General features: G+C 38.8%; 99 protein-coding genes and 2 tRNA genes (1 of these 101 only partly in view). 60 read left to right on the plus strand and 41 right to left on the minus strand.

The window, feature by feature from the left end:
• The first annotated feature begins 84 nt into the window (after window positions 1–84).
• From BW142_RS04795 to BW142_RS04815, 4 genes are all read left to right on the plus strand, one after another.
• A complete protein-coding gene (locus tag BW142_RS04795; protein WP_033032042.1) occupies window positions 85–285 on the plus strand; it encodes a helix-turn-helix domain-containing protein in 201 nt (66 codons plus the stop codon).
• A gap of 8 nt (window positions 286–293) precedes the next feature.
• On the plus strand, window positions 294–1037 hold the full coding sequence (locus tag BW142_RS04800) for a replication initiator protein A (protein WP_083707554.1): 744 nt from the start codon (window positions 294–296) through the stop codon (window positions 1035–1037).
• Window positions 1038–1058: 21 nt separating this feature from the next.
• Window positions 1059–2605, plus strand: a protein-coding gene (locus BW142_RS04810; RefSeq protein WP_143475905.1) for an IS3 family transposase whose coding sequence is annotated in 2 segments (ribosomal slippage) — window positions 1059–1518 and window positions 1518–2605 — 1548 coding nt in all. Because the reading frame shifts where the segments join, the coding sequence is not laid out codon by codon here.
• A gap of 25 nt (window positions 2606–2630) precedes the next feature.
• A complete protein-coding gene (locus BW142_RS04815) occupies window positions 2631–3785 on the plus strand; it encodes a DUF4041 domain-containing protein (RefSeq protein WP_083707555.1) in 1155 nt (384 codons plus the stop codon).
• 495 nt (window positions 3786–4280) lie between these two features.
• Here BW142_RS04815 and bcp read toward each other — a convergent pair whose 3' ends face one another.
• Both bcp and BW142_RS04830 read right to left on the minus strand, forming a co-directional pair.
• Window positions 4281–4760, minus strand: a complete 480-nt coding sequence (gene bcp, locus BW142_RS04825; RefSeq protein WP_002963124.1) for a thioredoxin-dependent thiol peroxidase — start codon at window positions 4758–4760, stop codon at window positions 4281–4283.
• An 11-nt stretch (window positions 4761–4771) separates the two neighbouring features.
• Window positions 4772–5305 carry an ACT domain-containing protein gene (locus tag BW142_RS04830; protein ID WP_002963123.1) on the minus strand — a complete coding sequence of 178 codons (534 nt, stop codon included), beginning with the start codon at window positions 5303–5305 and terminating at the stop codon, window positions 4772–4774.
• Window positions 5306–5664: 359 nt separating this feature from the next.
• Between BW142_RS04830 and bamC the strand changes: the two genes are divergently transcribed.
• Together bamC and BW142_RS04845 are read left to right on the plus strand one after the other, a co-directional pair.
• The gene (bamC, locus tag BW142_RS04840) at window positions 5665–6726 is read left to right on the plus strand and encodes an outer membrane protein assembly factor BamC (protein ID WP_002963120.1); all 1062 of its coding nucleotides are present in this window, start codon (window positions 5665–5667) and stop codon (window positions 6724–6726) included.
• Between the two features lie 66 nt (window positions 6727–6792).
• A complete protein-coding gene (locus BW142_RS04845; RefSeq protein ID WP_002963118.1) occupies window positions 6793–8163 on the plus strand; it encodes a YjiH family protein in 1371 nt (456 codons plus the stop codon).
• Between the two features lie 29 nt (window positions 8164–8192).
• Here BW142_RS04845 and BW142_RS04850 read toward each other — a convergent pair whose 3' ends face one another.
• Together BW142_RS04850 and BW142_RS04855 are read right to left on the minus strand one after the other, a co-directional pair.
• Entirely contained in the window at window positions 8193–8339 is a 147-nt protein-coding gene (locus BW142_RS04850; protein WP_076915758.1) for a DUF2897 family protein, read from the minus strand.
• Window positions 8340–8426: 87 nt separating this feature from the next.
• Window positions 8427–8963 (minus strand): acyloxyacyl hydrolase, encoded by a 537-nt coding sequence (locus BW142_RS04855; RefSeq protein ID WP_002963116.1) that lies wholly within the window; start codon window positions 8961–8963, stop codon window positions 8427–8429.
• Window positions 8964–9208: 245 nt separating this feature from the next.
• Between BW142_RS04855 and BW142_RS04860 the strand changes: the two genes are divergently transcribed.
• Complete coding sequence (locus tag BW142_RS04860) at window positions 9209–9802, plus strand: ABC transporter substrate-binding protein (protein WP_076924071.1); 594 nt, start codon at window positions 9209–9211, stop codon at window positions 9800–9802.
• A gap of 241 nt (window positions 9803–10043) precedes the next feature.
• Entirely contained in the window at window positions 10044–11381 is a 1338-nt protein-coding gene (locus BW142_RS04865; RefSeq protein ID WP_002963113.1) for an ankyrin repeat domain-containing protein, read from the plus strand.
• 82 nt (window positions 11382–11463) lie between these two features.
• Here the strand turns inward: BW142_RS04865 and BW142_RS04870 are convergent, their stop codons facing one another.
• From BW142_RS04870 to BW142_RS04890, 5 genes are read right to left on the minus strand one after another with little or no spacing between them, the layout of a single operon-like run.
• A complete protein-coding gene (locus tag BW142_RS04870; RefSeq protein ID WP_076924072.1) occupies window positions 11464–11907 on the minus strand; it encodes a DUF2069 domain-containing protein in 444 nt (147 codons plus the stop codon).
• Complete coding sequence (gene wrbA / locus BW142_RS04875; protein ID WP_010555076.1) at window positions 11904–12458, minus strand: NAD(P)H:quinone oxidoreductase; 555 nt, start codon at window positions 12456–12458, stop codon at window positions 11904–11906. Before wrbA ends, BW142_RS04870 begins: the two co-directional genes overlap by 4 nt.
• On the minus strand, window positions 12458–12805 hold the full coding sequence (gene arsC, locus BW142_RS04880) for an arsenate reductase (glutaredoxin) (RefSeq protein ID WP_076924073.1): 348 nt from the start codon (window positions 12803–12805) through the stop codon (window positions 12458–12460). The genes wrbA and arsC overlap by 1 nt, the downstream gene beginning before the upstream one ends.
• A gap of 53 nt (window positions 12806–12858) precedes the next feature.
• Complete coding sequence (locus tag BW142_RS04885; protein ID WP_076924074.1) at window positions 12859–14316, minus strand: M48 family metalloprotease; 1458 nt, start codon at window positions 14314–14316, stop codon at window positions 12859–12861.
• A gap of 1 nt (window position 14317) precedes the next feature.
• On the minus strand, window positions 14318–14983 hold the full coding sequence (locus BW142_RS04890) for a hypothetical protein (protein ID WP_002961456.1): 666 nt from the start codon (window positions 14981–14983) through the stop codon (window positions 14318–14320).
• A gap of 145 nt (window positions 14984–15128) precedes the next feature.
• Here BW142_RS04890 and BW142_RS04895 point away from each other — a divergent pair, with 145 nt between their 5' ends.
• From BW142_RS04895 to BW142_RS04945, 11 genes are all read left to right on the plus strand, one after another.
• Window positions 15129–15347 carry a sulfurtransferase TusA family protein gene (locus BW142_RS04895; protein WP_002961455.1) on the plus strand — a complete coding sequence of 73 codons (219 nt, stop codon included), beginning with the start codon at window positions 15129–15131 and terminating at the stop codon, window positions 15345–15347.
• The gene (locus BW142_RS04900) at window positions 15340–16416 is read left to right on the plus strand and encodes an AI-2E family transporter (protein ID WP_076924076.1); all 1077 of its coding nucleotides are present in this window, start codon (window positions 15340–15342) and stop codon (window positions 16414–16416) included. Before BW142_RS04895 ends, BW142_RS04900 begins: the two co-directional genes overlap by 8 nt.
• Before the next feature lie 135 nt (window positions 16417–16551).
• Window positions 16552–18807, plus strand: a complete 2256-nt coding sequence (locus BW142_RS04905; protein ID WP_076924078.1) for an aminotransferase class V-fold PLP-dependent enzyme — start codon at window positions 16552–16554, stop codon at window positions 18805–18807.
• A 399-nt stretch (window positions 18808–19206) separates the two neighbouring features.
• Window positions 19207–20853 (plus strand): glucose-6-phosphate isomerase, encoded by a 1647-nt coding sequence (gene pgi / locus BW142_RS04910; RefSeq protein WP_076924079.1) that lies wholly within the window; start codon window positions 19207–19209, stop codon window positions 20851–20853.
• Between the two features lie 268 nt (window positions 20854–21121).
• Window positions 21122–22594 carry a glucose-6-phosphate dehydrogenase gene (gene zwf / locus BW142_RS04915; RefSeq protein ID WP_002961451.1) on the plus strand — a complete coding sequence of 491 codons (1473 nt, stop codon included), beginning with the start codon at window positions 21122–21124 and terminating at the stop codon, window positions 22592–22594.
• Between the two features lie 2 nt (window positions 22595–22596).
• Window positions 22597–23307, plus strand: coding sequence for a 6-phosphogluconolactonase (pgl, locus tag BW142_RS04920; protein WP_076924081.1), 711 nt, complete (start codon window positions 22597–22599; stop codon window positions 23305–23307).
• 336 nt (window positions 23308–23643) lie between these two features.
• On the plus strand, window positions 23644–24348 hold the full coding sequence (locus tag BW142_RS04925; protein ID WP_002961447.1) for a SapC family protein: 705 nt from the start codon (window positions 23644–23646) through the stop codon (window positions 24346–24348).
• A 126-nt stretch (window positions 24349–24474) separates the two neighbouring features.
• Complete coding sequence (locus BW142_RS04930) at window positions 24475–25506, plus strand: isoaspartyl peptidase/L-asparaginase (protein WP_076924082.1); 1032 nt, start codon at window positions 24475–24477, stop codon at window positions 25504–25506.
• 105 nt (window positions 25507–25611) lie between these two features.
• Entirely contained in the window at window positions 25612–29499 is a 3888-nt protein-coding gene (gene hrpA / locus BW142_RS04935) for an ATP-dependent RNA helicase HrpA (protein ID WP_171972310.1), read from the plus strand.
• A 75-nt stretch (window positions 29500–29574) separates the two neighbouring features.
• Window positions 29575–29955, plus strand: a complete 381-nt coding sequence (locus tag BW142_RS04940) for a response regulator (RefSeq protein WP_024597850.1) — start codon at window positions 29575–29577, stop codon at window positions 29953–29955.
• A gap of 9 nt (window positions 29956–29964) precedes the next feature.
• Entirely contained in the window at window positions 29965–30261 is a 297-nt protein-coding gene (locus tag BW142_RS04945; protein ID WP_024597619.1) for a PilZ domain-containing protein, read from the plus strand.
• Window positions 30262–30291: 30 nt separating this feature from the next.
• On the opposite strand, the gene BW142_RS04950 is transcribed toward BW142_RS04945, so the two are convergent.
• On the minus strand, window positions 30292–31482 hold the full coding sequence (locus tag BW142_RS04950) for a class I SAM-dependent methyltransferase (protein WP_024597851.1): 1191 nt from the start codon (window positions 31480–31482) through the stop codon (window positions 30292–30294).
• Window positions 31483–31621: 139 nt separating this feature from the next.
• On the opposite strand from BW142_RS04950, the gene BW142_RS04955 reads away from it, so the two are divergent.
• The gene (locus BW142_RS04955) at window positions 31622–32278 is read left to right on the plus strand and encodes an HD domain-containing protein (protein ID WP_076924084.1); all 657 of its coding nucleotides are present in this window, start codon (window positions 31622–31624) and stop codon (window positions 32276–32278) included.
• Between the two features lies 1 nt (window position 32279).
• Window positions 32280–32720: a VOC family protein gene (locus BW142_RS04960; RefSeq protein ID WP_024598312.1), complete on the plus strand. Its 441-nt coding sequence runs from the start codon at window positions 32280–32282 to the stop codon at window positions 32718–32720.
• Here the strand turns inward: BW142_RS04960 and BW142_RS04965 are convergent.
• The gene (locus BW142_RS04965) at window positions 32717–33709 is read right to left on the minus strand and encodes a two-component system response regulator (protein ID WP_076924085.1); all 993 of its coding nucleotides are present in this window, start codon (window positions 33707–33709) and stop codon (window positions 32717–32719) included. The genes BW142_RS04960 and BW142_RS04965 overlap by 4 nt on opposite strands.
• Before the next feature lie 3 nt (window positions 33710–33712).
• The gene (locus BW142_RS04970) at window positions 33713–37045 is read right to left on the minus strand and encodes an MHYT domain-containing protein (RefSeq protein WP_076924086.1); all 3333 of its coding nucleotides are present in this window, start codon (window positions 37043–37045) and stop codon (window positions 33713–33715) included.
• A 307-nt stretch (window positions 37046–37352) separates the two neighbouring features.
• Here BW142_RS04970 and BW142_RS04975 point away from each other — a divergent pair, with 307 nt between their 5' ends.
• Complete coding sequence (locus BW142_RS04975) at window positions 37353–38024, plus strand: SprT family zinc-dependent metalloprotease (protein WP_171972312.1); 672 nt, start codon at window positions 37353–37355, stop codon at window positions 38022–38024.
• Window positions 38025–38141: 117 nt separating this feature from the next.
• Here the strand turns inward: BW142_RS04975 and BW142_RS04980 are convergent.
• Window positions 38142–38226, minus strand: a tRNA-Tyr gene (locus BW142_RS04980).
• A 49-nt stretch (window positions 38227–38275) separates the two neighbouring features.
• Window positions 38276–38360, minus strand: a tRNA-Tyr gene (locus BW142_RS04985).
• A 112-nt stretch (window positions 38361–38472) separates the two neighbouring features.
• Between BW142_RS04985 and BW142_RS04990 the strand changes: the two genes are divergently transcribed.
• From BW142_RS04990 to BW142_RS05000, 3 genes are all read left to right on the plus strand, one after another.
• Window positions 38473–39000, plus strand: coding sequence for a VC2046/SO_2500 family protein (locus BW142_RS04990; protein ID WP_076924088.1), 528 nt, complete (start codon window positions 38473–38475; stop codon window positions 38998–39000).
• A gap of 179 nt (window positions 39001–39179) precedes the next feature.
• Complete coding sequence (locus tag BW142_RS04995; RefSeq protein ID WP_002961433.1) at window positions 39180–39482, plus strand: DUF6172 family protein; 303 nt, start codon at window positions 39180–39182, stop codon at window positions 39480–39482.
• 192 nt (window positions 39483–39674) lie between these two features.
• Window positions 39675–40592 (plus strand): diguanylate cyclase, encoded by a 918-nt coding sequence (locus BW142_RS05000; protein WP_076924089.1) that lies wholly within the window; start codon window positions 39675–39677, stop codon window positions 40590–40592.
• Between the two features lie 74 nt (window positions 40593–40666).
• On the opposite strand, the gene BW142_RS05005 is transcribed toward BW142_RS05000, so the two are convergent.
• The 3 genes from BW142_RS05005 to BW142_RS05015 all read right to left on the minus strand — a co-directional run bounded on the left by BW142_RS05005 (window position 40667) and on the right by BW142_RS05015 (window position 42382).
• The gene (locus BW142_RS05005) at window positions 40667–41146 is read right to left on the minus strand and encodes a YchJ family protein (protein ID WP_076924090.1); all 480 of its coding nucleotides are present in this window, start codon (window positions 41144–41146) and stop codon (window positions 40667–40669) included.
• A 38-nt stretch (window positions 41147–41184) separates the two neighbouring features.
• Entirely contained in the window at window positions 41185–41619 is a 435-nt protein-coding gene (locus BW142_RS05010; protein ID WP_007583705.1) for a SulA-like leucine-rich domain-containing protein, read from the minus strand.
• 298 nt (window positions 41620–41917) lie between these two features.
• On the minus strand, window positions 41918–42382 hold the full coding sequence (locus BW142_RS05015) for an SEL1-like repeat protein (protein WP_007583707.1): 465 nt from the start codon (window positions 42380–42382) through the stop codon (window positions 41918–41920).
• A 118-nt stretch (window positions 42383–42500) separates the two neighbouring features.
• Here BW142_RS05015 and BW142_RS05020 point away from each other — a divergent pair, with 118 nt between their 5' ends.
• The gene (locus BW142_RS05020) at window positions 42501–43793 is read left to right on the plus strand and encodes an NCS2 family permease (RefSeq protein WP_007583709.1); all 1293 of its coding nucleotides are present in this window, start codon (window positions 42501–42503) and stop codon (window positions 43791–43793) included.
• Window positions 43794–43877: 84 nt separating this feature from the next.
• On the opposite strand, the gene BW142_RS05025 is transcribed toward BW142_RS05020, so the two are convergent.
• The gene (locus tag BW142_RS05025; RefSeq protein WP_076924091.1) at window positions 43878–44636 is read right to left on the minus strand and encodes a hypothetical protein; all 759 of its coding nucleotides are present in this window, start codon (window positions 44634–44636) and stop codon (window positions 43878–43880) included.
• 323 nt (window positions 44637–44959) lie between these two features.
• On the opposite strand from BW142_RS05025, the gene cysB reads away from it, so the two are divergent.
• Window positions 44960–45937 carry an HTH-type transcriptional regulator CysB gene (cysB, locus tag BW142_RS05030; protein ID WP_002961670.1) on the plus strand — a complete coding sequence of 326 codons (978 nt, stop codon included), beginning with the start codon at window positions 44960–44962 and terminating at the stop codon, window positions 45935–45937.
• Between the two features lie 76 nt (window positions 45938–46013).
• Here the strand turns inward: cysB and BW142_RS05035 are convergent, their stop codons facing one another.
• The 3 genes from BW142_RS05035 to pabB all read right to left on the minus strand — a co-directional run bounded on the left by BW142_RS05035 (window position 46014) and on the right by pabB (window position 49432).
• Window positions 46014–47390 (minus strand): L-serine ammonia-lyase, encoded by a 1377-nt coding sequence (locus BW142_RS05035; RefSeq protein ID WP_076924092.1) that lies wholly within the window; start codon window positions 47388–47390, stop codon window positions 46014–46016.
• Between the two features lie 101 nt (window positions 47391–47491).
• On the minus strand, window positions 47492–48067 hold the full coding sequence (locus BW142_RS05040; protein ID WP_076924093.1) for a CoA pyrophosphatase: 576 nt from the start codon (window positions 48065–48067) through the stop codon (window positions 47492–47494).
• Window positions 48068–48073: 6 nt separating this feature from the next.
• Entirely contained in the window at window positions 48074–49432 is a 1359-nt protein-coding gene (pabB, locus tag BW142_RS05045; protein ID WP_076924094.1) for an aminodeoxychorismate synthase component I, read from the minus strand.
• A gap of 155 nt (window positions 49433–49587) precedes the next feature.
• Here pabB and BW142_RS05050 point away from each other — a divergent pair, with 155 nt between their 5' ends.
• The 5 genes from BW142_RS05050 to BW142_RS05070 all read left to right on the plus strand — a co-directional run bounded on the left by BW142_RS05050 (window position 49588) and on the right by BW142_RS05070 (window position 57812).
• Window positions 49588–51114 carry a fumarate hydratase gene (locus tag BW142_RS05050; protein ID WP_007583843.1) on the plus strand — a complete coding sequence of 509 codons (1527 nt, stop codon included), beginning with the start codon at window positions 49588–49590 and terminating at the stop codon, window positions 51112–51114.
• Window positions 51115–51542: 428 nt separating this feature from the next.
• The gene (locus BW142_RS05055) at window positions 51543–52583 is read left to right on the plus strand and encodes a Glu/Leu/Phe/Val dehydrogenase (RefSeq protein ID WP_076924096.1); all 1041 of its coding nucleotides are present in this window, start codon (window positions 51543–51545) and stop codon (window positions 52581–52583) included.
• 313 nt (window positions 52584–52896) lie between these two features.
• Window positions 52897–53535: a chloramphenicol acetyltransferase gene (locus BW142_RS05060; RefSeq protein WP_083707558.1), complete on the plus strand. Its 639-nt coding sequence runs from the start codon at window positions 52897–52899 to the stop codon at window positions 53533–53535.
• A gap of 167 nt (window positions 53536–53702) precedes the next feature.
• On the plus strand, window positions 53703–54527 hold the full coding sequence (locus BW142_RS05065; protein ID WP_076924099.1) for a M90 family metallopeptidase: 825 nt from the start codon (window positions 53703–53705) through the stop codon (window positions 54525–54527).
• Between the two features lie 105 nt (window positions 54528–54632).
• Window positions 54633–57812, plus strand: coding sequence for an amidohydrolase family protein (locus BW142_RS05070; protein ID WP_076924101.1), 3180 nt, complete (start codon window positions 54633–54635; stop codon window positions 57810–57812).
• A gap of 135 nt (window positions 57813–57947) precedes the next feature.
• Here BW142_RS05070 and BW142_RS05075 read toward each other — a convergent pair whose 3' ends face one another.
• Entirely contained in the window at window positions 57948–58289 is a 342-nt protein-coding gene (locus tag BW142_RS05075) for a hypothetical protein (protein WP_002961684.1), read from the minus strand.
• Window positions 58290–58439: 150 nt separating this feature from the next.
• Between BW142_RS05075 and BW142_RS05080 the strand changes: the two genes are divergently transcribed.
• Window positions 58440–59192 (plus strand): Nif3-like dinuclear metal center hexameric protein, encoded by a 753-nt coding sequence (locus BW142_RS05080; protein ID WP_076924103.1) that lies wholly within the window; start codon window positions 58440–58442, stop codon window positions 59190–59192.
• An 80-nt stretch (window positions 59193–59272) separates the two neighbouring features.
• Here the strand turns inward: BW142_RS05080 and BW142_RS05085 are convergent, their stop codons facing one another.
• The 3 genes from BW142_RS05085 to BW142_RS05095 form a co-directional block, all read right to left on the minus strand.
• Window positions 59273–60037 (minus strand): ElyC/SanA/YdcF family protein, encoded by a 765-nt coding sequence (locus BW142_RS05085; RefSeq protein WP_076924105.1) that lies wholly within the window; start codon window positions 60035–60037, stop codon window positions 59273–59275.
• A 54-nt stretch (window positions 60038–60091) separates the two neighbouring features.
• On the minus strand, window positions 60092–60979 hold the full coding sequence (locus tag BW142_RS05090) for a LysR family transcriptional regulator (RefSeq protein WP_002961689.1): 888 nt from the start codon (window positions 60977–60979) through the stop codon (window positions 60092–60094).
• Between the two features lie 420 nt (window positions 60980–61399).
• The gene (locus tag BW142_RS05095; protein ID WP_076924106.1) at window positions 61400–63769 is read right to left on the minus strand and encodes an EAL domain-containing protein; all 2370 of its coding nucleotides are present in this window, start codon (window positions 63767–63769) and stop codon (window positions 61400–61402) included.
• Window positions 63770–64058: 289 nt separating this feature from the next.
• Between BW142_RS05095 and pyrC the strand changes: the two genes are divergently transcribed.
• The 9 genes from pyrC (at window position 64059) to BW142_RS05140 (ending at window position 72932) form a co-directional block, all read left to right on the plus strand.
• A complete protein-coding gene (gene pyrC, locus BW142_RS05100; protein ID WP_076924107.1) occupies window positions 64059–65111 on the plus strand; it encodes a dihydroorotase in 1053 nt (350 codons plus the stop codon).
• 440 nt (window positions 65112–65551) lie between these two features.
• Entirely contained in the window at window positions 65552–65755 is a 204-nt protein-coding gene (locus BW142_RS05105) for a cold-shock protein (protein WP_002961702.1), read from the plus strand.
• Window positions 65756–66854: 1099 nt separating this feature from the next.
• Complete coding sequence (locus BW142_RS05110) at window positions 66855–67625, plus strand: DUF3450 domain-containing protein (RefSeq protein WP_076924108.1); 771 nt, start codon at window positions 66855–66857, stop codon at window positions 67623–67625.
• A gap of 6 nt (window positions 67626–67631) precedes the next feature.
• Entirely contained in the window at window positions 67632–68996 is a 1365-nt protein-coding gene (locus tag BW142_RS05115) for a MotA/TolQ/ExbB proton channel family protein (RefSeq protein ID WP_076924109.1), read from the plus strand.
• Window positions 68996–69520, plus strand: a complete 525-nt coding sequence (locus BW142_RS05120) for a MotA/TolQ/ExbB proton channel family protein (protein ID WP_002961709.1) — start codon at window positions 68996–68998, stop codon at window positions 69518–69520. Before BW142_RS05115 ends, BW142_RS05120 begins: the two co-directional genes overlap by 1 nt.
• A 14-nt stretch (window positions 69521–69534) precedes the next feature.
• Window positions 69535–69939: a biopolymer transporter ExbD gene (locus tag BW142_RS05125; RefSeq protein ID WP_076924110.1), complete on the plus strand. Its 405-nt coding sequence runs from the start codon at window positions 69535–69537 to the stop codon at window positions 69937–69939.
• Window positions 69939–70556 (plus strand): energy transducer TonB, encoded by a 618-nt coding sequence (locus tag BW142_RS05130; RefSeq protein WP_007583869.1) that lies wholly within the window; start codon window positions 69939–69941, stop codon window positions 70554–70556. Before BW142_RS05125 ends, BW142_RS05130 begins: the two co-directional genes overlap by 1 nt.
• A gap of 11 nt (window positions 70557–70567) precedes the next feature.
• Entirely contained in the window at window positions 70568–71827 is a 1260-nt protein-coding gene (locus BW142_RS05135) for a hypothetical protein (protein ID WP_076924112.1), read from the plus strand.
• 61 nt (window positions 71828–71888) lie between these two features.
• Window positions 71889–72932 carry a hypothetical protein gene (locus BW142_RS05140; RefSeq protein WP_076924114.1) on the plus strand — a complete coding sequence of 348 codons (1044 nt, stop codon included), beginning with the start codon at window positions 71889–71891 and terminating at the stop codon, window positions 72930–72932.
• 16 nt (window positions 72933–72948) lie between these two features.
• On the opposite strand, the gene BW142_RS05145 is transcribed toward BW142_RS05140, so the two are convergent.
• The gene (locus BW142_RS05145; protein WP_076924115.1) at window positions 72949–73275 is read right to left on the minus strand and encodes a conjugal transfer protein TraR; all 327 of its coding nucleotides are present in this window, start codon (window positions 73273–73275) and stop codon (window positions 72949–72951) included.
• A 61-nt stretch (window positions 73276–73336) separates the two neighbouring features.
• Complete coding sequence (locus BW142_RS05150) at window positions 73337–74317, minus strand: tRNA-dihydrouridine synthase (RefSeq protein WP_076924117.1); 981 nt, start codon at window positions 74315–74317, stop codon at window positions 73337–73339.
• 225 nt (window positions 74318–74542) lie between these two features.
• On the opposite strand from BW142_RS05150, the gene BW142_RS05155 reads away from it, so the two are divergent.
• From BW142_RS05155 to adk, 12 genes are all read left to right on the plus strand, one after another.
• Window positions 74543–75040, plus strand: coding sequence for a hypothetical protein (locus tag BW142_RS05155; RefSeq protein WP_076924118.1), 498 nt, complete (start codon window positions 74543–74545; stop codon window positions 75038–75040).
• A gap of 67 nt (window positions 75041–75107) precedes the next feature.
• Window positions 75108–75965: a DUF692 domain-containing protein gene (locus BW142_RS05160; RefSeq protein WP_076924119.1), complete on the plus strand. Its 858-nt coding sequence runs from the start codon at window positions 75108–75110 to the stop codon at window positions 75963–75965.
• 36 nt (window positions 75966–76001) lie between these two features.
• A complete protein-coding gene (locus BW142_RS05165) occupies window positions 76002–76754 on the plus strand; it encodes a putative DNA-binding domain-containing protein (protein WP_076924120.1) in 753 nt (250 codons plus the stop codon).
• Between the two features lie 72 nt (window positions 76755–76826).
• Window positions 76827–76949: a hypothetical protein gene (locus BW142_RS20905; RefSeq protein WP_002962301.1), complete on the plus strand. Its 123-nt coding sequence runs from the start codon at window positions 76827–76829 to the stop codon at window positions 76947–76949.
• Window positions 76950–77121: 172 nt separating this feature from the next.
• A complete protein-coding gene (gene apt, locus BW142_RS05170) occupies window positions 77122–77667 on the plus strand; it encodes an adenine phosphoribosyltransferase (protein ID WP_007375861.1) in 546 nt (181 codons plus the stop codon).
• 3 nt (window positions 77668–77670) lie between these two features.
• Window positions 77671–80178: a DNA polymerase III subunit gamma/tau gene (gene dnaX / locus BW142_RS05175; RefSeq protein WP_076924121.1), complete on the plus strand. Its 2508-nt coding sequence runs from the start codon at window positions 77671–77673 to the stop codon at window positions 80176–80178.
• Window positions 80179–80238: 60 nt separating this feature from the next.
• The gene (locus BW142_RS05180) at window positions 80239–80565 is read left to right on the plus strand and encodes a YbaB/EbfC family nucleoid-associated protein (RefSeq protein WP_002962306.1); all 327 of its coding nucleotides are present in this window, start codon (window positions 80239–80241) and stop codon (window positions 80563–80565) included.
• A 7-nt stretch (window positions 80566–80572) separates the two neighbouring features.
• Complete coding sequence (recR, locus tag BW142_RS05185; RefSeq protein WP_008165968.1) at window positions 80573–81181, plus strand: recombination mediator RecR; 609 nt, start codon at window positions 80573–80575, stop codon at window positions 81179–81181.
• 140 nt (window positions 81182–81321) lie between these two features.
• The gene (locus BW142_RS05190; RefSeq protein WP_076924122.1) at window positions 81322–83223 is read left to right on the plus strand and encodes an MFS transporter; all 1902 of its coding nucleotides are present in this window, start codon (window positions 81322–81324) and stop codon (window positions 83221–83223) included.
• Between the two features lie 4 nt (window positions 83224–83227).
• Window positions 83228–83965, plus strand: coding sequence for an RluA family pseudouridine synthase (locus BW142_RS05195; protein ID WP_076924123.1), 738 nt, complete (start codon window positions 83228–83230; stop codon window positions 83963–83965).
• Window positions 83966–84083: 118 nt separating this feature from the next.
• Entirely contained in the window at window positions 84084–85997 is a 1914-nt protein-coding gene (htpG, locus tag BW142_RS05200; RefSeq protein ID WP_076924124.1) for a molecular chaperone HtpG, read from the plus strand.
• A 187-nt stretch (window positions 85998–86184) separates the two neighbouring features.
• On the plus strand, window positions 86185–86829 hold the full coding sequence (gene adk / locus BW142_RS05205; RefSeq protein WP_076924125.1) for an adenylate kinase: 645 nt from the start codon (window positions 86185–86187) through the stop codon (window positions 86827–86829).
• 88 nt (window positions 86830–86917) lie between these two features.
• Here adk and tpx read toward each other — a convergent pair whose 3' ends face one another.
• The gene (gene tpx, locus BW142_RS05210; protein WP_076924126.1) at window positions 86918–87499 is read right to left on the minus strand and encodes a thiol peroxidase; all 582 of its coding nucleotides are present in this window, start codon (window positions 87497–87499) and stop codon (window positions 86918–86920) included.
• Window positions 87500–87732: 233 nt separating this feature from the next.
• On the opposite strand from tpx, the gene BW142_RS05215 reads away from it, so the two are divergent.
• Both BW142_RS05215 and BW142_RS05220 read left to right on the plus strand, forming a co-directional pair.
• Complete coding sequence (locus tag BW142_RS05215) at window positions 87733–88737, plus strand: response regulator (RefSeq protein ID WP_007584074.1); 1005 nt, start codon at window positions 87733–87735, stop codon at window positions 88735–88737.
• A gap of 3 nt (window positions 88738–88740) precedes the next feature.
• Window positions 88741–89712, plus strand: a complete 972-nt coding sequence (locus tag BW142_RS05220) for a diguanylate cyclase (protein ID WP_076924127.1) — start codon at window positions 88741–88743, stop codon at window positions 89710–89712.
• A 98-nt stretch (window positions 89713–89810) separates the two neighbouring features.
• Here BW142_RS05220 and BW142_RS05225 read toward each other — a convergent pair whose 3' ends face one another.
• The 4 genes from BW142_RS05225 to BW142_RS05240 all read right to left on the minus strand — a co-directional run bounded on the left by BW142_RS05225 (window position 89811) and on the right by BW142_RS05240 (window position 95374).
• Window positions 89811–91325 carry a SpoVR family protein gene (locus BW142_RS05225; protein ID WP_076924128.1) on the minus strand — a complete coding sequence of 505 codons (1515 nt, stop codon included), beginning with the start codon at window positions 91323–91325 and terminating at the stop codon, window positions 89811–89813.
• A 19-nt stretch (window positions 91326–91344) separates the two neighbouring features.
• A complete protein-coding gene (locus tag BW142_RS05230; RefSeq protein WP_076924130.1) occupies window positions 91345–92628 on the minus strand; it encodes a YeaH/YhbH family protein in 1284 nt (427 codons plus the stop codon).
• 31 nt (window positions 92629–92659) lie between these two features.
• Complete coding sequence (locus BW142_RS05235; RefSeq protein ID WP_076924131.1) at window positions 92660–94582, minus strand: PrkA family serine protein kinase; 1923 nt, start codon at window positions 94580–94582, stop codon at window positions 92660–92662.
• A gap of 210 nt (window positions 94583–94792) precedes the next feature.
• Complete coding sequence (locus BW142_RS05240) at window positions 94793–95374, minus strand: Fe-Mn family superoxide dismutase (protein ID WP_076924132.1); 582 nt, start codon at window positions 95372–95374, stop codon at window positions 94793–94795.
• Window positions 95375–95640: 266 nt separating this feature from the next.
• On the opposite strand from BW142_RS05240, the gene BW142_RS05245 reads away from it, so the two are divergent.
• Window positions 95641–95979 carry a Grx4 family monothiol glutaredoxin gene (locus BW142_RS05245; RefSeq protein WP_004335359.1) on the plus strand — a complete coding sequence of 113 codons (339 nt, stop codon included), beginning with the start codon at window positions 95641–95643 and terminating at the stop codon, window positions 95977–95979.
• 89 nt (window positions 95980–96068) lie between these two features.
• Here BW142_RS05245 and BW142_RS05250 read toward each other — a convergent pair whose 3' ends face one another.
• From BW142_RS05250 to BW142_RS05275, 6 genes are all read right to left on the minus strand, one after another.
• Window positions 96069–97382 carry an ATP-binding protein gene (locus tag BW142_RS05250; protein ID WP_076924133.1) on the minus strand — a complete coding sequence of 438 codons (1314 nt, stop codon included), beginning with the start codon at window positions 97380–97382 and terminating at the stop codon, window positions 96069–96071.
• Window positions 97382–98713, minus strand: a complete 1332-nt coding sequence (locus BW142_RS05255) for a sigma-54 dependent transcriptional regulator (protein ID WP_076924134.1) — start codon at window positions 98711–98713, stop codon at window positions 97382–97384. Before BW142_RS05255 ends, BW142_RS05250 begins: the two co-directional genes overlap by 1 nt.
• 121 nt (window positions 98714–98834) lie before the next feature.
• Window positions 98835–100043: an FtsX-like permease family protein gene (locus tag BW142_RS05260; RefSeq protein ID WP_076924135.1), complete on the minus strand. Its 1209-nt coding sequence runs from the start codon at window positions 100041–100043 to the stop codon at window positions 98835–98837.
• 11 nt (window positions 100044–100054) lie between these two features.
• Window positions 100055–101368: an ABC transporter permease gene (locus tag BW142_RS05265; protein ID WP_076924137.1), complete on the minus strand. Its 1314-nt coding sequence runs from the start codon at window positions 101366–101368 to the stop codon at window positions 100055–100057.
• A 3-nt stretch (window positions 101369–101371) separates the two neighbouring features.
• Window positions 101372–102082 carry an ABC transporter ATP-binding protein gene (locus BW142_RS05270; protein ID WP_076924139.1) on the minus strand — a complete coding sequence of 237 codons (711 nt, stop codon included), beginning with the start codon at window positions 102080–102082 and terminating at the stop codon, window positions 101372–101374.
• A 42-nt stretch (window positions 102083–102124) separates the two neighbouring features.
• Window positions 102125–103378, minus strand: coding sequence for an HlyD family efflux transporter periplasmic adaptor subunit (locus BW142_RS05275; protein ID WP_076924141.1), 1254 nt, complete (start codon window positions 103376–103378; stop codon window positions 102125–102127).
• Between the two features lie 699 nt (window positions 103379–104077).
• Between BW142_RS05275 and gltB the strand changes: the two genes are divergently transcribed.
• The 3 genes from gltB to BW142_RS05290 all read left to right on the plus strand — a co-directional run bounded on the left by gltB (window position 104078) and on the right by BW142_RS05290 (window position 111833).
• Window positions 104078–108535: a glutamate synthase large subunit gene (gene gltB, locus BW142_RS05280; RefSeq protein ID WP_076924142.1), complete on the plus strand. Its 4458-nt coding sequence runs from the start codon at window positions 104078–104080 to the stop codon at window positions 108533–108535.
• A gap of 9 nt (window positions 108536–108544) precedes the next feature.
• Window positions 108545–109960, plus strand: coding sequence for an FAD-dependent oxidoreductase (locus tag BW142_RS05285; protein ID WP_076924143.1), 1416 nt, complete (start codon window positions 108545–108547; stop codon window positions 109958–109960).
• 850 nt (window positions 109961–110810) lie between these two features.
• Window positions 110811–111833, plus strand: a complete 1023-nt coding sequence (locus BW142_RS05290; protein ID WP_253188798.1) for a GGDEF domain-containing protein — start codon at window positions 110811–110813, stop codon at window positions 111831–111833.
• A 367-nt stretch (window positions 111834–112200) separates the two neighbouring features.
• Here the strand turns inward: BW142_RS05290 and recN are convergent, their stop codons facing one another.
• The 3 genes from recN to nadK form a co-directional block, all read right to left on the minus strand.
• On the minus strand, window positions 112201–113874 hold the full coding sequence (gene recN, locus BW142_RS05300) for a DNA repair protein RecN (protein ID WP_076924146.1): 1674 nt from the start codon (window positions 113872–113874) through the stop codon (window positions 112201–112203).
• Window positions 113875–113949: 75 nt separating this feature from the next.
• Window positions 113950–114507 (minus strand): hypothetical protein, encoded by a 558-nt coding sequence (locus BW142_RS05305; protein WP_076924147.1) that lies wholly within the window; start codon window positions 114505–114507, stop codon window positions 113950–113952.
• A gap of 75 nt (window positions 114508–114582) precedes the next feature.
• Window positions 114583–115343, minus strand: the 3' portion of a protein-coding gene (gene nadK, locus BW142_RS05310; protein WP_004335384.1) for an NAD(+) kinase. The gene runs 124 nt beyond the window's last position; 761 of the gene's 885 nt are visible here — the last part of the coding sequence; the start codon falls outside the window, past its right edge; its stop codon occupies window positions 114583–114585.

Genomic DNA, 115343 nt, shown 5'->3' on the forward strand with positions numbered 1-115343 from the left:
ACTTAATTACCATTATCGCTCAACTAATTAATAATGTGTTGAGCTAATAATTGAGCTCAACGCTTACGCTTTGAGGTCAATATAATGGAAAAGGTATTTTATCGTTCAGAAGAAGTAGCCGACTTACTTTTTATCAGCAAACAAGCTCTTTTTAATCAAATCTCTAAGAACAAACAAGGCTGTGGAAATTACCCATTACCGCCACATATTAAAATTGGCGCTCGATTACTCTTCCCTGTTGAAGACTTTCACAACTGGTTAGCTTCTCAACCAAGAAACAAGTAACGCTAGCTATGGCGTATTTCGAATGTAAAATGAAGTATATGACTTTAAGGTCAGATATTTTCTCTATGTTTTGGCCTATATATGCTTTAGATGGAAAGTCAAAAGGTTATGTTGACTTCGAGTATAGAGGTATTTCTTTAACTATAACCTCGAGTGAATTCGGGCGGGCAACAGTCAAAGATAAAGAGGTGATCATCTACTGCTTAAGCCATTTAATGGCCGCGCAAAATATGAAAATTGAGATTAATCGAAAAGTATTGTTCTGTCGCTACGACTTTTTAAAAACAACAAATAGAGGTACTTCGGGGAAAGACTATAAAATCCTTGATAACGCTTTAAAACGTTTAAAGGGTACAAAGTTTACTACTAATGCAACTATATCTGATATTAATATTCCTGAATATACATCCATGATTGAGGAATTTAGAAAAGTCCAAATAAACGAAAATGTCTATTGGGAGGTAACTTTACCAGAGTGGTTATTTGCAATGGTTGAGAATAGAAAAGTGCTCAAACTAGATGATGGCTACTTTAACCTAAACCCGTTTGAACGTCGGCTTTATGAAATATGCAAAAAGTGCTGTGGACGAAAGCCAAGTTATGAATTTCCTATAGATAATATGAAAAAAAGAATTGGAGTTAAGCTCACAAAATCTCAATTTAAAAGGCGCTTAAGTCATTGCAGAGAGTTGTTAGGGCTAAGAATTCTTTACGATGATAGCCCCCTGTGTCAGGATAGTTGTCGCCTCTAACTTTTAATAGAGGCAGATAAAATGAGACGTCGATTTACACAAGAATTTAAAGTTCAAGCTGTTGAAAAAGCATTATCTCAATGTGATGATGTTCGTCTAGAAGATATTGCGCTTGATTTAGGCATCGGTTATTCAACCTTGCAACGATGGATCACGCTTGCTAAAAACCATGAACTTGAAACTAAAAATAATGGTAGTCACATGACAACAGAAAAACGCCCTCATGACTGGAGCTTAGAAGAAAGGCTTAACGCCATTATTGAATGTGCGAGTTTAGATGAAGCAGCTCTTAATGAATATTGCCGTGCTAAGGGACTTTACCCGCATCATATTAAACAATGGAAGCAAGATTTTGCTAAAGGGCCTTCAACGAAGCCCGTAAAATCAGACAGTAAACAGCTCAAACAAGAAATTAAGCAGCTTCAAAAAGAGCTTAATCGTAAAGACAAAGCGTTAGCAGAAACAGCCGCCTTACTCGTACTCAAAAAAAAAGCAGATGCGCTTTGGGGTTTCAACGAGGACGATTAACCAGCTCAACTGAGCGTCATGAATTGATAAAGCTCATTACCGACGCGCAGAAATCAGGGGCAAGGCAAGAAAAAGCATGTGAGTTACTTGGTCTAACGGCAAGAACAATTCAACGCTGGATTGAAGCTGATGATATGACAGATAAGCGAACAAGTACGATAAAGCGACCACCTAACAGGCTAACTGAATTAGAGCAACAGCGTATAATTAAGACTGTTAATTCAATAGAATATGGACATTTACCACCCAGTAAGATAGTCCCTAAACTATTGGATAAAGGTGTGTGGATAGCATCAGAAAGCTCGTTTTATCGCGTTATGAAATCACATGAATTATTAACACACAGAGAAAAAGTTAAACCAAATAAAAAGATAAAAAAGCCAAAAGCACTCAGGGCAACACGTGTAAACGAAATTTATACATGGGATATCACGTATTTGCCAACAGCTGTTAAAGGTCAGTTTTTATACTTATATTTAGTGATGGATATTTATAGTCGAAAAATAGTTGGTTGGCAGGTTCATGACACACAACTAAGCACACTGGCGGCTGATTTAATGGTAGATATTTGCAGGCGAGAGCAAGTAAAGCCTGAGCAAGTCACACTGCACTCGGATAATGGCAGTCCAATGAAAGGGGCAACGTTATTAGCGACATTGCAGGAGTTAGGTATTGTTCCTTCATTTAGCCGACCGTCTGTGAGTAATGATAATCCTTATTCTGAATCGCTATTTAAGACGTTAAAGTATCGCCCGGAATACCCTGAGAAAGCCTTTGAAAGCATGGGTAGCGCAAGAAAGTGGGTTAGCGGATTTGTTGATTGGTACAACGATGAGCACTTGCACAGCGGTATTAAATTTGTCACGCCAAACCAGCGTCATTTAGGATTAGATGAAGCGATACTAGCGAAACGTCATCAGGTAAATGAGATGGCGAAATTACAGAATCCAAGTCGTTGGTCAGGAAAGTCTCGAGATTGGACGATGATCAATGAAGTAGATTTAAATCCAGAGAAAAAAGAAGAAGTACGGGCGGCATAAAATTTAACTTGATGCGACAACTAACTTGAAAAACTCCGAAAGGGCTAAAGAGATTGCGGGTGATGCGTATGAGGCAAAAGAAAAAGCTAATACCTACGAGCAAGCAATAAAAGCAATGCGAAACACCATTGAAGGCTATAAGGACGACTATATCATTCCTAATCACTCAGTTTTAGATGATTTAGCTGAGGATTTTGGTCACAAAGAAGCTGGAGCAGAGCTAAAGTCAATACGTCAAAATATTAGGCAAATGATAAAAGAAGGATTTGCTGGGGATTGTGACTATGTTGAACAACATAGAAAAACATATGCAATCCATTTTGTAGTTGATGCATTTAACGGTAAAGTAGATAGTGCATTATCTAAAGTAAAACACGATAATTTTGGGAAAATAAACCAAGAAATATTAGATGCGTTCGCATTAGTTAATCACAATGGCGTTCCTTTTAGAAAAGCTAGAATTAATGAAAAATACCTTAATGCACGTTTAATCGAACTAAAGTGGGCTGTAGCTACAAGTGAATTAAAAAGAATCGAACGTGAAGAGCAAGCAGAAATAAAGGCTCAAATTAGGGAAGAAGAAAAGGCTTTAAGAGATATTGAGAAAGCAAAGAAAGAAGCCGAAAAAGAAGAACGTTTACTTCAGAAAGCTTTGAAAAAAGCACGAGAAGAACTTTCTACTGCAAATGATGAGCAGCGAGCCGACTATGAAGCGAAATTACTTGATCTAGAGAAGCAATTAAAAGAAGCAGAAGAAAAAGGTCAAAGAGCTATGTCGATGGCACAACAAACCCGAAGAGGGCATGTATACGTAATAAGCAATGTAGGCAGTTTTGGTGAAGAGGTATTCAAAATTGGTATGACCCGAAGACTTGAGCCTATGGATCGTGTCAAAGAACTAGGCGATGCATCTGTTCCTTTTTCCTTTGATGTTCATGCGATGATATTTAGCGAAGATGCGCCATCTTTAGAAAAAGAACTTCATCGCCGTTTTGATATTTACTCAGTGAATAAAATAAATTCAAGGAAAGAATTTTTCAAAACTACAATATCAGAAGTTAAGAAAGCTGTAGAGGGCAATGGGATTAAAGATGTTCATTGGACTTTAAAAGCTGAAGCTTCTGAGTATCGTGAGAGTTTAGCAATAGAGAAAAACTTACTATGTAATGCGGTTGCTTAACTCTTTCTTATTTAGTTTCATGTATTAAGACAAAGTAGGTGAATTAGTTTTTCTCATCAATCTCTTTCCCGCAATTATAACAATCGTCTGTGGGAAGCTTATAACTAGAAATAGAGCGCATTACTTGGTTTTTCTTACAGGCAGGGCAGGCGTAATTAATTACAGAGATTATAAGCGCAATGGCAAAAACGAAACTACCGATATAAAACGGGTTTGAGTAAAATTGCATACTTGGCTCTGAAAAATTAAAACCGATAATACAGATGATTAAGGCAGTTAAATAAAGTTTAAATTTTAGGCTTTTATTCAAGGTTTAAATATCCAATTGGCAAGGTGCTAATAATAAGTGCTTTGGCAGTTTTAACAAATTATTTACTCAATTACTATTTAAGTTTTATATAGCGCAAATGTATAGGCATAAAAAAAGCGTTGCCCTTGAGCAACGCTTTTTTGTATTTGTCTAATAGCTGGTAGCTAACTTACTCTGCCGCAAGATTATTCCGCCGCTAAGTAATCCAAAACCACTTGATGGTGATCTTTGGTTTTAAACTTATCAAATAGGTGTTTTATTTTACCGTCTTGGCCTACTAAAAATGTTAGGCGGTGAATACCATCGTACTCTTTACCCATAAACTTTTTGTAACCCCATACCCCAAATGCTTCTGCAATGGCGTGGTCTTCATCGGCTAATAAATCGAAATTAAGCTCTTTTTTAGTTTCAAAGTTTTTAAGGCGCTTAATTGGATCTGGGCTAATACCTACAACGCGGGTATTAAATTTAGCAAGTTGTGCTTGCTCATCGCGTAGGTTTTCGGCTTGTACAGTACAACCCGGCGTTGACGCTTTAGGGTAAAAGTACACAAGCACTTGTTGCTCTTTTAACAGCTCGCTTAATGTTACTGTTTCGTCGTTTTGGTTTTGTAGGCTAAAAGCAGGTGCAGTATCGCCAGCTTGTAATGGACTAATTGTGTTCATGTTTAGCATCCTTAACGAATTCGTTTAAAAATATAATCTACGTTTAGTGTGTGAGAAAGGCTCTCAAAACTAATTTTAAATTGATCTATATCTACATCAACTGGAATATTAAATTCGATTTCACAACGCATTTTCATGTCGACTTTTTCATCGAATGTGTCTGACTTTAATGAACAAATGCTGATGTTGTTATCGGCAAAAAAGCGCGTTACTTTGCTCAATGTGCCAGGGGTGTCTATGCCAGTGTATTCTAGGGTGTAACCTGCACAAAACTCACTAGGAGTATGACTCGCTGTACGCTTCATCATGGTTAGCAGGCCAAGTTCCATGGCTTTAGTAGGCAGTACGTGCTCTATGCGGCTTATTGCCGACATGTCGCCGCTGAGTAGCATTATGAAGGTAAATTCGCAGCCTAAAATAGCAATACGGCTGTCAATAATGTTGCAGTGGCAGTCACTAACCAGTTGGGTTAGTTCACTTACAATACCGGGTCTGTCTTCGCCAATCGCTGTTAAAACAATTTGATGATTTGAAAATGCAGTCATGAGTTCAAATACCTTGTTACTTGGATTATATCAACCGAGTTGGCAACACCAAAAATACACACGAGAAGTTGCACGGCGGCGAAGTTTAACACAAAAAGGGCTCTAAACTACAGCACACGCTAATTAAGCGCTTTTAAAGTGCGGTGTTTCTTGTTTTTACTGGCACGGGAAAGTACCATAGCTAAAATTTGCTTATTTGCGCTTAGTTTTATTGCTAAGTAGAAGTGCTGAACTTTATTGCATTTAGGCAGCCAAATAATAAATGTAAAGTTAATATTGATTTTACACTGAACCAAATCGGCATTACCCACTCATATATTTGTTAAAACAATTAAAGGGTATGCTAAGGAGAAATATCTGTGCAGTATTGGATCCCAAAAGCACTTGCAGTAAGTGTATTGGTAAGTTTATCAGGGTGTAGTGTATTTATTAATAAGGCACATGACGAACGTAACTATCGTACGCATGAGCCTGTAAAAGCACCAACGTCGTTATCTCAACCAGCTCAAGACCCAGTTTATAAAATGGATGTAGGTCAATACGACAACAATCCTGAAGCTACAAATTACCGCCCACCGGCACAAGTATTAACAATTGCTAAAGGCAGTTGGGTAGAAGAGACAGATAAACAAGCGCGTATTTATTTTGATAAAAACGATGGCATTGCTGATTTAGATGAATTTCTTTGGGATACGATTCAATCGGTACTTGCTGATAATAACGCGGGCACAACTAAAGAAGATAAGCTACTTGGTATTATTGAAACTGATTGGTACTCAATCATCAAAACAGAAGAAAGCTTTTGGTGGTGGGGCGATGAAGTTAACGATGATTTAGAAAAATTTAGATTCACTATTGAAGAAAAGTCACATCAGCGTACTGCGTCTTTACGTGTAGAGCTGATAGATTTTAAAGGCGACCATACACTTACTGATTTGTTAAAGCAGCAGTTAGAAGTACGTGCGCTTAACCAAGTAGTGAGCGAGTTTGATTACCGTTACCGTCAACTTGAAGTTGATATGCGTAAACGCCAAGGTATTATTTCTCTTGAAATGGGCTTTGATAACAAAGGTAATGCAGCACTTGTAACTGAGCAATCTTACGAAGCTGTGTTTGATCGTTTCTCTGGCTTTTTAGAGCGCTTGTCGTTCACTATTGTTGAAATTAACCCAGATACGGGCTTAATTACTGCTGATTATACTAAACCGGAAACAAGCGTTTGGGATTCAATTTGGGGTGATGACGTAGCTCAACTACCTATTGATGAAGGCCAATACCAAATTTTAGTAAGTAAAACTAAAGAAGGCGGTACTAGCTTAACGTGGATGGATGACAAAGGCGAAACGCTTGAGCCAGGTACTATGAATGGTTTACAACAAGCATTAGAAGCAGCACTCATTCAGCGCGGCATTAAAATTTAAATAATAATAAGTTTTACCACAAAAAGAGCGCTATGCTCTTTTTGTGGTTTTTATAGGTTAATAAATATGTCTCAGCTACCTCATCGTTCACACTATACGTGGCGCACTTGGTTTACTTTTTTGGTTCCTTCGTTAATTGGTGTGTTTTTATTTATGACACCCATTAGTACCTCGCAAGGAATGACCATTCCTATTGCCGTTATGGCAAAAGCGGTCCAAGCAATGATGCTTGGCTCTGCTCAAGCAATTATTACTCTCATTATTTGTATTACAGGGGTTATTTCTGTAATTACTAAAGTGTTTAAACCCGCCGCTATATGTAACTCATCTTTATTAAAACATTTATTTGATGTGAGCTGGACATGGCTGGTGGTGCGCTTATTTGGTATGGCGTTTGGTTTAATGACGTACTTAAGCCTAGGTAGCGAGATGATTACCTCGGCCAATACTGGCGCGCTGGTATTAAATGACTTATTGCCAGTGTTGTTTTCGGTATTTATTTTAGCGGGCTTATTACTGCCGCTACTAATTAACTTTGGTCTACTAGAGCTTGCTGGTACGTTAATGACTAAAGTAATGCGCCCTGTATTTGGTGTACCTGGTAGAAGTGCGGTTGACTGTACTGCATCGTGGCTAGGCGATGGTAGTGTAGGTATTTTGATGACTGCAAGGCAGTACGATCAAAAGCACTATACACAACGCGAAGCGGCTATTATTGGTACTACGTTTTCAGCGGTTTCAATCACGTTTAGTTTAGTGGTGCTTGGGCAAGTTAAACTTGAATACCTATTTGCACCGTTTTACGCAACGGTATGTTTAGCCGGTATTGTTGCCGCTATTATTGTGCCGCGATTACCGCCACTGCGCTTTAAAAAAGACTTACTAATTGATGGTACTGAGCCAGATAGAGACGCTGAAACAATTCCGGGCCATAAAACTTTATTTGGTCATTCGTTAGATGTTGCACTCGCTAAAGCAGATAACTCAACGGGTGTTAAAGGTACTATAAAAGAGGGCGTACATAACGCGCTTGATATGGTATTTGGTGTGTTGCCAGTGGTTATGGCAGTAGGTACATTTGCACTGATCATTGCTGAGCATACGCCTATATTTCAGTATTTAGGTATGCCATTTGTGCCATTTTTAGAGTTATTACAAGTACCCGAAGCGGCAGCAGCATCGCAAACTATTATGGTTGGTTTTGCTGATATGTTTATTCCGTCAATATTAGCAGCAGGGACTATTGAAAGTGATGTAACGCGCTTTATTATTGCAGCCATGAGCGTAACGCAGCTTATTTATATGTCTGAGGTGGGCGCACTTTTACTTGGCAGTAAAATACCGGTAAACATTTTAGAGTTGTTTATTATATTTATTTTGCGAACGCTAATTACTTTACCTGTTATTGCGCTAATGGCGCATTGGCTAGTAGGCTAAATTAGCATGTATTAAAAAGCCCTGATTAATCAGGGCTTTTTTGTGTCTGTTGCATTTTTAATATTGGCGTTGGGCTTTTTAAACTCCGTTTTTGCAGAGAGTCTAATCAGCGCAATATTACCAATGATAATGGCAAAAACAACGGCGACAATAATTACAATATGCCAAGTTTGCATAACCACTTACCTACTTTAAACAGGGGATAAGTGTGACTGTTTTACGCTATAACAGCAATTAAATTACTTAAAACACAATCAATAACGTTAAAAGCGTCTAGCTACCGAAAGTGTTAAAAAGTTAAGCCCTGGGTTTGGCTCTTTAAAGCCTGCGTTTGAGTAGTGAATAACTCTAAGAGCAACGTTAGTGTGGCCAAAGTCGGCAACGAGGCCTATACGGTCTTCAAACTGGTAGTGAGTGCTTATGTTTTTACCGGCAAACTGCGTCTCATCAATCAGTGATACACCAATTCCTGCTTCTACATAAAATGGGGTGTTGTTAAAACTAAAGGCAGGAAATTGCAGCACAGGTGACATAGCAAGTACTAGGTTTGATTGTGTTTCATCGCCGTGGCGGTATTCCCACATGTTTACGCTGGTTTCAAAGTAAAAGCGAGCATCGCCAATAAGGTTTTGCATACTAGGTGCATGATACTGATACGCAAGCTTAACGCCGTTTACGTTACCTTCGCCTTTGAGAAAATCAACAGCATAACCATGGTTCGATTGAGCAAAAGCAAGTTTGCCAAAAAGTGAAACTACTAATGCAAAAGAGATAATAAGTGTTTTAAGTGACGTTTTCATAGGTGCCAAATGTTTGTTTGATTTAAGTTGATAACTAAATGATAAGGGCGACCTATTAACAATTACAATGAGGACAAAATGCCGGTTGTATATGAGCTGTTAATGGAGATTTCTAACTGCTTGAATTTATTTTAGTTATTTAATTGGTGCTGTTTGGGCATTAATAAGTTGCTTATTTGTGCCTTTTTTATTGCGTATAGTTCGCGTAAATTACAGCCATCTTAATCACACAGACATATACAATTATGAAACTCTTTAAACTATTCGTTTTAGCCACTGCTTTTTTTAGTAGTTCGTTATTTGCACAAACTCAGCAATCGCCAGATCAGTTACTTGAATCAGTAGCCGATAAGCTATTTGCAGACATTGGCCAAGTAAATTCAAAAGGCACAGCAAGTAAAGACGCGATGGCCGCCATTGTTGAAAAACGTTTAATGCCGCATATTGATGTTAAGTTTGTGTCGTTTAAATTATTAGGTAAGCACATTAAAGGCATTGAGCGCGAACAGGCTGTTAAATTCATAGATGCAGTAGAGCATTACTTAACGGGCACATACGCTGGTGCACTAATGAAGTACACAGGTCAAAAAGTAGTGTTTGAGCGTAATAACGCAAAAAGTGACTCTGAGTACGCAACAGTTAACACACAAATTATTGAGCCAAATGCGCCTACAATCGACTTAAGTTTTAAGCTTCGTTTAGGTAAAAATGATGAGTGGAAAGTATACGATATTGTTGCCGAAGGTATTTCACTATTGAGCGCTAAGCAAAAAGAGATTATTCAACGCATTTCTGAAGTGGGTTTAGATCAAGTTATTAGCGAGTTAAAAAGTAAATAAACTATTTGTCTGGCTCTGATTAAGCCCAACTCCAACCTCAAAAACGGCCAATTACTTATGTACTTGGCCGTTTTTATATTCTTGTCTACGGTAATCCTAAAGGATTGTTGCTATTGCGTAATTTTGCGCTAGCAGCAAAACAAAGGTGTGCTAGAATATCGACACTTTGATTAAGCGTGGTGTCAGCTAAAAACTGATATAACTTACCACCCCCAAGCCACACTGGAGTTGTGTTGTTTTAATGGAAAATGTACTGATTTGGCCAAAGGAATACCCATTACTTATTAAAGGACTGGTAGAACAAAACGGTGCCTTTATTTTAGATGCTTTGGAAGCTTGGCCTGCTTGTCGTTCTACAAATGAAGACGATGGTGTATGCACCACCGTGTTACCGCCTATTTATTATTTGGCATGGTTAACCCCGTTAGAGCCATTTGAAGAATGTTATTTTCAACATATCTCTGAATATGACGAAGACGCACAAGCGTATATTAGTGCGGTTAAAAGCCATTACTACGATAATGAATATACCCCTGAAAGCTTAGTGCTTATGCTGTGCCAGCGCCTTGAAAAATACGCAAGCGTGGCCGCGCAAAACACCATAGATACGCCACTGTCTTTAGTTGATTTATTTTTTAGTAAACGCTATTTCACGTTAATTGAGCATGCGTTAAATAATAAAAGTAAACTCTCGGCAAAAGATACATTAGCCCTTTGGAAAGAAGTTGATTTTAGAGAGCGCTTAAGTGCATTTATACCCGAGTCTGTTGCTGATTTAGATATGCTTTCTGAACTTGCTAGCGAAAAAGTAGCGGCGGGTAAAGACTACTTTACGTTGCTTACACAGGTTTCTCCTGATGTTGACTCTGTTGTACTGCTAGAAAAAGCATTATTAACGCACTTACGTAAAAAAACAGCCAAGCAAACAATGGCCATGCGTTTTATTGAACAAGGCGCCACAGGCGTTCTTGCTGACGAGAACAATAAAACAGCCTTCATGTGGGCCGCCGAAAAAGGCTATGTAAATGTGGTTGAAACGCTACTTGCAAAGCAAGATAAAAAAGCGGTTGATAATTTAGGTAATACAGCGCTTCATTACGCTGTATTTGCTAAAAATGAATCGTTAATGGTGCTGTTAATTAAAGCGGGTTATAACTTTAGAGCGCGCAATAAAGAAGGCTTAAGTTGTTACCGTTTGGCGGTTAGTATTAAAGCCAATAACTTGGTTAAATGCTTAGAGCGTGACTTTGGTATTAAAGAGCTTTCGCCTGAAGGGCAGTTTGATCGTATTAAAAAAGTACATGTGCTGCACGCTATTGTCACTATATTGCTGCCTTTGCAGTTGTTCTTCTTTTTTGATGAAACACTCTCAATTAAAAGTGAGCTGACGCTGGGTTTAACTATGGTTGCAGTGATTTGTTTTTTCTTTGCGACCACTTTAAAACGCTGTGCGTTATATCCACATATTAAACACCCTTGGGGTTTGTTTGTGCTTAGGGGCTTTTCGTTTATTAGCTTAATTGCTCAAATAGGGTTAGCGAGTATTGTGGTACTAGCAGCCTTGAGTGATTTGGTTTAGTCACTTTTAAAAAGTTAATAAAAAACGCGCTTAAAGCAATTTAAGCGCGTTTTTTGTATTTATAACCGTTTATGGATAAATATTATTTATTGTACTCATTTGCTGCTTTTTCTTCAGCTAATTCTTCTTTAAGCTTACGGATTTTTAAACCCTGTTCTTGTCCGCGATGCCTTGCATAATACGTACAGCCGATAAACATTGAAGAGGCAAACACAAGCTCTAACAATACCCATATAAGCTCATCAGGAGCTGCCCAAAGCATGGTTAAGCCGTGTATAAAATATAGCATTACAATAAAGTTAGCCCACGCATAAGTATAAGTATAGTCTTTTATTATGCCTCTTAGCGGCAGTAGTAATGGAATAATAGGCACAAATAAAGACACTAAACTCGCATTACCATTTAAAGGTGGTACAAAATACATCCACAGTGGAATAAGAACAAGTAAACCTACATAGCCAAATAGTGCGGCACGCTGAAATTTTACTGTAATTGGCTTTTTAGCTGGGTTGTCAGCTGTATTCATTTAAGTTTTCTCGCAATGTGAGTAAGGCGTTTACCAACGCTTTGGCATATTTTAATTTCGTCTTTACTAAGTTGTGCACTATTAGCGCTGCCAGCAACGTGTGTTGCACCGTATGGTGTTCCACCTGTTTGTGTTGCAAGTAGTTCGGGTACATCGTACGGCACGCCCAGTAGCATCATACCGTGGTGTAATAGTGGCAGAGATAAGTTAAGTAAGGTTGCTTCATTACCACCATGCATACTGCTTGATGACGAAAACACACACGCTGGCTTATCTATTAACTGGCCTTTTAGCCACAAGTCGCTGGTGGTTTCCCAAAAGCTTTTAGCTTGAGAGGCCATCATGCCAAATCGGGTTGGTGTACCAAATGCCAAACCATCGCAGTTTATTAAGTCATCTTTGGTGATCACAATGTCGTGCGCATTTTTAGCCACAAAGGTGCGAAGTAGTGCGCTAGCACCTTGTTGCTCTATCGACTCTGCTATTTCGTGAGCCATTGCTTCAACTGAGCCATGGCTTGAGTGATAAAGCACCACTATGGTTGCACTCATTATAAAACGCTTAGTACGTTTTCTGGTGGGCGACCAATCGCGGCTTTATTGTTATTAACCACAATAGGGCGCTCAATTAGTTTTGGATTTTGTACCATGGCATCTATTAATGCTGATTCATTGCTTTCATCTTTTAAATTAAGCGCTTTGTAGTCATCTTCTTTTGTGCGCATTAATTCACGTACGGATGAAAAACCAAGTTGGATTACAAGCGTTGCAATTTGCTCGTGTGTAAGAGGCGTTTTTAAATACTCTACAACACTTGGCTCTATCGCTTTACTGTGCAGTAGTGCTAGCGTTTCGCGTGATTTAGAACAACGTGGGTTGTGGTAAATAGTAACAGACATAAAATGATTCCAAAGTGTGAATTGCGTCTATTTTAGGGTAAGCGCTTGCAGACTTAAAGTCTTGCAAGCTCTTTTTGTAAAAGTCGATACTGGGTAAGTAGTGCTTTTAAACGTTGTTGCTTTACAAGTTGGGTAGGCTCTACAAAATTAAGTGCTTTTTGTACTTCGTCTGCGGCTTTTAAATAAGCACCATATTGCGCTAATACATCGGCGTTCGCTTCGTGATAAGAGGCTAATTTATCTTGTTTTTTATACGCATCAGCAAGGAGTTGTTTACCTAAGTTGTGGTCGGGCTTTTCGAGTAAAAAACTCTTTAAAATATTTTCAGCAAGCTCATATTGCTCAGCTTCGAGAGCTGCATTGGCATAGTTAAGCGTAATTACCTGATTATTAGGGCGATACTGATTTAAATCAGCTAAAAACTTAACGGCTTCATCTGCCTTTTCTTGTGCGATAAGTAAATCGGTATGGGTATCTATATAAAATAAGTTTTTAGGATCGCTTTTTAAAAGCTCGTCTAATATTGGCGCTGCTTCATCAAGCTTTTTTTGATCAAGCAAGCTTATAGCTAAGCCATACTTTAATGCAGTATTGTTGTAGCTGTTTTCGCGCAGTAGTTTTTTAAATAAGTCTTCTGCGTTTTCTGGTTTGTTGTCGTAGCGGGCAAGCACTCGACTTTTTGCTAAATTAAATTCAAGGCTCGCATTCATAAGACGCACAGGAAATTGCTCTGCACGCAAACGTACGTCTGACACTCGGCTCTCTGGCAATGGGTGAGTAAGCAAAAATGCAGGTGGCTTGTATTTATAACGAATTTGCGCTGCAAGTTTAGTTAAAAAATCACTCGATGCACGTGCATCAAAACCAGCATTGTTAAGTGTTTGCATGCCTATGCGGTCAGCTTCTTGCTCAGCTGAGCGGCTATGTGTTAATTGGCTAAAAGCAGATTGTGTTTGGCTTGCTGATATAATGGCAATACCCGCGTCGGGTGCAACAACAGTTGCTAATATACCTGCAATCATACCGGCAATGGTCAGTGCGCTGTTATCTTGTTGCTGCTGTATTCTACGTGCTAAGTGGCGCTGTGTTACGTGAGCAATTTCGTGACCAAGTACTGAAGCAAACTGGCTCTCGTTATCTGCTTGCGCTATTAATCCTGTGTGCACTCCAACATGGCCGCCGTAAAAGGCAAATGCGTTTATTTCTGAGTTATTTATCCAAAAAAATGAAAACGGAAAACGTACATCGTTAGCATTAGCAACGAGTTTACGGCCAATAGTGGTGAGGTATTCATCTAGCACAGGGTCGTTTATAACTGGCGATGAACCTCGTATTTGCATCATCATTACTTCGCCAATAGCTTGTTCTTTTTCAAGTGGCAGTGCTTGTAATGCAGATGTTCCTAAGTCAGGAAGAGTAAAGTTAGTTTGCGCTTTTAAAGGTTCGCTTACTAATAAGCTAAACGTAAGCGCTGCGGTGCATAAAGTGATAAATGCTGATTTTAGCTGCATTTTATTCCTTGTTAATTTGTTCGCCAATTGCAATTTTGGCTATGTCTATTTCGTCACTGCTTGCACGGCTGTCTTTTTCGCACAATTGGTATAGTTCTTTTATTGTGACTCCATCAAGCTTTACAACGTTCAATTCTCGCTGCAAAAAAGTAATAATTTTATGTACTACTTTATGTGCGTGTAAAATAATGGCTTTATCTGCTTTGTCGCCCCGTTCAAAATAAAAGCCAATAAACTTATGTAACTGACTTATTCTGATCAGGTTTTTCATTGAATGTGGGTCCCACACTCTAAACTCCATAAAGCGATTATTTTTTATGTATTGGTCAACAATAACATCTTTAGCATAAGGCTGTGCCCAAAGCTCAAAGCCTCTGTCGGTAAAAACCTGGTGCAGCGCAATGCGAGGCTTATATTTGGTATGTATTTCACCAAAGCTGTCTTCGTGGCCTTCTAATAAATCTAAGTTCCAATTGCGTTTATCTATAAGTTGTTTAACCGCATTATCGAATCCATGATCTAAAATACCTTCTGATTCGCTTATTGATGAGGCAACAAGGTGATAAAAAGGAGGGAGTTCGCCCCAATTAATTTGCTTTTTAAACCAATTAATCTCTTTGAGTGTTGGATTACTTGGTAGTTGCGCTTTATTATGCGTGCCAGGCATTAACTTATCCTTACTGCGAGTTATGTTATAAGGATAAACTATTGCAGGTATTGTTTTAACAAAAAGTTACAACGGTTTGCGTATATAAGTATATTGACCGTAAATATGCGACTTATTATTCATTTACTATACGGATAAAGTAGTTATGGTAGAGCGCGATTTAAAAGAGTTTAAATGCCCTCAGCAATTTGTGCAGTTTAAACTTGCGCTACGAAGTGCGCAGTCATCAAAACAACGTATCACTTTTAGTCTTAATAAAGGTGAGAGTGCGAACGATATTGAACGTTTTTTGCAAAAAAATGCTTATAGTTACAATTTTGATAAACAACGTGGGTTGTTATTAGTGGAGCCATTACATGTTTGAATACGTAAAAACATGGTACGAAAGGAAGTTCTCGGATCCTCATTCGTCTACCTTATTATTTTTATTATTGGCCTCAGTAGCCTTACTTTACTTTTTTGGCTCGTTAATAGTCCCTGTGCTTGTGGCATTGGTTATTGCCTATTTACTTGATTGGCCGGTTGTTCATTTAGAGCGCGTTGGTTTAAAGCGTTTTAGTGCAACGATTATTGTAATGTTGATATTTATTAGCATTATGCTCACCCTTATTTTGGTTATTGGCCCAGTGCTTTGGAAGCAAACCAGTAACCTAGTCCAAGAAACCCCGCATATGTTAGAGCAGGGGAAGTCTTATTTAATCGCTTTACCAGAACAATACCCAAGTTTGATTAGTATTGAACAAGTACAAGCTATTGTTGCAACAGTAGAAGCTAAAATTATTGAGTTTGGTCAGGCTGTGTTGTCGTTTTCACTTACCTCTTTAAAAGATGTTGTAGCTTGGCTTATATATTTAGTACTTGTGCCGTTACTGGTGTTTTTTATGCTTAAAGACAAGCTAGAGCTAACAGGAAGTATTGCTAAACTGATCCCTCAGCAACGACGCTTAATTTTGCAAGTGTGGCATGAAATGAATCAACAAATTATGAATTACATTCGCGGTAAAGTGTTTGAAATTTTAATTGTTGGTGGTGTGTCTTTCATTGCATTTACTGTTTTAGATTTACGTTACGCCGCATTACTTGGTGTGCTTGTTGGTTTGTCGGTCTTAATTCCATTTATTGGTGCTGCACTGGTTACTATTCCGGTAGCAGCAGTTGCGCTGTTTCAGTTTGGATTAGAAACACAGTTTTGGACTATTTTAATTATTTACGGAATTATTCAGGCACTTGATGGCAACGTACTTGTGCCACTGTTGTTTTCTGAGGCGGTTGATTTGAATCCGGTGTTTATAATTGTCGCGGTATTATTTTTTGGTGGCTTGTGGGGGTTTTGGGGCGTATTTTTTGCCATCCCGTTGGCTTCATTAGTAAAAGCGCTAATAACAGCTTGGTCGTCCACGCATGAAGAGATAAGTAAAGAGCTCACTGAATAATTAAGTAAACAAACTTTTAGTTTAAAAAAGAATAGTAAACGCACCTCTAGTGCTAATTGATTATTACTCATTACCTGTAAATTTATGTACTATTGGTAATAAGATATATTTTTTAGTAATAAGGTGCGTTTTTTAATGTCTGAGTTTTTATTGCACGATGAGCCAGTAAAACAAGTTTACCTTGATGCAAACGCAACGACCCCTGTGTTGCCTTGTATTGCTGATGTTGTTTCTCATACCATGCAAATATGTTTTGGTAATCCTTCTAGTCCTCATATAACAGGTATTCAAGCCAAGCATTTATTAGAACAAACGCGTCAAAAAGCCCACACGGTTATTGGCGCAAGTAATGGCGATATTTTATTTACCTCTGGCGCAACAGAAGGCATTCAAACTGCGGTAGTTTCTACGCTAATTGATGCTAAAAAACACCCGATTAAAAACCCTGTATTGTTATATGGCGCAACTGAGCATAAAGCAGTACCAAATACACTTAAGCACTGGAATAGCGTACTTGACGTTAATGCTGAAGTGCTTGCTATTCCGGTTGATAGTAACGGTATTTTAGATTTAGATTTTATCGCTAAACATATAGATAACGCATTAATGATTTGCACCATGGCCGTTAATAACGAAACCGGTGTGTATCAAGATTTACCCGCTATTGAGCAGGTAATTCGTAGCCGTAATAAAAATGTATCGTGGATGGTGGATTGCGTGCAAGCGCTCGGTAAACAAGCACTCGCGCTTAGTGATACAACAATAGATTACGCACCTTTTTCGGGGCATAAGCTTTATGCACCTAAAGGTATCGGCTTTTTATATATTCGTAGTGGCAGTGCGTATACTCCTTTTATTGCGGGTGGCGGTCAAGAAAGTGGAATGCGTTCAGGCACCGAAAATCTACCCGGTATTGCAGGGTTAAATAAGCTATTTAGTATGTTGCTTGATAAATCAGACGAAACATTTAAATCAGTTAGTGTACTTAACTCTTATCGAAGCCAGTTACAAAACGCGATAAAAGACACCTTTGGCGATATTACATTCAACCATGATTTTGCTTATAGCGTACCTACCACACTTAACTTTGCTGTTAACGATTTAACGAGCAAAGAGGTGATTGATTTATTTGATGCTGCGGGCATTCGCGTAAGTGGAGGCTCGGCTTGTAGTACAGGTGCATCAACAAGTTTTGTTTTAGATGCAATGGGGGCAAGTAAGTGGCAAAGCGAAAACGCGATTAGGCTATCGTTTGGACCGGCTGCAACACAACATGATATTGATGATGCTTGTGTGCGTATTCGCGCTCTAAAAGCAATATTACAGGCAAACTGTTTAATCGTGTCAGACAGTACCACACCACAACAAGAAGTATGCGCACTGGGCCTTACTCAATTTAGGCACCAAGGTGCATGTAGTTGGCTTTATGTGAGCGATGATAAACACGCAGTTATAATTGATCCGATTATTGAGCTTATTCCGCGTTTTGAAAAAATAGCCAATACACAAAACTTAACTATATCAGCGGTGCTTAATACACACCTGCATCAAGAGCGAGAGTCAGCGACTAATTTACTAACCAGCGTTCTTGACTCAAGAGTTGTCAAAGGTGAGGTTGATTCGCTAGGTTGGCCGCTAAATACAGCAAGTATTAATTTGGCAAATGAAGCACTTGAAAAAGTAGCTACACCTGGGCACAGCAAAGATAGCGTAAGTTATTTATTAAAAAACAGTAATGGCGAAACGCGTTATTGTTTTTGTGGTGATTTAATATTGCCTGCTGGGCTTGGCAATACGTCCCTTATGGGAGGGGATGCAAAAGCTATGGCTCAATCTGTTTTAGCAATGAGCAAGCAGCTTAAAAGCACCAGCATTATTTGCTCAGGGCACGACTACCAACAATGTTTTGCCATGAACTGGGCTGTACAGCAAAACCAAACGCCACTACTTGATGCGTTAGTGAGCGGCAGTATTTCAGTTGATGAATTTGCAATACAAAAACAGCAGTACGACGCTTCAAAGCAAATAAATAACACGCAATTGTGTGGTTATGTAAATGCATTACCTGAGGTTGATACACAGCAATTAAATTTTGATGACGCTAAAGTGATGTTAAACACCAGCGATGTATATTTAATAGATACCCGAGAACCGTATGAACATGGAGCAAATAATGTTGCTCAGTTATTTAATACGCTAGATGAAAAAACATTAAATATACCACTTAGCAGAATGGCAAATGCGGTATTTGAAGGCCAATTAAACAGAAATAACAAGTACATTTTATTATGCCGTAGTGGTAACCGCTCAAAAATTGCTGCAACTAATTTAATGCAACTAGGATACAAAACTGTTTATAACCTAAGTGGTGGGTTGGCGCTTAGCAATTAAACAAAGATTGTAATTTATACAAAATCGGCTTTAGAGCCGATTTTTTGTTTTTAAGGTTTATTGCACGCAATGTAAACATGCACAGTAATTAGTTAATGAGTATAAAAAGTAATTAGTAGTACTTATGAAAATTCATGAATATTTCATTTTGATTGATTAAGCTATGCCGTTGCCTTTAAAATTGAGGGTAAATTAATTTATAAAATTTTTATGATACCGGTGTCAAAAGCTAAAAATTGCGTTATCATCGGCATCTAAAATTATAAAAACAGCACTTTTTTTGCATTTTTAGTTATACTTTCGACGCTTTATTTTAGTATAAATAAGCAGTGTTAAGAGTTTTGCTTTTATAAAAAGCAATTTTAAATCAATTGATTGAAAAAATTAGAGGGTACTTACATGTCTAACCGAACGCAACTAGCAAGTTGGCAAGCACTAGAACAAAGTGCAGCTAAGATGAAACAAACACATCTAAAAACGTTATTTGCACAAGATGACACGCGCTTTTCTAAGTTTTCGACTCAAGTACCTGGCGTATTATTCGACTACTCTAAGCAACTTATTGATAACGATGTTTTTGCTAACTTAATGTCGCTTGCTAAAGAATGCGATATTGCATCGTGGCGTGATAAAATGTTTAGCGGTGAAAAAATAAATATCACCGAGGATCGCTCAGTACTGCATACGGCCCTTCGTAATCGCGCTCACACTCCATTAATTGTTGATGGCGAAAACGTAACACAAGCTGTAGACAACGAATTAGCTAAAATTAAAGTGTTTGTTGAAAAAGTGCGTAGTGGTAAATGGTTAGGTTATACCGGTAAAGCGGTAAAAGATGTTGTAAGTATTGGTGTAGGTGGTTCTAACCTTGGCCCGCAAATGGCAACCGAGGCATTAAAAGCACTTGCTGATGATACGTTAAATGTTCATTACGTATCTAATGCTGACGGTGTGCAGATTTCATCTATATTGAAAGCCATTGACCCTGAAACAACATTATTTGTTATTTCGTCAAAAACATTTACGACGTCAGAAACCATGACAAATGCTAAAACAGCGGTTGATTGGTTTTTACAAACAACAAAAGATGAAAGTACAATTGCAAAGCACTTTGTTGCAGTAAGTACAAATTTAGAAAAAACGGCAGCCTTTGGTATCAGCGACGAAAACGTATTCACTATGTGGGATTGGGTTGGCGGTCGCTTTTCACTTTGGAGTGCGATAGGCTTACCAATTGCTTTATATTTAGGATACGACGCCTTTGAAGCAATTTTAGAAGGCGCGTTTGAGGTAGATGAGCACTTTAAATCAGCTCCCTTTGAGCAAAATATACCATTAATTATGGCGTTGCTTAGTGTGTGGAATACGAGCTTTTTGGGCTACACAGCACAAGCTATATTACCGTACGACCAAGCACTGCATATGTTGCCTGCGTATTTACAGCAAGGCGAAATGGAAAGTAACGGTAAACACGTTAACTTTGCAGGCGAAACGGTACCTTATACTACAGTTCCAATTATTTGGGGTATGACGGGTATTAATGGTCAGCATGCATTTTATCAGTGTTTACACCAAGGTAATGTAATTGTACCTGCAGATTTTATTGCATCAGTTAAACCACAAGTGAATGTTGATAAGCATCACGATATTTTATTATCTAACTTCTTTGCACAAACAGAAGCGATGATGAGTGGTGTAGATGCAGCGCAAGTTACTGCTGATTTAACCGCTAAGGGTAAATCGCAAGCAGAGATTGATGAGTTATTAAATCATAAAATTCATCAAGGCAATCGTCCTACAACGTCTATGCTATTAGATACAGTAGATGCTAAAACAGTGGGTCGTTTAATTGCACTGTATGAGCATAAGATATTTTGCCAAGGCATTATTTTAGAAATATGTTCGTTTGATCAATGGGGTGTAGAGCTAGGTAAAGGTTTAGCATCTAAAATTGAGAGTGAACTCACTGATGAAAGCGTGAAACACGCTCATGATAGTTCTACAAACGGCTTAATGGCGTACTACAAACAAAACCGTACGCAGTAAAAAATTCGCTTACGCAAGTAAGTAAACCGAGTACCTTTGAACGGGTAGCGCTGGAGTGCTTAGGGTCTGTATTTTTGTGAGAGGAGATACAGGGCCCCTAAGGCTCATTTAATAAGCGCAATGATAAAAATAATAATAAATCATCGATATAGAACAATTCAGCAGGCTTTTATTTAAATACAGCTATAAAAGTCATCTAATCTAGCAATAAATAGGCATATCCGCGCATTTATAAAATGTACTGGGTATCACAACGTAGAGAGTAACTATGCTTAATCCTTTTGATATTATAATTTTTGGGGGCGGTGGTGATCTTGCGTTACGCAAATTGCTACCTGCAATGTACAGAGCATATCAAGAAGGTAACTTACCTGAAGGCTCACGTATCCTACCAACAGTGCGCGAAGAATCCAAACGTGCTGAATACGTAGAAACAGCGCATAAAGCATTACAAGAATTTTTAAGCAAAGGTGAGTTTAACGCTAAAGATTGGAAAGCGTTTTCTACTTTTTTAGTGCCAGTAGTAAGTAATGTTACAGAAGCAGACGACAACTGGGATGTGTTAAAAGGCATTTTAGATGAGCACGAAAGCACTAAGTCTCGCGTGTTTTATTTATCGCTTCCGCCTGCTGTTTATGGCACATGTTGTGAAATATTATCGACTAAAGGTTTAATTACACCTACATCGCGCGTTGTTGTTGAAAAGCCAATTGGTTATTGCGGTGATTCTGCTGAAGCAATTAACGGAAAAATTGCAGAATTTTTTAATGAAGAGCAAATTTTCCGTATTGACCATTACTTAGGTAAAGAAACAGTACAAAACTTAATGGCGCTGCGTTTTTCAAACTCACTGTTTGAAAATATGTGGGATGCTAAATCTATTGATAACATCCAAATTAGCTTATCAGAAACGGTTGGCCTTGAAAGCCGTGCTGGTTTTTACGATAAAGCAGGTGCACTTCGTGACATGGTTCAAAACCACTTATTACAACTACTTTGTTTAGTTGCAATGGAGTCGCCTAATAAGCTTAACGCTAACAGTATTCGTAACGAAAAATTAAAAGTATTAGAAGCACTTCGTCCACTTGTAGATGGCGATGTTGATGAAAATATTGTTCGTGGACAATACGTACCTGGTGACTTAAACGGTAAAATTGTACCGGGTTACTTAGAAGAGCTAAATGAAGGTTCTAGTAAAACAGAAACGTTTGTAGCTATTCGTGCGCACATTGATAACTGGCGTTGGGCAGGTGTCCCATTTTACCTTCGTACTGGTAAACGTATGGCTAAGCGCTGTGCAGAAATTGTGGTTGAATACAAAAAAGTATCTCACAATATTTACGAAGATAACGTAGGTAATATTGAGCCAAACCGCCTTGTTATTCGTTTGCAGCCAGAGGAAACAATTCAACTAACGCTTATGTCTAAGCGCCTTGATAATCTTCAAATGCAACTTGAGCCAGTAACAATGAATATTGAGCTTTCACAAGCTTACAGCAATGGTTTCCATTCAGATGCGTACAAGCGTTTAATGCTTGATGCCGCTGCAAATAACCCATCGTTATTTATTCACCGTGATGAAGTGCGCCAAGCGTGGAAGTGGATTGATCCAATTATTGATAGATGGCAAGGCAAAGGCAAACCTGCGCTTTACCGTTCTGGTAGTTGGGGTCCTGAAGATGCTGATGAATTATTAGCAGAAAACAACCACGTATGGTTTAACACAGGCGATAAGGTATAAGCATGGCAACATTAGTTGAAAAGTTTTTTGACGATAAAGACGCGTTAACAGCTGAGCTTTCTGCAACGCTTGAGCAATCACTACGTGATGGTATTAAAAATGATGGCCGTGCTGTATTGATGGTATCTGGCGGTTCGTCGCCAGCACCTGCGTACAAGCATTTATCAACGCTTGACTTAGATTGGCAAAATGTTGATGTTGCCATGGTTGATGAGCGCTGGGTAGACCCAAGCCACGAAAAAAGTAATGAAGCCTTTATTAAGAGTACGTTATTACAAAACTATGGTAGTGCTGCTAACTTTATCACTATGAAGAATACTGCTACAACGGCCCAACAGGGCGCACAAGAGTGTGAATCTGCCTATAGCGAACTAAAAAAACCATATGACGTGACTATTTTAGGTATGGGTCCAGATGGCCACACAGCGTCGTTATTCCCAAATGCAGACGGTTTAGAGCATGGTTTAACAACCACACAATCAGTGTGTGCTATTAATGCAATACAAAGCGACGTTACAGGTAGTATTACTGAGCGAATGACGCTTACGTTAAATGCCATTGCGCAATCTAAAGTAGTTAAGCTTTTAATTAGCGGTGAAGAGAAACTCGCTGTTTATAAGCAAGCAAAAGCGGGAGGCGATGTTAATGACATGCCACTACGCGCGGTACTTAACCACCCAAGTATAAATATTGAAGTATATTGGGCACCTTAATTTAGATGCTAATTTAACTTTTAAAGGCCGCTTATATAAGTGGCCTTTTTTATTTGCTCAAATTTAAGCCTAAACACGACAAAAAAACAGACCTGTACGGTTAACCAATGTTAACGAATAATCGGTGTTTGTATTAAAAACAACCATGAAGTGTGTTGTTTTTGCACAAAATTTATGAGTTTTAGCTGTATGTTTTTTAGCAACGTTCAGATTTAGTTAAATTTTATTTTTTCATGGTTGTTGTCATAAAAGTTTCCCTTCCTTTTTTAGCTCAAAAGCATTAGCCTAAAGGCATTAACAATGAAACATATAAATTAAAATAAACGGAGCAGTAACATGGCGGAGCAACAAGTACAGCCTTTACACAACGAAAAACATGCCAACACTAAAATTCAAAACGGCATCAATGTAGAATTCATGAAAACTCAACACTTAGTGCCAGTAGTTGCACATGAGTTTGCACGTGTAGCAAACGAGTTTCCAATGTCATTCGTTAAAAACAACGAAAGCGGCACTTTTCAAGCTGTTGCTATGTTTGGCTTAGAGCCAGGCGAAAACCTTTTTGTAGAAGATGGTAAATGGACTGCAGCATTTGCACCTATGGCATCTACTCGTTACCCACTGGGCTTAGTTAAACACCCAGATCAAGATCAATACGGTATCGTAATTGACGAAGCAAGTGCGCTTGTTGGTGAAGACGAAGGTAATGCATTATTTGAAAACGGCGAAGAAACAGATTACCTAAAACGTCGTAAAGAAGCGCTTGTATCGTTTATTGAGTTTTCTCAAGTAACTGAAGCGTTCACTAAATTCCTTGCTGATAAAGAGCTACTAATTGCGCAAACGCTAACAGTAGACATTAAAGGCGAGAAAAAAGACATCAACGGTATTTACCTTATCGATGAGAAAAAGCTAAACGAATTAAGCGATGCTGATTTCTTAGAGCTTCGTAAACGTGGTTACTTAGCACCAATTTATTCTTTCTTAACGTCTACTCATCAAGTAGCACGTTTAGCGCGTTTAAAAGCAAAACAAGCTTAATTACAAACACGTTAAATTTAAAAAGCGCCTTAAGGCGCTTTTTTTATGCCATTAAACTCACTTTAGTTGAAATTAAGCTCTCAACCATTCACATTAGTTTATAACTTCCCCATAAAAGAACTTATTATGAAAACACCATTATTAGCAATTTTTGCGAGCAGCCTTTTTGCTTTAAGTAATAGCGTATTAGCAGCAGAGACTCCATTTGCCATTGCGATTCATGGTGGGGCAGGGACCATCGAAAAAGCACGGTTTACACCCACTCAAGAAAAACAGTACCGCGCTAAATTAAGTGAAGCAGTAGAGACAGGCTATAAAGTATTGTACCAAGGCGGTGAAAGTTTAGATGCGGTGATAGCGGCCATTACAGTATTAGAGCAATCGCCTTATTTTAATGCAGGACGCGGAGCGGTATACACTTACGATGGCGGGCATGAACTTGATGCATCTATAATGGATGGTCGAAACCGTGAAGCCGGCGCTGTTGCAGGTGTAAAACATATTGAGAGCCCGATTAAATTAGCACGTTTGGTAATGGATAACTCCGTGCATGTAATGCTCAGCGGCCAAGGCGCTGAGGAGTTTGCTAAAGAGCAGGGCGTTGAGCTTATTGAAAATAACTTATTTGATACTGAGCCTCGTTACAAAGCACTTTTAAAAGCAAAGCAAAAATTAGATAAAGTCAAAGCAACCAGCAAAGAGTACCAAGCCGCGCACAAAGCATTACCTAATAACTATAAAATGGGCACGGTTGGTGCCGTGGCACTTGATAAAAACGGTAATTTAGCAGCTGGTACATCAACAGGCGGTATGACCGCAAAACGTTATGGCCGTGTGGGTGATGCGCCAGTAATTGGGGCAGGAACATTTGCTGAAAACGAATCGTGCGCAGTATCGGCAACTGGGCATGGTGAATATTTTATTCGCTATAATGTAGCGAGCGATATATGTGCGCGTGTTAAGTATCAAGATAAAACCATAGCTGAAGCTGGAGATGAAGTTATAAACGGTGTGCTTAAGCCTATAGGTGGGACTGGCGGCGTTATTATTATTGATACTAAGGGGAATATTAGCTTGCCGTTTAATACCTCGGGCATGTATCGCGCGAGTAAATCGAACACACAAGCGACTTATGTGGGAATTTTTAACGACGAATAGCCCATAAGTACATATATCTGGGCAGTTATGCGCTTTGTAGGATTAACCCTGAGCATTTAGTTTGATACAATTAATGCTCTATTATTAATTTTATAAGGTATGCGGGTGGTTAACCTAGGTCAGTTGTTTGGCGAGCTAAAAACGTGCTTAAAAAAAGATCAATTTATTTTTAAAAAACGCTTACATGGTGTAAAAAAAATAACCGATGAAAACAAGCATGCCAACGCGCTTGAAAAAATAGCGGCTGATATAACCCGTAGCCAAGAACTGCGAGCTAAGCGCTTAGCGGGTCTTCCTAAAGTGACTTACCCTGAGCAATTGCCAGTAAGTCAAAAAAAGGAAACAATTAAAGACGCCATTGCAAATAACCAAGTGGTTATTATTGCCGGTGAAACGGGCTCTGGTAAAACAACGCAAATTCCTAAAATGTGTTTAGAGCTTGGCCGCGGTGTTGATGGCTTAATTGGCCACACGCAACCACGACGATTAGCTGCGCGAACCGTGGCTAATCGTATTGCTGAAGAAATGAAATGTGAACTTGGTCAGCAAGTCGGTTTTAAAATTCGTTTTAGCGATCAGGTTTCTAATAATACCTACGTTAAACTAATGACTGACGGTATTTTACTGGCAGAAATTCAGCAAGACCGATTTTTAAATCAATACGACACCATAATTATAGATGAAGCGCATGAGCGTAGTTTAAACATCGACTTTATTTTGGGTTATTTAAAAAACCTACTTCCAAAACGCCCTGATTTAAAAATAATTATTACCTCTGCGACCATCGATCCTGAGCGCTTTTCAAAGCATTTTGATGATGCGCCCATTATAGAAGTATCGGGTCGTACTTTCCCTGTGGACGTGCGCTACAACCCAACGACTGATATTAATAAAGATGATATGGAAGCCGAGGGCGATCAGCTGCAAGGTATTTTTGATGCCGTTGATGAACTATGCGCCGAAGGCCCAGGCGACATACTAATATTTTTAAATGGTGAGCGTGAGATACGCGATACCGCTGATGCACTTAGCAAGCGTAATTTAAAACACACTGATGTGTTACCACTTTACTCGCGCTTATCTAACGCAGAGCAAAACCGTATATTTGCACCGCATTCTCGTCGTCATATTATTTTATCGACCAACGTAGCCGAAACATCACTAACTGTGCCGGGTATTCGCTATGTAATAGACCCAGGTACTGCGCGTATAAGCCGCTACAGTTATCGTACAAAAGTTCAGCGCCTGCCAATAGAACCTATTTCGCAAGCAAGTGCTAATCAGCGTATGGGTCGTTGTGGACGTGTTGAAGCGGGTATTTGTATACGCTTGTACTCTGAGGATGATTTTTTATCGCGCCCAGAGTTTACCGACCCTGAAATACTGCGTACTAACCTTGCATCTGTTATTTTACAAATGTTGGCACTCGGGCTTGGTGATATGGCGCAATTTCCGTTTGTGCAAGCACCAGATAGCCGTAATATAAGTGATGGTTTATCGTTATTAGAAGAACTACAAGCCGTAAAGCCAGACAAACGTGATAGTAAAACGAGTTTAACTCAATCGGGTAGAGAGCTAAGTCGATTACCGGTTGATCCTCGTTTAGCTAAAATGGTGCTCACAGCTCACAAACTTGGCGCATTGCGTGAAGTGATTGTTATTGTGGCGGCGCTGTCGATTCAAGATCCACGCGAACGCCCGCAAGAAAAACGTGCTGCAGCCAATGAAAAACACGGTCGCTTTGACGACCCAGATTCAGACTTTATCGCTTTTTTAAACTTATGGAATTACCTAGAAGAGCAGCAAAGCGAGCTAACTAACGGCCAGTTTAGAAAGCTGTGTCAAAAAGATTTCCTAGCCTATATGCGTTTACGTGAGTGGCAAGATATTGTTTATCAAATAAGTACTGTGTGTAACGAAATGGGCATGAAAGCAACCAGCCAAGCGGCTGATGGCGAACTTGTTCATAAAGCGTTATTAAGCGGAATGCTGAGCCACATTGGCTTTAAAGATGATAAACAAATATACAAAGGCGCACGTAATAGTCAGTTTCATATTTTTCCGGGTTCAGGTTTATTTAAAAAGAGCCCTAAATGGATTATGTCGGCAGAGCTGGTAGAAACCAGTAAATTATATGCCCGCACAAATGCAAAAATAGACATTAACTGGGTAGAACCATTAGCACAGCATTTAGTAAAACGCAGCTACACAGAGCCACACTGGGAGAAAAAGCCAGGTGCGGTAATCGCGTTTGAGCAGCAAACTTTGTACGGCCTACTTGTTGTAAATAAACGCCGCTGTGTTTATAGCAATATCGACCCAAAAGTAAGTCGAGAGCTTTTTGTACGCACCGCATTAGTTGAGCAAGAGCTGGGTTTAAACGAGAGCTTTTTAGCATTTAACCGTGAACTAATAGAAGATATTCAAGTTCTGGAAAATAAGTCGCGTCGCCGTGATATTTTAGTTGACGAGCAAACGTTATTTGAGTTTTACGATAAAAAAATTCCCAAAGAAATTAATAACCGCGCTGCATTTTTAAAATGGTATAAAACACAAAAACAACAAAATAAACATTACTTACATATGACTCGTGAAGAGTTAATGCAGCATGGCGCAAGTAATATTACTGAGTTTGATTACCCTGACACATGGCAGCAAGACAATATTATATTACCACTTGCTTATCATTTTGACCCAGGACAAGCGGTTGATGGTGTTGCGGTACAAATACCGGTAGCGCTGTTGAATCAAGTACAAGAGAGTGGTTTTGACTGGCACATACCTGCATTTAGACATGAGCTAATAAGTGGACTTATAAAGTCATTGCCTAAATCGCTGCGCCGTAATTTTGTGCCAGCACCAAATTATGCAGATGCAGTGCTTGCAGCCATTGAGCCAATGCAAGGGGGCTTAATTGATGCTTTAGCTACGCGTTTATTAAGAATGACAGGTGTGAGAGTTGATATGGAGGCGTGGGATTTAACAGCCCTTGCGCCGCATTTGCGATTACAGTTTGAAGTACGTGATGAACACGATAAGTTACTTGCCCGTGGACTTGATTTAGCCAAACTTAAAGCAGAGCTGCAAGGTGAAGTAACCGAAACATTGTCTAAAGTAGCCGATAAAGGCATTGAAAAATCAGACCTAACACAATGGGACTTTGGTGAGCTGCCAGCGTCGTATGTTAAAAAACAAGGTCAATACGAAATAAAGGCGTACCCTGCGCTGGTGGATAAAAAGTCAGCCGCTGCAGTAGAGCTTTTTGATAGTGAAGCAAAAGCGCAGCAAGCGCATCAACAAGGTTTGCGCCGTTTAGTATTGTTAAATGTGCCGTCGCCAATTAAGTACTTACAACAAAACTTACCAAATAAAGCAAAGTTGGGTTTGTATTTTAATCCGTTTGGTAAAATAGCCGATTTAATTGATGACTGTATCGCCGCAGGTGTTGATAGCTTATTAGTGAAACACGGCGATATACGCGATGAAAAAGCATTTGAAACAGTAAAAGAGCAAATACGAGGTGAGCTCGGTGACTCAGTTGTATCGATTGCAACGCAAGTTGAGCAAGTATTGAGTATTGCGCACGCACTGCATAAAAAAATGAAAGGGCGCGTTGATTTAACCATGATAACTGCGCATGGCGATATAAAATCACAGCTTGAGTCACTTATATTTAAAGGTTTTGTGAGCGCGCATGGCGCAGAGAAAATAACGGATTTAATTCGTTATTTAAAAGCGATTCAAAAACGTTTAGAAAAACTACCTGTGGATCCAAATCGTGATAGGTTATGCGTATTAGAGCTCGATAAAGTTGCTCAAGAGTACAAAAAGGTAGTTAATAAAACGCCTAAAGGGTTACCTATCCCACAAGAGGTAACCGCTATCTTTTGGATGCAACAAGAGCTAAGAGTGTCGCTATTTGCTCAAACACTTGGAACTCCTTACCCAATTTCGGCTAAGCGAGTACTCAATGCGATAAAAGAGATAGAATAAAACTTGCATTTTCTATTAAGCTTAGTACCTTAATAGGAGGATTTATTTTTGTTTTGAAAAGGAAGCGACATAGTTATGTCCTCATCGATTGAACATAAAACAAAGCGACTTTTAGTGGTAGACGACGAGTATTTTAATTTTGAAATGCTTAAAGCAGCACTGGCGTCGAAATTTGATGTTAGTTATGCAGATTCAGGGCAAAGCTGCCTTGCATCGGCAATTGCGAGTCCGCCAGATATAATTTTGCTTGATGTTTGTATGCCAGGTCTTGATGGTTATGATACATGCCGAATGCTAAAACACACACCTGAAACAAAAAATATTCCTGTTGTTATGGTATCGGGCCTTGAGTCTCCATCTGAAAAGCAAGCAGGGTTTGATGCTGGTTGCAATGCATATGTTGTAAAGCCATTTTCAGTGGGTGCTTTATTGGAAGAAATTAACACGGTTGTTTAGAGGTAACGTATGTTTACTGATGATAAGCGAAATTTTAGACGCATGCAGATCAATACACCTGCAAATTTAACGACGATAGAACCCATAGCGGGTTTAAGTTTTGCCGCAGAGTGCGTGGATTTAAGTGCAACAGGTTTATCAATTCATTTAGATGAATTACTTGAACCTAATACATTACTGACGGTGAACATTGATTCAACTCACCCAAGTATTGCGCCTTTAAATGCAACAGCAAAAGTAATACGTGCCAGCAAAGAAGATGATGGCACGGTAACAGCAGGTCTTGAAATTATTGAGTTTAACTAAGTTGAATCTAGTTAAACTCAATAGTAGATATTAAAAAACCTTACAGATTAAGCCTTTTAAGTAAAAGCCTTCAGGGTAGCTGCCAGCAATTGGATGATCAGCTGCCTGGTTTAATCGCTCCATTATAAGTAGGTCTTTACCTGCATCAAGAGCTGCATCGGCGACTACTTTTTGAAACAAGTTTTGTTCCATTAAACCAGAACATGAGAATGTTAATAATGTTCCGCCTGGTTTTAGTATTTGCATGGCTATCATGTTGATATCTTTATAACCACGGCACGCACCTGTTAGCTGCGCTTTATTATCAGCAAACTTTGGTGGGTCCATTACGATGGTATCAAACTGTTTGCCTTCGTCACGGTATTGGCGTAGTAACTTAAATACATCCTGCTTAACAAAGCTCACTTTATCTAAATCTAAGTTATTATGCTCAACATTACGTTTTGCAGTATCAAGCGCTGGCTGAGATACGTCTACGTTAGTTACATGCTCACATCCACCACGCAAAGCGTACAACGAAAATGTACCTGTATAACTAAAACAGTTAAGTACCGTTTTACCCTTTGAAAAACGCTCAAGTGCGGCACGGCTATCGCGTTGGTCTAAATAAAAGCCCGTTTTATGTCCGTCGATTATATCGACTTCAATTTTAAAACCGTTTTCATCAATAAGTACTGGCTGTGTTGGTTCATTACCCCAAAGAGCGCCTTTTATTGGCTCTAAGCCTTCTTTAGTACGTACTTCTACATCTGAACGTTCGTATATGCTAGAACCCGGGAAAATAGACATCAACGCGCCAACAATCTCGCCTTTATGACGCTCGGCACCCGCACTTAGTAGCTGACACACTAATACGTTATCAAACTTATCGATTGTAACGCCTGGTAAGTAATCAGATTCAGCGGCACATAATCGAAACCCTGTTAATCCGCCTTCTTCTATTACTTGGCTACGTGCTTCTAATGAACGACGTAAACGGCGTTCAAAAAAGTTTTGATCGATGATTTCTTTTTCGTCAAAGCTCCAAACACGTGCGCGAATTTGTGAGTGAGGGCTATAAGCAGCAGTTGCTAAAAATTTACCTTCACTGTCGTGAATCGTTACTGTGTCGCCTAATCCTGGTTTACCTTTAATTTTTTTGATGGCTTTTGAAAATAACCAAGGGTGTTTTCTTTTTAATGATTTATCGCGACCAGCTTGTAGGTAAACGGCAGATGACATAAGGCTTCTCAGTAGTAATAAATAAGCTCTGTATTTTAGTCAAGCAGCGAGCAACATACAATGAATGTTTTGCAAGGGGGGCATAAAGCACGGTAAAGTACGGATAATCTACCTATTCATTAGCTTTTGGAACCTAATAGTGCCTGACGCCGTTTTAAGCCCCGATTTAAAAATACTTAATTCACAATGTAGAGAATTTATAACTTCTTTAGTGCATGCCGATGTAGCTCACGATATTACCCACATAGAACGCGTGGTACGTGTTGCAATACAGCTATGTAATGCAGAGCAGGCAAACATGTCGGTGGTATTACCTGCAGCGTGGATGCACGATTGCGTGGCAGTTGCTAAAAATCACCCTGATCGTGCAAAAGCCTCTACTATGGCAGCCGATAAGGCATTGGAATTTTTAAAATCTATTAATTATGACGAGTCACTTTTTGATGAGATTCATCATGCTATTGCGGCGCATAGCTTCAGCGCAAATATAAAAATTAAAACAGTTGAGGCGCAAATAGTACAAGATGCTGACAGAATGGATGCATTGGGCGCTATTGGGGTGAGTCGCTGCATGAAAGTAGGCGGATCAATTTCTCGGCTATTGTACAATCCAGAAGACCCTTTTTGTGTTGAACGTGAGGCTGATGATAAAAAATACACGCTTGATCACTTCTTCATAAAGCTATTACATATTGCCGACAGCATGAATACGCCATCAGCTAAAGCAGAAGCGAATAGGCGTACAACGTACATGCATGAATTTTTAGAGCAATTAAAGTCAGAAATAGGCGAGTGACGTGAATAATACAAGCATACCTAAGTTATCTGGGATTGATCATTGCCATTTAAATGTTGATAACTTGGTTGGTGCCGTTAAGTGGTATGAGCGTGTTTTAGGTTTTAGTGTAGTACCCGAGCTTGCCTTTTGGGATGAGGACGGACGCGGCCCTTTAACACTTGAAGATACTAGTTCAACAACTCGTTTAGCACTTTTTGAAGGTGAGGGGCGTAGTAAAGGGATTGCTTTTTTGGCCTCAGGGGATCAATTTATTCAATGGCTCAATCATCTTGAGGGTTTAAATGTAAAAGCAGTTTTAGCAGATCATGGTGTAACGTTTTCTATGTACTTTAAAGATGAGAGTGGTAATAGCCATGAAATTACGTCACATGACTATCGTTATATAAAGTCTTATTACCCAAATGTTGAGCTTGGCTCTCACAGCGCTAAAAAGAATTAGCTTTCTTGATTTGCATTTTTTATAGCAAGAATATCGTCTAAAATTTTTACAAATAGTTCGATTAGAGCGGGATCAAAATGAGCACCTGCTTGTTCTTGCATATGCAAAACTGTTTTCTCTACACTCCACGCTTCTTTATAAGGGCGTTTTGAAGTCAGAGCATCAAAAACATCAGCAACGGCAACAATTCTACCTTCAATTGATATTTCTTCGCCTTTGATCCCGTTAGGATAGCCTGAGCCATCCCATTTTTCGTGGTGTTGAATTGCAAGTGTATGCGCAAGTTGTAATAATGGCGATGAAGAATTTGCTAATATTTGTGCACCAATTATGGCGTGTTTCTTCATATGTTCAAACTCTTCAGAAGTTAACTTTCCTGGCTTGAGTAAGATAGCATCAGGGATACCTATTTTTCCAACATCGTGCATTGGGGCGGCTTGGCGTAAAAGCTCTGCACTATGCTCATCCATACCTAGCGCTAATGCTAAAACTTTACTGTATTGACTCATACGCACTATATGTTCGCCAGTGTCGGTATCTTTATATTCAGCAGCACGGCCTAGGCGTTGTACTAAATCAACATGTGCTTGTTTTAGTTGTTCAGCTTGCACTAGCGATAAGTGAGTTTTAACTCTAGCTCTTACAATAGCAGGGCTTATTGGTTTGGTGATATAATCTACAGCACCAAGCTCAAAGCCTTTAAACTCATCGCTTTCATCGCCTAGCGCGGTTACAAAAACAATAGGGATATGTGATGTTTTTGGATTGTTTTTTATTCGTTGACATACTTCAAAACCATTCATATCTGGCATCATTATGTCTAGCAGAATTAGTTTTGGTAGTTCTTTTTCAAGTAGTGCCAGTGCGGCATCACCCGATTTAGCAAACGACATACGATACTGATTACCTAACACTTCGCGCATTACTTTTAGATTTGCAGGCTCATCGTCAACAATTAATACCCGTGGCCTATCTGTCGTAAAATCCATTAATTAATACTCATTATTTGTTAGTTTTTCAAGCAAGCTTTCTAGTATCTCGTGCGCTTTATCAAAATCAAATTCATCAAAGGCTTCGGCTATATCATTAACTTCATTTTGAAAAGATGAAGGGGCACCGCGTTGTAGTTTTGCTAGTAGTTCATCATTTAGCTCTGCGTTTTGTGCATCTTTATAAAGTATTTCACACAATGACTTAACTTCATCTATTAATAGTGTGTCTAAACTATTACCTTCAGACTTACTGCTTGGCTTGTCGCAAGTATTTGATGAGAGTAGTTGCGATATAACAGTTAGCTCGCTTTTTATATCGTCTAAAATACTAATAACTTTAGTATCACTTTGCTTTTGCTCTAAATCGGCTAATAACTTCATTAACGTTATTAGGCCCAAATTACCAGCAACACCTTTAAGAGTATGGATGAGACTATCAGCATCTTTTATATTTGATAATTTATCACTGAATAATATTTCGAACCGCTTATTGCTATCACTAATAAATTTAGTGATTTCGGTAAGTTGCTTACACTTAGAGCCCCACAGTGCTAACCCTTTTTCAAAATCTATATGCTGTGCTTTAGGATCGCTTTGCGATATAACCATTTCTTTTGCGATACCAAGGCCAAGGACTTGTGCTATTTCTTGGTTTAGTTGGTTTATATCAATAGGCTTATTAGCAAAGCCATTCATGCCTGCTTTTTTAGCGGTTAGTTTATCTTGCTGTAGTACACTGGCAGTGAGCGCAATAATTGGTGTGTACTTAATTTGTCTTTGGTTTTCTATTGCTCTTATTTTTTGCGTTGCTTGTATGCCATCACACAATGGCATATGTATATCCATTAAAATGACATCAAAGTCTTGTTCTTCAAATACTTTTATCGCCTCGAGCCCGTTTGATGCCTTGGTAACGGCATGCTGGTCGCGCGAAAGGAGCAAAGAAAGTAGTTCTGTATTTTGTTCAATATCGTCAACTACCAATATTCTAAGAGCTGGTAACTGGGTGTGTAGACCATCAAAATGATCTATTTTAGTTTCGTCACCTATAGCAAGCGGCAATGAAAAGTAAAAGCAGGTGCCTCTACCTAATTCGCTTACCAAGTTTATTGTTCCACCCATAAGTTCTACCAGTTGTTTGCTTATGGTTGTACCAAGACCTGTGCCACCAAAGCGGCGTGTAGTAGTACCATCGGCTTGCTCAAAAGGTTGAAACACTGCTTGAATACGATCTTTTGCAATACCAATACCTGTATCTTGTACTTCAAAAAACAGATGCTGATTTTGTGTCATGCCAACAGTTACGGTAACAGAGCCTTTTTCGGTGAACTTAATAGCGTTACCAATCAGGTTGGTGAGTACTTGTCTAAGTCGATCTGGATCGCCGTAGTACGTCGTACTTACTGATTCTTTAATGTGGAGCTTAAGGTCTAAATCTTTCTTTTTAGCTTCTAACCAGAAAGTAGAAATAATACTGTCTATTACTGGTTTTAAATTAAAGTGTACTGGCTCAATAGTAAGCTTACCGCGTTCTAGTTTAGCGGAATCGAGTATTTCATTTAACAGCCTAAGCAACGAGCGAGCTGCATTATTTACGGTCACTAAATGCTTTTGCTGCTCCCGATCAAGAGGAGTGTCCATTAATAGGTCGCTAAACCCAATAATAGAATTCATTGGTGTGCGGATTTCATGGCTCATGTTGGCCATAAAAGATTGCTTTGCATAAGCCGCTTCTTCCGCTTTAAACTTAGCTTGCTCTAGTTTTTCTTCATATTCTTTGCGTTCAGTAATATCAACTAAAACACCATCAATCCACTTTGCTTGACCTTGGGTATCAAAGTCGATGCTGCCTTTATCTAAAAGCCATAAGATATTACCGTTTCTGTGGCGAATCCTGTATTCGATTGAATACTGACGTTTTTCTTCTACTGCTTTTGTTACTGCATCTACAATAGGCTGCTGATCAGACTTTAAAATCAAATCGTTAAATTCAATGCAGTGTTCAGTAAATTCATTCGGGTTATAGCCAGTTAATTCGTTGATGCTTGGACTAATAAAAAGCATGGTCCAGTTATCATCAAATTGGCATCTAAAAGCAACGCCTGGCATGTTGTCCATCAAGGAACGGTACTTTTGTTCTTTTTCTTCAAGGCTTTTTTGTAAAGCGCGTTGCTCTGTTAAGTCTGTAATAAAGCCTACGTAAAGAGGGTCTTGCCCTGGTTGATTAACTTCACCGACGCCTAATCGTATAGGAAATAAGTGGCCGTTTTTGTGTTTAGCAAAAATTTCACGGTTAACACCAATTACTTTACCTAAATCAACATTTTTAGCATGTAAAAGATAGCTGTCGTGATGTGTCGCGATAGCATCATCCATTAGCATTTTAATATTATGATTTTGTACTTCATTTTCATGCCAACCAAAAATTTTGCTAGCTGACTCATTAAAGCTCAAAATAATACCAGTATGATCTATTGTTACAATACCATCGATTGCTGTGCCTAGAATTGCATTTAGTCGTGACTCGTCGGCAGACTTTTCTTCTAGCAACATTTTATATCTGACCATACCGTTTAGCACCGCTACTACACTTGTAATAGCAACCGTGGCAGTAGCGACTGCAATAGCTATAAAGGTGAGCCCAGCAGAAGCATTTACGTCGTCATATAAAAGAGGAGATGTTGCGACAAAGCGTGTAGATGCCATTCCCATGTAATGCATAGCAGCCACAGCAAGGCCTAATATTATAGCGCTGATGGCTCGGTTTTGTAGGTGTGATAGCTTTGGAAAGAACTTATCAAGATTAAAGCGACTATATAATGCTATAAACGAAAGAGCGACGGCAACTAAAATTGATAGGCCAAATGTTAGTGGGTCATAACGTAACATGGGAGCAAGCTCCATTGCAGCCATACCGCTGTAATGCATTGTACCAATACCAGCCCCTAATAAAATGGAACAAATGCTAAGTACTCTAAAGTTTCCATTACTATTTACAAGCATTGATACAGCGTACTGACAAGCAAGTAATGCAGGAATAAAAGAAAGTAGTGTGATTGTTGGATCGTAGCTAATATTAGTACATAGCGAAAAAGCTAGCATACCTATAAAGTGCATACTCCAGATACCAGAAGAAAATACAGTTGCTGCAGTTATATTTGCCAAACGCTGATAACGAGGGAATTTAGTTTCTTTTGCTAAATCAATGAGCTTTGTAGTAAAAAAAGCAGCAAAAATGGCTATTAATACAGACATTGACACTAGAAGGGGATCGTAAACCCCGTTAAGTATTAGGCTTGGGTCTTGGTCTGTAATGAAGAAAGCTGATAGCATAACGGCTCAAAATATAATCTTTATTTTACAAGTTTAATCTAATTTACTAATAAATAAACCGTTATTTCTGATAGCGCTATTAAGTAACGACTATTTAGCCGGTTTGTTTGTTATTTTGTTAGTAAAGTAAATGAGGTGTTTTTTATTTTTTTAACTTAAAAAAAAAGACGTCTGAATTTATAGTCCATTATAATAAAGTGGATTAGTGGCTAAGTGTGGCTGTATACCTATAGGTTTAAAATTGATGGTAATATGGATTATATAAACGAATACAATATTTAGAGTTTAGATAGTGTTTGAATACCAACTGAAAAAGAGTACTAGACGTAAAACAGTCGCAATAAAGGTGCATAGCCACAAGGTAACTGTGTATGCACCACATTTTGTTGCAAAAAAACACATTGATACTTGGTTATTTGACAAACAAGAGTGGGTTGCAGAGCAATTAAAAAAACAATCGTCAATTGATGACACTAAGCAGTATCCCTTCAAATCTAAAAAAATCAGTGTTTTTTCAGAGATGATTTATTTGAGATTAGAGCCAGGTCAATATTCTAAAGTAACTTCGTATGATGAACACTTACTAATTACAATATCTCCTCGAGTTAAAAATGACTTTCAAAAGTACCAGCAGCTATTAGAAACTTATTTAAAAGAGCAGCTTATTGCATACATAGAAATGCGTTTAGCGTATTTCTGCACTCTAATGGGTGAAGAGTTGCCAAATGATTTAAAAATAGGTGTTTATAAACGCAAGTGGGGGAGTTGTAATAGTAAGCGAGAACTCACTTTTAATTTACATCTTATAGGAGCCCCTTACCACGCTATAGATTATGTGATTGTTCATGAACTTGCTCACTTAAAGTATTTAAACCACAGCAAAGCTTTTTGGCAACGGGTAGAGACGTTTTTTCCCGATTACAAAACATCCTCTAATTGGTTAAAACAAAATGGTATGAGTTTACAATGGGTGTTTTGATGTTACTGAATATAGGAATATAGGAATATAGGAATATAGGAATATAGGAATATAGGAATATAGGAATATAGGAATATAGGAATATAGGAATATAGGAATATAGGAATAGTAGAAAAGTGGTGGAGGGAGCTGGATTCGAACCAGCGAAGGCTGAGCCGTCAGATTTACAGTCTGATCCCTTTGGCCGCTCGGGAACCCCTCCACACTAATTTTATTGCATTTGGCCCCACTTAACTTAGCGGTAAGAAAAGTGGTGGAGGGAGCTGGATTCGAACCAGCGAAGGCTGAGCCGTCAGATTTACAGTCTGATCCCTTTGGCCGCTCGGGAACCCCTCCAATGCAACGGCGCTGATAATAGCAAATTGCGTATTTAAGTAAAGAAAAAAGCTAAAGAAAATTGAAATAAAGCCGATAAATATCTATCAGTTACCACAATCGGCTAAAGACTATGCAAATAGATGATTTGTTAATCACAGAGAGTCAGTTAAACAGTAGACTCAATAATAGTGTGCATGAAAATCGCCGTGGCGAATTTGCACTATTATTAGCGATGCTGTCACATGACGCACTCGACTTTAGTCAATTTCATTTACCAAAAACTGAAATAGATAATTTAGTTATAGAAGAAGAGGCGTTAAGAAAGCAATTTGGCGCAGGTCCAAAGCAACTTTTAGCCCCTGATGAATATAATATGTTGGTTGGACAATTTAATGCTTCATTAATATCCCAAGAAGGAGAGCGCTGTGGTATGACAAGTATTAAGCTAAGACAATGCTTAAGCCCTGAACCACTTGCGATTAGAAATGATGATAAGCATATTCCACTTAATATAATAGATAACTGTGAGCTTGCTGTCAGAAGAAGAATTAAAAGCGAGCAAACACAACTAGCTAACCCCCCTATAGATGCGGCTGCTTTTTACGACAGCCTCAATAATGATTCATTACATCAACCACTTCACCTTATTGCTGTGTGATATATGATTGTAATAATCATCAGTTAATATATGCTTTATAACGGGTCTGCTTTATATATTTGCTAATAATTGATTTAATGAAAAAAAAGCATCCAAAAATTAAATGCAATTGCTATAATGGCATCAAATGGTATGACATGAAATGCCATTATCATTAAACCAAGGTAATTAGGAACGTAATGAAGAAAACATTCACGCTAAATCACGAGAAAATCAAATACCCTCGTATGGTTGATGCTGCAAAGCACGAAGTGAAAAAATATTTGAAAAGAGAGCGTAATAAAACGCTACCTGAAGATGCTGACTATTGGGCATTTGACTGTAAGTTTGGTAACACAGCTGAAGATGCGCAAGTTGTGCACGTTGCTGAATTAAGTAACCAAATTGGCGAAATTGAAAAGCAAGGTTTGACCTCTTTCTATGTAGAGATTTTAGCTCGACCTGCTCAACGTCAACAGTTAGATTTAGATGATGACGAATAACATTTAATTTAATTAAGTGTTCGAAGTTTTAAAATGAGCCCAAGTGGCTCATTTTTTGTTTTTATGTATTAAAGATTCACCATAAATCACTTTATTAGTAACTAATAAGTAGAACTTTACTTTATTAACATTTGCATAACAAAATATAGTGATATAGGGTGTGTTTAATAAAAAAAACAAAACAGTTGTACCATGCCGATAAATTACTCTGACCATCAATTAAAATTAAGCTTAAAGAACTCTAAGGTACTTGTCGTTGACGATCAGCTATTGAGTCTCATAGTATTGAAAAAAATATTATCAGAGCATTTTAGTGTAACAACAACGAGCTGTGGTGAGGATGCGATTGAAATTTGTAAGCATAATCCGCCAGATATAATACTACTCGATATTAATATGGAAGGAATGAGTGGTATTGAAACATGTCTTAAATTAAAAAACATATCTGAAACACAAGATATTCCTGTTATTTTTGTTACCTCATCTGAAAATCAAGAAGAAGAGTGCTGGGAGGCCGGGGCTGTAGATTTTATAAAGAAACCAACTAACTCGGAAACTTTATATAGAAGGGTGCGCGCCCATATTACGATGAAACTGCAACATGACTTACTCAATCAAAAAGTATTTCTAGATGATTTAACAAAGGTATTCAATCGTCGTTATTTTGATGCGCATTTTTCTAAAATGGAACGAAGCGCTTTGCGAGAAAAAGTCGACTATGCGCTCTTACTCATCGATATAGATTACTTTAAGCAATACAACGATCTTTATGGTCATGTGCAAGGTGATACGGTTTTAAACCTTGTTGCACAAACTATTACTAATAGTTTGCAAAGACCAACCGATTTTGTTGCGCGTTACGGCGGCGAAGAGTTTGTAGTTGTCCTACCGCATACAAGCATTGAAGGTGCAATTTGTGTTGCTGATAAAATTAAACAAAATGTGGTCGATTTAGGAATATTACACAGATATTCAGAATATGACTTTGTGACGATTAGTATTGGCGGTGCAACCCTACAACCATATGTAAATAACAAAAACACGTTGCAGATCGCAGATGAAAAAATGTATGAGTCCAAAATGCAAGGTCGTAATCAAGTGTGTTTTTAAGTTTAGCTAGCTAATAAATCACTCTGCCACTTAAAAACACCTTGTAGGTAATAAATATTAAATAAGATTATTTATTACACGCTATGACATTTTTTGTACTTTTTATTGCTACCACATGGGCAGTCATCATTTCTGCCCACTCTAATATCTTCAACTGGGTATATAGTGCCATCTAAATAACGCCACTTGGAATATTCTTTAATAAACTGCGACTTTTCGTGAAGCTCACAAAATAAGTTTTGATAAAAATACTGGGCTTTAAATTCTACATTGCCAGTATTGTCATCATGGCTTGACCCAATTACATCAAGATTTATAAATCGACAGCTGTTAGCAAAATCATTGATTTCTTTAACCGGATTCTCAGCTTGTTTTTCTTTTGCGTAGGTTTGATAAACATATTTTGCATTTTTAATTACATAAGCACTGAATCTTGAGCGCATAAGTTGTTCAGGAGTGTCAGCTTGTTTAACAGATAAGTGAAGCGGCTCGCAGCAATCGGCATAATTGTGCCCACTGCTGCAAAAACATAATGTGGTATCGAGTGAGGTCATAATAATAATACAAAGTTTAAAACATTAGTTTAACAAGCTTATTGGGCGAGTGATATCTCTGTTGTTTGAGACTTTTTAGTAAAACAGTATAGTTTTGTATTCGTTTTACTTAAATCGAACGATAAATTAGTCAGTAGTTGGTTATTAACTATATCGGTCCAAGTAATTACCGCTGCAAAGTTTCCGTTATGTAATGCAGAGTTTAATACATACTCTAGATTTACTAAGTGCTTTTGTCTAATAACAAGTAATTTACTTGTATCAATAGAGCATGAGTCAAGTAAAGCTTTACTCGGTACATGATCTGGAGCAATTAATAACGTCCATGCATTAGAGCTGTTGTATTGGTGTAATACTTTTAAAAGCTCAAAGGTCGCTGAAATCTCATCTTCAATTTGAATCAAATTCACGCAATCGCTTTGCTCATCTTGTTGGTAACTTTTAACTGTTCTTACGGTAATAGGCTGTAACATAATTTCACTCACTGGGTTTTTATACAGTATTCATATACAGTAGTTTATACAGTGCTTTCGTGCAAGCATTTTATGCTATTTATTTGTACAGTTATTCAGCTTTTGATCATTTTTTTTGTTTTTTTAATTTATAATTCTTTATTAATCAGTTTGTTATGGAGTTGTTTTTGAAAAGGGATTCTAAAAATAAATTTTTGAGTCGTGTCTTCATTACTGGCTTTTGTACTGTATAAGACTATTACTACAACCATATACAGTACTTTCAAACACTGTATACAGTACTTTTTCCATAGTTAGCCTATGTGTTTTCACTCGTGCGAGGGATCATATGAGAAAACTGAAGTTGGTGGATTTGTTCGTACAAACTTGCCGCATAACATTGAGCATCTTTAAATCGCTTAGTTTCGATATGTTTGCGTATATCTGTAACTGCTGCAGTGGCAGGTGCGTACCCTTGGCTACTTGCTAGGCTTAACCAAGCTACAGCATGAAATACACTTTGTGGTACGCCTTCACCTTTCACAAAAAATAAACCTAAATAAAACTGTGCTCTATGGTTTCCCGCCATTGCAGCAAGGCGCATCCATTTTGCAGCCAATGGAGCTTGATTATTTTTTAAATAATATAGGGCTTTATTTAACGTACTTTGCTCATCTTTTTTATTATCAACGGGCACAGAGGTATTTTCGGGTTGAGTAACAAAACCTAAAATATTATCTAGCTGTTGCTCTAAGTCTTGCTCACAAGGTGTTGTTTTAAGCATATTGGTTCATTTATTATTTTAACTACTTTAACAGTTTAGTATATAGCAAGGTAAAATGTCCTGTAAAAGATAATTTTTATGTTAAAATCTCGTCACTTTTTACTATCACAAGTTTATTATGTTCGAAGCCTTATTTAAACTGAGCGAAAATAATTCAACAGTTAAACGCGAATGCGTTGCTGGCCTAACTACCTTTATAACTATGGTATACATTGTATTTGTAAACCCGGCTATGCTCGCAGAGGCAGGGATGGATCAAGGGGCTGCATTTGTAGCGACATGTATAGCAGCTGCGATAGGCTGTTTCATAATGGGTTTATGGGCTAATTATCCATTAGCATTAGCGCCGGGTATGGGGCTAAATGCCTTTTTTACTTATGGTGTCGTATTAGGGATGGGCTATACCTGGCAAGCCGCGTTAGGGGCTGTATTTATGTCGGGTTGTATATTTTTGTTTTTAAGCTTATTTAAAGTCAGAGAGTGGATTATTAATGCCATACCTCTGGTGCTCAAGCGAGCAATCGCAACGGGAATAGGTGCTTTTTTAGCATTAATTGCCCTTAAAAATGCAGGCATTATTGTCTCAAGCCCGGCAACATTAGTGCAGTTGGGCGACATTACTTCTCCAGGACCGTTATTGGCTATATTAAGCTTTTTTGTAATTGCAGCACTTTTATACCGCGACTTTAAAAGTGGCGTGCTTATTAGTATTTTATTAGTGACTGGCATTGCTCTAAGTTTTGGGCTTGTTGAATATCACGGCGTTATGGCTATGCCACCATCAATAATGCCTACTTTTATGCAGCTAGATTTTGCAGCCGCTTTTGATATATCAATGATGAGTGTTATTTTTGCTTTCTTGTTTGTCGATCTTTTTGATACTTCGGGTACGTTAGTTGCTGTAACTCAAAAAGCAGGTTTAGCTGATGAAAAAGGTAACATGCCTCGTTTAGGGCGCGCACTAAGTGCTGACAGCTCAGCAACAATTGCAGGTGCGATGCTAGGCACGTCTACGACTACATCGTACATAGAATCGGTTGCTGGTGTATCTGTTGGCGGACGTACTGGCTTAACGGCTGTAGTTGTAGGTATTTGCTTTTTACTAATGATGTTTTTTGCACCGCTTGCACAAATGGTACCGGCATATGCAACGGCGGGCGCCATTTTATATGTCGCTGTGCTGATGCTGCAAAACTTAAAGTTTGTAAACTGGGATGATATGACCGATGCAATTCCTGTTACTGTGGTATTACTAATGACACCACTAACGTTTTCGATTGCGCATGGTATTGCACTTGGTTTTATATCTTATACAGCGGTTAAAGTATTGTGCGGTAAGCAAGATCAAGTCAGTATTAGTGTTTGGATATTAACAGCCTTGTTTGTTTTCAAGTTTGCATTTTTGTCTTAATAGCTAACAAAAAATACAAAAAAAGCCTGCATAAATTTTAATTTATGCAGGCTTTTTTAATGCTTATTTTTTAGTATATTAACGCTACCATTTCTTTTTAGGAGCAAACAGTATGTCTAAGTCGTCTTGCTCTTCTTCTGTTTTCTTTTTAAGTGCGCTTGCATTAGAGGCTCTTAGTTCAACACTAATCGCTTCTAAGTAACCTTCAACTTCTTGGCGTTTTGTTGTTACATATTCATCAGAGTAGGTAACTGCACTTAGTGTTGCCTGTGCTTTTTCAAAATACTGTCTTGCAGAACCAACCATGCTTGCTGAGCGGGCAGACAAGCCTCGTTTTATTTGGCTTTCAATATTAATACGCAGTTGTAGTTTTTCGAGACGCTTATCTTCTAAAACAAAAACTTGGCTGTCAATACGACCTTTACTGTGTTCAGAACGTAAAATTGAGCGTAATTTTTTAATGCCTTGAATTAGGCCTACAAGCTGTTTGTCATTGCTGGGTAATGTTAATGCTTCACTGCTGTTATCTTGAACTGGATTAGATAAGTGCGTTTTCGCTTCACTTAAGCGGCCTTTAAGTGCTTTAGATGTTTGCGAGTTAGTAACCATTGTATTTAAAGCTTCGTAAATACGGCGTTGTAACGTACGAATTAAATTTTCAGAAAGGGGAATATTAGCACTATTCATTAGCGCTTCTTCTGTTTCTTCTATTATAGCTTTTTGTTTTGTAAGCTCTTTACGGCGTTCAGCCTCTTGTTTTTCTTTGTGTTGCTGTACAGCACTTACCCAAAGTGCAATCACAATCAATGCAACTATAAGCACTATTATAATAGAAACGATCATGGCGTAATTCTCGGATGTATAACCTAATTTTTTAATCTTACATTAAATATACGTTAACAGGGTAGCTTTACGCTGATTAACTTAAAATATATACCAAAAATTTATAGGTTAAGCCCTTTACAAACTGTAGTAAGCCTAAGGACTTATAAACTGAAGCTGAATAATCATCGCTACCTCAAGCATATTTATTATGCTAGCCTTGAGTTCTAATCAGATAATTGCATACGTAAAGCCTATATGTGTCATTTTATGTAAATAACACTTGGTTTTAACTAGTATTGCCTTTATAAATAATATGAATAATAACGTTAAAATTTGCAGCCATGAAATTACAACAACTCAGATACATCGTAGAAGTACAAAATCATAAATTAAATGTTTCAGCGACGGCTGAGAGTTTATTTACCTCGCAGCCAGGAATTTCTAAACAAGTACGCATGTTAGAAGATGAGTTAGGTGTGCAAATTTTTGGTCGCAGCGGTAAGCATTTAACGCATGTAACGGGTGCTGGCGAAGATATTATTAATATTTCTCGCGAAATACTCTCTAAAGTAGAAGGTATTAAAGCTGTTGCTAATGAACATACGTTGCCTGATCAAGGTAAGTTAAACATTGCAACTACACATACCCAAGCTCGCTATGCTTTGCCTAATGTTATTCAAGGCTTTATGAAAAAATACCCTGCGGTATCGCTTCATATGCACCAAGGTACACCACAACAAATATCTGATGCTGCAGCACGTGGTGATGCCGATTTTGCTATCGCAACAGAAGCGCTGCATTTGTATTCAGATTTAGTGATGTTGCCTTGTTATCATTGGAACCGCAGTATTGTTGTTGCTAAAGATCATCCGTTGGCTAAAAAAGCAAACAGTTTAACTGTGGCTGACATTGCTCAGTATCCACTTATTACCTATGTATTTGGTTTTACGGGGCGCTCAGAGTTAGATAAAGCATTTAGCGCACACGGGCTTGAACCACACATTGTATTTACAGCAACCGATGCTGACGTTATAAAAACATATGTACGTTTAGGGCTAGGAGTAGGAGTTGTTGCGTCAATGGCGATAGATCAAGTGAGTGACACTGATTTAGTGTGTATTGATGCAAGCCACTTATTTGAAGCAAGTACAACTAAAATTGGTTTTAGAAAGGGCAGCTTTTTACGTACTTACATGTATGATTTTATCGAACGTTTTGCACCGCACTTAACTAAAGAACGCGTAGAGAGAGCAAGTTTACTACGTAACCAAGATGACGTAGATAAATTATTTGCAGATATAGAGTTACCCGTTAAATAATGTCACTACATTGAACGAATAATAAAAAAGCCGTCTATTTTTAAATAGACGGCTTTTTACTTTTATAAAGAGCTGGTTAACATTCGATAATGTTAACTGCTAATCCACCGCGAGCGGTTTCTTTATATTTAGTTTTCATGTCGTTGCCGGTTTCAAGCATGGTTTTAATCACTTTATCAAGTGATACCTTTTGCTCGCCACTGCCACGAATAGCTAAACGTGAGGCATTAATTGCTTTAATTGCGCCCATTGCATTACGTTCAATACACGGCACTTGCACCAAGCCACCAACAGGGTCGCACGTTAGGCCTAAATTATGCTCCATACCAATTTCTGCAGCGTTTTCTACTTGCACAACATTGCCACCAACAATTTCTGTTAATGCGCCTGCAGCCATAGAGCACGCAACGCCAACTTCACCTTGGCAACCTACTTCAGCACCCGATATAGAGGCATTCTTTTTATATAAAATACCAATAGCAGCAGCCGTTAATAAATAACGTGTGGCTATATCGCGGTCTACTTCTTTTACAAATGTGTGATAGTACATAAGCACAGCCGGTAAAATACCCGCAGCACCATTAGTTGGTGCGGTAACTACACGGCCACCTGCCGCATTTTCTTCGTTTACGGCAAGGGCAAATAAATCAACCCAGTCCATTGCACGAAGTGGGTCGTTACTGACTTCTATATTTAGTTTTAAGTATAAGCTGGGCGCACGGCGTTTTACTTTTAAGCCGCCAGGTAAAATACCTTCGGTACGCATACCACGGTCAATACAGGCCATCATTACTTTCCAAATATGGAACAATGTGTCTTTTACTTCATCTTCTGTGCGCAGTGTTTTTTCGTTTTTCATCATCAAGCTTGAAACACTAAACCCAGACTCTTTACACATCTCTAGCAGCTCTTTTGCGCTACCAAATGGAAAGGGGGCTGGGTTTTCTTCTCTTATATCGAGGGCTGCCTGTTTTTCGTTTTCAAACTCTTCGTCGGTAACAATGAAGCCACCGCCAATTGAGTAATATACTTTGCTGTAAACTTTTTCGCCGTTTTTTGAGGCTATAATTTCCATTGCATTAGAATGTTTAGGCAGTGTTTTACGACGATGAAAAACAATAGCGCCTTGTTTTGGAAACTTAGCTTTGTGTGTTTTGTTTAGATAAATAACCTGATCTTTTTCGATGGTCGCTAAAATGTCGTCGACTAAATCGGCATCTATAGTTTCAGGGTCATAACCGGCTAAACCAAGAATTACGGCTTTACCCGATCCATGGCCAACACCTGTTTGTCCCAAAGAGCCATAAAGCTCTACTTTAATATCGGTAACATTTGCTAATAATTGTTGTTCTTGTAGGTCATTAACAAATAAGCGTGATGCGCGCATTGGGCCAACGGTGTGTGATGACGAAGGGCCAATACCAATGCTAAACATATCAAATGCACTGATCATAATGTGTGTCTCTACTTTGTTTTATCAGCACGAAGCTGCTCTTTGAACGGTCTAGCATGATAACGTGGAATTGTGATTGTGTAACTACTAATAACGAAGATTTAAACTGGTAAGGCGAGTTGTTTTGTAAAGTTTTTTATAATGCTTGCAGTCGCACCCCAAAGTAAACCATGCGGCGTTTTAAAACCTTGCAAAATAACCGTTTTCCCAGAACGTTGAAAAGGTAAGGGTTGCCAGTTAGCTTCGTTATTTAACTCAGTGACAGAGAGCAAAAAGCTCGCTTGTACTTCATTATAGTCATTTTCCCAGGTGGTGTCTTTTTTGAGTAAACCCACATAGGGGCTAATACTAAAACCCGTTAAGGTTGAATACTCAGGTAAGTGACCTAATACATTAACGTTGCTTTGGGCAATATTTAGCTCTTCTTTTAGTTCGCGAAGTGCTGTGGTGCGAAGGGTAATGTCGCTTACTTCAAACTTGCCTCCGGGCAAACAAATCTCCCCAGGGTGATGGTGTAAATAAGTAGGGCGTTTACACAGTAAAATATGTGCATGGTTATCTATATCAATAATTGGCAGCATAACAGCGCTAGCGCGCTTTTTACGTGTGTCTTTTAACTGATTTGGCGCAGCTGTAGGGCTTAACAGAAACCGCGCCGTAATGTGTTCACTATTCAAAGCGACCTACTGTTTTAATAAAGGGAGGATTTTATTTACTTTATCGTAAGTTTCTTGATATTCCAATTCGACTTTAGAATCAGCCACTATTCCGCCACCCGCCCAGCAGTAAATTTGCGCTTTGTGGCACACCAAGGTGCGAATAGTGATACTCGTATCCATATTGCCACAGGCACTTAAATAACCAATTGAACCACAGTAAATACTGCGGCGATGCGGCTCTAATTCTTCAATTATTTCCATCGCTCTAATTTTGGGTGCACCGGTTATTGAGCCACCCGGAAAAGCCGCTTTTAGCTGATCGACCGCTGTTTTACCTTCATCAAGTTCTGAGGTTACCGTGCTTACTAAATGATGCACTGCCGGAAAGCTTTCAATAGCAAAAAGGGAAGGTACGTGAACGCTGCCAGGTTTTGCTACTTTGCCTAAGTCGTTACGTAGTAAATCAACAATCATGACATTTTCAGCGCGATCTTTAGCTGATGCTGCGAGTATTTGCGCTTGGCGTTGATCCTCTAGTGCATCTGCTTTTCGCGGTAGCGTGCCTTTAATAGGTTTGGTTTCTACAACGTTATTATTTACAGATATAAAGCGCTCAGGAGAAATTGATAAAATAGCTCCTTGAGGGTGATTTATAAAGCTTGAAAACGGTGCTTTATTTGCTTCACGCAGTTTAATATAAGCAGCCCAAGGGGAGCCTTCAAACTGAGCGTTAAAGCGCTGCGCTAAATTAATTTGATAACAATCGCCACTTTTTAAATACTCCTCAATTTGGGAAAATTTTGCAGCGTACTCCGTTTCGCTCATATTTGATTGCCAGTCGCTGTTTAGGGCAAAGGACTGCGTATTAACTAGGGAGTTAACGTGTGTATTTAAATATTGCTGATAAAGCGCTAATCGATCGGTATTTGGCTGCGATACATAAAACCAGCTTTGTTGCTGCTTGTCGTAAATAAGGGCATCTAAGTAAAGGCCAATAGCCATTTGGGGAAGATTAATGTCTTCGATAGCACGAGTGGGGATGTTTTCAATTGTACGGCCTAGGTCGTAGCCAAAGTAGCCAAGCCAGCCGCCGTTAAAGGGTAAATCGTAACCGGCTTTTGTTTTATCAAGATGCGAAAGCTCATTATTCATAATTTCAAAGCAGTTATCACTACTTTCTATATTATTTAAAAAGCTTTTATTATTTTTTACTTCAAGGGTACTTTGCGGCTCAATGGCAATAATATCAAAACGGCTGTTTATATGATTACTATTTGCAGAATCTAATAGAATTGCATAAGGCAAATGTGAAAAATGCGCAAAAACGTCAATGCAGTTTTGTGTTATGCCTAATTTAATACAATTTTTTTTATTGTTTAGCATTTACTGCCCCTTTAAGAACTGGCTCGAAACGGGCTGGGAGGGTATCATAAGTCAAATTTTTTGGCAGCACTAAGCTGCAAAAAACAGTGCAAACCACCGTCACCGGTTTGATTTAGATTACGCGACAACGCGTAACGGTAACTTAAGGAACCACTATGAGTACAATTTGTCAGCAAGACTTTATTGATAGCATTGAAGATGCATTGCAATATATTTCGTTCTATCACCCACTTGATTTTGTTCAAGCACTCGAAAAAGCGTACAACAAAGAACAAAGTAAAGCGGCTAAAGACGCCATTGCACAAATTTTAATTAACTCACGCATGTCGGCTGAAGGCAAGCGTCCACTTTGCCAAGACACCGGTATTATTACCTGTTTTGTTAAAGTAGGTATGGATGTTAAGTGGGATAAAACAGATTTAACCGTTCAACAAATGGTTGATGAAGGTACTCGTCGTGCATATTTAAATCCAGATAACCCTTTACGTGCATCCATTGTTGCAGACCCTGCTGGCACACGTAAAAACACTAAAGATAATACGCCTTCGGTTGTGCATATTGATTTAGTAGCGGGTGGAAAAGTAGAAGTAATGGTTGCGGCTAAAGGCGGCGGCTCTGAAAACAAAAGTAAAATGGTTATGTTAAACCCGTCAGATGACGTTGCTGAGTGGGTAGAAAAAACACTACCAACAATGGGTGCTGGTTGGTGTCCGCCAGGCATGCTGGGTATAGGTATTGGTGGTACGGCTGAAAAAGCAGCAGTAATGGCTAAAGAGTCGTTAATGGATCCGGTTGATATCCATGAACTAATGGAGCGCGGCGCAGAGACAACTGAAGAAAAACTGCGTTTAGAAATTTTTGACCGTGCTAATAAATTAGGCATTGGTGCACAAGGCTTAGGCGGTTTAACAACGGTTGTTGACGTTAAAATTAAAACAGCACCAACGCATGCGGCTTCAAAACCTGTAGTAATGATCCCAAATTGTGCGGCAACTCGCCATGTACATTTTACGCTTGATGGCTCTGGCCCTGCGAATTTAAAAGCGCCTAAACTAGAAGATTGGCCACAAGTAACATTTGAAGTGGGCGAAGGCACACGTCGTGTTGACTTAAATACACTGACCAAAAAAGATGTTCAAGAATGGAAAATGGGTGAAACCGTTTTACTTTCGGGCACTATTTTAACAGGCCGTGATGCAGCGCATAAACGTTTGCAAGATATGATCAATTCAGGTGAAGGTTTACCAAAAGGCGTAGACTTTGATAATAAATTTATTTATTACGTTGGTCCTGTTGATGCGGTACGTGATGAAGCAGTAGGTCCTGCAGGCCCTACAACAGCTACTCGCATGGATAAATTCACCGATATGATGCTAGAAAAAACAGGCATTGTAGGCATGATTGGTAAAGCTGAACGTGGCCCTGCAACAGTTGAATCGATTAAAGAGCATAAATCTGTTTATTTAATGGCAGTAGGCGGCGCAGCTTACTTAGTATCTAAAGCGATTAAAAAAGCACGCGTAGTTGCTTTTGAAGATTTAGGTATGGAAGCTATTTATGAATTTGAAGTAGAAGATATGCCAGTGACCGTTGCAGTAGACAGTGAAGGCGCCAATGCGCATACACAAGGCCCTGCAATCTGGAAAGCTAAAATTGAAGAGCTTGATAGCAAGCTAAAATAACGTACGTTATGTTTTTAAAAAGCGAGCCTAGAGCTCGCTTTTTTGTTTTTTTAAATAGAGTTATTAGTAAGTTTACAGCTCTGACCAGTTAACGAAAAAGCTCACCTTTTACTGAAAACCTATAGGCAGCAGTACGTGGCGGGCAAGCAGCACTTGTATATTAAACTTTACACGCAATAGTGATATTACGTTCACGTAAACGTAAGGTGGTGTGGTTGTTCCATTTATAGTTTTTAAAACTTACAAATAACGATTTTGTGAATTTTTTATCTATACAATAGTTTTAATTCGGTTATTTAATTTAAGCTCGATGTTTTCATTGGTTTTATCTTCTGCGAGTATAGCGAACTCGAATATGAAGTGATAAAGTCTCGGCAATTTCCAGCGCGCATACCCTCTCATGGGTTAACTATTTCGGAGTATTTTAAGTGGCTGTGTTTAATCGAGTTGAATTTGATAACCATGAACAAGTGGTTTTTTGTTCTGATGAAGAGTCGGGTTTAAAAGCAATTATTGCTGTACATAATACCAACCTAGGTCCTGCAGTTGGCGGATGTAGAATGTGGGATTATGCGAACGACGAAGATGCTGTTTACGACGTGCTACGTTTATCAAAGGGCATGACTTATAAAAATGCAGTTGCGCGCTTACCATTTGGTGGCGGTAAATCAGTCATTATTGGTAATGCAAAAGAAATTAAATCTGAGCAGTTATTTCGTGCATTTGGTCGCCAATTAGAGCGATTAAATGGCAGTTATTACTCAGCAGAAGATGTAAACATCACATGTGCTGATGTAGCTATTATGAATAAAGAAACTAATTATGTACTGGGTCTTGAAGGTAAAAGTGGTAACCCATCGCCATTCACTGCATACGGTACTTTTTTAGGAATTAAAGCCGCGTTACAACATCAACGTGGCCATCAAGATTTTGCAGGCGTTAAAGTAGCCGTTCAAGGTTTAGGTGCTGTTGCTTATGGTTTATGTAAACATTTACATGATGCAGGCGCTGAACTGTTTGTAACTGATATTAACCAAGCTGCAATTGATCGCGTAGTTAATGATTTTGGCGCAACTACGGTTGGTATTGATGAAATTTACGACTTAGATGTTGATGTTTATGCACCGTGTGCATTAGGTGCAACGGTTAACGACTTAACTATACCGCGTTTAAAAGCGACTATTATTGCAGGCTGTGCCAATAATCAGCTGGCAGAGTCTCGCCATGGTGAAATTATTCGGGAAAAAGGCATTTTATATGCACCTGATTACGTAATTAACGCCGGTGGTATTATTAATGTTTATTACGAAACAGCGCCAGAAGGTTACAGTGCAGCAGCGTCCAATAAACATGTTGAAGGTATTTTTAATACGTTAACTGAAATTTTTGCCCGTAGCGAAAAAGAGCAAAAATCAACGCATTTAATTGCTGATGAATTAGCGCAAGAGATCATTAAAAACGGTCTGTAATCTAAGTCCGAATTTATATAAGGGTGTGCAATTGCACACCCTTTTTTGCCCGTAGCGAAAAAGAGCAAAAATCACCGCATTTAATTGCTGATGAATTAGCGCAAGAGATCATTAAAAGCGGTCTGTAATCTAAGTCCGAATTTATATAAGGGTGTGCAATTGCACACCCTTTTTTGATCTGTAAGTCAAGGGGGGTTGATCTTTGCGGATTCAATCTTGAAAGATCAACAGACCCTAATGCAATTATTACTGAACAGCGGTACACTTTATTTTTAATTTTGTGCGGCAAATTATGACTCTCTCAACTTCTCTTATTCAGCCTATCGATTTAGATAATTGGCCTAGAAAGCAACACTTTGAATTATTTAAACACTTTTCTCAGCCTTATTTTAACGTGTGTGTGCGTTTAGATGCTCAAGCACTGTACGACTATTGTAAAACCAATCAATATTCTTTTTTTCAAGCGTATGTATATTGCACCTTAAAAGCGTGCCATGAGTACGACTCAATAATGCTACGTATTATAGACAGTAAGCCATGGCTACTTAACAGTGTTCGTGCAAGCGTGGTGGAGCTTGCTGAAAACGATACATTTGTTTTTGGTTATTTTAATAGCACGGGCGAGTTTAAAGAGTTTGCAGAACATGCAAGTGATGTAAGCACAAAAGCGAAATTACAGCCATTATTTTCTGATGCGTTTGCCCAAACGGAAGGGCAGGCAGACTTAATTCATATTTCTGTTTTGCCGTGGCTGAATTTTAGTGCGTTTTCGCATGCATTTAGTGAAGGGGAGAGTTTAGGTATTCCTAAATTTGTATTTGGTCAGTTTGATAAACACACCGGCACAATGCCTTTAGCTATTGATGTACACCATTCATTAATGGATGGTTTGCACGTAGCAAAGTTTATAAACACATTGCAGGGTACATTTGACACCTTTTGCAAAGTTTAATCTTAAAAGTCACCATTTTAACGGTAGTGCAAAGCAGTAAGTAATTTATAAGTAGTTTATAGGTCATACAATTCGAATTACTTTATATTTAAATACAAACCTCATATGCTTGAAATACACGTGTGCCGGACATATTTATATACCATACCTTAGCTCAGGAAATCCCCATGATAAATGGACTGTTAATTGTTGTTTTAATTCTTTTTGTGGTGATTTTCTGGCGCTGGCCATCAATTCAAAATAGATTATGGCGCAGTAAATATAAAGACTTTGCTTTAAATTCGCAGCAAAAAGATATTTTACTGCGTTGCATGCCCATCTATAAAAAAATGACCGATGCTGACAGAGATAAATTAGAGCGACATATTACGTGGTTTTTAAACGAAAAACGTTTTGTCGGTTGTGATGGCTTAAGGTTAACGTCTGCAATGAAGCTAATTGTTGCCGCCGATGCGTGTGTATTAGTGCTTAATAAACCGTGGCCGTTATATAGAAATGTAAAAGAAATTTTATTATACCCAAGTGCTTATTACGCTCCGCAATCAACTCGCGATAGTGCAGGACTTGTGAGTTACCATAATACGGTAAGGTTAGGTGAGTCTTGGCCAGGCGGCACGCTTGTACTCAGTTGGCATGACGTGCTTGAGGGTAATCGTTTACCAAGTGATGGACATAACCTGGTATTTCATGAGTTTGCGCATCAACTCGATCAAGAAACAGGTAAAACCACAGGCACACCCATTTTAAAAAGCTCAGCAGATTACAAAGAGTGGGGCCGAGTATTTAGCCGCGCTTTCACCCAGTTAAAAAGTCATGTTGCTTATAGCATGCCGCATGTTATTCACAGCTATGGTGCGACTAACGAAGCTGAGTTTTTTGCTGTACTCACCGAAACCTTTCTCGAAAAACCCGCAGAGCTTCGCCGATACGATCCTGAAATTTATAGCATGTTGGTGAATTACTATCAATTTGACCCTATTGTTTGGCATTAAACCTACATAAACCGCGCTTTATCATATAACGCTGGCAAGTTGCGTTTGTTTTTGTTGCAATCATGTGAAATAGTTTTTACTGCAACAATAACAAGCGAGAAACGCATGAAAAAAATGCTTCATACAGTATTGGCGCTGTCGGTGTCATTAGCGATAGGGCAGGTAAATGCCGCTGAAAAAGACGAACAAAAATGGCAAGTAGATTCACCTAAAGGACAATTTGTTGACGCTGCAATTAGCGTTGAGCAGGGCACATGGATGAATATAGATATCAGCCCTGATGGTAAAACCGTGGTGTTTGACTTACTTGGCGATATTTATACTATGCCAATGAGTGGCGGTACAGCTACAAAGCTCACCTCTGATATTGCATGGCAAATGCAACCACGCTTTAGTCCTAACGGCAAAAGTATTGCGTTTACTTCCGATCAAGGGGGTGGCGATAACATTTGGATAATGGACTTAAATGGCGAGAACCAACACGCTGTTACTGACGAAACCTTTAGATTACTAAATAGCCCTGCATGGAGTCCTGATGGCGACTACTTAGTTGCACGTAAACACTTTACAGCTAGCCGCTCATTGGGTGCGGGTGAAGTGTGGTTGTACCATAAAGCCGGTGGCAAGGGCGTGCAGCTTACAAAACGCGAGAACGATCAAAAAGATTTAGGTGAGCCAATGTTTTCACCGGATGGTCGTTATGTATACTTTTCACATGATGCAACACCGGGTAAAACCTTTCATTATTCAAAGGATTCTGTAGCGGGCATTTATAAAATTAAGCGCTACGACCGTGAAACAGGTGAAATTGAAGCCATAATCGATACGATGGGCGGCGCAATTAGGCCTACACCCTCACCAGATGGTAAAAAGCTTGCTTATATAAAGCGTGATGATTTTCAAACAAGCCTCTATTTATATGACTTAACTAGCGGTGAGCACACTAAACTTTACGATAAGCTTGAGCGAGATATGCAAGAAACATGGGCTATTCATGGTGTATACCCAACTATTGCATGGACACCCGATAACGAAGAGTTAGTATTTTGGGCTGGTGGTACAATTCACAAGCTAGATGTTGCAGAAAAATCCGTTAAAACCATTCCTTTTAAAGTGCAAACAAGTAAAAAAATTCAAAAAGCAGTGCGCTTTACACAAAACTTAGATACTGATGAGTTTGATGTAAAAATGCTGCGTAATGTGCAAGTAAGCCCAGATGGCGAAACGGCAATTTTTGAAGCGCTAGGACACATTTATAAACGCGATTTAGAGTCAGGTAAAATTAAGCGTTTAACAAAACAAACTGATCATTACGAATTATTTCCGCAGTATTCCCGCGATGGTAAAAAAATAGTTTACACCACATGGGATGATAACAAACAAGGGTCTGTAAGAGTGGTTTCTGCGCGCAGTGGTCGCGGCGATACAATTACTAAAGAGCCAGGTAAGTATGTAGAGCCTACGTTTAGTCCAGATGGGAAAACGGTTGTTTATCGAAAAGCCACGGGGGGGAGTATTTTAAACCCTAAGTGGTCACTTAATCCGGGGGTTTATAGTGTAAGCGCAAAAGGCGGTAAAAGTGAGCTTATTTCAAAAAGTGGTTATCAACCACAATTTGGAGATGCAAACGATCGCGTTTTTATAATGAGTCCTTGGCCAAAACCAACGCTAAGTGTGGTTGAACTTGAAAGTAAAAAAGTTCGCAAACTATATGAGTCAGAGCATGCTACAGAATTTAGAGTATCGCCAGATGGCAAATACCTAGCTTTTGCTGAGCGATTTAAAGTATTTGTAACGCCGTTTGTACAAAGTGGTAAAACAATTAATATTGGGCCTAAAGACAGCCAATTTCCAATAGAGCAGTTATCGGTACGTGCTGGTGAAAACATTAGTTGGAGCGCTAAGAGCAACACGCTTTATTGGACATTAGGGCCTGAACTTTATCATGCAAGCCTTGATGGGATGTTTGCTATTAACAAAGCCGAAGATACCGACCTTAAAGTAAAAAGTGGCGATAATATTGGTTTCAGTAAAAAAATGGCTGAGCCTAAAGGTATGATTGCGCTTACTGGTGCAAAAATTATTACTATGGACGGCGAAAAGGTTATTGAAAATGGTGTCATTATTACTGATGGCAAGCATATTAAAGCAATTGGTACAGCCAGTGATATAAGCATCCCTAAAGGTGCTGAGGTTATTGATGTAACAGGCAAAACAATTATGCCTGGTATTGTTGATGCTCATGCACATGGCTCGCAAGCAAGTAACGAAATTATACCTGAGCAAAACTGGAAAAACTTTGCAGGTTTAGCGCTAGGTGTAACTACAATTCACGATCCATCAAACGATACCTCTGAAATATTTACCGCAAGCGAAATGCAAAAGGCAGGCATGATTGTTGGCCCGCGTATTTTCTCAACGGGTACTATTTTATATGGCGCAAATATGCCAGGTTATACGTCGCATATTGACTCGTTAGACGATGCTAAATTTCATTTAGAGCGCCTTAAAAAAGTAGGTGCATTTAGTGTTAAGTCGTACAACCAACCTCGTCGTGAGCAGCGCCAACAAGTTATTGAGGCAGGTCGTGAACTTGAAATGATGGTCGTCCCTGAAGGTGGCTCATTATTACAACATAACTTAAGTATGATTGTAGATGGACACACAGGTATTGAGCATTCAATCCCTGTAGAGAACATATACGACGATATAAAGCAGTTATGGTCGCAAAGTGATGTCGGTTATACACCAACGCTTGTAGTGGCTTATGGTGGTATTTGGGGTGAAAATTACTGGTACGATAAAACTGATGTGTGGAATCATCCGCGTTTAAGTAAGTTTGTGCCTAAAAACCAATTATTACCACGCTCTATGCGCCGCATTAAAGCGCCCGATCATCACTATAATCACTTTAATAACGCACGCGTTGCAGCTGAGCTGCAAGACCTAGGTGTTTTAGTTAACTTAGGTGCTCACGGCCAGCGTGAAGGCTTAGGTGCACACTGGGAGATGTGGATGTTTGCACAAGGCGGAATGACGCCGCTTGAGGCAATACGTGCTTCAACACTCGATCCGGCTAAGTATTTAGGGCTTGATAAAAACGTAGGCTCGCTTGAAGTGGGCAAACTGGCTGATTTAATGGTTATAGATGGCGATCCGCTTAAAAATATTCGAGATTCGGATAAAGTAGATTACACCATGATCAATGGTCGATTATTCAATGCAGAAACGATGAATGAAGTGGGTAAAAAAGCACGCGGACCACTTTACTTCGAAAAGTTATAATTTATTTAGATCTTTTGAAAGCGGCTACATAGCCGCTTTTTTAGTCTTACTTAACTTATAAGCTTTATTTTTTAGTAAATAACACCCATAAAAAAACCGCTTAACGCGGTTTCTTTTAAAAATCATAAATGTTGATTAAACAACACCGCGCGGTAAGCGACAGTCATGATCTTTACGAGCTAAAATTACAATCCAAAGTTCTTCCGCTGTGTAACCTTCTTCGTTTTCGGTAACAACAGTGAATGGCGCTTTTTTCTGTGCTTTAACAGGCGCAGCTGCTTTTGGTTTTTTCGTTTTAGTTGTTTTACCAGAGTTTAATTTTTTAGTAAGCTCTGCTACGTCAGCTAGGCGTAAATTTTTACCGCCATCAATGCTGTACCAACCAGGTTTAGTTGTGATTTCAGGTTTTTTACCATTGGCAGTTTCGTACGCTGCTTCAAAGGCAGATAACACTTCTGTTTTGTCTAGTTTGCTCATCAGAGACCCTATACGTTGTGAACACAGATAAAGAAGAGGTATTTATACCTATTTTAAAACAGTTTTTCAATTTTTTGCGATTTTCCTTCCATTTTAGGGCTATAAACGCCAAAATTTGCACAAAATTCAGTGCTAAGTAAGGTAAGTTATATGCAACGTAGAGAATTTAACCAACTCCTAAATGACATTTTGAAACCTCATTTAATAAAAGATTTTTGCCCAAATGGCTTACAGGTCGAAGGTAAAAACGAAATTAAAAAAATTGTGACGGGTGTAACCGCAAGTCAAGCTTTAATAGAAGCTGCCATTGAGCAACAAGCAGATGCTATTTTGGTTCATCATGGTTTTTTTTGGAAAGGGGAATCTCAACCAATAACGGGTATGAAAAAGCGTCGCATAGGCGCGCTACTAGCAAACGATATTAATTTATTCGGCTATCACTTACCACTCGATATTCATCCAGCAGTTGGCAATAACGCGCAACTTGCAAAGTTATTGGATATTGAAATTGAAACAGGGCTAGAGCCAACTTCAAATAGCGTAGCAATGAAAGGGCGTTTAAAAACACCATTAAGTGGTGAAGATTTTGCAGATAAAATTGCAAAAATGCTTAATCGAACCCCGCTCACAAGCTTAGTACGCTCAGCTAAAATAGAAACCATTGCACTGTGTACTGGTGGTGGGCAAGGATATATTGACTTAGCAGCAGAGCAAGGCATTGATGCATATTTAACGGGTGAGGCATCGGAGCAAACAATTCATAGTTCTCGTGAGCAAAACATTGATTTTTTTGCTGCAGGGCATCATGCAACAGAGCGCTATGGTGTAAAAGCTCTGGGTGAGTTACTTGCTCAAGAGCATGGTTTTGATGTGACATTTATAGATATAGATAACCCAGTTTAACTAGGCTATCTATTAGTTAACCTGAACTCTACTTGAGGTAGATTTATTATCCAGAGTTCAGGTTAGTTAGACGAAATGAGCTACAGTGCCTCTGGTTCTACCCAGCGGCGCAGACTTATCCAAGTGTTTCCTACTACTTCGTGACTGTATTGCGTAACCACAAGTAAGGCATGAGCATTGGGAATAAACTGTTTGCTCCATGGAAGTGCAGCAAAATTATGATAATCAGTGGCGGCGGTTATTACTTCAATACCTTGAGCATTGAATAAGTTTTTGGCGCGGGGCATGTGCAGCACAGATGTTACTAGCGCGACTTTAAAATCAACTAATTTAGGTGCTAATAATTTAGCTTCTTCTGCGGTATCCATCGCTTTAGGGTTTTGGAGTATACGACTTTTATTAATTCCTAAACTAATTGCTGTTTGATACATAAGCCCGCTATTAGTGGTATTTTTATAACCCCCGCCTGAAACTATAAGCTCTGCATTAGGGTAGTGCTTTGCTAGTTTTACACCTTCTAATAAGCGCGTTAACGCACAATTACCTAATTGATTATTAGCACTGAGTGCAGGATTTGGGTTTATATCGCAACCTAGTACAACTATTTTGTCTATTTTTGGATGCTTTAAAGCATTAAATGCAAGCGACGTAGGTTCATTATTGTGGATAATTAAATTGGCGATAAAGGGTGTGCTCAATGCAAGTAATACAATTAAGCTTGAAGCAGATAAGAAGAGAGCTGATTTGCGGCCTTTAAATGCGAGTAGGAGCATCAGGCACGCAAATAAACCAAATAGAGGCAGTGGCATAAGTAAACCACCAATAATTTTTTTAATAACAAACATAAGAGTTAAACGCTGTAGAGTTAATTACAGCGATATTACTCATTATATTGATGATTATCGACCGTTATTTAACTTACACGTATTTAAAAAGTGACGATAAACAGGGTTGTCTTTCATGTCTTTTTTCATTGCTAAATACATAGGACGAGTAAGGCCAAGAGCACCCAAAGGAATTGACTTTATCAAGCCTTGGCTTTCATAAGGTGTAACTAGCCAATCAGGTAAAGCGGCAACGCCCATGCCGGCACTCACTAACTGAAAAATAAGTAACCCTTGATCAACCGTTTTTAACGTACCGTCAAAACGTGCATTTTGAATGAAATGCTTAAATATATCTTGGCGTTCACGTGGGATTGGGTATGAAATAATAGTTTCGTTTTTTAAATCAAGCGCTGTTACATACGCTTTTTTAGCAAGTTCATGATCCGGTGCCACAATAAGCTTTAATTTAAAATCAAATAAGTGCGCGTATTCTAGTGTGTCGGGTTCACGTATGTCAGATGTTAAAACTAAATCGAGCTCATCGCTTAGTAAGTCAGGAATCGCGTCGTAACTAAAGCCACGTTCATAATCAATTTTTATATCAGGCCAAAAGTTATTAAATTCTTTAATAGTAGGTAATAACCAATGAAAGCATGCATGGCATTCCACACTTAAACGCAGTTGAGAAATAGGCTGATTTAAGCTTTCTTTCAAACGGCATTTAGTCGCTTCCATTTTTGGCAATATTTCGTGAGCTAACTCAAGTAATAGCATTCCCTGAGGAGTAAAACGGACTGGTTGAGTTTTACGCTCAAATAATTGGCAATCTAATTTGTTCTCTAAATCTTTGATTTGATGAGATAAAGCAGACTGTGTCAAAAATAACTCTCGTGCCGTATTAACCAAAGATCCTGTTTCTTTAAGGGTTGCTATGGTTTTTAAATGTTTAATACCAATCATCTTTAAAAATTCTCATGGAAAAAGTGAGTTCAGCTCAGATTAACCACATACTACGCCTATACAAAAAACGTTTCAACGTCTAGATGGCTAAAAGTTTGCGATTTATTGTGGTTTATTACAGTTTATTGCTATGAATCGCGAAAATATTAGAATTAGTAACGATAAAAGTCATTTAAAAACTGGTTTGATGAGATTCAGATGAGTTTGCCTCATGTTGTATTTTAAGTATATCGATTGCAGTGTGCTTTACATGAGCGTAAATTTTGACCATGTTGATAACTGTATGAGGCGGGGTTTGTTGAATGTTTACTTTAGATTGTGGTTTAAAAAATAGAGTCGCTTTACTGTTTTGCTTTAGTTTAGCTCAATGGATGAGTATATACGTAATACCTAAGCCAGCGACCAACTCGCTGGCTCTTTTTATAAGGGTTTATTAATTAGTAATATAGCTTCTTTGGCAGTAACTGGTTTCGACTTTAAAAAGCCTTGGCCGTAATCGCATGCGGTCGATTGTAAAATCGCTAATTGTTCAGATGTTTCTATTCCCTCAGCAACAACTCCAAGCTTTAATGATTGAGCAAGTGATAAAATTGCTTCAACAAGTGGGTTGGTGGAATCTTGTAGGTGGTCAATAAAACTTTTATCTATTTTTAAAATATGAATAGGCAGTTGGTGCAAGTAGCCAAGTGCTGAATAACCCGTTCCAAAATCGTCAAGGCACAATTTTACTTTTAAAGGTGAAAGACCTTCTATTATTTGAGTGGCGAGTTCTAGATTTTCTATTAAGCCTGATTCGGTAATTTCTAAACATAAAGAACCCAGAGGTAATTGGTACTTATTATAAATAGAATGTATTTGCGCTACAAAATCGAGGCTTGCAAAATGTCGTGACGACACATTAACCGTTACTTTCAAAAAGCGATGACCTTGCTGGTGCCAATTGGAAATCTGCTGAGCGGCTAAATCAAGTAAATGTAAATCAAGATTTATAATTTGCCCTGTAGTTTCAGCTATCGGTATAAAGTCATTAGGGGGTACAAATCCTTTTTTAGGGTGATGCCAGCGCACAAGTGCTTCAAAACCAATAACCTCACTTGTGGTAATTGTAAAAATTGGCTGAAAATAGAGTTCAAATTCATTGTGTTCTATACCGTGTTGCAAGTCATTTTCGATATCCGCATGGGTTTTAAGTTTTTTACGCATCGTGTTATTAAAAAACTTAACTTGTCCACGCCCAGTGGATTTTGCTTCATACATAGCAGCATCAGCTTGTTGCAATAATATATAAGCTTTATCGTTTATGTTGTCGGTATAGGCAATACCAATACTAGTAGAGGCCTGAAGTAAGTGGCTATCTACATTTATAGGTTTTGATAATGCGCTTTTAATTCTGTTTAAAGCTTCATTAACTTGGTTTTTATGTGTAATATTTTCCATGAAAATAGCAAATTCATCACCACCTAAACGAGCGAACGTATCAGTGCCTCTTACTGTACTTTTAATTAAGTCGCATATTTTTATAAGAAAATGGTCTCCGACTTCATGCCCCAATGAATCATTAATACTTTTAAAACGGTCAAAATCTAGATACAACAGGGCATGGCTAGTACTCTTTTTAGCGCGCGTTAAACGTAAAATAGCATGCTTTATTCGCTCAATGAGTAATGAGCGGTTAGCAAGGCCAGTAAGTTCGTCATGTAATGCTTTATGTTCGAGCTCTTGTCGGGCTAGTTGCCTATCTAATGCCATACTGATTTGGCGACTGACATAGGTGAGAAGAGCACTGTCGTGCTCGTTGTAGTGCAGCGTTCTATCATAGCTTTGTACAACAATAACACCGCTTATTCGATCACTTGTTTTAAATGGAACACCTAACCATGACTCAGATTGTCTTCCCACCATTTTAAAGTCACCGTTATTAATATGACTTTGAAAGGCGTCTTTGTTGAGTAATAAGGTTTGTTCTGTTTGCAGTAGATAATATGAAGCAGTGTCTTTTAGCTGCTCTTTAGATATTTTTTGATGTGTTTTGGTGTTAATGCCTTCTTCGACTATGTAAACAAGGTCAAGTATATCTACTTTTTTATCATATAAAGCGATAAAAAAATTATCAGCACGAAGTAGGTTGTTGATAATTGAATGCAGGGCTTCAAAGAAGGTATCTAAGTCGTTAGCTTTGTAGGTCAGGTTAGCTATTTGCAATAAGCTATTTTCTAATTTTTGTGCGTTGTTGAGCTGCTCAACGGTTTTTTGTAAGTTATTTACCGTATTTACCTGATTGATTTTAGCACTGAGTAAGTGGGCAACTGTTGTAAGTATTTCGAGGTGTGCGTTGGTAAAGTAGGCTTTAATAGGGTGCTCACAATCAATAACACCTAAAACTTGTTCTTTATATATAAGAGGCACGCATAGTTCTGATTGGGCAGGGCGCTCATCAGCAATGTAACGATGGTCTTTTGTTACATCATCGATAATTACGGCTTTGCCAGTAGTTGCAACAGCCCCAGTAATACCTTCACTAAAGCGTATTACTTTACGTTCGGCTTGATATTTGTCACGGGCGTGAGCAATACCCATAGATGCAACTTGATTTAATGTATAAGCATTGTTGTCGGCAAGGTAAATCACACAATCAACAAACCCTAAACGGTTAACAACGTGCGTTGTAACATACTCAAATAGCTCGTCTAGTGTATCGAGTTGCAATAAGCTGGATGAAAATTGATTAATAATACTCAGTTGATCAGTTTTTATCTCAAGTGCTTTTGTAGCATCATTTTTGTAAGACATAGGCAATTTATATTATTCTTTTTATTTTTAAATACAGGGCTAAGTTAACCTAATCTCGGATTTTGTACAAAATAAAGCGATGAGTGGTTTTAATTAGCTGTAAACTTTTACAACGAATGACTTTAATTAATTGTAAATAATAACAAAGGCTAATGCCAATTGAATTAGAGTACTAAGCTTTAACTAACAGCTCAGTAATGTAATCGACATACGCATTATTTTTAATAAAATCTTTACTCGAAAACCTCATATGCCTATGATCGGATAAATTCAGCCGTGGAACAAAGTAATGACAAGTAACAATACAAATTCTGTAACAACCCTTACTATCACTCGCCCAGATGACTGGCATGTACATTTACGTGATGGCGACCAGTTAAAAGATACTGTACGAGACATTAGCAGATACATGGGCCGCGCTATTATTATGCCAAACCTTGTTCCGCCGGCAACGTGTACTGATACCGCTCTTTCTTATCGAGAGCGCATTATGGCAGCAGGTCCAAAAGGTGTCTTTGAGCCTTTAATGGTGCTCTACCTTACTGATAAAACGACACCAGAAGAAATAAAAAAAGCCAAAGCAACGGGAAAAATAGTAGCTGCAAAGCTCTATCCTGCTGGCGCTACAACTAATTCTGACTCGGGTGTTACATCAGTAAAAAATATTTATCCTGTTTTAAAAGCAATGCAAGAAGTAGGTATGTTGCTGTTAGTACACGGAGAAGTTACCGATTCATCAATTGATATTTTTGACCGTGAAAAAGTATTCTTGGATACGATTTTAGGGGATGTTGTGAGTGACTTTCCAGAACTTAAAATTGTGCTAGAGCATATTACAACTAAAGATGCAGTAGAGTTTGTCGTTAATGCACCTAGCAATGTAGCAGCAACAATTACAGCTCATCACTTACTTTATAATCGTAATCATATGTTAGCCGGTGGAATTCGCCCACATTATTATTGTTTGCCAATTCTCAAGCGTAATATTCACCAGCAAGCATTAATGGCCGCAGCTATAAGTGGAAATAAAAAATTCTTCTTAGGAACTGATTCTGCACCACATTATAAAGATAAAAAAGAAGCTGCGTGTGGTTGTGCTGGAGCATATACGGCTCATGCCGCTATTGAGTTGTACGCGGAAGCATTTGAAGATGCGGGAGCTCTGGATAAGCTTGAAGGGTTTGCAAGCCACTTTGGCCCTGACTTTTATGATTTACCACGTAATACCGATACAATTACATTGCAAAGAAAACCATGGCAAGTACCAGCAAGCTTCACTTTAGGCGACTCTGAAGTTGTGCCTATAAAAGCTGAGGATACTATTGATTGGTCTGTTGAATAGCTAATATTATATATTTAAACCAAAAGCCGCCTAATTTTTTAGGCGGCTTTTTTGTTTGTGTTTTCGATATTATTGAGGCGTTATTTGACTGTATGGCGGTTGTAGGGAGTTTTTATACGGGCTTATAGCAATATATATTACAATAATACTTTATAGTTTTTGCTTGTAAATTAGTCAGTTAAAGGCGATTCAAAACAAATTTATATTTTTAATAAATAATTCCCAATTAATAGAGCGAAAAAAAATATAATGTGTTAATCTTACCTTGCTTTGAGTTTTTATGTATTGAATTTACGGATATTGTGCTGCGTTTAAGGTTACCGGTTAGGTTATTACTTGTTCCTGTACTGTACCTCCATATTTTTGAGCATTGACTCAGGGAGGATATTGCCATAATAATATGGCTGAATTTTAATTATTGACTTACAGGAAAATTTAGTATGTCGGTTACTGGTAAAGTAAAGTTTTTCAACGAAGCTAAAGGCTTTGGTTTCATTGAACAAGAAAATGGTCCTGACGTGTTTGTACATTTCAGCGCAATCACTGGTTCTGGTTTTCGCACTCTTAGCGAAGGTCAAGCAGTGACATTCAGCATCAAACAAGGTCAAAAAGGCCCTGAAGCTGAGAACGTAGAAGCAGCATAATTTATTATGTGAACTCTAGTTCATCTTGGTGAAGCAGTTCTCTGTTTCACCATAATTCCCCCCCTCCTTAATCTACTTTATTTTACACTTTACAAATTCCTGCATTTAAAATATCTAGTTCATCTTTATTTCAATATACATCAAAAAACTTTAGCTATTCGAATAACCCAACAAGTTAAATCACTTTCTAGCGCTGTTAAAGCATTTCCTATAATTATGCAAAATAATCTTAAACTGATACCAATTCAACCCCGAGATAATTCTTAATTAATTTGACGAATTAAGCTTGGCATTAACCAGATAAAAAATTCTGATATACGGCTGCATGGATGTAGGAGGTGGTGCAGCAGCCTAAATAGACAAGAGAGCTAATTGTTATCAATAAGGTTTTATTACCCCAAAATAGATAGCGTAATTAAGAAAATTGGTATTCCTCGTGATTAGCTTAGATATTGGCTAACTTTAAGCTTTAAATAATATGAAATATTTTTGGAGCGACGAGTGGGGTTCGTCTAATTATCAACAGTTATTGATTTACTAAATAAACCTGTCGTTAAGGTTATTATTACTATTTACGGGAAATACATTTTAATAGGAATTTTAAAAAGTACGAACGTGAAGTAGGTGCTTTTAATATTAGCGGTTACGCGGTGTTGTTTTTTTGTGCGATAAATGGTTTGTTTTTTCAGATGAAGTGTTGTTGGGGAGATAAAATGTACTGAAATCGTTTAAAAAATAACTTTTACGATATCTATCTATATTTTTTTTTGTTTTTTTTCAGTGCGAATTCAGCTTTAGCTAAATGTTGCAATAATGTTGTTTTATGTCAGTACAATGCGAATAAATACACCCCTTAAAAGGCTTTAATTGAAATATTAAGAAAAAGGTTAGTTGCAATAATGTTAACATTTGCGTGCTAGTACTTTTGTTTAAGCATTAACTTAGCTATTTATTTGCAGAGATTAGTAAACATCAAGTTGACAGCGCTAATTGCATTTAGCATTATTGGAAGGTTGATATCTATTAAAAGATATCAGGGTTGTTCTCTTCGGAGGATAATTAAATTATAAAAGTAACATTACTTAATTGGTTGGGAACTATGTCTGTTAAAATCAGAAAGAGTCTTGTAGCAACTGCGTTGGTTGGCGCTTTTGCATTTGCAAGCAGCAATGTGATTGCAGATCCTTTGAATGACGTGCAAAAAGCAGGTCAACAAATTCAAAAGGCTGCGGTTAAGTCTCAAACTAAAATTGACAATGTATATGGTCAAACTCAGGAGCTAATCGCTGAGTACCGTAGCGTTGTTGATGAGACTGAACTAATGAAAGTGTATAACGATCACGTGTCGCGCTTGGTTGATAGCCAAAACGCGTCTATTGAATCGTTTGATCGTCAAATCGCTACGATTGATAACACGAAACAAAACGTTGTGCCTTTGATGTATCGCATGATCGATACGCTTGAGCAATTCATCAAAGCGGACGTTCCATTTAATCTAGAAACGCGTTTAGCACGTGTTGAAAGACTACGTGAAATCATGGTTTCTGCGTCTGTAACGACGTCTGAAAAATTCCGTCAAGTACTTGAATCGTACACTATTGAAACAGCGTACAGCTCACTTGTATCTGCTTCACAAGGTACTCTAGAAGTTGATGGCAAGAGCATTAACGTTGATATCGGTCAGTTAGGTCGTATCACTTACGTTGCTCAGTCATTTGACTTGAAACATGCTTGGGTGTGGGATAACAATACTAAACAGTGGAAAGAATTAGGTGAAGAATACCTAAAACCTGTTAAAGAAGTTATTCGTATGGCGCGTAAGCAAGCGACATTAGAACTTGTTAAACTACCTATCTTTGGCGCGGAGTAATCAATAATGAAGAAACTATTTAAAGGTTTTGCTGTTGCAGCAGTACTAACTGTTTCTGCAGGTACCGCGCTTAATGCACATGCAAATACTGGAGCTCTAGATAAAATTCTTGAGCAAGTAAAGCAAGAGCGTATCTCTGAAGGTAAAATTAATAAGCAACGTGAGCAAGAGTTCTTATCAGAACGTGCTGACAAGCAATCTTTACTTAACAAAGCTAAAAGCGAACTTGCTTCTGAGAAGTCTCGTGGTGAAAGCTTAGCTAAGCAATATGCACAAAATGAAAATACATTAGCTGAAAAAGAAGCAGCTCTGCAAAGTGCTCAAGGTACTTTGGGTGAGATGTTTGGTGTTGTACGTCGTGCAGCTCAAGACGCTATTGGTTCTATCGAAGCATCACTAGTTAGTGCTGAGAAACCTGGCCGTGCAGAAATCTTACGTTCATTAGCTGCTGCTAAAGAACTTCCAACTGTTCGTGAACTTGAAGAACTTTGGATTTCACTTCAAACAGAAATGACTGAATCAGCTAAAGTTTCGACTTTTGAAACTGAAGTTGCTGGTCTTGATGGTAACCCGTCAATGAAGAAAGTAACACGTATCGGTAACTTTAACTTAGTTACAGATGATGGTTACTTAATCTACTCACCAGAAACTAAGTCTATTCAGCCTCTAGGTAAACAACCAGATGGTTATATTTTAGACGGTATCGCTGAGCTTGAAAATACATCATCAGATAACTACGCTGGTGTTTATATCGATCCGACTCGTGGTGCTATCTTACGTATCAACACTCAAAAAGCGACACTTATGGAATACTTCCATCAAGGTGGCGTAGTTGGTTATATCATTACAGCTTTACTAGCTTTAGGTATGCTAATTACTCTAATTCGTTTTGTTGACCTTACACTTACTACTAGTAAGATTAAGAGCCAGCTTAAAAATGTTGCTACACCGAATACAAATAACCCACTGGGCCGTATTCTTAAAGTTTACCATGACAACAAGAACCAAGATGTTGAAAACCTTGAGCTTAAACTTGATGAAGCGATTCTTCGTGAAACGCCACGTATCGAAGCTGGTATCAATATAATTAAGATTCTTGCTGCAATCGCACCATTACTTGGTCTACTAGGTACAGTAATCGGTATGATCCTAACGTTCCAAACAATCACATTGTTCGGTACGGGTGATCCGAAGATCATGGCAGGTAACATCTCTCTAGCACTTGTAACTACAGCGCTAGGTCTAATTGCTGCATTACCACTAATTCTACTTCATGCTCTTGTAGCCGGTCGTAGTAAGTCGGTATTACACATCCTTGATGAGCAAAGCGCGGGTATCGTTGCTACTCACGCGGAGAAGGAGAAAGCCTAATGCTAGTCCTGATGGAGATATGGGAATCTATCAGGGATTTTGTTGGCACAGGCGGCCAGGTTTTATACGTGGTCGCGATAGCACTCTTTCTGATGTGGGTTTTAATGATTGAGCGCTATTGGTTCCTACTTGCAGAATTTCCTCGCACAGCGAAAGAAATTGTAGCAAAGTGGGATGCCCGCCAAGACACTACGTCTTGGTACGCACACAGAATCCGTGAAGCATGGATTTCTGAAGCGTCTGAAAAATTAGATCAGCGTATGTTGTTGATTAAGACATTAGTAGCTGTTTGTCCTTTAATAGGCTTACTTGGTACTGTTACTGGTATGATCTCGGTTTTTGAAACCATGGCCAACCAGGGCACAGGTAATGCACGTTTAATGGCATCAGGTATTTCAATGGCAACAATCCCAACAATGGCTGGAATGGTTGCGGCATTATCTGGAGTATTTTTTAGCTCACGTCTTGAGACAAAAGCTAAAATGGTGAAAGCCAAACTTATTGATAGTATGCCTCATCACTAGAGAGAGAATTAAATATGGCACGTAAACAACGTTTTCGTGAAGAAGAAGAAGCTGCGGTTGATATGACGCCAATGCTTGACATCGTATTTATCATGCTTATTTTCTTTATCGTAACTACATCGTTCGTTAAAGAGGCTGGTATCGAGGTCAATAAACCAAAAGCTGCCCAAGCTACTAAGCAAAAAAATGCTAACATTTTTATTGCTATTCGTGGTAACGGCGAAATCTGGGTTGATAAACAACAAATTGATGTTGAGCGTATTTCAGCAAAAATCGAAAGTTTATTAGCAGAGCAACCTACCGAAGTTGTAATTATACAAGCTGATAAAGAAGCTAAACACGGTACGGTAGTTAAAGTTATGGACCAGATTAAAGCGACGGGTGACAACCTTAGAATTTCAATAGCTGGAGATCAGTAATGATTCGTTTTCTGTTTTCACTGATTGCAGGTGGGGCAGTTACTTTCGGCTTGTTCTACTTCATGGCCTTCCTCATCTCTGGTGGGGCTGACCGTAATACGGAACAAAAAGAGCAGATCATAGTCGAAATAATGACGAATCCGCCTGAATCTAAGGTGCAGGAGAGGAAGCGTGTACCGCCTCCTCCTCCACCACCGCCAAAGCAGCCGCCTAAACCGCAGCCGCCACAGCCGGAAAATAATAATCCAAACCCTGGTGCTATGTCATTTAACATGGGTAGCATTGATGTTGGTAGTTCAGCTGGTGGACTAAGTGGTCCTGGTGCATTTGGACGAGATGGTGATGCGACACCGATCGTTCGTATAGAGCCAAAATATCCAACGCAAGCAGCGCGAGATGGTAAAGAAGGTTGGGTTCAACTTTCATTCACAATTGATGAGTTAGGTGGAGTAACTGACGTTGAAGTAATTGACGCAGATCCGAAGCGTATCTTTGACCGTGAAGCTAAACGTGCACTGCGTAAGTGGAAGTACCGTCCTAAGATCATTGACGGAAAACCACAGAAACAACCAGGTTTACAAGTTCAATTAGACTTTAAACTTAACCAAGGCAACTAAGGAGGCGAGTAATGAGAAATTTTTCTAAAGTAACTGCTCTTGCAATTCTTATGTCTGTGACTGGTGCTACTTTAAGTGCATCTGTTTTAGCAGCGCCAGATTACGCAAAGATTGAAGAGCGTAAGAAAGCAAAAACTAAAATCATGGGCGAGCGTACTGGTAAAAAAGTAATTAAAGCGTTTGACTTGTACAACGAAGAAAAAGTTGATGAAGCAATTGTTTTGCTTAGAGAGATTGACCCTTCTAATGACTTTGACAAGGCGACCGTAAATCGTTACTTAGGTAGCATGTACGCTCAAAAAGAAAAGTATGACGAAGCGATTAAATATTCTAAACAAGCCGTTGCGCCTGATGTTTTAAACTTTGCTGATCAAGAACAAACTCTAAAGCTGCTAGGTGATTTATATGCCGGTACAGAAAAGTATCAAGAAGCTAAGAAAGCTTATGTTACTTGGATGGACTTTACCGGTGAAGAAGATCCTACTGTTTACACACGTATTGCCCAAGCTAACTATCAGCTAGGACAATTCCGTGATGTTTTTGAACCAGCAGATAAGGCAATAAAGCTTCAAAAAGAGCCTAATAAAGGCCCTTTCCAATTAAAACTGGGTGCATACTTTGAACTTAAAGATTATGCAAACATGGTTACAATTGGCGAAGAGATTGTTCGTGTATGGCCTGATGATAAAAAAGCTTGGGTTAGCTTAGGTAAGTATTACCTACAAACCGAGGATTATTCTAAAGGTTTAGCAACTATGGAAGTTGCATACAAGAATGGTTACTTTGAAAATGAAGTTGAATATAAAGTCTTATCTAACTTTTACTCTTTAAATGAGATCCCTTTTAAAGCAGCTGTGACGCTAGAAAAGGCCATTAAGAGTGAAAAGGTAAAACGTACTAAGCAGAATGTTAGCGCGATTGCTAGTAACTATCATCGCTCTAAGGATCTAGAAAAAGCTGCTAAGTATTACGAAGAAGCTGCTAAATTTGACGACGACGCCGAGCTTTTCCGCAAAGCTGGTTCGTTACTTTTACAATCTGAAAAATTCAGTGCTGCTATTGTTCGTTTGAACAAAGCATTAGAGCTTGGCTCTGATAAAAAGGGTACTATTTATTCAGATTTAGCTGAGGCGTATTACTACCAAGGTAAGTATAAGCAAGCATATGCTGCAATTACTAAAGCTATGGATGACCCTCGCACGCGTAAGTTTGCAAAAGGTTGGTCTACATATATTAAAGATAAAGCCGCTCGCAACGGTGTTAAAATTTAATTTTATTTAGCTAAAGCAACTTATAAAAAGCCCCTCTGGGGCTTTTTTTATTGGAACTACTATGTATAAAAAGCTCTCTTTTTCATTATTACTGTGCCTATTTTTAGCTGCATGTTCAAAGCAGCCTCAATCTTATGAGTCATTTGAAGATGCGCAAGTCGCTTTAAAAACTTTAAACATGGCACTTGTACAACCAGGCGCTAAAAAAACCGATAGAATTACTAAAGAGCAATTGGTGTTCTCTGATGCATATTTAGCTAAACGTCATACTATTTATCAGAACTTAATGGGTATGGACCTTAATCTCAATCAAATTGCACAAGTAAACTATTTGGTTATTGCAGAGCGTTTTCCTGAGCGCTATTTTAATTGGCCGGCTCAAGTCGATGTATTAAAAAACATGCTTGCTTTCGAGGACTCAAAAAGTACACCTGATAATGTTATTACTTGGCTTAAGTTAACCCAAGATACGCTAGACAGTGCAAAACAAAGCAATTTAAAGCTGAATAAAATTGAGCTCACATTATTACAAAGCTATGTATTGAGTGCTATAGGAAGTAATGATGCTCAACCAGCACTTAAGAGTCATATAAGAGCTTTTAGCGATTATTTAGCTAGTTATAAGCCCAGAGGCAGTGTTGGTTTAAGAGGGCTTCCAAATGGAACACAGTGGTATCAGAGCAAGCTTAATTACTTCAGTGGCGAAGTACACTCACCGCTAGAATGGGTTACTCTTCTTAATGAAAAAATAAAAGTATCAGAGCATGTAGTATTCGATAGCAAATTGTCTACCTCTCATCAAACATCATTTGTAGTAAAGTATCTCTCGGATGAAAAGTTAATAGAGGGACTTGATTGGCAGTCTGCTTATCTAGACTTACCGGCAATGGCGAGCAATATGAACATGTCCGATAAAGATAAAACTCTTATGCTTGCAATGATGGAATCAGATATTGGCATTCATTACCATGCGTGGACTTTGCCACAAGCAAAGGTGAATCTTATGAAACGCTTAGAAATAAGCCAAGAAGAGGCCCAATATTTAGTTGAAGATATATTACTTTATCCTGGACAATCATTTAGCTTTATACAGCAACTGATGTAATAACTTTTAAGTGCGCTCATGATGCGCACTTTGTACATCGTTGAATTGCAGGGTCTTGTTCAAGCAATTTGGCTGATATCTTTTCTTCACAGTCACAGCAGTAACCGTATTGGCCAATTTCTATTTGGCTTACTGCTGCTTCTAGTTTAGTCATGCGATTGATTAAAAGCGCATATTCAGGCCCTAGTTTCTGTGCTGCACAGTCTAACCATTCATTGTTTGCTGTACTGTTTAAAATTTTTATTAAATGCTGGTGTGCCGGATAGGCTGATTGAGAAAGCATAGTTAATATATGCAATTTAACTTGTGCTATTTCATCGTTTAGAATCTTTTGATGATGCATTATCAGTACAACCTTATTAAATTGTCTTTTCGTTATACTGATATTATCTAGATGCTTTAATCTAGCCGTTATGATTTGAATCAAGTTGCGGTGCTTTGGCGTATTTATTTAATACGCTTGCCACATCTTCTTTACTTTTTAAACGTCTGATTTCATCAAATAAATCGATCGCTTGCGGGTATTGGCGTTTAAGGTAACCTAGCCATTGCTTTGTACGAGAAGCAAAGTACTTTACATCTTTTGCAGGGTCTTGATGAATAGCAGAGTGGATTAAGTGATAAATAATATGCTCCCATTGAAGGCCATCATATTGTTCGTTATTTACATGAGCTTTAATTTTTTTTGCTAGATCAGGGTGCGAAAGGGCGCCACGACCAAGCATTAAATCAGTGCATCCACTACGTTTTTGGCAAAGCATCGCGTCTTCAACTTGCCAAATTTCACCATTAGCAACTACGGCAATGTTTTTATCTTTTATTATTGGCGGAATTTTTTCCCAATATGCTGGCGGGTTATAGCCATCACGTTTGGTCCTAGCATGTATAGCTATACTATTTGCGCCCGCACTTACCACAGCATCAACTATTTCTTGGCTATTACTGTCATCATCAAATCCTAAGCGAATTTTTGCACTTACTTCATGTTTATCATCTACAGCGTCTCGGACTGCTTTGATAATAGTGTACATATGATCAGGATCTTTAAGTAGTACAGCGCCTCCTCGACTACGATTTACAGTTTTTGCTGGGCAGCCAAAGTTAAGGTCGACCCCATGAGATCCTAAAGCAATTGCTCTTACTGCATTTTCGGCTAACGGATTTGCTTCTTGGCCGAGCAACTGAACACGCACAGGAGTACCTGCTCGCGTAAATCCATTATTATGTAGTTCAGGGCAAAATCGATGAAAAACTTTGTCAGGTAAGCATGTTTCAACCACTCTTACAAACTCTGTAACGCACAGATCGAACCCGCCAATATCAGTGAGTAATTGGCGCATTTTAAAATCAACGACACCTTCCATAGGCGCTAAAACAAGTTTCATAAGGTGATTAATTTTGATAAAAAACTGGACGCATAGTTTACCTGTAAATCACACATTGATAAATCTGTAATTACCAACCATATTTAACGTAGAAACCGCAAAAGTAAATATTATGAAAATAAATGAAAGTTTTTATTCTTGTACAGGTCTACTTAAGCATACAAGCAATTTAAAATACTTTTTTATTGCTGAGATTTACAATACTTGATTAAAGAGAGTCACAAAATGAATACAGTTAAAAAAAATACAATCGCGTTAACTTTAGGTGCAGTAGTTGTTGGCTCTGCAAGCTTTGTATCTGCAGATGTACAGGCTAACCCATTTGAGTTTCAACAATTAGTGACAGGTTACCAACTTGACGCTAAAGAAGGCAAGTGCGGCGAAGGTAAATGTGGCGGCGATGCAAAAGATGCAAAAGCTAAAATAGAAGGCAAGTGCGGCGAAGGTAAATGTGGCGGCGACGCAAAAGATGCAAAAACCAAAACAGAAGGCAAATGTGGCGAAGGTAAATGTGGCGGCGATGCAAAAGATGCAAAAGCTAAAACAGAAGGCAAGTGCGGCGAAGGTAAATGTGGTGGCGACGCAAAAGATGCTAAAGGCATGAAAGCTAAAGCTGAAGGTAAGTGCGGCGAAGGTAAATGTGGCGGCGACGCAAAAGATACTAAAGGCGCTAAAGCTAAAGCGGAAGGCAAGTGCGGTGAAGGTAAATGTGGCGGCCGTTAATTTCTTATTCTAAATAAGTTATGCTAAAAGGGCCTTAAGGCCCTTTTTTGATAAGTTAGAGGTAGTTATGACACAAGTTCAGAGTACAGATTTCGGGATGGTGGGCCTTGGCCTACGACGAGAAATGCTTGGTGAGCTCCTTGAGCACGTACCTAATCAAGTCGATTTTTTAGAAGTTGCGCCGGAGAACTGGTTAAAACTAGGGGGGCGTTTTAAAAAACAATTTAAAACTTTAACAGATGCAAATAATTTTGTGTGTCATGGATTATCACTGTCTATCGGTTCACCCGAACCATTGGATGTTGAATTTGTTAAATCTTTAAAAGTTTTTTTTGAAGAGAACAATATAAAAATTTATAGTGAGCACTTAAGTTACTGCTCTGGCACCGGGCATATGTATGACTTAATGCCAATTCCGTTCACGCCAGATGCTATTGCACACGTTGTTCCACGTATTAAACAAGTACAGGACATACTTGAGCAACATATTGCGATAGAAAATGTTTCTTATTATGCCGCTCCTGGGCAGCAGTTATCTGAGCTGGAATTTACAAATACCATTTTAGAGCAAGCAGACTGCAAGCTTTTACTTGATGTGAATAACATTTATGTGAATTCGATTAATCATGGCTATAACGCACAAGCGTTTTTAGCTGGGTTACCCTCTAATCGTATTGCCTATGGGCACGTTGCAGGCCATTATAATGAGGCTGATGACTTAATAGTGGATACACATGGTGCTGATGTCATTGATCCTGTGTGGAAGCTATTGGATAAGGCATATGAAGTGCATGGCGTATTTCCAACCTTGCTTGAGCGCGATTTTAATATTCCTACTATGGATGTGTTAACCAAAGAATTAGATATAATTCATGAGCTACAAGCTAAACACATTACTTCAACTTTTTCAAAACAACGAGCTTAATATAAGCCTTTATAAATATTAAAAGAGTGCCTGGTTATGAGCTTTATTGAAATACAAAACAAATTTATGGCGCATATTCGCGAGCCTAAAAATAATAATAAGCCCAGCGGTATCGAAGACAGACGTATGGCCATTTATCGCGACCTATTTTTCAATAACATTGAAGGTTTTATATCATCAGGTTTTCCGGTATTAAAAACCTTATACACCGACAAGCAATGGCAGGTACTTGTACGTCAGTTTTTTAGCGAATATGATTGTCATTCGCCGTACTTTTTAGATATAGCAGGGGAGTTTGTTAATTACTTATCTAGTGATTATAAAATGAAAGAATACGATCCTGTGTTTATGCTAGAGCTTGCCCATTACGAATGGGTAGAGCTTGATGTATCGATTGCGCATGAAGATGAGCAAGCGCAAAAATTACAAACAACAGCACTCACTAGTTCTGCTTTGTATTTATCGAAAGCGGCAAGAAATTTAAGTTATCAATTTCCAGTTCAAAATATTAGCAATCACTTTATACCTAAAGAGCCATCAGCCCAGCCTAATTGTTTTGTTGTATATAGAGATGAAGATGATGACGTTCAATTTTTGGCTACCAATGCGATGACTGCTTTATTGCTGTCAATTATCGAGGCAAGTGATGGAGCGACATTTGATGAAGTTTGCCAACAGGTATTAGCTCACGCGCCGCAATTTAATGCAGAGCAAATTGCTCAAGGTGCATTGGTTACCCTTAATGCTATGGTTGAACGCGGTGTCATTGTGACAAAAAATCAAGATTAAGGTCTTTATTGATGATTTTACATCGTCTATCATGACACCCTTATTTGCCGTGCTTAATAAAAGGTTGTACCAATGTCAGATGATAAAGACTTTAAAGATCCGTTCAACGCTACTTACTTTCTTGCTTTCTTAGCTGTATTTGCAGGGATTGGCTGTTTAAATGCAATATTAGGCTGGATCACTAGCTTAACTTAAAATGCATAGCGTTTATTAAGGCTGTTGCTTACTTCAGCCTTGAGTCTCTTTATTTCTTATTACACTCCCTACACTTAATACTTCTTTTATAATAACGCCAAACTCGCAATTAAAGGTTAGTTAAGGTTATAATCACCTGCTTTGTAATATAAACAATTGAGCAGTTAAAATTATGACTCAAGTAACACCAGCAATTATCAAAAACAGCATAACTACAATTGCTGATTATCCAAAAGCGGGCATCATGTTTCGCGATGTAACCACTTTAATGGCAAATCCAGAAGCCTTTAAAGCAACTATTGACGCATTTATCGCTGAATATAAAGATCAGGGTTTTACTAAAATAATTGGCACAGAATCACGTGGCTTTATTTTTGGTGCGCCATTGTCTTACGCGTTAGGCATTCCGTTTATTCCAGTACGTAAACCAGGTAAGTTACCACGCGAAGTTATTCGTCAAGATTACTTACTTGAATACGGTGAAGACACGCTAGAACTGCACGTTGATGCAATTGTACCTGGCGATAAAGTATTACTAGTTGATGACTTGTTAGCAACTGGTGGCACAATTGAAGCCACTGCTAAATTAGTTCATAAACTAGGTGGTGAAGCCACAGATGCTGCATTTGTTGTATCATTACCTGAACTTGGTGGCGAGCAGCGCATCAAAAAAATGGGTATTAAAATCCTAAAATTGGTTGAATTCGAAGGCGAGTAATCGATGAGTTATCAGGTTCTAGCGAGAAAATGGCGTCCTCAAACCTTTCATGAATTGGTTGGGCAGTCTCATGTTAAGCAAGCGCTTGTAAATGCGCTTACACAAAATAGACTGCATCACGCTTATTTATTCACTGGAACCCGCGGTGTAGGTAAAACGACCATTGCACGTATTTTTGCTAAAAGCTTAAATTGCGACGAAGGTATATCTGCAAATCCGTGTGGTCAATGTAGCAGCTGTTTAGATATAGAAGCAGGGCGCTACATTGATTTACTCGAAATAGATGCGGCTTCTCGAACCAAAGTAGAGGACACCCGCGAAATACTCGATAACGTTCAATATGCGCCAACGCGTGGACGTTATAAAGTATATCTAATCGATGAAGTTCACATGCTCTCAAAGCACAGTTTCAATGCACTTTTAAAAACGCTTGAAGAACCACCAGAGCATGTGAAATTTTTATTAGCGACGACCGATCCTCAAAAGTTACCCGTTACTATTTTATCTCGCTGTTTGCAATTTAACTTAAATGCGTTATCGCAAAGTGAAATTAAAACACAGCTTGAACACGTACTTACTCAAGAGCAGCTTAGCTTTGATACCGATGCACTTAGTATTATTTCAAAAGCCGCTGATGGCAGTATGCGTGATGCACTTAGCTTAACCGACCAAGCTATTGCGCAAACAAATGGTGATATTAATAATCAAGCAGTACAAACAATGCTTGGTTTAATGGATACCCATTACAGCCAAAGCTTGCTTGCAGCATTACTTGCTCAAGATGGTGCTGCATTAATGGATGAAATTGCACAAGTGGCAAGTCGTAATCCTAATTATGTGGCATTGCTTGATGATTTAATTGCACTTACGCATTTGACTCAACTAACCCAGTTAGTGCCAGAAGCGGCAGGGCTTGATGAAAAAAATGTAGATTATATTGCTCATGTTGCACAGCATACGAGCCCACAGCAAATTCAAGTTTATTATCAGTTGCTGTTAAATGGTAAAAAAGATTTACAATGGGCACCAGAGCCTCGCTTAGGTTTTGAAATGATCATGCTAAGACTATTAGCATTTAAGCCTACAGACGCTCAACAAAGTGTACCTATAGTTAATGAAGAGCCGGCTCAAAATAAGCAAGGCCGAGCAAGTGCACTGCGAGATATATTAAATAAAAATAAAACATCGCAAAATAGCTTGTCAAGTACTAGCCGTGAGCAGGTAAGTAATGCCTTGCCGGTTAATAATACCGAACAACCAAAACCAGTTGAATCAGCGCCAACGATTGCCACTGAAATATCTAATGATGAAGTCGCACAAAGTAAAAATGAACCAGCGAATGATGCAGTAGAGCAACCGGTTCAACAAACAGAAAACACTCCTGAACAACAAGTCTCAGTTAATGAGCAACCACAAGCTAATGTTGTTTCGGATGATCAAGCCCAGCGTCAAAGTGAAGATGAAGCTTATATGCAACACAGCGATGCTGAACAAACGTTAGCCTCGCAGTTTGACGATATAATGAGTAGCGCTGTAGATCAGGGCTTTAACCCTGCTACTAATACAAATTCAGATCCTTCATTAGAGCTTGCAGCTAATCAAAATGTAACTACACCAATTGCCGAGCAAGAAGCGCAAGCTCAATCGGCCATTGCCCGTATTTTACGTGACAGAAACATATCGGGTGCAGGTAGGTTATCAAGTAAGAATACAAATACATCTGCGAGTAATGTAGCAGTACAGCCAAGCCAAGCGCCTGCTAAAAAGCCTGAACAGCATCCAAGAATGCCTAAAGCCCAAGGTAGTGCAGATACAAGTGCAAGTGAGCTTAATGGCCCTTCAAGCACTACGTCTGGCGATACCCCTCCTTGGGCTACTGATAGCGCAGGTGAGAGTGAAAAAAAGCATGAGCTCCCAGTAACAGGGGGCCAAACCCAGGTACATAGTCAATCCAGCACAAAGCCAGCTAGTAAGATTGATTTTAAAGCAAAGCACCAAACAATTACCGAAAATTTAGCGCCAGAATTACTTGAGCAGATAAACCCTCAAAAAGCGCCCGAAATAGTGCCAGAGGAAGTAAGTATTCCTGCGCCTGATGATTTTCAAAGCCCAATTAGTGAAATTAGATTTGCACATCAACAAGATGAATGGGCTTATTTAATTAAACGTATGGGGCTGGGTGGTCGTATGCGCCAATTTGCACTGCATTCAATATTTACCAAGCAAGGCAACAGTTTACATATAGATGTTGATGAATCACAAAAGCATTTAGATACACCGATGCTTCGCCAAAGATTAGATGCCGCACTTTCGAGTATTTATGAGCATAACGTGTCGTTAAGTATTAATTTTGCTAAGGGAGTTATTGACTCTCCTTATCTTATTCAGCAAAAAATTGATGCAGGTCGCCATCAACAAGCAATCGATGTGATCACATCTGACGAAAACATAGTACAATTTCAGCAAGTATTTAGCGCCGAAATCGACGAAAACAGTATTCAGGCATTGTAATTACTTACAATCGCCCTTATGTTCATGTTAATTAATGTATTAAAAGAAAGAGAGAAAGTTATGTTTAAAGGTGGAATGGGCAACATGATGAAGCAAGCGCAGCAAATGCAAGATCGCATGCAAAAAGCCCAAGACGAAATTGCAACATTAGAAGTTGTTGGCGAAGCCGGTGCCGGTTTAGTTAAAGTAACTATGCTTGGTAACCACAACGTACGTCGTGTTCAGCTTGATGAAAGCCTAATGGAAGACGACAAAGACATGATTGAAGACTTACTTGCAGCAGCATGTAACGATGCTGTACGCCGTGTTGCAGAAGAAACACAAGAGCGCATGGGTAAAGTAACTGGCGGTATGCAATTACCACCAGGTATGAAAATGCCGTTTTAAGTAAATAATGCAACTTTCAGATAGTTTAAATCAGCTTATAGAAGCACTGCGCTGCCAACCGGGCATTGGTCCAAAGTCAGCGCAACGTATTGCTTTTCACTTGCTTGAGCGCGACCGTAAAGGGGGCACTCAGCTTGGTAATGCACTCACTAAAGCAATGACAGCCATAGGGCATTGTCAGTCTTGTCGTACTTTTTGCGAACAAGCTCAGTGCGATATTTGTTTAAGTACAAAGCGTCAAGACAGCGGCATATTATGTGTTGTTGAATCGCCTACTGATGTGCTTGCCATTGAGCAAACGGGTCAGTACTTAGGGCTATACTTTGTTTTAATGGGTCATTTATCGCCAATTGACGGTATCGGCCCTAAAGAAATTGGCTTAGACGTTTTAGAGCAAAAACTTGCTCAAGGCGGTATTAATGAGGTTATTTTAGCGACTAACCCTACCGTTGAAGGCGATACTACTGCTCATTATATTGCTCAGCTTTGTCATAAATATAAAGTAGGTGCTTCGCGTATTGCTCACGGTATTCCTGTGGGGGGCGAGCTTGATTTAGTAGATGGTAGAACGCTTATGCATGCTTTTAGCGGCAGGCGTTTAGTTACACAAGACTAATTCTAAGCCACTATTTGAAAACAAACTGTAAAAGCCTACATGATTAAATTATGTAGGCTTTTTTGTTTTTAAGGTAAGCTTAGAGGTGGCCTGTTATGTTTTATTCTTGTAGGCTATCTATCTAATTAGTAAGGAACACAATGAAAGATAATCAACCCTACCAAGGTACATTGCTGGGTAGTAAGCGTTTTTTACCGCTTTTTATTACGCAGTTTTTCTCAGCGATAAACGATAACGTGTATAAGCAATCAGTGCTTATTCTATTGATATTTCAGGCTGCAACGCTTGCTGATGGCGCACTTTATTCAAATATTGCTGCTGGGTTATTTATCCTACCTTTCTTTTTATTTTCAGGGATGGCGGGGCAGCTAGCTGAAAAAACAGAAAAATCCAAACTCATCAGAATCGTAAAGCTATGTGAAATCCCTATTATGGTTGTAGGGGCAGTCTCTATTTTAACGCAGTACGTTTGGCTGATGTTAGCTACCGTATTTTTAATGGGCGTACAAAGTACGTTTTTTGGTCCACTAAAATACTCTATTTTACCGCAGCACGTAGCCCCTAACGAATTAACAAAAGCGAATGGCTTGGTTGAATCAGGCACGTTTGTGGCGATACTAATTGGTACAATTTTTGGCACCTATTATATTACTCAATCAGTAGGGCCTACGCTTATAAGTATTGCCGTATTAGTACTGGCCGTTATGGGTTATGTGAGCAGTCGCTTTATACCCATTAGTGAGGCAAACGAGCCTAACTTAAAATTTACCTATAATATATTTTCATCCACAAAAAACGTATTTTCAGCACTTAATTCGCAAACAGAATCGGTTGGTAAATCAGTACTTGGGATCAGTTGGTTTTGGTTAATAGGTGCAATCGTCCTAACTTCCCTACCGAATTATGTAAAGCACACGATGAGTGGGGATGAACTGGTAGTAACTAGTGCACTCGTTGTGTTTTCACTAAGTATTGCTATTGGTTCGTTATTGTGTGAAAAGCTTTCTCGCTCTCGAATAGAATTAGGAATTGTGCCTTTTGGCGCTATTTTAATTACCTTGTTTTTATACTTACTGAGCCAAGAGCCTGCTATTAGCTCTTATTTACCTCAAAACCTTGAATTATTGACGCTTGAGCAGTTATTAGAAACAGGCGACATGTTGTGGCATTTTGTATGGATGGCAGGCATTGGCATTGGCTCTGGTTTTTATACTGTACCGTTGTATGCGCTTATTCAACAGCGAACTGAAGAATCGAGTCGTTCTCGCGTTATAGCCGCTAACAATGTTTTAAATGCGTTGTTTATGGTGGGCAGTGCTATTTTGAGCATTGTAACACTGTCTGTTTTTGAGTGGAGTATTTCAGAGTTGCTACTGTTACTTGCTGGGCTAAACTTGCTTATATCTGTTTATATTTATACCAAAGTACCAGAGTTCTTTTTACGATTTATTATATATATTTTAGCTATTTGTATGTACAGAGTGCGTACAAAAGGTGAAAGTAATATTCCAGATGAAGGCGCTGCCGTTATAGTGTGTAATCACGTGAGCTTTGTAGATTGGATGTTTATTTTAGCAGCATCACCAAGGCCTATCCGGTTTATGGTATTTGCCCCTATTTATTATTCGCCAGCCCTACATTGGTTATTTAAAATGGCCAAAGCTATTCCCATTAACAGTGAAAAAACCAATCCGGAAGCGTTTAAAAAAGCGTTTGACGAAGTGGCTGCTGCGCTTAATAAAGGCGAACTTGTTGGTATTTTCCCTGAAGGAAAACTAACCAGTGACGGCTCTATCGATATTTTTCGCCGTGGAATCGAGCGCATTATTGAGCGCTCACCTGTGCCCGTTATTCCTGTGCATTTAGGGGGCCTGTGGGGAAGTATGTTTAGCCGAAAAGCTAAGTGGCAACTACCACGATTAAAATGGTCTTTGGTGTCGGTTGCAGTAGGTACCCCGATTGCCGCTGACAAAGTAGTAGCAGACGATTTACGTGAGCAAGTATTGGCTTTAAAAGCGCTTCATTCAAAAGATAGTGACTAATTTAATGATTAACTTAATGGCTAACTCAACATCGCATACACCTTCAGAACCACACAATATAGTTGATGATTTTGTAGCCCCTAAGTGCGACGGGTTTATTGAAATATTATATCAAGATGACGATATTTTACTGATCAATAAACCCAGTGGACTATTAAGCTTATCAGGTAAAAATCCGCTTAATTGGGACTCAGTGCATTACCGCTTAGTAAATGGTCAAAAGGGCTTAACAGCTGCATTTGCAGAAGCTAAGTTACCGCATCGGCTAGATTTGGGCACATCGGGCATTATGATTGTTGGATTAAACGCCAAAGCATCAAAGCATCTTAATAAGCAATTTCAGGCACGCACTATTCAAAAGCGTTATGTAGCCATGCTCGAAGGGGTCTTGGCTGTTGATAAGGGGTCAATTACTGCGCCAATAGCAAAGGATAAGCTGCTTTTTCCGCGAGTTAAAATTTGCCAAGCGACGGGCAAAGTAGCGGTGAGTGAATACAGTGTGCTTGAGCGGCTTAAACAACCGTGCAGAACCTTAGTGCAATTTACGCCCGTTACCGGACGTACCCATCAACTACGAATACACAGCCAGTTTATAGGGCACCCAATTTTAGGCTGTGATTTATATAAAAGTGCACAAAGTGAGTACATGGCAGGACGCTTACAATTACATGCCAGCGATTTATATTTTGAACATCCAACAACAAGCGAAAAGATTCATATTAATTGTCCGCACCCATTTTAGATAAACGAGATATTCTATTTTTTCGTTTCACCTTTTTTTGATTTTTCCCTTGAAGTTCTAACACCTCACCCCATATTAAGTGCATAACGCAGACACTTTGCAAATTGGAGATATATAAATGACTGCAGCACAAAAAGAAACATTAGGCTTTCAAACAGAAGTAAAACAATTATTAAACTTAATGATTCATTCTCTTTATTCTAATAAAGAAATATTTTTACGCGAACTTGTGTCAAACGCATCAGATGCGGCAGACAAGTTACGCTTTTTAGCGCTATCTCAAGGCGACCTTTACCAAGGTGATGCCGATTTACGTGTACGTATTAGCGCAGATAAAGAAGCAAATACAATTACCATTTCTGATAATGGTATTGGTATGACACGCGATGAAGTAATTAGCTCGCTAGGTACTATTGCAAAGTCGGGTACTGCTGAGTTTTTCAAAAACTTAACGGGTGATCAAAGTAAAGATTCACAGTTAATTGGTCAATTTGGTGTTGGTTTTTACTCAGCATTTATTGTTGCCGATTTAGTAACTGTTCGTACACGAAAAGCGGGTGAAACAACAGCTTACGAGTGGGAATCTCAAGGTGAAGGCGAATACACGCTTCAAGAAATTGAAAAAGAAGGCCGTGGTACCGACATTATTTTACATCTTCGTGATGAAGAAAAAGAATTTGCTGACGATTACCGCCTGCGCGGCATTGTTACTAAATACTCAGACCATATTTCAACACCTGTACAAATGTTTAAAGCAGAAGTACCAGAGTCTGAAGGCGAAGACGGCGAAAAAATTCCAGCAGTACCAGGTGAATGGGAAAGTATTAACCGTGCAACTGCATTGTGGACGCGTGATAAGTCAGAGCTTTCTGATGAAGAATACAAAGAGTTTTACAAGCACGTAAGCCACGACTGGGAAGATCCACTTAGCTGGGCACATAATAAGGTTGAAGGTAAAACTGAATACACGAGCCTTTTATACATCCCTAAAAAAGCACCTTTCGATTTATGGAACCGTGAACGCCAAAGTGGCTTAAAACTTTATGTACAACGTGTATTTGTAATGGATGATGCTGAGCAGTTCATGCCAAGCTACCTTCGTTTTGTGAAAGGTTTACTAGATTCAAACGATTTACCACTAAACGTATCTCGTGAAATTCTACAAGACAACAAAGTAACGCAAGCTATTCGTAAAGGGTGTACATCGCGCATTATTAAAATGCTTGAGCGTATGGCTAAAAACAAAGCTGACGATTACCAAGTATTTTGGAACGAGTTTGGCCAAGTAATGAAAGAAGGCCCAGCTGAAGATGCGGCAAATAAAGAAGCTGTGTGTAAACTATTACGTTTTTCTTCGACTCATACTGATTCAGAAACGCAAGATGTGTCGCTTGAGCAATATGTTGAGCGCATGAACGAAGGTCAGGATAAAATTTACTATGTAGTAGCTGATACATTTACCTCTGCGAAAAATTCTCCGCATTTAGAGATTTTCCGCAAAAAAGGCATTGAAGTATTACTACTAAGTGACCGTGTTGATGAGTGGATGATGAGCCACTTAACTGAATTTGCTGATAAGCAACTACAGTCAATTACACGTGGTGACCTAGATTTAGGTAAACTTGACGACGAAGAAACTAAAAAAGCACAAGAAGAGTCTGAAAAAGAAATGGCTGGGCTTGTTGAACGTATTAAAACAGCATTAGGTGAAGACGTTAAAGAAGTACGCTTTACGCACCGCTTAACAGATTCTCCAGCGTGTGTTGTAAGCGACGACAACGATATGAGCTCACAAATGCAAAAGCTAATGGAGTCTGTAGGTCAAGCAGCCCCAGAAGCAAAACCTGTGTTTGAGCTAAATCCAGAGCACCAACTTGTTAAGCATTTAAATGACGAACAAGATGAAGATAAGTTTTCACAGTGGTCACATGTTTTATTAGACCAAGCATTACTTGCAGAACGCGGTACACTTAAAGATCCAACAGGATTCGTTACTCGCTTAAACAAGCTAATGCTTGAACTAAGTAAGTAGTTAACTACTTATTTAGTTAATAAAAGTATAAATTATATACTTTAAATAAAAGGGAACGTGTGTTCCTTTTTTAATGCGCTGTAAATACATCAACAACTCATCAATTAGTATAAGTTGCTTGAGTATCTGCGGCGCTTGTGGAAGAATTCAGGCTTTAAAATAAATATCCATACTAGGGGACAATAATATGCGCATTATTCTTTTGGGCGCGCCGGGTGCAGGTAAAGGTACTCAAGCTCAGTTTTTAATGGACAAATACGGTATTCCACAAATTTCTACTGGCGATATGTTACGTGCGGCAATTAAAGAAGGCACACCACTAGGCCTAGAAGCAAAAAAAGTAATGGATGCTGGTCAACTAATTTCTGATGATATTATTATTGGTTTAGTAAAAGAGCGTATTACTAAAGCGGATTGTGAGAAAGGCTTTTTACTTGATGGCTTCCCACGCACTATTCCTCAAGCTGATGCAATGAAAGAAAATGGCGTAGTGGTTGATCACGTTATTGAATTTGATGTTGCTGATGAAGTAATTGTTGAGCGCATGGGCGGACGTCGCGTTCACCCTGGTTCTGGTCGTGTCTACCACGTTGTTTACAATCCACCAAAAGTGGAAGGTAAAGACAACGAAACAGGGGAAGACTTAATTGTTCGCGCAGACGACACTGAAGAAACAGTACGTAAACGTTTAGGTATTTACCACGAACAAACTATGCCATTAGTTGATTACTACCAAGCAGAAGCTGCTGCTGGTAACACTCAGTACCACAAACTAGATGGTACACAAGCTGTTGAAGCTGTAAGTTCACAACTTGGTGAGCTTTTAGGTTAATTATAAAAGCACATTAAAAAACCGCCAATTGGCGGTTTTTTATTTTAAGTCTATTTAGCCTTGCTTAATTAGTGCTAATTAATCGGCTTTACAGCGTTTTAAGTTTCTCAATTACGCTGTTATATTCTGGTTCAGTTGAAAGACTACTAACTAATTGTTTATAAATGATGTTGTGACTTTCATCTAAAATAAATACAGTTCGCGTTAGTAAACCCATATCTTTAATAATTAATCCGTATTTTTGGCCAAAATCGCGCCAAACAGAATCAGATAACGTAGTGATTTTATCGATATTTTCAGCTTTGCAAAAACGCTTTTGAGCAAATGGTAAATCAGCACTAATTGTCAACATAGCAACCGCAGGAAATTGCGAGGCTACTTTTTCATTAAAGTGTTTAGTTTGCAGGCTACAAATACCTGTATCAAGGCTGGGTACTACACTTATCAATACAGCTTGACCTTTGTAATCCTCAAGCGTTACAGGGATGAAGTTGTCATCAACTACTTTGAAATTTGGCGCACTATCACCTACTGAGACACCTTTGCCTAATAAAGTTACTGGTTTGCCCTGTGCAGATACTTTTCCTATGTCTAGCGTGTTTTCTGGGTAATCGGCTGCAATAGCCACAGAGCAAAATGCACTCAAAACAAAGGTAAGTGAACGTAACATAAGGTATTTCCTTTTAAATTAACGCAATGGGCGTCAGTGTATTATACTGCGCTATAGTAACCAAGTGATTATACAGCTCTAATTAAACTGGGATTAGTTCTGTAATATAAAAATTGTAACTGTGCTAAACTTTGATTAACATGAAGTTACAAAATATATCTTCAATAATAAAAATAAAAACCACTATAAAGTAATTTTAATGCTCATGACTGGTTTAGAAACAGAGAGATAATATGTCAACATCGGTACTAATATGTGATGACTCAAAATTAGCTAGGCGTCAACTAGCTCGCTCATTACCTGAAGATTGGGATATTAAAGTTGAATTTGCACTCGACGGTGTTGATTGTATAAAGCAAATAAAGTTAATTGAACCAGAGATACTTTTTCTCGATTTAAATATGCCTGAAATGGATGGCTATGAAGTTTTAATCGCTATGAAAGAACAGGGGCTAAACATACTCACTGTTGTCGTCTCTGGTGATATACAGCCAAGTGCACACCAAAGAGTGCTTGAACTTGGTGCTATCGATTTTATTCAAAAGCCATGTTCCCCCGAAAAGCTAGCCAGCATAATTGAACACCATGGGATTAAAGATAAAGCTATGCGTGAGCGTCTCTCTCATTCGCTAGGAGAGCAAGTCGACCCTGATGTTCGAGATATATACCAAGAGCTAACTAACGTTGCTATGGGTCAGGCTGGGGATTTACTTGCGCGCCTTCTTAATGTGTTTGTCGAGCTACCAATTCCTAATGTGAATATTTTGGAAGTTAATGAACTCGATATGGCGCTGCAGTCTATAGACAATAATGCAGCTACATCGGGTGTGTGCCAGGGCTTTATTGGCGGTGGTATTTCGGGCGAGGCGCTATTACTTTTAAATGATTCAAGCTTTAAAGAAATAGCTTCTTTGATGAATTATGACGGTGAGTTAAACGATAAAATTGAACTTGAGCTGCTTATGGATATTAGTAATATTTTGATAGGCGCTATTTTAACGGGACTTTCTAAGCAGCTCGATATGTCATTTAGCCAAGGGCACCCGATTGTACTTGGCCAACACCGAGACGTGTCTGAACTGGTTAAATCAAATAAGTCACGTTGGCAGCGTACGCTTGCTATAGAGATTAGTTACGGTATTGAAAACCATGATATAAATTGCGATCTCATGCTGTTATTTACTGAAGATTCACTTAAAACTTTGAAGTACAAAGTTGCTTACCTATTAGAAGATTAAGTTATGGCTGCTGATTTAGAGATGACTGAAATCCATTGGTTAATGGATATGTTCAATACCGTTGATGTAGGCCTTGTAGTGCTTAATAGAGACTATAAAGTGTGTGTATGGAATGGTTTTATGGAAAACCATTCAGGGCTTCTACCAAGCGCAGTAAAAGATAAAGACCTATTTGATTTATTTCCAGCAATAGACGAAAAATGGTTTAGAAGTAAATCAGAATCGGTTTTTGTTTTAAAAAACCGCTCTTTTACGATTTGGGAGCAGCAGCCATACATTTTTAGGTTTAAAAATTATCGACCTATTACTGGTAAAGCTGATTACATGTATCAAAATGCCACATTTATCCCTCTTACAAATACGATGGGCGAAGTTAGCCATATTTGTATTATTTTGTACGATGTAACAGATGTAGCGGTTAATAAAAAAGAGCTTGAAGAGTTAAACAAAAAATTAGAACAAGTAAGTCAAACAGATAGCTTAACGCAGCTTGCAAACCGTGGACACTGGGAAGGTACGCTACGCCAAGAGTTTTTAAGAGTTAAGCGAAGTGGTGGCTGTAGTACATTATTAATGTTTGATATTGATCACTTTAAAAAAATAAATGATGAATACGGACATAGCTGCGGTGATGAAGCGCTCCGTCATTTATCTAACTTACTACGTACGACGCTGCGCGAAACTGATGTTGCAGGGCGCTATGGCGGTGAAGAGTTTGCAGTGACATTACTTGATACAGATAAAGAAGGCGCTTTTGTATTTGCTGAGCGTTTAAGGGTGCTGATTGAAACTAACCCTGTTAAGTATAAACACTTTGAAATAACAATGACGGTAAGTATAGGGCTAGCTGGTAACAGTAATGATTTTAAAAATCATGAGCGCTGGATAGAGGCTGCAGATAAAGCATTGTACCAGTCTAAAAATACAGGGCGAAATAAAGTAATAGCCTACGAAGATATAAAAAATGACGCTTAAGCGTCATTTTTTATATCCAGAATTTAGAGTTAAATAATAGGGTGTTTGTATAGTCAGCTAAGCCAACCAGCACAACAAATTTTTATTATCCCCTATTGTTACTCAGTTGTGTGTCGAGAGTCATCGGTTGGACACTGACCAATTATAGAGACCTCACCACAATTTGACTCTTGTTCAAGTTTTACTTTAAACCCCCATAATCTGTAAAGATGCTTAATTACTTCTTTGTGCGAGTTTGCTAAAGGAATATTATTATGGGGTACATAGCGTAAGGTTAGTGAACGGTCACCTCTAATATCAACATCATACACTTGAATGTTAGGCTCATGATTACTCAAGTTGTACTGCGCTGAGAGGGCTTCTCTCACTGCTTTATAGCCGTTGTCGTTATGTATTGCGCCAATTTCTAAATGGGGATTATTAGTATGATCAATAATAGTAAATAATTTAAAATCACGAATTAACTTAGGTGATAAAAACTGGCTAATAAAACTCTCGTCTTTAAAGTTTTCCATTGCAAAATGCAGTGTATCTAGCCAATTACTGCCTGCATATTCAGGGAACCAGCGTTTATCTTCTTGTGTTGGGTGCTCACATATTCTGCGAATATCAACCATCATATTAAAGCCTAAAGCGTATGGGTTAATGCCTGAATAATACTTACTGTTATAAGGTGGCTGATAAACTACGTTGGTGTGGCTTTGTAAAAATTCTAACATAAACGAGTCGGTGAGCTTTCCCTCATCATATAAGTGATTAAGGATGGTGTAATGCCAAAAAGTTGCCCAACCTTCGTTCATTACTTGAGTTTGTTTTTGTGGGTAAAAGTATTGCGAAATTTTACGAACAATACGTATCACTTCACGTTGCCAAGAGTCCAGTAATGGAGCATTTTTTTCAATAAAATACAAAATATTTTCTTGGGGTTCAGAAGGAAAATGGCGGACTTTCTTTTTGGTTTCTTGCTGTTGCTCAGGAATAGTCCGCCATAATTCATTTACTTGCGATTGAAGGTAGTCTTCACGCTCTTGTTGGCGTTTTTGCTCTTCAAATAACGATATTTGTTGTGGACGTTTGTAGCGATCGACTCCGTAATTCATTAATGCATGACATGAATCGAGCAGGGCTTCTACTTGTGTAATACCGTGCTTTTCTTCACAGCGGCTTATGTAGTTTTTAGCAAATACCAAGTAATCAATAATTGAGCCAGCATCGGTCCAGGTTTTAAATAAGTAATTACCTTTAAAAAATGAGTTATGTCCGTAACATGCATGCGCCATTACAAGTGCTTGCATAGGTAGGGTATTTTCTTCCATTAAGTACGCAATACAAGGGTCTGAATTTATCACTATTTCGTAAGCGAGACCCATTTGTCCGCGCTTATAATTTTGCTCTGTTTGAATGAACTTTTTACCGTACGACCAATGACTGTAGCCAATAGGCATACCAACGCTTGAATAAGCATCCATCATTTGCTCTGCGGTTATCACTTCAATTTGATTAGGGTATGTGTCTAACCTGTAGTGAGCTGCAACACGGGCAATTTCACCTTGGTATTCATTTAATAAATCAAAGGTCCAATCTGGGCCATCACTCAATCGTTTATCATTCATAATGCTACCTCGCTTTAGGCTATGCAGAGTTTTGCTGTTGACGACCTTTTTTAAATAGCTCCCTAAAAATTGGGTAAATATCTTCAACGCTTTGAATATGCTGTATGGCGAAATTACTATGGCTGTGTGTTATGGATTCATATTCGCGCCATAGGCTTTGATGAGCACGAGTGGTTATTTCAATATACGCAAAATAGCGTACTGCGCTTAAGAGCTTATTATGTAAAATTTCACCACACTGCGGGGTGTCGTCAGCCCAGTTATCGCCATCAGAGGCTTGTGCGGCGTATACATTCCACTCGTTTGCGTGATAACGCTCTTTTATTATTTCGTTCATTAATTTAAGTGCGCTTGAAACAATAGTGCCGCCCGTTTCTTGGGAATAAAAAAACTCTTGCTCGTCTACTTCTTTTGCTTGGGTGTGGTGGCGAATATAAACAACTTCTATGTCTTTATAGCTGCGTGTTAAAAATTGATAGAGCAAAATATAAAAGCGCTTTGCCATGTCTTTTGTTGGCTGGTCCATTGAGCCTGACACATCCATAATACAAAACATCACCGCTTTGCTGGTGGGATGAGGGCGCTTTTCGTAGTTACGAAAACGTAAATCGTAGTTATCAATAAACGGAACCGACTTAATTTGCACTTTTAATGCTGCAATTTCTTTTTGTAATAAAGCAATTGCTGCTTTATCGTTATGTGGGCTAGCAAGTAGCAGAGCAAGTTGTTCTTCGAGCTCTTTTAAACGGCGTTTTTTACCTGCACTCATTGCCACACGTCGTGCAAGCGAGCCTTGAAGTGAGCGGACAATATCAATATTACTTGGCATGCCGTCGCTACAAAAACCTGCGCGGTGGGTTTTCATTTGCACTAACTTATCAAGTTGGTTTTCTTGTAAGTTAGGGAGCTCTAAATCTTCAAACAGTAAATCAAGGTATTCATCTTTTGATATTGAAAATACAAACTCATCTTGTCCTTCGCCCGAATCGCTGGCGTCACCTTCACCGGCACCGCCGCCTTGCCCGCCTTTAGGGCGCTCAATTTTATCACCTGTAGTGAACTGATCGTTACCAGGGTGAATTTGTTCTCTATTCCCGCCTTGCCCTTGATGAAACGTGGGTTCGCTGATATCGCGTTGTGGAATAGAAATACTCTCACCAGAGCTTGAATCGGTAACGCTGCGTTTGTTAATCGCATCTGAAACTGCTTCTTTAATTTGCTTTTTATAGCGCCTAATAAAGCGCTGGCGATTAAGCGTACTTTTATTTTTTCCGTTTAAACGCCTATCTATAAAATGCGCCATATTGACCTCCTATATACTACGACTATGAAGGTTATTGCGATTTTCTAACCCGTAAATACCACTCAGAAAGCAAGCGAACTTGTTTTTGTGTATAGCCTTTTTCGACCATACGGTTCACAAAGTCTTCGTGCTTTTGCTGATCCTCTGCAGACGTTTTAGTATTAAACGAAATAACGGGGAGTAAATCTTCGGTATTAGAGAACATTTTTTTCTCAATTACCGTGCGTAATTTTTCGTAGCTTGTCCATAGTGGGTTTTTACCGTTGTTGTGTGCACGGGCACGCAGTACAAAGTTCACTATTTCATTACGGAAATCTTTAGGGTTGGAAATTCCTGCTGGCTTTTCTATTTTTTCAAGTTCGGCATTAAGTGCCTCGCGGTCAAATAGTTGTCCGGTATCGGGGTCGCGATATTCTTGGTCTTGTATCCAAAAGTCTGCATAAATTACATAACGGTCAAAAATATTTTGTCCGTATTCTGAGTAGGATTCTAAATAGGCGGTTTGCAGTTCTTTACCTATAAACTCAACGTATTGCGGTATTAAATAGCCTTTTAAAAAGCTTAAATAACGCTCTTCTATTTCATTTGAAAATTGCTCGCGCTCTATCTGTTGCTCAAGCACATAAAATAAGTGCACCGGATTTGCAGCAACCTCAGTGGTATCAAAGTTAAACACGCGGGATAAAATTTTAAACGCAAAACGAGTAGATAATCCCGTCATACCTTCATCAACACCTGCGTAATCGCGGTATTCTTGATACGATTTTGCTTTAGGGTCGGTGTCTTTTAGAGTTTCGCCATCGTATACCCGCATTTTTGAATAAACACTTGAATTTTCTGGCTCTTTTAAACGTGATAGCGTCGTAAATTGCGCCAATGTTTTAAGTGTACCTGGTGCGCATGGCGCGTTGTACAGCTCGCTGTGCTCAAGTAATTTGTCGTAAATTTTAATTTCTTCAGTTACACGTAAGCAATAAGGGACTTTTACAATATAAACACGGTCTAAAAATGCTTCGTTGTTTTTATTGTTTTTAAAGGTTTGCCACTCAGACTCATTAGAGTGAGCGAGGATCATGCCATTAAAGGGCAGAGCACTAATTCCTTCTGTGCCGTTGTAGTTACCTTCTTGGGTTGCAGTAAGTAAAGGATGCAGCACTTTAATCGGTGCTTTAAACATTTCTACAAATTCCATCAGCCCTTGGTTAGCTAAACATAAAGAGCCCGAATAGGCGTATGCATCAGGATCATTTTGAGCAAAGTGCTCAAGCTGGCGAATATCGACCTTACCCACTAGCGCCGAAATATCCTGGTTGTTTTCATCTCCAGGTTCTGTTTTGGCAATGCCTATTTGGTTTAAAATAGAAGGGTAGCGTTTAACCACTCTAAACTGGCTTATATCACCATTGAACTCTTTTAAGCGTTTGCCAACCCAAGGCGACATAATGGTTTTTAAGTAGCGCGGTTTAATACCGTATTCTTTGCTGAGTACGTCTGCATCTTCGATAGGATCAAACAAGGAGAGGGGGTGGTCGTTTACAGGAGACCCTTTAATTGAATAAATAGGCACTTGTTGCATTAAATATTTTAGTTTTTCAGCAATGGATGATTTACCCCCTCCAACAGGTCCAAGTAAATAAAGCACTTGTTTGCATTCTTCTAGCCCCTGAGCCGCATGTTTTAAATAAGAGACTATTTGCTCGATGGCGTCTTCCATACCATAAAAATCAGCAAAGGCAGGGTAGCGCGCAACTACTCTATTTGAAAATAATCGACTTAGTCGTGCATCCGTTGCGGTATCTACCATGTGTGGTTCGCCAATTGCCATGAGTAGGCGTTCTGGTGCGCTGGCGTAGGCAGACTTATCGGTTTTACAAATCTCAAGAAATTCAGCGATACTGTATTCTTCTTCCTGTGCCGCTTCGTATCGTGCTTGGTAATGCTCAAAAATCGTCATAATAACCTCCGAAACCCGCTGTAAAAAGGTGCTTACCTTTTAAAGTCTAGTCACGAATGTGTATTTTTGTGCAATAAAATTAAAAATTTAAGTGAAAAAAGATCATGTTACTAAAAGTGTTTTATTAAATGGTGAGGCGCTTAGGTGTGATAAACAAGAAACAAAAAAAGACGCCTAAGCGTCTTTTTTACATTAGCGTTTAAAGGCTAATTAAGCGAAGTTAGAGTTCGCGAATTCCCAGTTAACAAGCGACCAAAAACCTTTAAGGTAATCTGGACGAACGTTACGGTAATCAATGTAGTAAGCGTGTTCCCATAAATCCACTGTAAGGATTGGAGTAACGCCATCATCAGTTAATGGTGTAGCAGCGTTAGATGTATTAACGATGTCTAGTGAACCATCAGCAAGCTTAACTAACCACGTCCAGCTTGAACCAAAGTTATTTACTGCTTTGTCATTTAATGCATCTTTAAACGCATCAAAAGAACCCCATTTAGCGTTGATTGCATCAGCAACTGCGCCAGTAGGCTCGCCGCCGCCGTTTGGAGATAAGCTGTTCCAGTAAAAAGTATGGTTCCAGATTTGTGCTGCGTTGTTAAATACGCCGCCTTCTGATGAACATACGATCTCTTCTAGAGATTTGTTTTCAAACTCAGTACCAGGGATTAAACCATTAAGCTTAACCACGTATGTGTTGTGGTGTTTGCCATGGTGAAACTCTAGCGTTTCTTTTGAAATATGTGGCTCAAGTGCGTCGATTGCATATGGTAGTGACGGTAGTTCAAATGCCATTTTTTTATCTCCATCTTCTTTGGTTGATAGTCCATTTGGTAATACGTAAAGCCTGTTGAAACAGAGCAGTTACCTATACCAAGCGGTAATATAGTGTTACTATAATTGTTGAGTATTTTACTCAAGTTTAAGCAAACAGCAATGCTATTGCGAAAGACTATTTCAATTGCGGCTTTATTTGCCCATTTTAAGTTATATATTTGTGGTCACGATGAGTTATTTTCAAGACCTAAATATATTTAGCTATCGTTACTTTGAGGTTGTAGATGGAAACCATTGATAAAATTAAACAGCAAATTTCAGAAAATCCAATAATCCTTTTCATGAAAGGGTCACCAAAATTACCAAATTGTGGTTTTTCTTCACAAGCATCGCAAGCGTTAATGTCATGTGGTGAACCATTTGCATACGTTGATATTTTACTTAATCCAGACATTCGTGCTGAGCTTCCAGCATATGCAAATTGGCCAACATTCCCACAACTTTGGGTAGATGGCGAATTAGTTGGTGGTTGTGACATTATTATCGAAATGTTTCAACGCGGTGAATTACAGCCGTTAATTACTGAAACTGCTGCTAAATATAAAGAAGCTGACGCAGAGTAATTTATTACTCAACCTGAACTCAGGTTATTAAGCTCTTTAAACACAAAGCCACTTCTTAAGTGGCTTTGTTGTTTTTAATTTGTGTTAATTTATGAATAAGGAAGGCTCACTTGTACGTTTAAGCCGCCCTCTATTTTGTTATGTAAACTTATATGCCCTTGATGCGCTTCTGCTATTTCTCTGCATAAAGCTAGCCCTAAACCACTCCCCGTACTTTTTGTTGAATAAAAGGGCACTAAAGCATTTGCCATTACTTGCTCGCTCATTCCTTTGCCGCAGTCGCTTACATTTATAACACATGCTTGGGGTACAAACTCGACCTGAATATGTATTTCATTGGCGTTGGAGCCTGACTCGTGTGAATTTTTTAATAGGTTTATCAGCAGCTGCTCGAGTTGGGCTTGATCAGCTTGTAATTCATTGTGTGAATTTTTTATTTCGTAGCTAAATTGCCAGTGATTTTTTAAATTATTGAGTGTGTTTTGCCAGTTAATCCGTGTTTTTTGTGGCTGAGGTAATTTAGCAAACTTGCCATAGCCTTGTACAAATTCAGTTAAATGACTAATTCGCTCATCAATAGTTGCAAATACACGGGCAAGGCGGGGCTCATCAACTTTATTTGCGAGCAATTGTGCGCTATGTAACATGGACGACATAGGACCGAGTGAATTATTCAATTCGTGACTGATAATGCGTATTACCTTTTTCCACACGGCAACTTCTTGGCGACTAAGCTCACGGGTTAATTGTTTAAATATATATAAATGATGCTTTTGGTTATTGAGTAAAAACTCCCCGGTGGCTAAATGCCAAGTTTGCGAGTCTTGATTCTCTATTTCTATATTAAAGAGGCCATCAACACCGTGCTCTATAGCTGCTATTAATTGCAGAGGCGAATTTTCGAGTAATTTACTTAGCTGCATACCTTCAAGGCGGGTTGCGCTATTAAATAAACTACGGCTAATTAAATTACTAAATACCACCGTATTATTATCATTGACCAGTAATAACGCTTGCGGCGAGCTTTGCAATACTTTATCAAGCATTAACTCGCGCTGGTAAATCCATTGTTTTTCTTGGCGAAGCTGTTTAGCGGTTTGATTATAAAGTCGGCATAGTTTTCCAAGTTCATCATTACTTTTATACGCTAGTAAGCTGGAGAGCTCACCATCTTTAAAATTAAGCAACCCGGTTTCGAGCGATTGCATGCCAAGCTTTATTGGCTTGGTGAGAGCTCTTGAAAGCAAGGCGCTAAATGCAAGCGTTAGTAATATTAAAAACAGAGTGTAGTACATATCAAAACCACTAAGTGCGGCAATAATAAAAACAGGCAGCGCGCTACAAAGTGCGCAAATTAACACAACCTTTTGGCTTAGGGTAAAGTGGCTAATAATGTTTGGCATTAATAATCAATACCCATTTTTTGTAACCGCCTGTAAAGAGCTTGTCGGCTTAAACCAAATTCACGGGCCACTTTGGCTATAACACCTTGATGAGCGCGCATTGCGTGTTCTATTTCCTGTTTGGTCGGTTCTGCTTTTGCTTCTTGTTGAGCAGTAACCGATGACGAAAGTGCAAAGTCATCGACTGTAAGCGCACCTGTTGGTTTTAGCACCGCTACACGTTTACAAGCATTTTCTAGCTCTCGAACGTTACCTGGCCATTTATAATGTTGAAGTGCTTGCTCTGTGTTTATAGTCAGCTCTCGGTGAGGTAAAAAATGGCTAATAAGTGCTAAAACATCATCTTGTCTTTCACTTAGGGCAGGCACATTGAGTTCAATTACATTAAGGCGATAATATAAGTCTTCCCTAAATCGACCTTGTTCAATTGCTTGTAGTAAGTTTTCGTTAGTAGCCGATATTACTCGCACATTTACTTTTTGTGTTTGTGTTGAGCCTAAACGTTCAAACTCGCCGGTTTGTACTACGCGTAGTAATTTTATTTGTCCTGAGAGTGGTAAATTACCAATTTCATCTAAAAATAACGTACCGCCATCAGCTGCTTCAAATCGACCAATACGTTGTTTAGTTATCCCCGTGTATGCACCAGCTTCAGCGCCAAAAAGTTCGGCTTCTATAAGTTCTTGTGGTAGTGCGCCTGCGTTTACCTTAATAAAAGGTTGCGATACAAGTGGGGAGTTTTTTTGAATGATATGCGCAATGCACTCTTTACCGCTCCCATTAGGGCCTGTAATTAATGCAGATATATCAGATTTAGCTACTTGTAGCGCCATAGTGACCAGTCGTTCCATAGCCGTGCTTTTAAATATTAGCCCGGCAAGGTCTGCGCTTTTAAATGTACCTTCACGCTCTTGTTGATGGCGACTATGTGTAGCAACTATTTTTTTAGCACTGCCTAGCTCTATTAAGTTAGCGATACAAACTAATAGTTTTGCATCATCCCAGGGTTTTGGTAAGTAATCGGCAGCACCTGCTTTTACAAGCTCAATGGCGGTGGCAAGTTCGGTCCAGGCTGTAATAAGTATAATAGGGAGGTGTGGGTTTATTTCTCGTAGTTCATAAAACAAGGCTTTACCTTCTTCACCAGAGGTCGTGTCACTGGTAAAGTTCATGTCTTGAATTACAAGCTCAATTCGTTGATAGCGAACTATTTGCAGAGCATCAAACGGGTTTGTGGCAGTGACTACCGAAAAATCGTGGATCTCGAGCAACAATGAAAGTGCGTCGAGTACTGCTTGGTTATCATCAACAATGAGTATTTTATCAGTCATAGGTTATTTTTATAATTTTTTAATGGCTACACTGCCTTACTAATCAGTGTAGCATAATGATTTTTGCATGATTTAGTAACCTGAACTCTGGATAATAAATCTACCTCAAGCGGGTTCTAGGTTAAATTGTGCGAGTTGCGATACTGGGCGAAATATTGGCAGCGCGTTTAGCCGGCGCTAATACTGCAAGTAAACTCATTAAAAATACGGCAATGGCGGTAACTGCTATATAACTTGGCGGTAGTGCGGCTACAGAAAAATACTGCATTAACATTTTCCCAAGTAGTATTGCTGTTACTACACCTAAGGCTAAACCTAGGCTACAAATTAATGCATTTTCTACTAAAAAGTAGCTAACAATAGCTGACTTTCTTGCGCCAAGTGCTCTGCGTGTACCAATTTGCTTAGTACGTTTGCTAATATTAAATAAGGTTAAGCCAAAAATACCGAGAGCGGTTATAAGCACTAAAATAGTGATTAATACTATGAGCATGCGCATCATAAGGCGATCTTGAGCGGTATACTCATTTTTTAATTCATCAAGCCCTTTAATGTTGTTAATAACGCGTTTGCTGTAATTTTCGAGCATGGCATTTTCTATTTCTTTCATTACAGCTGCTCGCTGACCAGGCTTAGTACGAACGGCAACTTGTGCATAACTTGCTGCTTTAATATAAGGAATAAACGCAAGATTATCGGGTTTACTGTCTTTGAGCCACGGGCCTTTCATGTTTCCGATCACGCCAATAATTTTAAGTGGTAGGTCGCCAAAATAAACTATTTTCTCTAAACCATCTCCATCAGGGTAGAGCTCATCAAGTAAGGCTTTAGTGACTATAGTGACGTTGGTGCGCTTTTGTGTAATTTCGTTTGTAACGAGTACTTCATCTTCGGTAAAGTTTCGCCCTGCAATTAAGTTAACGCCGTAGGTATTAATTGCGTGGTCATCTATAAAAAAATAAGCGGTCCTGACACTTAGGCCTTCTTGTGGAGCAGGTTTTAAATTAAAGCTCGAAGCGCTGCCACTCCCTGATAGTGGAATACTACTGCTTAATGCGGCATCGACCACGCCTGGCATTTTTCTAAGCATGCTTTCATCAAGCTCAAACTGCTGGCTTAAGTTAATATCAGTACCAAAGGTCATTACATTAAACTTAAATATATCTTGCTCAGGGTAGCCCGTTTCTTGGTTTAAATAACTAATTCTATCTTGAATGATAAATGCAGCGTTACTGACTATAGCTGTGGTAATTGCAATTTGAATTAGCAGTAATACAGCGCCCACCTTTGAGCGGCATAAGGCGTTAAATATAGGTTTTATTTCTAACATTGTGACATTCCTTATTGGCTCTTAAGATAAATAGCAGGATTGGTTTTACACACTAACCAAGCTGGGTACAAACCAGCTAAAATGCAGGTTGTAATTGCAATCAATGGGGCGCTCAATAGCATGGTCAAATCCATTGTCGCTAAGTTTTCATAGTAGTCGTAGCTTTGCCCTACGCCCATTAAGCCAAGTTGTGCTAGTACAATTCCTAGCATGCCACCTATAAAGCCAAGCATGGCGACCTCAACTAAGTGCTGTAAAAATATTTGCCTTTTACTAGCACCTAATGCGCGTCTTACACCTACTTCCGGCGCTCTGCGTAAAAATTTAGCTAAAAGTAAACCTAAAATATTGGCTAAGCAGACACCTAAGAACATAAAGCTCAGGCCCACTAAAATTTTATTGTCTTCGGTGACGACGTTGTTGTATTGCATCCATTGGTTTACATCGCGAAGTTTATACTCAAGTTCTTTACGATTAAATCGACCACGTTTTTGTTGTTCTTGCATATAGGCTAATAAGTAATTTTGATAGACTTTTTTTTGTTCAAGCGTATTGAGCTCTGCCCAAAACTGGATCCATACTTGCTCAGATTGCAGTTTATCAGCAAAGGTTGGTGTGTTTTCGTGTTTCCATCCATTGCTATTGCCCCAACTTACTAGCTCTTTTGCCTTTATTAAGCTAAAGGGCATAAATAACTCTTCTACTTGATTAAATGCACCGTTATTTAAATCATAATATTTAATATTTAGAGGCCAATGGTTAATAACACCAACTACTTGATAGCTTGCATCATCTAAGTAAATCAGTTCTCCGACGGAGTTTTGTCCTGCAAATAGTTTATCGTTTATCTCTTTGGTAATAACAACCACAGGTGCGGCTGAGTTTTCTTGCTCTTTGCTCCAAGCCCCTCCGTATAGAAATGACAAATTAAACATGCTAAAAAAGTCAGGCGTTGTCATGCGAGCATTACCTATAAAAGGCTTTATTTTGTCGGAGTCTAGATAAACTGAAAAGCCGGTACGCATCATAGCCACTTTTTTCTCTGACGTGGGTGCATTTAATAAGTTCTCTGCATCTTGATAGGTCAGTTGCAGTGGCATGTTATCTTCTGTCCACCACGTACTACCATCGTCCATTGTTTGTAATTGCACACTGTAAAGTTGGCTGCTTTTTTCTGGAATAGGATCGGCCGACATCATGTGATAAACACTAAGGCTGGTCATTGTTATGCCTATACCTATCGCAATGGCAAGTACCATTAAAAAGCTAACCAGTGGGGTGCGCTTGAAGCTGCGCCAACTTAAATCTAAATAATGAATAAACATTAGTTAAACCCCCGATGCTGTTTTTATAGTTTGCGCGCCCTGATAAAGCGTAAAGTCGGCAAGTTGTCCATCAACTACTTGAATATTACGCGGAGCACGACGGGCTAATTCGCTATCATGCGTTACCATTACAATAGTGGCACCGTCGCGATTGATTTGTTCAAGTAACTCCATAACTTGGCGAGCCATTAAGCTGTCAAGGTTACCTGTTGGCTCATCGGCAAGTAAAAAACGAGGTTCACCAGCAAGCGCACGGGCTATTGCCACACGTTGTTGCTGGCCACCAGAGAGTTGTTGAGGTATGTGTTTAGCGCGAGATGCTAAACCAACTTGTTCAAGGCATTGCTCAATTCGACGTTTTCGCTCATTTGCTTTAATCCCTCTGTAGCGAAGAGGAACTTCTATGTTTTCATATAAATTTAAATCGGGGATCAAATTAAAGCCTTGGAATATAAAGCCAATTTTTTGATTACGTAAATCGGCGCGTTGGTTGTCATTTAAGCGACCAACATCAACACCATCTAAAAGGTACTCACCTTCGTTAAAAGGCTCTAGCATACCTGCAATATTTAAAAAGGTTGTTTTTCCTGAGCCGCTAGGACCAGTAACAGCAATAAATTCGCCTTCGTTTACGTGCAGGTTAAAGTCTCGAAGCGCATGGGTTTGTACCATTTCTGTTTGGTATACTTTACTTACATTGTTCATTTGTAACATGGTTGTTCCTAATTATTTTTAGCGTTGGTTGAGAACGTCTGTTTAATTTAATAAAATCGTGTTGGCTTGCTTAAAGTCGCTGTAGCTTGAAATAATAATTTCATCGTTTTCTTTTAGTCCGCTCAAAAGCTCAACCGCATTAATGCTGGTGGCGCCTATTGTAATAGGTATGCGCTTTGCGATATTGCCATCGACTTTATAAGCTATAATTCCGCCTTGCTGCATAAATGCACCACGCTTTACTTGCATTACACCTTCTCGGTTGTCGAGTAAAATACGTGCAGTTAAGCGTTGGTTCTGACGAATATTGTTAGTAACACCTTTAAACCGGACGCGTGCTGTTACTTCACGATTATTAACTTCTGGTGATATGGCGGATAAATTCCCCATCACTGTTTCATTGCCTAACTTAAGCTCTACTTCCATACCGAGGCCTAATTCGTTTGCGTAACTTTCAGGAACTTGGAGTTCGGCTTCAAAATTACTTAAGTCGACGAGAGTCATAAGAGGTTGGCTTTGCGTCACTGCGGCTTTTTGTTGCACTAATAGGTTACCCACAATCCCTGTAACGGTAGCCTTAATAGATAGGTTTCTTACTTTTCGGATTAAGTCATCAACAATAAGTTGTTGGCGGGTTACATCACTTTTAGCTGCTTGTAGTTCAAAGGCGAGCGTGTCTTTGGCAAGCAATACCTCTTGTTGTGCATGCTTATATGTGAGCCTTGCACGTGATAAATCATCAACTGCTTTTTCAAGATCAATTTGGCTGATTAAGTGCTTTTGAATTGATAACTGCGCACGACGATTTTCGCGCTCAGCGGCGTTAAGCTCAACTTGTGCCATATCGAGTGTTTTATTTAAGGTGAGTGTTTGGCGTCTTGCTTGCAAATGTTGCCTTTGCTGCTCGCCTTCAAGCCTTTTAAGTACAGACTCCTGTTGCTTCAATTCATTAGTTAACTCAGGACTTTGCAGCAGGGCAAGTGTGTCGCCTTGCTTTACTGTATCACCGGCCTTTACTTTTAAATCTATAAATCCACGTTCTGGGCTATAGATTTGAGGGGCATTGGCAGCAACAATTTTACCACTGGCGGCAATGTCCCGAATAAGCGCTTTAACATGTACTTTTGCAATTTGCACTTTTGAGCGGCTAATAGAGCTTTTAGCGCTATGGCTAGTTAAAAAAATATAAGCAATTGTAGAGACCACAATGAAAACAATCGCAGTGATTATTGCGTATTTTTTATAGCTGATAGGTGCCTTTATCTGTACATCTTGTGCGCTGGTATCTTTAATCATTTAATTCTCCCTACATTGCTTTTATGTATTCTTCGCACAGCAGTAATTAAGCTGCGGTGCAAATTGCGGTAATAGGAGAGAGTAAAAATAAGCTTAGAGTAAACATAGTAATTCCAATTAGCGATTATATATAAAGCTATACGATTAATATGCCAACAATTATGGTATTGATATTTAAGTGATTTTATTTTTTTTGTTCTTTAAATTCATGTCCGCGGACAGTTTGTGTGTCCGCATCGGACACTGGTTTAAATAAAAATTCACTATTAACGTACAAAAAATGACATGAACTTTCATAACTATACTAATGAGCAGCAATAATCGGGGATGTTAAGTCATTAAAGTTATGAAATAGCACAAAACTATCTAAATGTTAACTGAATAGCCCCTTCGTTGCTGAATACTTATTCACTTTTTACTGCCTTTACGTTTACGTAAGCTGTCACGGCGAAGCCTTGTGTTTTTTACAATATGTTAAAGTTGACACCAGTGTCATGAAAAAATAGTGGTTAAAATAACGCTAAATGTTAAAAGTAATGATAAAAAGAAATCTTGCTATGAAGTGAGAAATATTCAAGAATATGAATATGTATTCAAAGTGCTATTGACTCTATTTAAGATAGAGGCTAGTTTTGTCCGTCTGTTAGCAAATCGTCGAGTAGTTCATCCACGCTAACAGTGCAGCAAGGGGAGGGGTCTATGTTATACGACTCAAAGTTAGAAAAAGAAAATTGTGGCTTTGGCTTAATAGCTCAAGTTAATGGTCAAGCTAGCCATAGGCTTATTCGTACAGCTATTACGGGGCTTGATCGCATGCAGCACCGTGGCGGTATATCTGCTGATGGTAAAACAGGTGATGGCTGTGGTTTATTATTACAAAAGCCAGATAGCTTTTTCCGTGCTATTGCTAGTGAACACAACTGGCACTTAGGCAAAAACTATGCAGTGGGTATGATATTTTTAAATTCAGATCCCGTTTTAGCGCAAGCTGCAAAAAAAATACTTAGTGAAGAATTAGAAAAAGAAACGCTAAATATTTTAGGTTGGCGTGTAGTACCAACCGACCCATCAATGCTGGGTCCTATTGCTGTACAGCAATTACCGGGTTTTGAACAAATTTTTGTTAGCGCGCCAGAAGGTTGGCGCTCTAAAGATTTAGAGCGTCGCTTGTACGTAGCGCGCCGCCGTGCTGAAAAGCGCATTGTTGATGACGAAGCTTTCTATATCGCAAGCCTATCTGGTTTGGTAACTATCTATAAAGGCTTAATGATGCCTGCAGATTTACCTAATTTTTATCTAGATTTAGCTGATATTCGTATGACAAGTGCGATTTGTGTTTTTCATCAGCGTTTTTCTACTAATACACAACCGCGTTGGCCTTTAGCTCAACCTTTCCGCTATTTAGCACACAATGGTGAAATTAATACTATTGAAGGTAACCGCCAGTGGGCACGCGCACGTTCATATAAGTTTGCGTCACCGCTTATTCCTGATTTACAAAGCGCAGCGCCGTTTGTAAACGAAACCGGTTCTGATTCATCAAGCCTAGATAATATGCTTGAGCTGTTTTTAGCTGGTGGCATGGATTTATTCCGCGCTATGCGTATGCTCGTGCCACCTGCATGGCAAAAAAACCGTGCAATGGACGATGATTTACGTGCATTTTACGACTTTAACTCTATGCATATGGAACCATGGGATGGTCCCGCCGGTATTGTTATGTCGGATGGTCGTTTTGCGGCTTGTAACCTTGACCGTAATGGGCTTCGTCCTGCGCGTTATGTAATTACACAAGATGGTTTTATTACGCTTGCATCAGAAGTAGGTATTTGGGATTACACTGCCGATGAAGTGGTTGAAAAAGGCCGTGTTGGTCCAGGTGAATTATTAGTCATTGATACTAAACTTGGCAAAATCTGGCACTCTGATGAAATTGATCAAGATTTAAAATCTCGCCACCCTTATAAATCATGGCTTGAAGAAAACGTTAAGCGTTTAGTTCCATTTGAAGAACTGACTGAGCAAGACGCCGGTAATCGCTCATTTGATGACGAAACGTTAGCTAAATATCAAAAAATGTTTGGTTATACCAACGAAGAGCTTGATAGCGTTATCCGTGTAATGGGTGAAAATGGTCAAGAAGCGACAGGCTCTATGGGTGACGACACGCCATTTGCTGTGCTTAGTGAAGGACACCGTTCGCTTTATGATTACTTCCGCCAAAAATTTGCGCAGGTAACAAATCCACCTATCGATCCACTGCGTGAAAACCATGTAATGTCGCTTGCAACCTGTATTGGTAGTGAGCAAAACGTATTTAACGAAACTACAGGCCACGCTAAACGCCTACAGTTTGATACACCAATTTTAATGTACGCAGATATGCAGCAGCTATTAAATGCTGATGAAGCGCACTACAGCTACTGTAAAATTGACATTACTTACACAGTTGCAGAGGGTTTAGAAAACGCGGTTACGCGTATTTGTGACCAAGCACAAGAAAAAGCAGCCGCTGGTTGTATCATGCTTATTTTAACTGACCGTAATTTTGATGAAACGAATTTACCAATCCCTGCGGCAATGGCTGTAGGCGCTGTACAAAAGCGCCTTGTTGATAACAACCTTCGTTGTGAATCAAATATTATTATTGAAACAGGTAGTGTGCGTGATGCGCACCAATTTGCTGTGTTATTAGGTTTCGGTGCTACAGCAATTTATCCATACCTAGCGTATGAGTCGCTTGTTGCGATGAGCGACAGCAAAATTATTAATAAATCGTACTGCGAGGTTACTCTTGCTTACCGTAAAGCCATTAATAAAGGCTTATACAAAATTATGTCTAAAATGGGCATAAGTACGGTTGCGTCATACCGTTGTTCAATGTTGTTTGAAGCAGTTGGTCTATCTGATGCCATTGTTGACATGTGCTTTAAAGGTGTGGCAAGTCGCATACAAGGTGCATGCTTTAGTGACTTTGATGACGATCAGCAAAGTTTGCACAAGCTTGCTTTAAGTAAGCGTAAATTATTAAGCCACGGCGGTTTATTTAAGTACGTTCACGGTGGTGAGTATCATGCTTATAACCCTGATGTTATTCAAACGCTTCAAAAAGCGGTGCGTTCAGGTGATTATAAAGACTACAGTGCGTACGCTGATTTAGTTAATAATCGCCCAATAGCGACTTTGCGCGATATGTTAGCGCTTAAATTACCTGAGCAAGGTATAAGCATCGATGAAGTAGAGTCTGCAGAAAACCTATACAAGCGTTTTGACTCAGCAGCAATGAGTATTGGGGCACTATCTCCAGAAGCGCATGAAGCGCTTGCAATTGCAATGAATCGCTTAGGCGGTTGTTCAAACTCTGGTGAAGGCGGCGAAGATAAACTGCGCTATGGTACAGAGAAAAACTCGCGTATTAAACAAGTTGCATCGGGTCGATTTGGTGTAACGCCTCATTACTTACGCAGTGCTGACGTTATTCAAATTAAAGTAGCACAAGGTGCAAAACCAGGCGAAGGTGGACAATTGCCGGGTGAAAAAGTAACCCCGTATATTGCAAAACTTCGTTATTCGGTACCGGGTGTTACGTTAATTTCGCCACCACCACATCACGATATTTATTCAATTGAAGATTTAGCACAGCTGATTTTCGATTTAAAACAAGTTAACCCTAAAGCACTTATTTCTGTAAAACTGGTCTCAGAACCAGGTGTAGGAACTATTGCAACAGGTGTTGCTAAAGCATATGCCGATTTAATTACTATTTCTGGTTATGACGGCGGTACAGGCGCAAGTCCGCTTACTTCTGTTAAATATGCGGGTAGCCCTTGGGAGCTTGGTCTTGCTGAAACGCAGCAGGCACTTGTTGAAAATGGCCTTCGTCATCGTATTCGCTTACAAACAGATGGTGGCTTAAAAACAGGTTTAGATATTATTAAAGCAGCGATTTTAGGTGCCGAGAGCTTTGGTTTTGGTACCGGCCCAATGGTTGCGCTTGGTTGTAAATACTTACGAATTTGTCACTTAAATAACTGTGCGACCGGTGTTGCAACACAAGACGAAACACTTCGTCAAAAGCATTACCACGGCTTACCAGAAATGGCGATGAACTACTTTAAGTTCATAGCTCAAGAAGCGCGTGAAATTATGGCAAGCTTAGGTGTTGCAAATTTAACTGACTTAATTGGTCGCCTGGATTTACTAGAAGAAATTGAAGGTAAAACAGCGAAGCAAAAGAAAATTGATTTATCTTCTGTAATTGCTCAGCCAAATAACCCAACAGGTGAGACTCTTTATTGCAGTGTACCTAATAGCTCGCATTATTTAGGAAAGCTCAATGAGAGCTTACTTGCTAAGGCACAAGAAGCAATTGATGCATCAAGCGGTATTTCACTAGTAAGTCGTATTTGTAATACGGACAGATCGGTTGGTGCAATGCTTTCTGGCTATATTGCTGATAAATATGGTAATCAAGGTATGGCGGCAGACCCTGTAGCAATTGAACTACATGGTACTGCGGGTCAATCATTTGGTGTGTGGAATGCTGGCGGTCTTGAAATGACACTGGTTGGTGATGCTAATGATTACGTAGGTAAAGGCATGGCGGGTGGTAAGCTAGTAATTCGTCCACCACTTGGTTCGTCTTTTGAAAGTCATAAAGCAACAATTGCAGGCAATACATGTTTATACGGCGCAACGGGTGGCAAACTATTTGCTGCAGGTTGTGCTGGCGAGCGTTTTGCAGTGCGTAACTCAGGTGTGCAAGCGGTTGTAGAAGGCGTAGGTGACAACGGTTGTGAATACATGACGGGCGGCGTTGTATGTGTACTGGGCAATGTAGGTGTTAACTTTGGTGCGGGTATGACAGGTGGTTTTGCTTATATTTTAGATGAACGAAATGATTTTGAAAAACGCATTAATCCAGAGCTTGTAGAAATAGTAACACTGGATGAATTAACATCGCATCAAGAGCATTTACGCGGCTTAATTGCCGAGCATTTAGAGCTTACAGGCTCATGCCGTGCAGAAAGTATTTTAGCTAACTTTGAATTGTACTTACCTATGTTTAAATTAGTTAAACCGATATCAAGCGACGTAAAAAGTTTACTCGGGCATCGCGCTCGCAGTAGTGCCGAACTACGTGTTCAGGCGCAATAAGGGGGCAGTATGAGCGAAAATGTATATCAATTTATAGACGTGCAGCGTGTAGACCCACGCAAGAAACCAATCTCGTCACGTAAAAAATCTTTCGTAGAAATTTACGAACCCTTTTCAGAGAATCAGGTTAACTCACAAGCTGACCGTTGTTTAGATTGTGGTAACCCATACTGTGAGTGGAAATGTCCAGTACATAACTACATTCCACAATGGTTAAAGTTAATACGTACAGGCCGTATTATCGAGGCGGCTGAGCTTTCTCATCGTACAAATAGCTTACCAGAGGTTTGTGGGCGTGTTTGCCCACAAGACCGCTTGTGTGAAGGCTCGTGTACGCTCGACGAAGAGTTTGGTGCAGTTACAATTGGTAATATTGAAAAGTATATTACTGATGAGGCATTTAAAATGGGCTGGAAGCCTGATATGTCTTATGTAACATGGACCGACAAAAAAGTAGCTATTATTGGTGCGGGCCCTGCAGGTTTAGGCTGTGCTGATATTTTAGTACGAAATGGTGTTAAACCAGTGGTGTTCGATCGTCACCCAGAAATTGGCGGACTACTCACATTTGGTATTCCTTCTTTTAAACTTGAAAAATCAGTAATGCAAAAGCGCCGTGAAATTTTCACTGAAATGGGCGTAGAATTTAAGTTAAATGTTGAAGTAGGTGTTGATATTACACTTGATCAAATTTTAGCTGATTACGACGCTGTATTTTTAGGGGTTGGTACGTATCAGAGTATGCGTGCGGGCCTTGAAAACGAAGATGCACCAGGTGTTCACGATGCATTGCCGTTTTTGATTGGTAATACGAACCGTGTAATGGGCTACGACGAGACAAAACAACCGTGTATTGATATGGCTAATCAAAAAGTAGTTGTACTTGGCGGTGGTGATACAGCGATGGACTGTGTACGTACGTCTATTCGACAAAATGCGGCAAAAGTAACCTGTGCTTATCGTCGTGATAAAGAAAATATGCCAGGCTCTAAACGTGAAGTTAAAAACGCGAAAGAAGAAGGCGTTATATTTACGTATAACGTTCAGCCTAAAGGCATTGTATTGGACGATAAAGGTAAAGTGACCGGCGTTAAAATGGTTAAAACTAAATTAGGCGAACCTGACGCAAAAGGCAGAAGCCGCGCTGAAGAAGTACCTGGTTCAGAGCATGTTATTGAAGCAGACCAAGTTATTATGGCGTTTGGTTTCCAACCTCACAAAATGGATTGGTTAGAAAAATACGATGTAGAAATAAACCACTGGGGTGGCATCAATGCACCAGAACAAGGTGAGTTTACACATCAAACTACTAACCCTAAAATATTTGCTGGTGGCGACATTGTACGTGGTTCAGATTTAGTGGTAACTGCTATTTTTGAAGGACGTAACGCTGCAGAAGGTATTATGGATTACTTAAAAGTTTAATTGCTCGTATTGATTAAATGATATTTAAAGCAAGCCAAGAGGCTTGCTTTTTTATTTGTTCTATTCGAATGTAATATCAACGTAATTTGTGGCAAACGGGGCTACATTCACACCACCTTTTGTATGATTTTCTTTAGCCATATCTCCAGTTACTAACTTCATACAGTAACTACCAGAAAAAGTTGCTTTGTCATTGTTGGTTGTTCTTTCTAAGCCTAATGCGTTTGCTTTGGCATCTACTAACCAGCTTTATGGGCTAGTTTCATACATACAAACGTTTCCGACACTCCTTTATTCTTTGTCGTTTATATTCTAATACTAGTTCGGTTAATTAAGTGGTCTATCTTGAGATAACAGAATCGTGTCGATAATAAGGCTAAAGTTTCGCTATTTAGCTGTTCTCGTTAAATCCTCTTACAGTACTCTGCATTCATGCAGTCGTATCTCACAAGCGTTAACGCAGCTAGCATTAAGCTCAACTTCTGAAATTAATTAATGTGTTGTGTACTAGGTCCACACATAGTTCATAGAATCGTTATTGCCGCCTTTAGCTGAGCAGGTTTATGTTATTGCTCTACACCCAGTGAGTTCAATTATTACAGAAATAAAAGGGCGAACTTAAATGATTTTAGAAAATGGTATTAGGACTAAGTAATTTGATATCATAAAAAATGTATTTATCTGGGATAAGAGCAAAAGGCTAAAAATATGGGAACAATTGTCAGTGCTAATTACTAACCTTAATAGTTGATTTAAATATAAAGTAAGTTCATTATTGCAGGCTGTTTACGGTTTGCTTACTTTATATAATAAGGTTGGCTCTTATATAATGATAAAATAAATATAAATTATGTACGAATATTCAAACAATTCAGAAAGGAAGCTCATTGTCCGATTCTTTTCTTCGATAGGTTTTATAGCAACCTTTTCGATGGCTAGCTTAGCGTTTATCAATAATAGCTATTTATTAGCATTTACTTTAGTAGCTTCTTCGTTTGTTTATTTATTGGCATTCAATATAGGTAGAGGTGTAGAGAAATCTGCAACCATAATTTTATACAACCTTTATGCACTGATGTTTTACCTAGTCCTCACTGGTGGAGCACAAGGTACAGGACCGATATGGATATTTATAGTATCTCCTGTTACTTATTCAATACGTGGGCTTAAGCGAGGTACTTATGATATTGTTTTATTTTTATCAGCGATTGTTTTAGGCTTTTACTGCGCAGATATACTTAATATATATGACTACAACCCAGAACAGTTCCCAATCAGAATCATACTTGCTTTTATAATTGTTGCATCGCTGAGTGGTTATTACGAATTTTCAAGAGAGAAATACAGCAGTAAATTAATTGCTTTAAGTCAAAAAAATGAATTTTTAGCCACAATAGATCCACTAACTAACTTGCCAAACCGTCGTTACACTATGAATAAGCTTGTGGCTTTTAAAAATGAGCTTAAAAACAATAATATTCCGTTTGTAATATTATTAGCTGATGTAGATAATTTTAAAAAAATTAATGATCAATTTGGCCATGATTTTGGCGATGAAGCTCTTATCCATTTAGGCAAAACATTTGAAAATAATATTCCGCAAAATGCGATTGCTTCCCGTTGGGGCGGTGAGGAGTTTTTAATTGTGATTCCAGATGCAACAGTTGAGCAGGGGGAGCTCGTTGCAGAAAAAATCCATAATGCCCTTGAATCTTCAGCTGTAAGCCTATTCTCAGATAGTGTAAATATCACACTAAGCATCGGTATCACCTCAGCAAAAGCTGAGCTCTCAATTGACCTTGATATTAAGCGAGCTGATGAACTACTTTATAAAGCAAAAGAGCAAGGTAAAAATAGAACGTGCTCTTTTTAAATGTTTATTTTAATCCATCGAGAACGAATCTAGAGATGGCCTTATTTTAGCTTTTCTGCGTTTTACGCTCATATAGCAAAATATATTGCACGCAACTTGTACCGTGATTAAAGCCCAATAACTAATACCTAAACCACTTAATCCATTTTCCTTTTCGCTTGCAAGGTAATAGGCCACAACCGCTAGGTGAAAAACTAAAAAGCTATTTAAAAAACGAAATAAGCGTTGTTTAAAACAAGTATGTTTATATTTACTAAATATAATTAAACAGGTGCTTAGTACTAATAACAACCAACTTAAAATTATACAAAAATCAACTAAAGTACTGTGCATTATTTAATCCTTGAAGACGTTATTTACTAACATATTAGGCGTGAGCCATTATTAGTTCTTTAGCATTTGCTTTAGCTGTTTTACTTATATTGTCACCGCCTAGTAAACGGGCTATTTCATTAATGCGGCCATCTTTATTTAAAGGCAGCATATGAGTAAATGTCTCCCCTTGTGCTATTTCTTTAGCTACAAAAAATTGCTGATGTGCACTACTGGCAACTTGCGGTAAATGAGTAACACAAATTACTTGGGTCGACTTTCCTAACTGGCGTAATAACTTACCTACAGCAGATGCCGTTGGGCCAGAAATACCTACATCAACTTCATCAAAAATAAGTGTTGGAGTTGTTACTTTTTGGGCAATAATAACTTGTATAGCAAGGCTTATACGAGAAAGCTCACCACCTGATGCTACTTTAGCTAATGGTTGAAGTGGTTGCCCCGGATTAGTTGATACTAAAAAAGAAACATTATCAAAGCCTAAGCTGTTTGGTGTACGATTACTCTCTTGGGTTAAGGCTATTTCAAAAACACCGTTTTCCATCGATAAATTAGCCATGCTTTCACTTATTAATATATTCAGTGTATTAGCATACTCACAGCGGCTTTTACTTAATTCATCAGCAGTTTGCTTATAACTAAGTAATGCGCTTTCTATTTCTGACTCAAGTTGATCTAGGCGATTACTATTATTACTTATTGACTCAAGCTCTTGAGCAATTGATTGATGAAACTCAACTAACTGCTGAGGTTTTATATGATGCTTACGCGCTAAATCCATCGCACCACTTAGTCTATTCTCTACTTCAACTAAGCGGGCAGGGTCTAAATCTGCTTGCTCAGTGTAATTACGGACTTCACGGCTTGCTTCTTCAACTTGTACTGCGGCTTCGCTAAGCATAGCAGCTACGCTTGCTAAACTTTCGTCATATTGAGCCAGCTCAGTAAATTGTTGAGCACTATGCTGGAGTAATGAACAGGCATTTTGCTCATCACTTTCGTATAACTGTTGTAATTCGCGTTGGCACGATTCTAATATCGTTTGACTATTACTAAGCTTATAATGCTCAGCTTCAATTAAATCAAACTCATTCTCTTGCAATGCAAATTCATCAAGTTCAGCAACTTGATATTCTAATAATTGTTTTTGCGCAGCTTGCTGCTGCTGTTGTTGCTCTAAGTGTTTAAATTCTTTTTGTAAGTTAGCAAACTGTTTATAGTTTTTATTTACCGAGTTTACTAAGTGGTGATGCCCTGCATAGGCATCTAAAAGCTGTAACTGATGCTCAGCTTTTAATAAATGTTGGTGGGTATGTTGTCCATGAATAGATATTAAATATTGTCCAAGTTCTTTTAATTGTGACGCGGTAACTGCACTACCATTAATATAGCTTTTACTACGGCCGTTTTTGCAAACAACACGACGCAACAAGCACTCATTGTCTGAAGTGCTTAGCATATGTTGCTCTAAAAATGCTTGAGCAAGCGGTAGATCTGTTAAGTCAAATTGTGCACATACTTCTGCTTTATCAGAGCTTGGGCGCACTGCTGATGCTTCAGCGCGTTCACCTAAGCACAGGGATAGGGCATCTATAGCAATAGATTTACCAGCACCAGTCTCACCTGTGATTGCGGTCATGCCGCTGCGCCACTCGGTGCTTAAATTACTCACGATTGCGAAATTTTTAACTTCTAAACCAATTAACATACTGTTTATCCATCCAGTCAATTAACTGTTAATTTATACAGTGTTTTGGTTTTTTGCAAATTAATTTTGTATTATTTACGCAACACTTACATCTTGAGTAAACTGTGTGTCGGTAGTCTGGGAGGAGGTGTCAATTTTATCATCAACAATATCAGTAAGTTGTACAGTGTCTTCAGTTATAATTAGAGCTATGAGGGGAGGTAGTACATTTATATAAAAACTCTTATTGTATAAAATTCCTTGCTGAGGCAATTCAGATACAAAGTACTGTATATTATCAATCAATGGTTGAATTATATTTGTCTGATTAGTTTTAATTAACTCGTTAGACAACGTGTTAATTAGCAAGTCGGCGATATCTTCAAGCTGTTGCAAGTTCTCGTCTGTATGTGGTTGAACTACAAAAAAATTATTCACAATAGCTTGAATGCGAGGAATGTATTTTGGGCGAATTATTTTAGCATCAAGTAGTTCATTAAGCTTTGTTTTAAGGCGAGTATTTACATGCGAAACACGTTCATTAAATAGCTTTTTTCTAGCTTCAATTGCCTTTTTACGATTACTTTCTACTTTAAGGTAAGTAGCTAGTAATGTAATCAATAACAATAGAGCAAAAAAAACAACATAAGTCATTATTATCCGTTCCTGAAATGGTTAATTATTTTTATAGTGACATTTTGCTCTATAGTACTGCTTTTAGCAATAAAATTAGTATAAACGACTACCCCAATTTAGTTTTGTACGCAAAACGTTGTAGTAAGAGTAATTTTTTGGATGAATTAAGCGCAACTGTTTATCGGCTTTTTTAATTACTACTTCATCACCGGGTAATACGGCAAGAACTACATGGCTGTCGCAACTTACCTGAAGGCTATCTGTATTTTCTAGGCTTAGCTTTAAACGAACCTCGTTATCGGCATCTACCACTAAAGGTCTGCTAGATAAGGTATGAGGAAACATAGGTACTAACGATATTGCATTTAGCTCGGGCGTTAAGATTGGCCCGCCACCTGATAGCGAATAGGCTGTAGAGCCTGTCGGGGTTGATACTATTAAACCATCGGAGCGCTGAGAAAACACAAAGTCATTATTTATAAAAGCTTCAAATTCAATCATGTGCGCCACTTTATCGGCATGAAGTACCGCTTCGTTAACAGCTGAGTTGGCGCTTTTTAATTCATTATGTCGATATACTTCTACTTCTAATAAAAAGCGTTTTTCTTCAAGGTACTCACCACTGAGTACTTGCTCTAAGCTTGCTTCAAACCCTTCAGGGTTTAAATCAGTTAAAAAGCCTAGGTTACCTCTATTTACACCAATTACAGCAATGTTAAAGCGTGCAAGCACGCGTGCTGCGCCAAGCATGTTACCGTCACCGCCTACAACAATGGCTAAATCGGCTTGTTCACCTAAGTCGACTAACTTAACAAGTTTGTCATGCGGAATATCGTCTAACTGGCTCCCTGTAC

It is taken from the genome of Pseudoalteromonas sp. EB27, from assembly GCF_001974875.1.
GTDB lineage: Bacteria > Pseudomonadota > Gammaproteobacteria > Enterobacterales > Alteromonadaceae > Pseudoalteromonas.

Coding starts and splice junctions, on each gene's coding strand:
- BW142_RS04795 (WP_033032042.1), top strand. CDS start 85: ATGGAAAAGGTATTTTATCGTTCAGAAGAAGTAGCCGACTTACTTTTT.
- BW142_RS04800 (WP_083707554.1), top strand. CDS start 294: ATGGCGTATTTCGAATGTAAAATGAAGTATATGACTTTAAGGTCAGAT.
- bcp (WP_002963124.1), bottom strand. CDS start 4,760: ATGAACACAATTAGTCCATTACAAGCTGGCGATACTGCACCTGCTTTT.
- BW142_RS04830 (WP_002963123.1), bottom strand. CDS start 5,305: ATGACTGCATTTTCAAATCATCAAATTGTTTTAACAGCGATTGGCGAA.
- BW142_RS04845 (WP_002963118.1), top strand. CDS start 6,793: ATGTCTCAGCTACCTCATCGTTCACACTATACGTGGCGCACTTGGTTT.
- BW142_RS04850 (WP_076915758.1), bottom strand. CDS start 8,339: ATGCAAACTTGGCATATTGTAATTATTGTCGCCGTTGTTTTTGCCATT.
- BW142_RS04855 (WP_002963116.1), bottom strand. CDS start 8,963: ATGAAAACGTCACTTAAAACACTTATTATCTCTTTTGCATTAGTAGTT.
- BW142_RS04860 (WP_076924071.1), top strand. CDS start 9,209: ATGAAACTCTTTAAACTATTCGTTTTAGCCACTGCTTTTTTTAGTAGT.
- BW142_RS04865 (WP_002963113.1), top strand. CDS start 10,044: ATGGAAAATGTACTGATTTGGCCAAAGGAATACCCATTACTTATTAAA.
- BW142_RS04870 (WP_076924072.1), bottom strand. CDS start 11,907: ATGAATACAGCTGACAACCCAGCTAAAAAGCCAATTACAGTAAAATTT.
- wrbA (WP_010555076.1), bottom strand. CDS start 12,458: ATGAGTGCAACCATAGTGGTGCTTTATCACTCAAGCCATGGCTCAGTT.
- arsC (WP_076924073.1), bottom strand. CDS start 12,805: ATGTCTGTTACTATTTACCACAACCCACGTTGTTCTAAATCACGCGAA.
- BW142_RS04885 (WP_076924074.1), bottom strand. CDS start 14,316: ATGCAGCTAAAATCAGCATTTATCACTTTATGCACCGCAGCGCTTACG.
- BW142_RS04890 (WP_002961456.1), bottom strand. CDS start 14,983: ATGCCTGGCACGCATAATAAAGCGCAACTACCAAGTAATCCAACACTC.
- BW142_RS04895 (WP_002961455.1), top strand. CDS start 15,129: ATGGTAGAGCGCGATTTAAAAGAGTTTAAATGCCCTCAGCAATTTGTG.
- BW142_RS04900 (WP_076924076.1), top strand. CDS start 15,340: ATGTTTGAATACGTAAAAACATGGTACGAAAGGAAGTTCTCGGATCCT.
- BW142_RS04905 (WP_076924078.1), top strand. CDS start 16,552: ATGTCTGAGTTTTTATTGCACGATGAGCCAGTAAAACAAGTTTACCTT.
- pgi (WP_076924079.1), top strand. CDS start 19,207: ATGTCTAACCGAACGCAACTAGCAAGTTGGCAAGCACTAGAACAAAGT.
- zwf (WP_002961451.1), top strand. CDS start 21,122: ATGCTTAATCCTTTTGATATTATAATTTTTGGGGGCGGTGGTGATCTT.
- pgl (WP_076924081.1), top strand. CDS start 22,597: ATGGCAACATTAGTTGAAAAGTTTTTTGACGATAAAGACGCGTTAACA.
- BW142_RS04925 (WP_002961447.1), top strand. CDS start 23,644: ATGGCGGAGCAACAAGTACAGCCTTTACACAACGAAAAACATGCCAAC.
- BW142_RS04930 (WP_076924082.1), top strand. CDS start 24,475: ATGAAAACACCATTATTAGCAATTTTTGCGAGCAGCCTTTTTGCTTTA.
- BW142_RS04940 (WP_024597850.1), top strand. CDS start 29,575: ATGTCCTCATCGATTGAACATAAAACAAAGCGACTTTTAGTGGTAGAC.
- BW142_RS04945 (WP_024597619.1), top strand. CDS start 29,965: ATGTTTACTGATGATAAGCGAAATTTTAGACGCATGCAGATCAATACA.
- BW142_RS04950 (WP_024597851.1), bottom strand. CDS start 31,482: ATGTCATCTGCCGTTTACCTACAAGCTGGTCGCGATAAATCATTAAAA.
- BW142_RS04965 (WP_076924085.1), bottom strand. CDS start 33,709: ATGGATTTTACGACAGATAGGCCACGGGTATTAATTGTTGACGATGAG.
- BW142_RS04970 (WP_076924086.1), bottom strand. CDS start 37,045: ATGCTATCAGCTTTCTTCATTACAGACCAAGACCCAAGCCTAATACTT.
- BW142_RS04990 (WP_076924088.1), top strand. CDS start 38,473: ATGCAAATAGATGATTTGTTAATCACAGAGAGTCAGTTAAACAGTAGA.
- BW142_RS04995 (WP_002961433.1), top strand. CDS start 39,180: ATGAAGAAAACATTCACGCTAAATCACGAGAAAATCAAATACCCTCGT.
- BW142_RS05000 (WP_076924089.1), top strand. CDS start 39,675: ATGCCGATAAATTACTCTGACCATCAATTAAAATTAAGCTTAAAGAAC.
- BW142_RS05005 (WP_076924090.1), bottom strand. CDS start 41,146: ATGACCTCACTCGATACCACATTATGTTTTTGCAGCAGTGGGCACAAT.
- BW142_RS05010 (WP_007583705.1), bottom strand. CDS start 41,619: ATGTTACAGCCTATTACCGTAAGAACAGTTAAAAGTTACCAACAAGAT.
- BW142_RS05015 (WP_007583707.1), bottom strand. CDS start 42,382: ATGCTTAAAACAACACCTTGTGAGCAAGACTTAGAGCAACAGCTAGAT.
- BW142_RS05020 (WP_007583709.1), top strand. CDS start 42,501: ATGTTCGAAGCCTTATTTAAACTGAGCGAAAATAATTCAACAGTTAAA.
- BW142_RS05025 (WP_076924091.1), bottom strand. CDS start 44,636: ATGATCGTTTCTATTATAATAGTGCTTATAGTTGCATTGATTGTGATT.
- cysB (WP_002961670.1), top strand. CDS start 44,960: ATGAAATTACAACAACTCAGATACATCGTAGAAGTACAAAATCATAAA.
- BW142_RS05035 (WP_076924092.1), bottom strand. CDS start 47,390: ATGATCAGTGCATTTGATATGTTTAGCATTGGTATTGGCCCTTCGTCA.
- pabB (WP_076924094.1), bottom strand. CDS start 49,432: ATGCTAAACAATAAAAAAAATTGTATTAAATTAGGCATAACACAAAAC.
- BW142_RS05050 (WP_007583843.1), top strand. CDS start 49,588: ATGAGTACAATTTGTCAGCAAGACTTTATTGATAGCATTGAAGATGCA.
- BW142_RS05065 (WP_076924099.1), top strand. CDS start 53,703: ATGATAAATGGACTGTTAATTGTTGTTTTAATTCTTTTTGTGGTGATT.
- BW142_RS05070 (WP_076924101.1), top strand. CDS start 54,633: ATGAAAAAAATGCTTCATACAGTATTGGCGCTGTCGGTGTCATTAGCG.
- BW142_RS05075 (WP_002961684.1), bottom strand. CDS start 58,289: ATGAGCAAACTAGACAAAACAGAAGTGTTATCTGCCTTTGAAGCAGCG.
- BW142_RS05080 (WP_076924103.1), top strand. CDS start 58,440: ATGCAACGTAGAGAATTTAACCAACTCCTAAATGACATTTTGAAACCT.
- BW142_RS05085 (WP_076924105.1), bottom strand. CDS start 60,037: ATGTTTGTTATTAAAAAAATTATTGGTGGTTTACTTATGCCACTGCCT.
- BW142_RS05090 (WP_002961689.1), bottom strand. CDS start 60,979: ATGATTGGTATTAAACATTTAAAAACCATAGCAACCCTTAAAGAAACA.
- BW142_RS05095 (WP_076924106.1), bottom strand. CDS start 63,769: ATGTCTTACAAAAATGATGCTACAAAAGCACTTGAGATAAAAACTGAT.
- pyrC (WP_076924107.1), top strand. CDS start 64,059: ATGACAAGTAACAATACAAATTCTGTAACAACCCTTACTATCACTCGC.
- BW142_RS05105 (WP_002961702.1), top strand. CDS start 65,552: ATGTCGGTTACTGGTAAAGTAAAGTTTTTCAACGAAGCTAAAGGCTTT.
- BW142_RS05110 (WP_076924108.1), top strand. CDS start 66,855: ATGTCTGTTAAAATCAGAAAGAGTCTTGTAGCAACTGCGTTGGTTGGC.
- BW142_RS05115 (WP_076924109.1), top strand. CDS start 67,632: ATGAAGAAACTATTTAAAGGTTTTGCTGTTGCAGCAGTACTAACTGTT.
- BW142_RS05120 (WP_002961709.1), top strand. CDS start 68,996: ATGCTAGTCCTGATGGAGATATGGGAATCTATCAGGGATTTTGTTGGC.
- BW142_RS05125 (WP_076924110.1), top strand. CDS start 69,535: ATGGCACGTAAACAACGTTTTCGTGAAGAAGAAGAAGCTGCGGTTGAT.
- BW142_RS05130 (WP_007583869.1), top strand. CDS start 69,939: ATGATTCGTTTTCTGTTTTCACTGATTGCAGGTGGGGCAGTTACTTTC.
- BW142_RS05135 (WP_076924112.1), top strand. CDS start 70,568: ATGAGAAATTTTTCTAAAGTAACTGCTCTTGCAATTCTTATGTCTGTG.
- BW142_RS05140 (WP_076924114.1), top strand. CDS start 71,889: ATGTATAAAAAGCTCTCTTTTTCATTATTACTGTGCCTATTTTTAGCT.
- BW142_RS05145 (WP_076924115.1), bottom strand. CDS start 73,275: ATGCATCATCAAAAGATTCTAAACGATGAAATAGCACAAGTTAAATTG.
- BW142_RS05150 (WP_076924117.1), bottom strand. CDS start 74,317: ATGAAACTTGTTTTAGCGCCTATGGAAGGTGTCGTTGATTTTAAAATG.
- BW142_RS05155 (WP_076924118.1), top strand. CDS start 74,543: ATGAATACAGTTAAAAAAAATACAATCGCGTTAACTTTAGGTGCAGTA.
- BW142_RS05160 (WP_076924119.1), top strand. CDS start 75,108: ATGACACAAGTTCAGAGTACAGATTTCGGGATGGTGGGCCTTGGCCTA.
- BW142_RS05165 (WP_076924120.1), top strand. CDS start 76,002: ATGAGCTTTATTGAAATACAAAACAAATTTATGGCGCATATTCGCGAG.
- BW142_RS20905 (WP_002962301.1), top strand. CDS start 76,827: ATGTCAGATGATAAAGACTTTAAAGATCCGTTCAACGCTACTTACTTT.
- apt (WP_007375861.1), top strand. CDS start 77,122: ATGACTCAAGTAACACCAGCAATTATCAAAAACAGCATAACTACAATT.
- dnaX (WP_076924121.1), top strand. CDS start 77,671: ATGAGTTATCAGGTTCTAGCGAGAAAATGGCGTCCTCAAACCTTTCAT.
- BW142_RS05180 (WP_002962306.1), top strand. CDS start 80,239: ATGTTTAAAGGTGGAATGGGCAACATGATGAAGCAAGCGCAGCAAATG.
- recR (WP_008165968.1), top strand. CDS start 80,573: ATGCAACTTTCAGATAGTTTAAATCAGCTTATAGAAGCACTGCGCTGC.
- BW142_RS05190 (WP_076924122.1), top strand. CDS start 81,322: ATGAAAGATAATCAACCCTACCAAGGTACATTGCTGGGTAGTAAGCGT.
- BW142_RS05195 (WP_076924123.1), top strand. CDS start 83,228: ATGATTAACTTAATGGCTAACTCAACATCGCATACACCTTCAGAACCA.
- htpG (WP_076924124.1), top strand. CDS start 84,084: ATGACTGCAGCACAAAAAGAAACATTAGGCTTTCAAACAGAAGTAAAA.
- adk (WP_076924125.1), top strand. CDS start 86,185: ATGCGCATTATTCTTTTGGGCGCGCCGGGTGCAGGTAAAGGTACTCAA.
- tpx (WP_076924126.1), bottom strand. CDS start 87,499: ATGTTACGTTCACTTACCTTTGTTTTGAGTGCATTTTGCTCTGTGGCT.
- BW142_RS05215 (WP_007584074.1), top strand. CDS start 87,733: ATGTCAACATCGGTACTAATATGTGATGACTCAAAATTAGCTAGGCGT.
- BW142_RS05220 (WP_076924127.1), top strand. CDS start 88,741: ATGGCTGCTGATTTAGAGATGACTGAAATCCATTGGTTAATGGATATG.
- BW142_RS05225 (WP_076924128.1), bottom strand. CDS start 91,325: ATGAATGATAAACGATTGAGTGATGGCCCAGATTGGACCTTTGATTTA.
- BW142_RS05230 (WP_076924130.1), bottom strand. CDS start 92,628: ATGGCGCATTTTATAGATAGGCGTTTAAACGGAAAAAATAAAAGTACG.
- BW142_RS05235 (WP_076924131.1), bottom strand. CDS start 94,582: ATGACGATTTTTGAGCATTACCAAGCACGATACGAAGCGGCACAGGAA.
- BW142_RS05240 (WP_076924132.1), bottom strand. CDS start 95,374: ATGGCATTTGAACTACCGTCACTACCATATGCAATCGACGCACTTGAG.
- BW142_RS05245 (WP_004335359.1), top strand. CDS start 95,641: ATGGAAACCATTGATAAAATTAAACAGCAAATTTCAGAAAATCCAATA.
- BW142_RS05250 (WP_076924133.1), bottom strand. CDS start 97,382: ATGCCAAACATTATTAGCCACTTTACCCTAAGCCAAAAGGTTGTGTTA.
- BW142_RS05255 (WP_076924134.1), bottom strand. CDS start 98,713: ATGACTGATAAAATACTCATTGTTGATGATAACCAAGCAGTACTCGAC.
- BW142_RS05260 (WP_076924135.1), bottom strand. CDS start 100,043: ATGTTAGAAATAAAACCTATATTTAACGCCTTATGCCGCTCAAAGGTG.
- BW142_RS05265 (WP_076924137.1), bottom strand. CDS start 101,368: ATGTTTATTCATTATTTAGATTTAAGTTGGCGCAGCTTCAAGCGCACC.
- BW142_RS05270 (WP_076924139.1), bottom strand. CDS start 102,082: ATGTTACAAATGAACAATGTAAGTAAAGTATACCAAACAGAAATGGTA.
- BW142_RS05275 (WP_076924141.1), bottom strand. CDS start 103,378: ATGATTAAAGATACCAGCGCACAAGATGTACAGATAAAGGCACCTATC.
- gltB (WP_076924142.1), top strand. CDS start 104,078: ATGTTATACGACTCAAAGTTAGAAAAAGAAAATTGTGGCTTTGGCTTA.
- BW142_RS05285 (WP_076924143.1), top strand. CDS start 108,545: ATGAGCGAAAATGTATATCAATTTATAGACGTGCAGCGTGTAGACCCA.
- BW142_RS05290 (WP_253188798.1), top strand. CDS start 110,811: ATGTACGAATATTCAAACAATTCAGAAAGGAAGCTCATTGTCCGATTC.
- recN (WP_076924146.1), bottom strand. CDS start 113,874: ATGTTAATTGGTTTAGAAGTTAAAAATTTCGCAATCGTGAGTAATTTA.
- BW142_RS05305 (WP_076924147.1), bottom strand. CDS start 114,507: ATGACTTATGTTGTTTTTTTTGCTCTATTGTTATTGATTACATTACTA.